Source organism: Mesorhizobium sp. M7A.F.Ca.US.011.01.1.1 (assembly GCF_003998295.1).
Lineage (GTDB): Bacteria > Pseudomonadota > Alphaproteobacteria > Rhizobiales > Rhizobiaceae > Mesorhizobium.
In genome coordinates this window covers 1-111,735 of sequence record NZ_RZRT01000003.1, presented here as the reverse complement: position 1 = coordinate 111,735, position 111,735 = coordinate 1, and the positions used below count along the sequence as shown (strand labels likewise).

Annotated in this window: 109 protein-coding genes, 1 tRNA gene and 2 pseudogenes (1 of these 112 only partly in view); 45 read left to right on the top strand and 67 right to left on the bottom strand. The window is 62.5% G+C overall.

Annotated features, from left to right (window positions below):
- Window positions 1-2,071 carry the 3' portion of a hypothetical protein gene (locus EOA13_RS05300; protein WP_127290278.1) on the top strand. The gene continues 26 nt to the left of window position 1, outside the view, so 2,071 of the gene's 2,097 nt are visible here — the last part of the coding sequence; the start codon falls outside the window, past its left edge; it ends in the stop codon at window positions 2,069-2,071.
- A gap of 333 nt (window positions 2,072-2,404) precedes the next feature.
- Here the strand turns inward: EOA13_RS05300 and EOA13_RS05295 are convergent, their stop codons facing one another.
- Window positions 2,405-3,046 (bottom strand): response regulator transcription factor, encoded by a 642-nt coding sequence (locus EOA13_RS05295; RefSeq protein ID WP_023809918.1) that lies wholly within the window; start codon window positions 3,044-3,046, stop codon window positions 2,405-2,407.
- A 191-nt stretch (window positions 3,047-3,237) separates the two neighbouring features.
- Between EOA13_RS05295 and EOA13_RS37840 the strand changes: the two genes are divergently transcribed.
- Window positions 3,238-3,378, top strand: coding sequence for a hypothetical protein (locus tag EOA13_RS37840; RefSeq protein ID WP_164779986.1), 141 nt, complete (start codon window positions 3,238-3,240; stop codon window positions 3,376-3,378).
- Window positions 3,379-3,609: 231 nt separating this feature from the next.
- Here EOA13_RS37840 and EOA13_RS05290 read toward each other — a convergent pair whose 3' ends face one another.
- The 3 genes from EOA13_RS05290 to EOA13_RS05280 all read right to left on the bottom strand — a co-directional run bounded on the left by EOA13_RS05290 (window position 3,610) and on the right by EOA13_RS05280 (window position 4,528).
- Window positions 3,610-3,873, bottom strand: a complete 264-nt coding sequence (locus EOA13_RS05290) for a hypothetical protein (RefSeq protein ID WP_023809916.1) — start codon at window positions 3,871-3,873, stop codon at window positions 3,610-3,612.
- Window positions 3,870-4,244, bottom strand: coding sequence for a hypothetical protein (locus tag EOA13_RS05285; RefSeq protein ID WP_127290276.1), 375 nt, complete (start codon window positions 4,242-4,244; stop codon window positions 3,870-3,872). Before EOA13_RS05285 ends, EOA13_RS05290 begins: the two co-directional genes overlap by 4 nt.
- A gap of 207 nt (window positions 4,245-4,451) precedes the next feature.
- Window positions 4,452-4,528: transfer RNA gene (locus EOA13_RS05280), tRNA-Met, on the bottom strand.
- 240 nt (window positions 4,529-4,768) lie between these two features.
- On the opposite strand from EOA13_RS05280, the gene EOA13_RS05275 reads away from it, so the two are divergent.
- The gene (locus EOA13_RS05275) at window positions 4,769-5,734 is read left to right on the top strand and encodes a Gfo/Idh/MocA family oxidoreductase (RefSeq protein ID WP_127290274.1); all 966 of its coding nucleotides are present in this window, start codon (window positions 4,769-4,771) and stop codon (window positions 5,732-5,734) included.
- Between the two features lie 56 nt (window positions 5,735-5,790).
- Here the strand turns inward: EOA13_RS05275 and mnmA are convergent, their stop codons facing one another.
- Entirely contained in the window at window positions 5,791-6,981 is a 1,191-nt protein-coding gene (gene mnmA / locus EOA13_RS05270) for a tRNA 2-thiouridine(34) synthase MnmA (RefSeq protein WP_127290272.1), read from the bottom strand.
- Window positions 6,982-7,267: 286 nt separating this feature from the next.
- Here mnmA and EOA13_RS05265 point away from each other — a divergent pair, with 286 nt between their 5' ends.
- Complete coding sequence (locus EOA13_RS05265; protein ID WP_013529904.1) at window positions 7,268-7,543, top strand: DUF1153 domain-containing protein; 276 nt, start codon at window positions 7,268-7,270, stop codon at window positions 7,541-7,543.
- 64 nt (window positions 7,544-7,607) lie between these two features.
- Here EOA13_RS05265 and EOA13_RS05260 read toward each other — a convergent pair whose 3' ends face one another.
- The gene (locus EOA13_RS05260; protein WP_127290270.1) at window positions 7,608-8,534 is read right to left on the bottom strand and encodes an NADP-dependent oxidoreductase; all 927 of its coding nucleotides are present in this window, start codon (window positions 8,532-8,534) and stop codon (window positions 7,608-7,610) included.
- Between the two features lie 85 nt (window positions 8,535-8,619).
- Here EOA13_RS05260 and EOA13_RS05255 point away from each other — a divergent pair, with 85 nt between their 5' ends.
- Window positions 8,620-9,018 carry a helix-turn-helix domain-containing protein gene (locus EOA13_RS05255; protein WP_023809911.1) on the top strand — a complete coding sequence of 133 codons (399 nt, stop codon included), beginning with the start codon at window positions 8,620-8,622 and terminating at the stop codon, window positions 9,016-9,018.
- Window positions 9,019-9,103: 85 nt separating this feature from the next.
- Here the strand turns inward: EOA13_RS05255 and EOA13_RS05250 are convergent, their stop codons facing one another.
- Window positions 9,104-9,481, bottom strand: a complete 378-nt coding sequence (locus EOA13_RS05250; RefSeq protein WP_013529907.1) for a flagellar export protein FliJ — start codon at window positions 9,479-9,481, stop codon at window positions 9,104-9,106.
- A 452-nt stretch (window positions 9,482-9,933) separates the two neighbouring features.
- Here EOA13_RS05250 and ctrA point away from each other — a divergent pair, with 452 nt between their 5' ends.
- On the top strand, window positions 9,934-10,629 hold the full coding sequence (gene ctrA / locus EOA13_RS05245) for a cell cycle two-component system response regulator CtrA (RefSeq protein WP_006203583.1): 696 nt from the start codon (window positions 9,934-9,936) through the stop codon (window positions 10,627-10,629).
- Window positions 10,630-10,733: 104 nt separating this feature from the next.
- On the opposite strand, the gene EOA13_RS05240 is transcribed toward ctrA, so the two are convergent.
- Both EOA13_RS05240 and EOA13_RS05235 read right to left on the bottom strand, forming a co-directional pair.
- Window positions 10,734-11,138, bottom strand: coding sequence for a response regulator (locus EOA13_RS05240; RefSeq protein ID WP_024504503.1), 405 nt, complete (start codon window positions 11,136-11,138; stop codon window positions 10,734-10,736).
- A gap of 238 nt (window positions 11,139-11,376) precedes the next feature.
- Window positions 11,377-12,006: a histidine phosphotransferase family protein gene (locus EOA13_RS05235; protein ID WP_024504504.1), complete on the bottom strand. Its 630-nt coding sequence runs from the start codon at window positions 12,004-12,006 to the stop codon at window positions 11,377-11,379.
- Between the two features lie 391 nt (window positions 12,007-12,397).
- On the opposite strand from EOA13_RS05235, the gene EOA13_RS05230 reads away from it, so the two are divergent.
- Both EOA13_RS05230 and EOA13_RS05225 read left to right on the top strand, forming a co-directional pair.
- A complete protein-coding gene (locus EOA13_RS05230; protein WP_224621527.1) occupies window positions 12,398-12,934 on the top strand; it encodes an EipA family protein in 537 nt (178 codons plus the stop codon).
- A 190-nt stretch (window positions 12,935-13,124) separates the two neighbouring features.
- Entirely contained in the window at window positions 13,125-14,261 is a 1,137-nt protein-coding gene (locus tag EOA13_RS05225; protein ID WP_127290268.1) for a hypothetical protein, read from the top strand.
- A 1-nt stretch (window position 14,262) separates the two neighbouring features.
- Here EOA13_RS05225 and EOA13_RS05220 read toward each other — a convergent pair whose 3' ends face one another.
- From EOA13_RS05220 to EOA13_RS05195, 6 genes are all read right to left on the bottom strand, one after another.
- Window positions 14,263-15,066, bottom strand: a complete 804-nt coding sequence (locus EOA13_RS05220) for an RNA methyltransferase (RefSeq protein ID WP_127290266.1) — start codon at window positions 15,064-15,066, stop codon at window positions 14,263-14,265.
- A gap of 164 nt (window positions 15,067-15,230) precedes the next feature.
- Entirely contained in the window at window positions 15,231-15,575 is a 345-nt protein-coding gene (locus EOA13_RS05215) for a metalloregulator ArsR/SmtB family transcription factor (RefSeq protein ID WP_023809905.1), read from the bottom strand.
- A gap of 152 nt (window positions 15,576-15,727) precedes the next feature.
- A complete protein-coding gene (locus EOA13_RS05210; RefSeq protein ID WP_127290264.1) occupies window positions 15,728-16,507 on the bottom strand; it encodes a HugZ family protein in 780 nt (259 codons plus the stop codon).
- 31 nt (window positions 16,508-16,538) lie between these two features.
- Window positions 16,539-17,714: a CaiB/BaiF CoA-transferase family protein gene (locus EOA13_RS05205; RefSeq protein WP_127290262.1), complete on the bottom strand. Its 1,176-nt coding sequence runs from the start codon at window positions 17,712-17,714 to the stop codon at window positions 16,539-16,541.
- Between the two features lie 6 nt (window positions 17,715-17,720).
- Window positions 17,721-18,482: a 3-hydroxyacyl-CoA dehydrogenase gene (locus EOA13_RS05200; RefSeq protein ID WP_127290260.1), complete on the bottom strand. Its 762-nt coding sequence runs from the start codon at window positions 18,480-18,482 to the stop codon at window positions 17,721-17,723.
- Window positions 18,483-18,555: 73 nt separating this feature from the next.
- The gene (locus EOA13_RS05195) at window positions 18,556-19,080 is read right to left on the bottom strand and encodes an N-acetyltransferase (RefSeq protein ID WP_127290258.1); all 525 of its coding nucleotides are present in this window, start codon (window positions 19,078-19,080) and stop codon (window positions 18,556-18,558) included.
- A 275-nt stretch (window positions 19,081-19,355) separates the two neighbouring features.
- Between EOA13_RS05195 and EOA13_RS05190 the strand changes: the two genes are divergently transcribed.
- Window positions 19,356-20,348, top strand: a complete 993-nt coding sequence (locus tag EOA13_RS05190) for a glutathione S-transferase family protein (RefSeq protein WP_127290256.1) — start codon at window positions 19,356-19,358, stop codon at window positions 20,346-20,348.
- 1 nt (window position 20,349) lies between these two features.
- On the opposite strand, the gene EOA13_RS05185 is transcribed toward EOA13_RS05190, so the two are convergent.
- Window positions 20,350-20,844, bottom strand: coding sequence for an NUDIX domain-containing protein (locus EOA13_RS05185; RefSeq protein ID WP_127290254.1), 495 nt, complete (start codon window positions 20,842-20,844; stop codon window positions 20,350-20,352).
- A gap of 53 nt (window positions 20,845-20,897) precedes the next feature.
- Between EOA13_RS05185 and EOA13_RS05180 the strand changes: the two genes are divergently transcribed.
- Window positions 20,898-21,827: a metallophosphoesterase gene (locus EOA13_RS05180; RefSeq protein WP_127290252.1), complete on the top strand. Its 930-nt coding sequence runs from the start codon at window positions 20,898-20,900 to the stop codon at window positions 21,825-21,827.
- Here EOA13_RS05180 and EOA13_RS05175 read toward each other — a convergent pair.
- From EOA13_RS05175 to leuA, 4 genes are all read right to left on the bottom strand, one after another.
- A complete protein-coding gene (locus EOA13_RS05175) occupies window positions 21,811-22,428 on the bottom strand; it encodes a hypothetical protein (protein WP_127290250.1) in 618 nt (205 codons plus the stop codon). The genes EOA13_RS05180 and EOA13_RS05175 overlap by 17 nt on opposite strands.
- A 112-nt stretch (window positions 22,429-22,540) precedes the next feature.
- Window positions 22,541-23,344: an alpha/beta fold hydrolase gene (locus EOA13_RS05170; RefSeq protein ID WP_127290248.1), complete on the bottom strand. Its 804-nt coding sequence runs from the start codon at window positions 23,342-23,344 to the stop codon at window positions 22,541-22,543.
- Between the two features lie 196 nt (window positions 23,345-23,540).
- Complete coding sequence (locus EOA13_RS05165) at window positions 23,541-25,316, bottom strand: hypothetical protein (protein ID WP_127290246.1); 1,776 nt, start codon at window positions 25,314-25,316, stop codon at window positions 23,541-23,543.
- A gap of 184 nt (window positions 25,317-25,500) precedes the next feature.
- Window positions 25,501-27,240: a 2-isopropylmalate synthase gene (gene leuA, locus EOA13_RS05160; protein ID WP_127290244.1), complete on the bottom strand. Its 1,740-nt coding sequence runs from the start codon at window positions 27,238-27,240 to the stop codon at window positions 25,501-25,503.
- A gap of 633 nt (window positions 27,241-27,873) precedes the next feature.
- On the opposite strand from leuA, the gene EOA13_RS05150 reads away from it, so the two are divergent.
- Window positions 27,874-29,040, top strand: a complete 1,167-nt coding sequence (locus EOA13_RS05150; protein WP_127290242.1) for an ATP-grasp domain-containing protein — start codon at window positions 27,874-27,876, stop codon at window positions 29,038-29,040.
- Between the two features lie 4 nt (window positions 29,041-29,044).
- Window positions 29,045-29,816, top strand: a pseudogene (locus EOA13_RS39550) (hypothetical protein).
- A 22-nt stretch (window positions 29,817-29,838) separates the two neighbouring features.
- Here EOA13_RS39550 and EOA13_RS05140 read toward each other — a convergent pair.
- Window positions 29,839-31,374 carry an MFS transporter gene (locus tag EOA13_RS05140; RefSeq protein ID WP_127290240.1) on the bottom strand — a complete coding sequence of 512 codons (1,536 nt, stop codon included), beginning with the start codon at window positions 31,372-31,374 and terminating at the stop codon, window positions 29,839-29,841.
- 146 nt (window positions 31,375-31,520) lie between these two features.
- On the opposite strand from EOA13_RS05140, the gene EOA13_RS05135 reads away from it, so the two are divergent.
- Together EOA13_RS05135 and EOA13_RS05130 are read left to right on the top strand one after the other, a co-directional pair.
- Entirely contained in the window at window positions 31,521-32,405 is an 885-nt protein-coding gene (locus EOA13_RS05135; RefSeq protein ID WP_127290238.1) for a LysR family transcriptional regulator, read from the top strand.
- A gap of 130 nt (window positions 32,406-32,535) precedes the next feature.
- On the top strand, window positions 32,536-33,615 hold the full coding sequence (locus EOA13_RS05130; RefSeq protein WP_127290236.1) for a siderophore-interacting protein: 1,080 nt from the start codon (window positions 32,536-32,538) through the stop codon (window positions 33,613-33,615).
- A 36-nt stretch (window positions 33,616-33,651) separates the two neighbouring features.
- Here EOA13_RS05130 and EOA13_RS05125 read toward each other — a convergent pair whose 3' ends face one another.
- The 6 genes and pseudogenes from EOA13_RS05125 to EOA13_RS05100 all read right to left on the bottom strand — a co-directional run bounded on the left by EOA13_RS05125 (window position 33,652) and on the right by EOA13_RS05100 (window position 37,351).
- Window positions 33,652-34,755, bottom strand: coding sequence for an AbrB family transcriptional regulator (locus tag EOA13_RS05125; RefSeq protein ID WP_127290234.1), 1,104 nt, complete (start codon window positions 34,753-34,755; stop codon window positions 33,652-33,654).
- 90 nt (window positions 34,756-34,845) lie between these two features.
- Window positions 34,846-35,232, bottom strand: a complete 387-nt coding sequence (locus EOA13_RS05120) for a type II toxin-antitoxin system VapC family toxin (RefSeq protein ID WP_127290232.1) — start codon at window positions 35,230-35,232, stop codon at window positions 34,846-34,848.
- Window positions 35,229-35,474 (bottom strand): type II toxin-antitoxin system prevent-host-death family antitoxin, encoded by a 246-nt coding sequence (locus EOA13_RS05115; RefSeq protein ID WP_127290230.1) that lies wholly within the window; start codon window positions 35,472-35,474, stop codon window positions 35,229-35,231. The genes EOA13_RS05120 and EOA13_RS05115 overlap by 4 nt, the downstream gene beginning before the upstream one ends.
- Window positions 35,475-35,610: 136 nt before the next feature.
- The gene (locus EOA13_RS05110; RefSeq protein WP_127290228.1) at window positions 35,611-35,919 is read right to left on the bottom strand and encodes a putative quinol monooxygenase; all 309 of its coding nucleotides are present in this window, start codon (window positions 35,917-35,919) and stop codon (window positions 35,611-35,613) included.
- Window positions 35,920-35,982: 63 nt separating this feature from the next.
- Window positions 35,983-36,763: pseudogene (locus tag EOA13_RS05105) on the bottom strand (SDR family oxidoreductase).
- A gap of 150 nt (window positions 36,764-36,913) precedes the next feature.
- Window positions 36,914-37,351, bottom strand: a complete 438-nt coding sequence (locus EOA13_RS05100; RefSeq protein ID WP_127290226.1) for a DsrE family protein — start codon at window positions 37,349-37,351, stop codon at window positions 36,914-36,916.
- Between the two features lie 102 nt (window positions 37,352-37,453).
- On the opposite strand from EOA13_RS05100, the gene EOA13_RS05095 reads away from it, so the two are divergent.
- Window positions 37,454-38,557, top strand: coding sequence for a hypothetical protein (locus tag EOA13_RS05095; RefSeq protein ID WP_127290224.1), 1,104 nt, complete (start codon window positions 37,454-37,456; stop codon window positions 38,555-38,557).
- Between the two features lie 242 nt (window positions 38,558-38,799).
- Here the strand turns inward: EOA13_RS05095 and EOA13_RS05090 are convergent, their stop codons facing one another.
- Together EOA13_RS05090 and EOA13_RS05085 are read right to left on the bottom strand one after the other, a co-directional pair.
- Window positions 38,800-39,747 (bottom strand): cation diffusion facilitator family transporter, encoded by a 948-nt coding sequence (locus EOA13_RS05090; RefSeq protein WP_023809882.1) that lies wholly within the window; start codon window positions 39,745-39,747, stop codon window positions 38,800-38,802.
- A 5-nt stretch (window positions 39,748-39,752) separates the two neighbouring features.
- Window positions 39,753-41,942, bottom strand: a complete 2,190-nt coding sequence (locus tag EOA13_RS05085) for an anthranilate synthase (RefSeq protein WP_127290222.1) — start codon at window positions 41,940-41,942, stop codon at window positions 39,753-39,755.
- Window positions 41,943-42,258: 316 nt separating this feature from the next.
- Here EOA13_RS05085 and EOA13_RS05080 point away from each other — a divergent pair, with 316 nt between their 5' ends.
- On the top strand, window positions 42,259-43,029 hold the full coding sequence (locus EOA13_RS05080; RefSeq protein ID WP_127290220.1) for an isocitrate lyase/phosphoenolpyruvate mutase family protein: 771 nt from the start codon (window positions 42,259-42,261) through the stop codon (window positions 43,027-43,029).
- 273 nt (window positions 43,030-43,302) lie between these two features.
- On the opposite strand, the gene EOA13_RS05075 is transcribed toward EOA13_RS05080, so the two are convergent.
- The 3 genes from EOA13_RS05075 to EOA13_RS05065 all read right to left on the bottom strand — a co-directional run bounded on the left by EOA13_RS05075 (window position 43,303) and on the right by EOA13_RS05065 (window position 48,160).
- A complete protein-coding gene (locus EOA13_RS05075) occupies window positions 43,303-44,358 on the bottom strand; it encodes a succinylglutamate desuccinylase/aspartoacylase family protein (RefSeq protein ID WP_127290218.1) in 1,056 nt (351 codons plus the stop codon).
- Between the two features lie 71 nt (window positions 44,359-44,429).
- Window positions 44,430-45,617 carry an MFS transporter gene (locus EOA13_RS05070; RefSeq protein WP_127290216.1) on the bottom strand — a complete coding sequence of 396 codons (1,188 nt, stop codon included), beginning with the start codon at window positions 45,615-45,617 and terminating at the stop codon, window positions 44,430-44,432.
- 170 nt (window positions 45,618-45,787) lie between these two features.
- Window positions 45,788-48,160, bottom strand: coding sequence for a membrane-bound PQQ-dependent dehydrogenase, glucose/quinate/shikimate family (locus EOA13_RS05065; protein WP_127290214.1), 2,373 nt, complete (start codon window positions 48,158-48,160; stop codon window positions 45,788-45,790).
- A gap of 163 nt (window positions 48,161-48,323) precedes the next feature.
- On the opposite strand from EOA13_RS05065, the gene EOA13_RS05060 reads away from it, so the two are divergent.
- Window positions 48,324-48,767 (top strand): MarR family transcriptional regulator, encoded by a 444-nt coding sequence (locus EOA13_RS05060; RefSeq protein ID WP_127290212.1) that lies wholly within the window; start codon window positions 48,324-48,326, stop codon window positions 48,765-48,767.
- 20 nt (window positions 48,768-48,787) lie between these two features.
- Here the strand turns inward: EOA13_RS05060 and EOA13_RS05055 are convergent, their stop codons facing one another.
- Together EOA13_RS05055 and EOA13_RS05050 are read right to left on the bottom strand one after the other, a co-directional pair.
- Window positions 48,788-50,164 carry an FAD-containing oxidoreductase gene (locus tag EOA13_RS05055; RefSeq protein WP_127290210.1) on the bottom strand — a complete coding sequence of 459 codons (1,377 nt, stop codon included), beginning with the start codon at window positions 50,162-50,164 and terminating at the stop codon, window positions 48,788-48,790.
- Window positions 50,161-50,622 (bottom strand): DUF4126 domain-containing protein, encoded by a 462-nt coding sequence (locus EOA13_RS05050; RefSeq protein WP_127290208.1) that lies wholly within the window; start codon window positions 50,620-50,622, stop codon window positions 50,161-50,163. Before EOA13_RS05050 ends, EOA13_RS05055 begins: the two co-directional genes overlap by 4 nt.
- 143 nt (window positions 50,623-50,765) lie before the next feature.
- Here EOA13_RS05050 and EOA13_RS05045 point away from each other — a divergent pair, with 143 nt between their 5' ends.
- Window positions 50,766-51,323, top strand: coding sequence for a sugar O-acetyltransferase (locus EOA13_RS05045; RefSeq protein ID WP_127290206.1), 558 nt, complete (start codon window positions 50,766-50,768; stop codon window positions 51,321-51,323).
- A 5-nt stretch (window positions 51,324-51,328) separates the two neighbouring features.
- On the opposite strand, the gene EOA13_RS05040 is transcribed toward EOA13_RS05045, so the two are convergent.
- Window positions 51,329-52,318 (bottom strand): helix-turn-helix domain-containing protein, encoded by a 990-nt coding sequence (locus tag EOA13_RS05040; protein WP_127290204.1) that lies wholly within the window; start codon window positions 52,316-52,318, stop codon window positions 51,329-51,331.
- Window positions 52,319-52,444: 126 nt separating this feature from the next.
- On the opposite strand from EOA13_RS05040, the gene EOA13_RS05035 reads away from it, so the two are divergent.
- The gene (locus EOA13_RS05035; protein ID WP_127290202.1) at window positions 52,445-53,089 is read left to right on the top strand and encodes a cysteine hydrolase family protein; all 645 of its coding nucleotides are present in this window, start codon (window positions 52,445-52,447) and stop codon (window positions 53,087-53,089) included.
- A 63-nt stretch (window positions 53,090-53,152) separates the two neighbouring features.
- Here EOA13_RS05035 and EOA13_RS05030 read toward each other — a convergent pair whose 3' ends face one another.
- The 9 genes from EOA13_RS05030 to EOA13_RS04990 all read right to left on the bottom strand — a co-directional run bounded on the left by EOA13_RS05030 (window position 53,153) and on the right by EOA13_RS04990 (window position 64,073).
- A complete protein-coding gene (locus EOA13_RS05030; protein WP_127290200.1) occupies window positions 53,153-54,832 on the bottom strand; it encodes a formate--tetrahydrofolate ligase in 1,680 nt (559 codons plus the stop codon).
- A 312-nt stretch (window positions 54,833-55,144) separates the two neighbouring features.
- Window positions 55,145-56,269 carry a DUF2333 family protein gene (locus EOA13_RS05025; protein ID WP_127290198.1) on the bottom strand — a complete coding sequence of 375 codons (1,125 nt, stop codon included), beginning with the start codon at window positions 56,267-56,269 and terminating at the stop codon, window positions 55,145-55,147.
- A gap of 187 nt (window positions 56,270-56,456) precedes the next feature.
- Window positions 56,457-57,779: a DUF6638 family protein gene (locus EOA13_RS05020; protein WP_127290196.1), complete on the bottom strand. Its 1,323-nt coding sequence runs from the start codon at window positions 57,777-57,779 to the stop codon at window positions 56,457-56,459.
- Between the two features lie 109 nt (window positions 57,780-57,888).
- On the bottom strand, window positions 57,889-58,305 hold the full coding sequence (locus EOA13_RS05015) for a DUF559 domain-containing protein (RefSeq protein WP_127290194.1): 417 nt from the start codon (window positions 58,303-58,305) through the stop codon (window positions 57,889-57,891).
- A gap of 128 nt (window positions 58,306-58,433) precedes the next feature.
- Window positions 58,434-60,344 (bottom strand): ATP-binding protein, encoded by a 1,911-nt coding sequence (locus EOA13_RS05010; RefSeq protein WP_127290192.1) that lies wholly within the window; start codon window positions 60,342-60,344, stop codon window positions 58,434-58,436.
- Window positions 60,345-60,368: 24 nt separating this feature from the next.
- Window positions 60,369-61,514, bottom strand: a complete 1,146-nt coding sequence (locus EOA13_RS05005) for a hypothetical protein (protein WP_127290190.1) — start codon at window positions 61,512-61,514, stop codon at window positions 60,369-60,371.
- A 31-nt stretch (window positions 61,515-61,545) separates the two neighbouring features.
- Entirely contained in the window at window positions 61,546-62,634 is a 1,089-nt protein-coding gene (locus EOA13_RS05000; RefSeq protein ID WP_023809868.1) for a hypothetical protein, read from the bottom strand.
- 311 nt (window positions 62,635-62,945) lie between these two features.
- Entirely contained in the window at window positions 62,946-63,335 is a 390-nt protein-coding gene (locus EOA13_RS04995) for a cytochrome c family protein (RefSeq protein ID WP_127290188.1), read from the bottom strand.
- 126 nt (window positions 63,336-63,461) lie between these two features.
- Window positions 63,462-64,073 (bottom strand): thymidine kinase, encoded by a 612-nt coding sequence (locus EOA13_RS04990; RefSeq protein WP_127290186.1) that lies wholly within the window; start codon window positions 64,071-64,073, stop codon window positions 63,462-63,464.
- Window positions 64,074-64,330: 257 nt separating this feature from the next.
- Between EOA13_RS04990 and EOA13_RS04985 the strand changes: the two genes are divergently transcribed.
- From EOA13_RS04985 to choV, 3 genes are all read left to right on the top strand, one after another.
- Window positions 64,331-65,266: a choline ABC transporter substrate-binding protein gene (locus EOA13_RS04985; protein ID WP_127290184.1), complete on the top strand. Its 936-nt coding sequence runs from the start codon at window positions 64,331-64,333 to the stop codon at window positions 65,264-65,266.
- A gap of 123 nt (window positions 65,267-65,389) precedes the next feature.
- A complete protein-coding gene (gene choW / locus EOA13_RS04980) occupies window positions 65,390-66,244 on the top strand; it encodes a choline ABC transporter permease subunit (RefSeq protein WP_023809862.1) in 855 nt (284 codons plus the stop codon).
- Complete coding sequence (choV, locus tag EOA13_RS04975; RefSeq protein ID WP_127290182.1) at window positions 66,241-67,422, top strand: choline ABC transporter ATP-binding protein; 1,182 nt, start codon at window positions 66,241-66,243, stop codon at window positions 67,420-67,422. The genes choW and choV overlap by 4 nt, the downstream gene beginning before the upstream one ends.
- A gap of 51 nt (window positions 67,423-67,473) precedes the next feature.
- Here the strand turns inward: choV and EOA13_RS04970 are convergent, their stop codons facing one another.
- Both EOA13_RS04970 and EOA13_RS04965 read right to left on the bottom strand, forming a co-directional pair.
- The gene (locus EOA13_RS04970) at window positions 67,474-68,880 is read right to left on the bottom strand and encodes an ATP-binding protein (RefSeq protein WP_127257508.1); all 1,407 of its coding nucleotides are present in this window, start codon (window positions 68,878-68,880) and stop codon (window positions 67,474-67,476) included.
- The gene (locus EOA13_RS04965) at window positions 68,877-69,593 is read right to left on the bottom strand and encodes a response regulator transcription factor (protein WP_127290180.1); all 717 of its coding nucleotides are present in this window, start codon (window positions 69,591-69,593) and stop codon (window positions 68,877-68,879) included. Before EOA13_RS04965 ends, EOA13_RS04970 begins: the two co-directional genes overlap by 4 nt.
- Before the next feature lie 252 nt (window positions 69,594-69,845).
- Between EOA13_RS04965 and EOA13_RS04960 the strand changes: the two genes are divergently transcribed.
- The 4 genes from EOA13_RS04960 (at window position 69,846) to clpS (ending at window position 71,549) form a co-directional block, all read left to right on the top strand.
- Window positions 69,846-70,148, top strand: a complete 303-nt coding sequence (locus tag EOA13_RS04960; RefSeq protein ID WP_023809859.1) for a hypothetical protein — start codon at window positions 69,846-69,848, stop codon at window positions 70,146-70,148.
- Window positions 70,149-70,187: 39 nt separating this feature from the next.
- Window positions 70,188-70,421 (top strand): hypothetical protein, encoded by a 234-nt coding sequence (locus EOA13_RS04955; protein WP_013529962.1) that lies wholly within the window; start codon window positions 70,188-70,190, stop codon window positions 70,419-70,421.
- A gap of 215 nt (window positions 70,422-70,636) precedes the next feature.
- Window positions 70,637-71,002, top strand: coding sequence for a hypothetical protein (locus EOA13_RS04950; protein WP_127290178.1), 366 nt, complete (start codon window positions 70,637-70,639; stop codon window positions 71,000-71,002).
- Between the two features lie 241 nt (window positions 71,003-71,243).
- On the top strand, window positions 71,244-71,549 hold the full coding sequence (gene clpS / locus EOA13_RS04945) for an ATP-dependent Clp protease adapter ClpS (protein ID WP_027039419.1): 306 nt from the start codon (window positions 71,244-71,246) through the stop codon (window positions 71,547-71,549).
- A 2-nt stretch (window positions 71,550-71,551) separates the two neighbouring features.
- Here clpS and EOA13_RS04940 read toward each other — a convergent pair whose 3' ends face one another.
- Genes EOA13_RS04940 through EOA13_RS04925 form a run of 4 tightly spaced genes read right to left on the bottom strand, consistent with a single transcriptional unit; the run spans window position 71,552 to window position 78,476 of the window.
- Window positions 71,552-73,630 carry a hypothetical protein gene (locus EOA13_RS04940; RefSeq protein ID WP_127290176.1) on the bottom strand — a complete coding sequence of 693 codons (2,079 nt, stop codon included), beginning with the start codon at window positions 73,628-73,630 and terminating at the stop codon, window positions 71,552-71,554.
- A gap of 57 nt (window positions 73,631-73,687) precedes the next feature.
- Window positions 73,688-76,510: a DUF4159 domain-containing protein gene (locus EOA13_RS04935; protein WP_127290174.1), complete on the bottom strand. Its 2,823-nt coding sequence runs from the start codon at window positions 76,508-76,510 to the stop codon at window positions 73,688-73,690.
- Window positions 76,507-77,472 (bottom strand): DUF58 domain-containing protein, encoded by a 966-nt coding sequence (locus EOA13_RS04930; RefSeq protein ID WP_127290172.1) that lies wholly within the window; start codon window positions 77,470-77,472, stop codon window positions 76,507-76,509. Before EOA13_RS04930 ends, EOA13_RS04935 begins: the two co-directional genes overlap by 4 nt.
- Window positions 77,472-78,476, bottom strand: a complete 1,005-nt coding sequence (locus EOA13_RS04925; RefSeq protein ID WP_127290170.1) for a MoxR family ATPase — start codon at window positions 78,474-78,476, stop codon at window positions 77,472-77,474. Before EOA13_RS04925 ends, EOA13_RS04930 begins: the two co-directional genes overlap by 1 nt.
- Before the next feature lie 154 nt (window positions 78,477-78,630).
- On the opposite strand from EOA13_RS04925, the gene EOA13_RS04920 reads away from it, so the two are divergent.
- Genes EOA13_RS04920 through EOA13_RS04910 form a run of 3 tightly spaced genes read left to right on the top strand, consistent with a single transcriptional unit; the run spans window position 78,631 to window position 81,154 of the window.
- Window positions 78,631-79,260 carry a DUF1285 domain-containing protein gene (locus tag EOA13_RS04920; protein WP_127290168.1) on the top strand — a complete coding sequence of 210 codons (630 nt, stop codon included), beginning with the start codon at window positions 78,631-78,633 and terminating at the stop codon, window positions 79,258-79,260.
- On the top strand, window positions 79,260-79,892 hold the full coding sequence (locus EOA13_RS04915) for a CoA pyrophosphatase (protein ID WP_127290166.1): 633 nt from the start codon (window positions 79,260-79,262) through the stop codon (window positions 79,890-79,892). The genes EOA13_RS04920 and EOA13_RS04915 overlap by 1 nt, the downstream gene beginning before the upstream one ends.
- Complete coding sequence (locus tag EOA13_RS04910) at window positions 79,889-81,154, top strand: CCA tRNA nucleotidyltransferase (protein ID WP_127290164.1); 1,266 nt, start codon at window positions 79,889-79,891, stop codon at window positions 81,152-81,154. Before EOA13_RS04915 ends, EOA13_RS04910 begins: the two co-directional genes overlap by 4 nt.
- Before the next feature lies 1 nt (window position 81,155).
- On the opposite strand, the gene EOA13_RS04905 is transcribed toward EOA13_RS04910, so the two are convergent.
- The 3 genes from EOA13_RS04905 to hemF all read right to left on the bottom strand — a co-directional run bounded on the left by EOA13_RS04905 (window position 81,156) and on the right by hemF (window position 83,056).
- A complete protein-coding gene (locus tag EOA13_RS04905) occupies window positions 81,156-81,341 on the bottom strand; it encodes a DUF1059 domain-containing protein (RefSeq protein ID WP_013529972.1) in 186 nt (61 codons plus the stop codon).
- 228 nt (window positions 81,342-81,569) lie between these two features.
- A complete protein-coding gene (locus tag EOA13_RS04900) occupies window positions 81,570-81,830 on the bottom strand; it encodes a DUF1344 domain-containing protein (RefSeq protein WP_023809849.1) in 261 nt (86 codons plus the stop codon).
- 311 nt (window positions 81,831-82,141) lie between these two features.
- Window positions 82,142-83,056, bottom strand: a complete 915-nt coding sequence (gene hemF / locus EOA13_RS04895) for an oxygen-dependent coproporphyrinogen oxidase (protein WP_127290162.1) — start codon at window positions 83,054-83,056, stop codon at window positions 82,142-82,144.
- A 166-nt stretch (window positions 83,057-83,222) separates the two neighbouring features.
- Here hemF and EOA13_RS04890 point away from each other — a divergent pair, with 166 nt between their 5' ends.
- Complete coding sequence (locus tag EOA13_RS04890; RefSeq protein ID WP_027039410.1) at window positions 83,223-83,480, top strand: hypothetical protein; 258 nt, start codon at window positions 83,223-83,225, stop codon at window positions 83,478-83,480.
- On the opposite strand, the gene soxR is transcribed toward EOA13_RS04890, so the two are convergent.
- Window positions 83,477-83,938 (bottom strand): redox-sensitive transcriptional activator SoxR, encoded by a 462-nt coding sequence (gene soxR, locus EOA13_RS04885; RefSeq protein ID WP_127290160.1) that lies wholly within the window; start codon window positions 83,936-83,938, stop codon window positions 83,477-83,479. The genes EOA13_RS04890 and soxR overlap by 4 nt on opposite strands.
- 171 nt (window positions 83,939-84,109) lie before the next feature.
- Entirely contained in the window at window positions 84,110-84,568 is a 459-nt protein-coding gene (locus EOA13_RS04880) for a tRNA (cytidine(34)-2'-O)-methyltransferase (RefSeq protein ID WP_127290158.1), read from the bottom strand.
- A gap of 443 nt (window positions 84,569-85,011) precedes the next feature.
- Between EOA13_RS04880 and EOA13_RS04875 the strand changes: the two genes are divergently transcribed.
- Genes EOA13_RS04875 through EOA13_RS04855 form a run of 5 tightly spaced genes read left to right on the top strand, consistent with a single transcriptional unit; the run spans window position 85,012 to window position 90,013 of the window.
- On the top strand, window positions 85,012-85,449 hold the full coding sequence (locus tag EOA13_RS04875; protein ID WP_245490300.1) for a hypothetical protein: 438 nt from the start codon (window positions 85,012-85,014) through the stop codon (window positions 85,447-85,449).
- Window positions 85,436-87,322, top strand: coding sequence for an ABC transporter ATP-binding protein (locus tag EOA13_RS04870; RefSeq protein ID WP_127290156.1), 1,887 nt, complete (start codon window positions 85,436-85,438; stop codon window positions 87,320-87,322). The genes EOA13_RS04875 and EOA13_RS04870 overlap by 14 nt, the downstream gene beginning before the upstream one ends.
- 10 nt (window positions 87,323-87,332) lie before the next feature.
- Window positions 87,333-89,216, top strand: a complete 1,884-nt coding sequence (locus EOA13_RS04865; protein WP_127290154.1) for an ABC transporter ATP-binding protein — start codon at window positions 87,333-87,335, stop codon at window positions 89,214-89,216.
- Between the two features lie 4 nt (window positions 89,217-89,220).
- Window positions 89,221-89,700 (top strand): GNAT family N-acetyltransferase, encoded by a 480-nt coding sequence (locus EOA13_RS04860; protein WP_127290152.1) that lies wholly within the window; start codon window positions 89,221-89,223, stop codon window positions 89,698-89,700.
- Between the two features lies 1 nt (window position 89,701).
- The gene (locus EOA13_RS04855) at window positions 89,702-90,013 is read left to right on the top strand and encodes a DUF6665 family protein (RefSeq protein WP_127290150.1); all 312 of its coding nucleotides are present in this window, start codon (window positions 89,702-89,704) and stop codon (window positions 90,011-90,013) included.
- Window positions 90,014-90,075: 62 nt separating this feature from the next.
- On the opposite strand, the gene EOA13_RS04850 is transcribed toward EOA13_RS04855, so the two are convergent.
- Window positions 90,076-90,420 carry a cupin domain-containing protein gene (locus tag EOA13_RS04850; RefSeq protein ID WP_127290148.1) on the bottom strand — a complete coding sequence of 115 codons (345 nt, stop codon included), beginning with the start codon at window positions 90,418-90,420 and terminating at the stop codon, window positions 90,076-90,078.
- Window positions 90,421-90,734: 314 nt separating this feature from the next.
- Here EOA13_RS04850 and petA point away from each other — a divergent pair, with 314 nt between their 5' ends.
- The 6 genes from petA (at window position 90,735) to EOA13_RS04820 (ending at window position 96,214) form a co-directional block, all read left to right on the top strand.
- On the top strand, window positions 90,735-91,295 hold the full coding sequence (gene petA / locus EOA13_RS04845; protein WP_023809838.1) for a ubiquinol-cytochrome c reductase iron-sulfur subunit: 561 nt from the start codon (window positions 90,735-90,737) through the stop codon (window positions 91,293-91,295).
- Window positions 91,296-91,311: 16 nt separating this feature from the next.
- On the top strand, window positions 91,312-92,613 hold the full coding sequence (locus EOA13_RS04840) for a cytochrome b N-terminal domain-containing protein (RefSeq protein ID WP_127290146.1): 1,302 nt from the start codon (window positions 91,312-91,314) through the stop codon (window positions 92,611-92,613).
- 28 nt (window positions 92,614-92,641) lie between these two features.
- On the top strand, window positions 92,642-93,514 hold the full coding sequence (locus EOA13_RS04835) for a cytochrome c1 (RefSeq protein ID WP_127290144.1): 873 nt from the start codon (window positions 92,642-92,644) through the stop codon (window positions 93,512-93,514).
- Window positions 93,515-93,641: 127 nt separating this feature from the next.
- Window positions 93,642-94,337, top strand: coding sequence for a phosphatase PAP2 family protein (locus EOA13_RS04830; protein ID WP_023809836.1), 696 nt, complete (start codon window positions 93,642-93,644; stop codon window positions 94,335-94,337).
- 176 nt (window positions 94,338-94,513) lie between these two features.
- On the top strand, window positions 94,514-95,659 hold the full coding sequence (locus EOA13_RS04825) for an alpha-hydroxy acid oxidase (protein ID WP_164779985.1): 1,146 nt from the start codon (window positions 94,514-94,516) through the stop codon (window positions 95,657-95,659).
- Window positions 95,660-95,668: 9 nt separating this feature from the next.
- Window positions 95,669-96,214: an adenine phosphoribosyltransferase gene (locus EOA13_RS04820; RefSeq protein ID WP_013529989.1), complete on the top strand. Its 546-nt coding sequence runs from the start codon at window positions 95,669-95,671 to the stop codon at window positions 96,212-96,214.
- A 45-nt stretch (window positions 96,215-96,259) separates the two neighbouring features.
- Here EOA13_RS04820 and EOA13_RS04815 read toward each other — a convergent pair whose 3' ends face one another.
- The 5 genes from EOA13_RS04815 to EOA13_RS39325 form a co-directional block, all read right to left on the bottom strand.
- On the bottom strand, window positions 96,260-96,730 hold the full coding sequence (locus tag EOA13_RS04815; protein WP_127290140.1) for a MaoC family dehydratase: 471 nt from the start codon (window positions 96,728-96,730) through the stop codon (window positions 96,260-96,262).
- Entirely contained in the window at window positions 96,727-97,203 is a 477-nt protein-coding gene (locus EOA13_RS04810) for a MaoC family dehydratase (protein ID WP_127290753.1), read from the bottom strand. The genes EOA13_RS04815 and EOA13_RS04810 overlap by 4 nt, the downstream gene beginning before the upstream one ends.
- A 123-nt stretch (window positions 97,204-97,326) precedes the next feature.
- Window positions 97,327-98,301, bottom strand: a complete 975-nt coding sequence (gene corA, locus EOA13_RS04805) for a magnesium/cobalt transporter CorA (RefSeq protein ID WP_127270555.1) — start codon at window positions 98,299-98,301, stop codon at window positions 97,327-97,329.
- A gap of 234 nt (window positions 98,302-98,535) precedes the next feature.
- Window positions 98,536-98,937: a solute carrier family 23 protein gene (locus EOA13_RS39330; RefSeq protein WP_281040857.1), complete on the bottom strand. Its 402-nt coding sequence runs from the start codon at window positions 98,935-98,937 to the stop codon at window positions 98,536-98,538.
- A 43-nt stretch (window positions 98,938-98,980) separates the two neighbouring features.
- Complete coding sequence (locus EOA13_RS39325; RefSeq protein ID WP_206535263.1) at window positions 98,981-99,859, bottom strand: solute carrier family 23 protein; 879 nt, start codon at window positions 99,857-99,859, stop codon at window positions 98,981-98,983.
- A 135-nt stretch (window positions 99,860-99,994) separates the two neighbouring features.
- Between EOA13_RS39325 and guaD the strand changes: the two genes are divergently transcribed.
- Entirely contained in the window at window positions 99,995-101,359 is a 1,365-nt protein-coding gene (gene guaD, locus EOA13_RS04795) for a guanine deaminase (RefSeq protein ID WP_127290138.1), read from the top strand.
- A gap of 66 nt (window positions 101,360-101,425) precedes the next feature.
- Here guaD and ychF read toward each other — a convergent pair whose 3' ends face one another.
- The 4 genes from ychF to EOA13_RS04775 all read right to left on the bottom strand — a co-directional run bounded on the left by ychF (window position 101,426) and on the right by EOA13_RS04775 (window position 105,295).
- On the bottom strand, window positions 101,426-102,529 hold the full coding sequence (gene ychF, locus EOA13_RS04790) for a redox-regulated ATPase YchF (RefSeq protein WP_127290136.1): 1,104 nt from the start codon (window positions 102,527-102,529) through the stop codon (window positions 101,426-101,428).
- 91 nt (window positions 102,530-102,620) lie between these two features.
- Window positions 102,621-103,346, bottom strand: a complete 726-nt coding sequence (gene pth, locus EOA13_RS04785; RefSeq protein ID WP_127290134.1) for an aminoacyl-tRNA hydrolase — start codon at window positions 103,344-103,346, stop codon at window positions 102,621-102,623.
- A 23-nt stretch (window positions 103,347-103,369) separates the two neighbouring features.
- Entirely contained in the window at window positions 103,370-104,011 is a 642-nt protein-coding gene (locus tag EOA13_RS04780; RefSeq protein WP_127290132.1) for a 50S ribosomal protein L25/general stress protein Ctc, read from the bottom strand.
- Window positions 104,012-104,260: 249 nt separating this feature from the next.
- Window positions 104,261-105,295: a class I SAM-dependent methyltransferase gene (locus tag EOA13_RS04775; protein ID WP_127290130.1), complete on the bottom strand. Its 1,035-nt coding sequence runs from the start codon at window positions 105,293-105,295 to the stop codon at window positions 104,261-104,263.
- Window positions 105,296-105,587: 292 nt separating this feature from the next.
- Between EOA13_RS04775 and EOA13_RS04770 the strand changes: the two genes are divergently transcribed.
- A complete protein-coding gene (locus tag EOA13_RS04770) occupies window positions 105,588-107,594 on the top strand; it encodes an EAL domain-containing protein (RefSeq protein WP_127290751.1) in 2,007 nt (668 codons plus the stop codon).
- An 84-nt stretch (window positions 107,595-107,678) separates the two neighbouring features.
- Here EOA13_RS04770 and EOA13_RS04765 read toward each other — a convergent pair whose 3' ends face one another.
- Window positions 107,679-108,107: a MarR family transcriptional regulator gene (locus EOA13_RS04765; protein WP_127290128.1), complete on the bottom strand. Its 429-nt coding sequence runs from the start codon at window positions 108,105-108,107 to the stop codon at window positions 107,679-107,681.
- Window positions 108,108-108,258: 151 nt separating this feature from the next.
- Between EOA13_RS04765 and EOA13_RS04760 the strand changes: the two genes are divergently transcribed.
- Window positions 108,259-109,116, top strand: coding sequence for an alpha/beta hydrolase (locus tag EOA13_RS04760; protein WP_127290126.1), 858 nt, complete (start codon window positions 108,259-108,261; stop codon window positions 109,114-109,116).
- Between the two features lie 75 nt (window positions 109,117-109,191).
- On the opposite strand, the gene EOA13_RS04755 is transcribed toward EOA13_RS04760, so the two are convergent.
- A complete protein-coding gene (locus EOA13_RS04755; RefSeq protein WP_164779984.1) occupies window positions 109,192-110,433 on the bottom strand; it encodes an MFS transporter in 1,242 nt (413 codons plus the stop codon).
- A gap of 173 nt (window positions 110,434-110,606) precedes the next feature.
- Here EOA13_RS04755 and EOA13_RS04750 point away from each other — a divergent pair, with 173 nt between their 5' ends.
- Complete coding sequence (locus EOA13_RS04750) at window positions 110,607-111,491, top strand: helix-turn-helix transcriptional regulator (protein WP_127290124.1); 885 nt, start codon at window positions 110,607-110,609, stop codon at window positions 111,489-111,491.
- The last annotated feature ends 244 nt before the right edge of the window (window positions 111,492-111,735 follow it).

Below are 111,735 nucleotides of genomic sequence, written 5' to 3'. Positions count from 1 at the left end.
CGTTCTCGACGAGCAAATCGGCGTACAAACCGTCACCGATGATAACGATGTCCTCCTCGACCAGACGCTGAGCGACGCGCTCACCGCTCTCGGCGTGCTTGGAATCAGTCCTACCGACCCCACGACAGGGTTCCCGCAGGTGGCTGTCAACACCGCCCTCCTTGACACAACCGGCGCGACCGATCTGGCGCTGTCGATTCCCGATGACGGCCCGGGCGGCACCACGAGCGGCCTCTTTACCGTCGACGGTGTGGAAATCTTCCTCTACAATGAGGGCGGCATCATTTATGGACGCGAGGCCGACGCTAATGGGGACGCGGACCCTGCGGGCGACCTAGCGTTCGCGGTTGCGCTTGACCTGACCGGCGGCGTGTCGTCAGCGCAGATTTACCTCATTCAATACGAACCGCTGCATCACAACGATCCGCTCGCCGTTGACGATGGAGACATCCTGTCTTTTGCCGAAGGCAAGATCACACTGGATGTAACGACCACTGAGCTCGTAACGACGTTTCAGGTGCTGGACTTCGCGTCGATCCCGTCAGGTAGCCCACAGGAGACACTCACGGTTGCGACAGCCGATCTCACTGACAATCACAGCGCCAAGTTTGATGGCATCATCTTCCCGGCAGGTGCAGTCACTGATCCGACGACCATCAACAAGAACCCCGGAACCAATGATGATCTGAATCCCGACGCCGTCGGCTTCGGTGTGAAGGGGGGCCAAGCCTCTCAGATGAATCAAAATGAGGGCTTCTTCGTCCAAGACGCGGCCTGGACTTCTGCCACTCCGGATGCGAACGAGATCGGCGGCATCAGGTTCGACGTCCAGGGCATAGGCGGTGTGAAGAGCGTTAACATCGAGTGGTGGACTATCGATAATGGGGTGATAGTTGAGCATGGCACTGACAAAGTAACTTTACCTTCCGGCAGCGCCGTCTTTGAGAATTATACCATCGAGTCGGCGGATAGCGTCGATCAAATCTACGTTCGATTTACCTACGACACGAAGCAGAGCACCTCCGGTGTGCGCGTTGAGAACCTTGAAGTCGCGTTCCCATCATCGAGCGAGGTGACGGTCGTCAACCACGAGGATCTCGGGATGCACCTCGTGTTCGAGGATGCCGGGCCGACGTTCGACGGCATCACTGGTGATGCAACGCCGTTCCAGGTCGGATTGGCCGCCAATCAACAGGACACAGGGACGTTCGACCTTACTCCCGGAGCCGACGGCTCACACGTCACCATCACCCAATATACCGATCTCGGTGGCGCTGACATCGAGGAGATTCTCACCAACGACGGAACCACGCTGACGTACCGCGACGTGGCCACCGATACGGATCTTTACCAACTGAACGTGACCGACTCGGGATACACCTTCGACGTGCTCTTCACACCCCAGGGTGAGCAGTCCGACCTCAACTTCAATGCGGTCAAGTCGGGCGGTCCCCAGGAGACCTTGACAGTACCCACGGTGGATAACACCGGCAGCATCGTCTTTGACGGCCTGATCTTCAACGCTACGCCCGCAGCGGACGCGACCGAGGCAGCCTTTGTGCCGTTCAACACCACTCCACTGGGAGGCCCGACTGTAGCGGCTGACGACCTTAACCCCGATGCAGTTGGTTTCGGCGTGAAAGGCGGTCAGGCTTCGCAGATCAATAACAACGAGGGCTTCACCTTCTCCACTGCGGACGGGTCTGACATCAACAATCTAACCTTCGCGGTCGCAGGAATTGGAAACATCAACGCCATCACCGTAGAATCGTGGCTTTACGACGATGGCGGCAATCTGATCGATCACACCATCGAAAACGTTACTGGCTTGCGCTCGGGCAATCAGACCGTGACCATCGATGACGATGGTGGGCAAGCCTTCGACACGGCCTACGTTCAGTTCCACGTCGGCGGTGCCAACTCGGGTGTTCGCATCCTCGACTTCTCGACGAGCATCGAGGGCCCAGTTGACGATCAGCCGTTCGAATTCACTCTGGCAAACACCGACCTCGACGGGGATGCTGCTACGCAAACACTGAGCATCCTCGCAAGCCAGGACTTCATCGTTTGATGACGTTCTCGCAGCCTTCATTAGCTTCAACGCAGACGATCCGGCCCCCTTCGAGGGGCCGGACGTTCAAGACACCAAGGCTCTGGACTCAAACTAGGCGACATGCAAAGCGGCGGCTTGCGGTGTATGCTGTGGCGGCTTTCCGACAACCAGCCTCTTTGGCTGAAGGAACCGGAGGAGGGGAGAGCCAGCAACCGCCAAGCCAATCTCCAATGCCCCGGTATCAGGCGGGTCGGACCGAGAGCAGGCTGTCGCAATCGCGGCCGATGCCATCGCGCGGCTTTCCGGCCCGCTGCCGGCCTCACGTCGATGCCCGTTAAAAAAGTGCTGCTTTCAGAGGAGGCCCGTTCCTGGGGGGGGGGCGAGGCTTTTGCCGTGCGTCATCCAGGCCAGTTCCGCCCGGCCGCCGAGGTGCAGCTTCTCGTAGACGTGATGCAGGTGCATCTTCACCGTGCCTTCGGATAAATGCAGCCGCTGCGCGATGGTCTTGTTGCGCAGCCCGCGCGAGACGAGATCGGCGATCTCGGTCTCCCGCCCGGTCAGCCGGGACATTGGCTGCGGCTGCGACCCGGGCATCAGCAGTTGCTGGACGATCTTGTTGTCGATCCACTTCTTGCCCGCCGCCACCGCATTCACGCATTCGATGAGAAAGCGGTGGCTGATGCCGTCCAGAAACAGGCCGTCGACGTCGAGCGTCTGTATCTCCTTGACATCGAGCCTGCCGGTTGGCTGCACGATGAAGATGATGCCGAGAGCGCTGTTGCCGGCCTTCAGCCGTGAGGAGAGACCTGATGTCTGCTGGTCCGCGAGATCCACGCCCACGATGACGATATCAGGTTGATGGCGCTCCACATGAGCGAGAACGTCCACAGGGCGGCGGCACTGGGCGACAACATCGTGCCCAGCCTTCTGCAACACCCACTCCAGACCGGCGAGATATACCCCTCGCGGGTCCGCCACGACCAACGTCGACATGCGAACACCGTCCGTAAAAAACGCAACGAACTTGGTTAAACACCCGTTAAATCAGGAAACCAGAGCGTAGGCATATTGTCAAGTAACAGCTAATATACATGTTGCTATATCCGCGACGGGCCGGGGAGCAACCAAAGCCCTGGTTCCGGAAGGAACTGTCGGAGATTAAGCTTGTTCGTCGGATCGGCAAGGTGCGCGATGTCGGCCGCAAGATGCTGGACAAGTCGACCGACCGGCATGCCCAATGCTATCGCGACCGGGTGACGACCGGCCTGCTCAGCGACGGCCAGGGGGCAGCGCTGCATGACTGCCTTACAGTTGCGACTCGTTGAGCCTGCGGTCGGGAGGTTCCGATCTCACTGGCCCGCGGTATCGCGTTGGCGGTGCAGCGCCTATCAGGTCGCGTGTGAGTGGCTGCTGCTCAGGTCTACAACGTCGACGCCGACCGACTTCCGCACGAGCCAGGCCGGCATGAGTTCCCGGACAACCCGATTTGAGATAATCAACCATGGGCAACGCATGTTGCCTTCTGCGGGTTCCGTATCACCGCCATCCCTCGCAGTTCAGAGCCCGAGGGTTTGGCCCGCTTCAATCTGAAGGAAATCTGCCGACGAATTCCGGAACACAGCGTCCTGGAACGCGGCGACGGCAGAGCCATGGGTGACATCGACCAGCACGGTCGCCGCAGCTTCAACTTTGTCGGCCGCTTCGTCGACCTTGTCGAATCGCATCATCATTCGATCATGGAGCATCGAAAGCCGGGCCGCGTGGTAAAGCACGCTGCGTTTGTGATAATCCGAGTCCAAGGGTTCGAACAGCATTGTCATTTGGGGCTATCGATCTCGTTTGGCGGCCTCGACCAGACGCCGAATCCTGCCGGACCGTTCGATGCTTTGGGCCACCATCTTTTCCGCGCGTTCAATCGCGAGTTCGGCCCGTTCGATGCGCGGCTTGGCGGCTTGGCATTGGCGACATCGGACGCAATCCCGATTCCGTGGGGTTTGATGGTGTTCATCATGAGTTTGTAACCCACCGAGGGCGGAATCGTTCCTTGACCGGCCAAGTAGCCCTGCCGGCCGACGTGGGGGATTCTCTTGACGATGTCAGCACCCTCGACCATCGGCAAGCCATGCACGTGGGCAAGCAGCATGCCTAGCGCGCCGTCCAACGAAGCGCAGGCCAACACGAGGTCGAACATTATCTCCGGTGCCTGGCCTTCAACACACGGTCTATATTTCGCTCATCGAAAAGGGGTTCAGGTCGCATCCATGTCGCGTGGACCTGCCGATAGTTGCAGGAAACCCTTGGAAATCAACGGTAGTCATTTGCAACATGGTGCGACTTGAGAATGGCAAAGAAGGCGCGCTAGATGATGCCTAAATGTCTAAATTTATTTGAAGAAATTTGGTAGCGGGAGAGGGACTTGAACCCCCGACCCCAGGATTATGATTCCCGTGCTCTAACCAACTGAGCTACCCCGCCAGGGCGGCGAAAGGCCCGAAATCCGCCTCAAATCGAAAGGCATGTCGGGGGCGTTCGCCAAGGTCGCGCGGATATAAGGTTGGGAGGGTGAGCCTGTCAAGCTTCGAAGCAACCGGCTTGCCGGCTTATCGTCATTATCGAAAAGCTTTGCCGTGCGGACATTTGGTTGCCGCCGCCGGGGTTGAGTTCGAAGGGGCACGTCGCTATGTCTCGGCCAAGAGTTTTTAGAGTTTGAAACAGATGAAGCCGCGCATAGCAGTCCTCGGTTGCGGATACTGGGGCAGCAACCACATCCGCACTCTCAAGGCGCTCGGCGCGCTGCACGCGGTCTCCGATACCAACCGGGCTCGGGCAGAAGGCTTCGCCAGCGAGCAGGACTGCCTGGCGATCGAGCCGGACCAGTTATTCGTGCGTGACGATATCGACGCCATCGTCATGGCGCTGCCGCCGCAATTCCATGCCGACCTTGCGGTACGCGCCGTCGAGAACGGCAAGGACGTGCTGGTGGAAAAGCCGATCGCGCTGACGGTTGCCGATGCCGAGCGCGCGGTGCGGGCGGCCAAGGACAATGGCCGCGTCTTCATGGTCGGCCATGTCCTGCGCTTCCATCCCGCCTTCGAGACGCTGAAAGCGTTGATCGACAAGGGCGAACTCGGCGAAGTGCGCTACATCCACTCGCACCGCCTCGGCCTCGGCAAGTTCCACACCGAGAACGATGCGCTGTGGGACCTGGCGCCGCACGATCTGTCGATGATCCTGGCGATCACCGGCACCGAGCCGATCGAGGTGCGCGGCGAGGGCGCCGCTCTGCTCGACAGTCTCAGCGACTTCGCCCATCTGCACATGCGCTTTCCCAACGGCCTGCGCAGCCATCTCTTCACCTCGCGTCTCAATCCCTATCGCGAGCGGCGGCTGACCGTGGTCGGCACCAAGGCGATGGCGGTGTTCGACGACGTCGAGCCATGGGAACGCAAGCTAGCCGTCTACCGCCACGCGGTGTGGCAGGACAGCGGCCAATGGGCCTTCACCACCAATGAGCCGTCCTATGTCGCGGTTGCCCAGGGCATGCCGCTGACACGCGAGCTGGAGCATTTCATCCAGTGCATCGAGACGCGTGCCGAACCGCGTACCAGCGGCGAGGAAGCGATCAGGGTGCTGCGCATCCTGACCGCCGGCACGGTCACCCACACCAAGTCGAATTCCTGAAGCGCGGATTAGTCGGCGGGAATCTTATTCGGCGGGAATCTTATTCGGCAGGTATCTTATTCGGCAGGTATCTGGGCCGGCCTGGCGGCAAGCCGGGTCAGCATCGCCTCGGCCTCGGCGCCACGCTCCGAACGCTCGATGAAGCCGCCGCCGAACACGCGAGCTTCGTTGCCGTCATCGGAGTAGAGCACGCAGGCCTGGCCCGGCGCGATGCCGGACTCGCCGTCGACCAGTTCCACCCATGTGGCACCGGCACGATGATGCAGCACGGCCGGGCGCGGCGGCCGCGTCGAGCGGACCTTGGCGAACAGCTCCAGGCCGCCGGCGGGAACCTCTGTGAGCGGTCCGTCGCCCAGCCAGTTCATGTTGCGCAGATAGATCTTGTGCGTCTCCAGCGCCTCGCGCGGGCCAACCACGACCCGTGCGCGGTCGGCGTCGAGATGGACGACGTAAAGCGGCTCGCCGGAAGCGATGCCGATGCCGCGGCGCTGGCCGATCGTGTAGCGCAGGATGCCCTCATGGCGGCCGAGCACGCGGCCGTCGATGTGGACGATGTCGCCCGGATTGGCCGCAGTCGGCTTCAGCTTGGCGATGATGTCGGAATACTTGCCCTGCGGCACGAAGCAGATGTCCTGACTGTCCTGCTTGGCGGCAACCGCCAGCCCCATCTCCTCGGCAATGGCGCGAACCTGAGGCTTCGACAGGCCGCCAAGGGGAAAGCGCAGATAATCGATCTGTGCCTGCGTGGTGGCGAACAGGAAATAACTCTGGTCACGGTCGGCGTCGACCGGCCTGTAGAGCGCGCGGTGGGCGCCGTTGGCGCCGGAACGGATGTAGTGGCCGGTGGCCAGCGCGTCGGCGCCGAGCTCCTTGGCGGTGGCCAGCAGGTCGGCGAACTTCACCGTCTGATTGCAGGAAACGCACGGGATCGGCGTCTCGCCGGCGACGTAGCTCTCGGCGAAGGGATCGATGACCGCCTTGCGGAAGCGTTCCTCGTAGTCGAGCACATAATGGGGGATGCCGAGCGTCTCGGAGACACGGCGGGCATCGTCGATGTCCTGCCCGGCGCAGCATGAGCCGGCCCGGTGCGTCGCCGCGCCGTGGTCGTAGAGCTGCAAGGTGACGCCGACGACGTCGTAGCCCTCGCGTTTCAGCAGGCCGGCGACGACAGAGGAATCGACACCGCCCGACATGGCGACGACGATGCGGGTGTTTTCGGGACGTCCGGGAAGATCGAGACTGTTCATGATGCTTTCGTTCTGCACGGCGCCTCAATGCCAATGTCGAGAATATAGGTCAAGCTTTACCGGCGCGCCAGCGTGCAGGGCGATTCACCGGTTGCGGCCGATCTCCGCCGGGATGCATTTTCCCCGGCAAATCAGGGTTTGCGGGCAGATGGTTCAAATGCCGGCGAAAAGACTAACGCGGCGTTCATGATCCTTACCTAGTCATTAGGGTCTGCTTAGGCAATTTTTAAAGCTGTGGCGGTAACGTGGCGGGGATTGGGTCTTTGAGTTTTTTGTAGAGAGTACGATGACCGATCTGGTTAGACCGAGAGTCAAATATGTTATCGGGCCTGACGGCAGCCCTCTTACGATTGCCGATCTGCCGCCGACCAATACACGTCGCTGGGTTATCCGGCGTAAGGCGGAAGTGGTTGCGGCCGTGCGCGGCGGGCTTTTGAGCCTGGACGAGGCATGCCAACGCTACAAGCTCACCACCGAGGAATTCCTGTCCTGGCAGGCGTCGATCGACGAATATGGCCTTGCCGGGCTGCGCACGACACGCATCCAGCAATACCGGCACTGACCATTGCGAATTTAGACGAAGGGCGCGGCTAACCCCGCGCCCTTCTGTTTTTCACCGCTCCCGCTCAGAGCGACAGCACAACCTTGCCGATCGGCTTGGTGGCGAGGAAGGCGTGAGCGGCCCCCGCCTTGTCCAGCGGGAAGCTCTTCGCCACATGGACGGCAAGCTTGTTGGCATCGATCAACCGAGCCAGTTCCAGCAGGCCCTCACTGTCGGGCACGACGGACATACGCTCGACCCGAATGTCTCGCGCGCCGGCCTGGGCCCTTGTGTTGTCGCTGACATCGAGCAATGACACCAGCACGCCGCCACGCTTGAGCACCTTCAGCGAGCGTTGGGCGTGGTCGCCGCCCATTGGATCCAGCACCAGATCGATGTCGCGGACCTGATCGGTGAAATCGCCCTTGGTGTAGTCGATGACTTCGTCGGCGCCCAGTTTGCGGACGAAATCGAGCTTGCCCGGGCTGGCCGTGGCGACGACGTAGGCGCCGCGCGCCTTGGCGATCTGCACCGCCAGATGACCGACGCCGCCGGCTCCCGCATGCACCAATACGCGCCGATCCGATTTCAGTCGGCCGTGACGAACAAGCCCTTGCCAGGCGGTGAGGCCGGCCAGCGGCAAGGCGCCCGTCTGGAGGTGGTCCGCGCCCTTCGGCTTCAGTGCGATTTGATCGGCAGGCACGGCAGCCAGTTCGGCATAGGCCGCCGCCTGCCTGGGGAAGCGCGGCATGCCGAACACCTCGTCGTCGATCTTGAAGCCGGTGACGCCGGGGCCGAGTGCTTCGACAGTTCCCGAGATGTCCCAACCCAGGATGAAGGGCGGCTCGCCGAGCAAGGGGTAGTAGCCGGCACGGACGGCGCCGTCGACCGGATTGATGCCTGCGGCCTTGACACGGACCAGCACTTCGCCGGCCTCTGGCGTGGGATCCGGCTGATCGGCGATGACAAGGACGTCGGGTCCGCCGACGGAATTCTGGATAACGGCACGCATTGAGATGTCTCCTATTGATGCCGCTATCATTTGGATAGTAATAGTCTCTTGTCCAGTATGTACCTTTCTGATACATACGCACCTCATGGATAGTGAAGATGATTGCGGTTTCGGCTATGATGCGTTCCGGCGGACGTGTCCTTCGCACACCGTGCTGGAGATGCTGGCCAGCAAATGGGTCTATCTGGTGGTTTGCGCGCTGCGCAAAGGCCGGCTGCGCAATGGCGAGCTTGCGCGCAAGCTCGAAGGCATTACGCCGAAGATGCTGACGCAGACGCTGCGTGTGCTCGAGCGTGACGGCCTGGTACGTCGCGAGATCTTCCCGGTCATTCCGCCGCGCGTCGAATATGAATTGACCGAGCTCGGCCAGAACCTGGCGGGACTGCTTACCCAGATCAGGTCATGGGCGGAGCAGCATGCGCCGGATATCAAGGATGCCCGTGCAAGGGCAATTGCCGAGAGTGAAGGGGATTGGGCCGCGTAGGGCGGATTCATTTTTCTCGCCGGAGCCGCAAGCCGCGACAATGCGCCAGCCTGATGGCGGCGTTGGCGCGGCAAACCGCCAGGTCTTAGCCGATCATGGCGCTGCGGCCACCGACTTCGGCTTCGCGGATCTTCGTGTCGCGCGATTCCAGCATTTCCGCCTTGGAAAGCTCCGCTTCAGCTTCGCCGAGTAATGATTCGGCGGCGCTTCGCTGCTGGGCGAGGTCGCTTTGGGAATTCCTGAGGTTGTCGCGGCGCAGGCGAGCCGCTTTGGCGAAGGTCGGATAGGCGAAATGGTTGATGTCGGTGATGCCGGCCTTCTTTTCCTCGGCGGTGATCTGAAGCTCCAGCTCGACGGCCATGCGTTCGAACTCGGCGATCATCATGTCGAGCTGCAGCAGCTGCCGCCGCTTCTCATTCACCTGAAACTGTTTCAGCCGAACGAGGTTTTCACGTGACTTCATGATTCGGTACTCCCGGAAACGCACACCCGCATCTATCGTCCAAACCACCTGGAAACGCCCAGGCCGCACCCGTGTCCACCGCCTTTCCCCTAACTATGGGAAACAAAACCCTAAAGTTTTTTGCCGGCGGTAACCATTCGTTTACGGGCATTGTTAATCATACGGGTCAGGACTTAAGGCCGGGTAAAAATTCCGGCCACCGATGCGGAAGCGACGTCGATGAGTCCCTGGAGTCGCTTAGTCCAGGTTGTTAATGTGTTGCATTAGGAATTTGGTTCTGAGATTCGTTATTAGATTCAAGAGGGTGTAGAAAGAGGTTAAAAAATCTGGTACCGTCATGGACGGGAAATTAGGATTTGTTAACCATTCAATGGCAGCCTCTGCACAAGGCAACCACTGCTCCGGGTCCGGACGGGTCTTGAAATGGTCCGGCAGCAGAAAAGGGGAATGAAATGCGTGTTCTGCTGATAGAAGATGACAGTGCAACCGCACAAAGCATCGAACTGATGCTGAAATCGGAAAGTTTCAACGTCTACACGACCGATCTCGGTGAAGAGGGCGTCGATCTAGGCAAGCTCTACGACTACGATATCATTCTTCTCGATCTCAACCTGCCTGACATGTCGGGCTACGAGGTCTTGAGAACGCTTCGCCTTTCCAAGGTCAAGACACCTATTCTCATCCTCTCCGGGATGGCCGGCATCGAGGACAAGGTGCGCGGCCTCGGCTTCGGCGCGGACGACTACATGACCAAGCCATTCCACAAGGATGAGCTGGTTGCCCGCATTCATGCCATCGTGCGGCGCTCCAAGGGCCACGCCCAGTCGGTCATCACTACCGGGGACCTCGTGGTCAACCTCGATGCCAAGACAGTCGAGGTCGGCGGCCAGCGGGTGCACCTGACCGGCAAGGAATACCAGATGCTGGAGTTGCTTTCGCTGCGCAAAGGCACCACGCTGACCAAGGAAATGTTCCTCAACCACCTCTATGGCGGCATGGACGAGCCTGAGTTGAAGATCATCGACGTCTTCATCTGCAAGCTGCGCAAAAAGCTCGACGCGGCATCGGGCGGTCAGAACTACATCGAAACGGTCTGGGGACGCGGCTATGTGCTGCGCGAACCGGAAGACATTCGCGTCAGCGCCTGAGCGACGAATCGTTCGAATCTTTTCAATAAAAAACCCGGCTTCGGCCGGGTTTTTGCATGATGGTCTGGTAACAGTCTGTTTTTGGGCTTCCGAGCAGAAAACCGTCACGCACTTTTTCTGGAATTGCTCAAGGATGCCGAATCAGGCGCGCTCTTCAAGGTGCGAAAGCGCTCGAGCAGCTGCGGGCGGTTGAACGGCTTCAAGAGATAGCCCTGGGCGCCGGCGCGCTTGGCCCGCATGATCGAAGCAATATCGAGCTCGACCAGGGAAATCAGGATCTGCGGCCTTATCGGGCTCTCCATGGCGCGGACGCGACGGATGAGATCGACCGCCGGTACGTCGGGCAAGGCGCCATCGACGACGATGATGTCGGGCATGTCGGCGGCGCACATCTCCAGCGCGTCAAGTCCGCTGGCGGCCTCGATGACAATCATTTCGGAGCCGCCCAGGATGCGTTTTGCAACCTTCCTGATGACGCTTGAATCGTCGACGAACATGCAGCGTTTCATTTCCGGGTCCTCTTTGCCTTCTGGCAGTCCGGTAGCGTCGGGGGCATCCAGGGCGGACCATAGGCCAATCTGGTAAAGAAGCCGAAAAGGCGTTAGGTAAAATTTTTACAAAGATGGGCAGGTGCCTGCTTTTATTCGCGAATGCTTTGGCACTGCCTGGACGACCAGATGCATCTCAAGTCGATGAGCTGGAATTACAGATTTCAGTGTAGAAATACTTCGCTTATCGGCTGCGCAATCAGGCCGCAGAAAGCACGATTTCTTCCGGCGTCGCGTGGATCGATATCGTCATGCCGGCTTCGCGCGCCAGAAGCAGCGTGTAGTAGGGCTGCACGGAATGCGCGTCGATCGGTTCCTCCGGCTTGTGGCCGGAATGCAGTTCGAGGAACTTCGGCGGCACACGCAGCATCGGGCCAGCCGACGCAAGCGCGAAACGCGGTTCGGTCTCAAGATTTTCCAGCGTCACGGAAAGCTTGCCGCCGCGCGGAATGGCGGCATTGGCGACGAGGATCAGGTTGAGCAGCAGCTTGACCTTGTTCTTGGGCAGCAACGCGCGGGGCCCGTTCCAGGTCAGTTCCGGCTTTTCGTTCTTGAGGAAGGCGATGGCGACCGCTTCGGCATCGCCGGTATCGATCAACATGCCGGCCGAGCCGGCGGCGCCGAAGGCGATGCGGGCGAACTGCAGGCGGGCCGAAGCGTTGCGGGCGCTCTGACGGATCAGCTTCATGGCGTCCTCATCGGCGCCGCCTTCATCAAGCAATTCGAGCCCGTTGTTGATCGCGCCGACCGGCGAGATGATATCGTGGCAGACCCGACTGCACAAAAGCGCTGCCAGATCGGGTGCGGAAAGGGTGAACAGATCGGCCATCGGCGAAAAATCCCTGCAAAATCTCACAACTCATGGCCGGGCGATCGATCGTCGCCTGCCACACGAATCACGCACTCTCTCCTCGGGCTTTCTGAATACACAGCGCCCGTGCGTGCAGCAACAAATCCAAATTGTGGTTGTGGCAAATGGCGTGTTCACGCAGGCTGCCGGCCCCACTTGAGCGACCCCAAACAGCCTTCGAACCGCCATGTTCATGTGTGAGCTTAATGGTTGAAAAAGGATTACGGCATAGTTTGCCCCTAACAGTTACCCTTAACGGCCGGCTAAAAGAGCCGTACGGGGTGCGAGGCGTCGGCGAAGGTGCTCCCTGACGGAGATTGGAAGCATGTTTTCCCGATACTACGACCGGAGCTTTCTCCGTGTCTTCTCAATGGCGGTCACGCTCCTGGGCGTTCTCGTCTTCTCGACTTCAGCCCTGCGGGCCCAGGAATACACCGCTCAGGAGATTGTCGATTCCGGTCACAAATTTTTTGGCGCGACATCGGGCGGGCTCGCCACGGTGATCGAGAAGATTTTTGCCTCCTACGGCCTGCCCAACGGCTATCTGCTGGGCGAAGAGGGCTCGGGTGCGCTGATCGGTGGCCTGACCTATGGCGAAGGCACGCTCTACACCAAGAATGCCGGCGACCACAAAGTGTTCTGGCAAGGCCCGTCGCTCGGCTGGGATTTCGGCGGCGAGGGTTCGCGGGTGATGATGCTGGTCTACAATCTCGACGATGTGGGCAGCCTCTACAACCGCTATGGCGGCGTTGCCGGTTCGGCCTATGTGGTGGCGGGCGTCGGCTTCAACGTGCTGAAGAACAACAATGTGCTCCTGGTGCCGATCCGCACGGGCGTCGGTGCCCGGCTTGGCGTCAATCTCGGCTATCTGAAGCTTACCGAGCGGGCCACGTGGAATCCGTTCTAAGCTGAGGTCCTTGGCTGTCGTTGCGCAAAACCGGGACCGCTTTTGGGTCGACATGCATTAAACTCGTGGCGTTGCGGCAAACCCTTGCCGCAACACTGGATTTCCGCCATGTCAACGTGGCACAGTCAAAGCGCTCTATGCGCTTTTGGTTTATCTTGTTTGATGCTTATCGGCCACAACGGGTAGTCACTTGGTCCAGTCGGTCCTGTTCTTCGTCCTCGGCTTTCTCTGCGCTGGCTTTCTGGCGCTCATGGTGGCTCCGGCCATATGGCGTCGTGCGGTCGCGCTTACACGTAGACGCGTCGAATCCTCGATCCCTCTGACGCAAACCGAAATCCAGGCGGACAAGGATCGCACCCGCGCCGAATACGCCATGACGACGCGCCGCCTGGAAATCAACGTCAAGGCGTTGCGTGAAAAGGCGGCCGAACAACTGGTCGAGATCAATCGCGGTCGCGAGGCCATGAAGGGCCTGGCGGTCGAGCGGACGGACAAGAACCAGGCGCTGACCGAGCTGGGCGCGAAGAACGAAGCGCTGCGTCAACGAGAGGGCGAGTTGCAGCAGCTTTCGGAGCGTCTGAAGGAAACCGAACGCAAGCTTGAAAAGCGCGCACTTGAGCTGGAAAAGCTAGAGCGCATGTATGACGATGCCAGTTTTTCCTCGAGCAGCCGGCAGATCGAGCTCGTGGCGCGAGAGTCCGAAATGCAGAAACTCGCCAGTGACATTGCGATGCTGCGCGGCCAGCGCAAGGAAGCCGACAGGCGCGGCCAGGAAATCGCGGCCGAAAGCAAGGCCGCGCGGGACGCCCTGAAAGCCGAGAAGAAAAGGACCGCCGAGCTCGACAAGAAGGTCGAGCGGCTGCTGGCTACACTTGCCGATCGCGAAGACAAACTCGACCGCCGCGAAAAGGAACTGGCACGCATGCGCGAAAGATCGAAATCCGAAGACAGCGCGCCAGCCTTGCGGCTGGTCGGCAAGGGCGGCGATGTCGCCAGGAGTGATGATTTGGACAAGGCAATCGCCAAGCTCGACAGTGACCGTGAGCAGCTCGAGGCGAGGCTGACGGCGCTGGCGCGCGAGAACAAGCGGCTGAAGGCCGACCTCACCGCACTGGCCGCGTCCAAGGCCACGGACAGCAGCTCTGCCTTGCGCGAGCAGATGAACGCGCTGGCGGCGGAGGTCGTCCATCTGACGGCGAAGCTCGAGGGGCCTGGTTCGCCGATCGCCAAGGCATTGGCGGTACCGTCGGACGCCCGCTCCGGCAACGGTGACCGCAGTCTTGCCGACCGCGTGCGCGCGCTGCAGAAGGCTGACGCGACAAGCTGAATCAGGCCTCTTTTGCCGAAAAATGATGCAGCGCGATGGCTGAAGCCGCGGCGACATTCAGGCTGTCGAAGCCTTCCGCCATGGTAATCCGCACGTTGCGCAGGCTTGCGAGCAGGTTGTCCGGCAAGCCTTCGCCCTCGGTGCCGAGATAGAGCGCCAGGCGCTTACTGCGCTGCGCATCGCGGATGTCGGTCTTCCCGCGTGGCGATAGCGCGAATTGTTCGAAGCCACGTCGGGCGAGCATCGTTGTGAAGCCGGCGGTGTCGGAGAACGATGCGAAGGGGATCTTGAGCGCGGCGCCGACCGAAACGCGGATCGCCTTGCGATAGAGCGGGTCGCAGCATGTCGCATCCAGCAGAACCGCGTCAGCGCCAAAGGCGGCGGCGTTGCGGAAGATCGAGCCCATATTGTCATGGTTGGCGATGCCGACGAGCACTACGACGAGCGCCCGAGGCGGCAAGCCATCGAGCAGGTCTTCGGCCGGCTGCGGCTCTCCCTTGCGGCCAATGGCCAGGATGCCGCGATGCATATGAAATCCGGCGATAGCGTCCATCACCGCGCTGGTGGCGACATAGACCGGGAGGTCGGCGGGCGCCTTGCTCAGGATGTTGTCGAGACCTGCAAGCCGGTTTTCCAGGACCAGGATCGATTCGGCGGCAAAGCGCCCGGTCGAGAGCAGCAGGTCGAGCACCACCTTGCCTTCGGCGACGAAGCGGCCTTGCCGGCCGGCGAGGTCACGCTCGCGAATGTCGAGATAGGCAGCGACGCGCGGATCTTGCGGGTCGTCGATGCGAATGGGATCCATGCATTCCTCGCGACCGTCGCATCGGCCCGAAAATCCGGACCGCTTCCCGGCGCTCACCTTGTTTGGAAAGCACGATGCGACAATTCGGGACAATCAGCCAGCTTTGTGCGCTCCGGATGGGCGCATGTCGCTCTGAAATCACCGGCGAGATCGGCGTTATGTGGTCAGGTTCCAGCACGGCGCAAACGGTGCGCCATCTGGGATAGGTCATCCTTGCCGCTGCCGAAAATGCCGTCCAGCATGACAAGCAGTTCTCGCACGGCGTCGGATTTGCAGGAGTAGTAGATCATCTGCCGGTCGCGGCGGGTCTCGACCAGGTCGAGCGCTCGCAACTTGGCGAGGTGCTGGGACAGGGCGGATTGGCTGAGCATCACCTTCTCGGCAATGGCTCCAACCGACATTTCACCTTCGGCGAGATAGCTCATGATTAACAGTCGCTTCTCATTGCCCATCAGCATGAGAAACTCTGCCGCCGATTCGGCGTTCACGATTAGCTTTGTCGAGACCATCGATCCCCCATGCTTCCTGTTCATCCCGACGCCATGGGGGCAATGGCGTCTGATTCCATAAATTCACTTGTCGATCGGCGCTGGCGATTCAGCGTCACCAAAAGGTAGAGCATTTCAGTTAAATCTCAAGTGTTGCTTTTGATTCAGCATAATTAAGTCTCAGTCCCGGCGTCGACAATGGCTCGACCGGCCTTGGCCATATCGACCAGAACGTGCCGCAATTCGCCTGCCGCCGCCAAAGGGTGTGGGTAAAAGGCACGGCAAGCATCGTCGCCAGACACCAGATCCATGCCATCGGCATCGAATCCGGCAACACGCCAGCCGTTTCCGGATACTTTCGCGAAATGCTGTGCGTAGACGGCGATCGCGTCGAGATGGTCGGCGTTCATGTGGTCGATGGCCGATTGTTCGCGCGCCGCGAGTTCCTCGACGACCGGTCCGCTGGCGAGCAAATCCGATCGATCGAGCTGATAGGCCTTGCCGAAGCCGCCATTGAGGCTGGCGCGTTGCGGATCAAGGCGAAAGATCGAAAAGTCGCCGAGACCGGCGTAAAGATTCGCCCTGGGATTGTGATTGAGATAACGGCGCTCGGTGCGGGCGTGTTCGGCTGATCCGCGCTCAAGCCGTGCCGCCTGGCAGATCAATGTCAGGCGCGGGTGCGCCAGCGGGTCGCCCTTGCCTGGTTGGCCGAGCAACAGGGAACAGCGCGGATCGGCAAGCAGCGCGCCGGTGTGCGCCGAAAGCATCGAAACCAGGATCAGCGGCGCGCCGTCGATGTCGGTGGCCACGCCGACCCTGCTGGCCAGCGGCGAGCCGGTTTGCGGTTCGATCACCGCCAGGGCGCCAAAGCGGGCGCTGCGCAGAAGCGTCTTCGCCAGCCGGATCGCTTCGGCGTCCGTCTCGCGGATCACGTCCTTTTTCGGCTCGTCCAAGGCAGCACCACAGTAAGTTGATCTTTCTTCTCTAGTTATCGGTCAGCAAGCCGGATTTGACAAGATCGTCGATCTCGGCTTTCGCAAAGCCGAAACGTGCCAGAATTGCCGATGGCGACAAATCCTCATTGCCTGGCATAGTGGCCAATGTCGGTTGCGAGCTCGAGAAACGCGGCGCGGGGGCCGAGCGCTCAAATGCACCTGTCGTCACAGAGGCGTTGCGTGCCCGATTGTGCGGGTGGTGCTTCGCCTCTTGCAGCGACAGGACGGGTGCAACGCAGGCATCGGTCTGCGCGAACAGAAGGTCCCAGTCGTCGCGTGGTTTCTGCCGGATCCGATCGGCAATGGCGGCGCGCATCGGCGGCCACAGGGCCTTGTCGTACTGGCCGGACGCAAAGCGCTCGTCGAGCGGCAGCAGCCTGGCGAATTCGGCGAAGAATTGCGGCTCGAGACAGCCGATGGCGATATGGCGTCCGTCCGACGTCTCATAGGTATCGTAGAACGGGGCGCCGGAATCGAGCAGGTTCGCGCCGCGCTTGTCGCTCCACAAGCCGGCCGCCATCAAGGCGTGCAGGGGCACCGCCAGCATCGAGGCACCCTCGACCATCGCGGCGTCGATGACTTCACCCTTGCCCGTGCGCGAACGTTGGAACAGGGCGGCCAGCACGCCGGCAATCAGCATCATGGCGCCACCGCCATAGTCGGCGACAAGGTTGAGCGGCGGGACCGGACGGCTGCCGACATGGCCGATGGCGTGCAGCACGCCGCTATAGGCGAGGTAGGTGATGTCGTGGCCGGCGCGGCCGGCGAGCGGGCCGTCCTGACCGAAGCCGGTCATACGGCCGTAGATCAGCGCCGGGTTACGCGCCAGCACCGCTTCCGGGCCGAGGCCGAGCCGCTCCATCACGCCCGGGCGAAAGCCTTCGAGCAACATGTCCGCCTTTTCGGCAAGGCGCAGCAACAGATCGGTGCCTTCACGGCGCTTCAGGTCGAGGCGCAGGACGGCGCGGCCATGGCGGTTGATGTTGTACTCATCCGGCAGCGACAGGAACTGGCTCGTCCCCGCCCGCTCGATGCGCAGCACTTCGGCGCCCATCTCCGACAGCATCAGGCCGGCCAGCGGCACGGGGCCGAGCCCGGCCATCTCGATCATCTTCAGCCCGGCAAGCGGGCCGGTCTTGCCGGCAGCGGACGGGCCGGTGCTCATGTCCGTCTATTTCGGCGCCATGCGGATGGCGCCGTCGAGGCGGATGGTCTCGCCGTTCAGCATCTGGTTCTCGATGATGTGCAGGGCGAGAGCGGCATATTCGGATGGTTCACCGAGACGCGACGGGAAGGGCACGGCGGCGCCCAGCGAATCCTGCACCTCTTGGGGCATGCCGGTCATCATGGGCGTCTTGAAGATGCCGGGTGCGATGGTGCAGACGCGGATGCCGGAACGGGCAAGGTCGCGCGCCACCGGCAGCGTCATGCCGACGACGCCGCCCTTGGACGCCGCATAGGCGGCCTGGCCGATCTGGCCGTCATAGGCGGCAACCGAAGCGGTGTTGACGATGACGCCGCGCTCGCCGCCTTGCAGCGGCTCGAGCCTTGAAGCGCGCTCGGCGACGAGGCGGATCATGTTGAACGTGCCGATCAGATTGACCTCGATCACCTTGCGGTACTGATCGAGGGGATGAGGACCATCCTTGCCGATCGTCTTCACCCCAATGGCGATGCCGGCGCAATTGACCAGCATCCGCGGCTCGCCAAGCTTGTCGGCGACGTCGGCGAGTGCAGCGGTCCCACTGTCGGCGCTGCTGACGTCGCACCGGACGGCAATGCCGCCGATCTCGGCCGCGACCTTGGCCGCGCGATCGATGCCGACGTCGAAGATAGCGACGCGGGCGCCCTTGGCGGCCAGCGCGCGTGCCGTTGCCTCGCCGAGACCGGAGCCGCCGCCGGTAACGATCGCGATCTGGCCGTTCGGGTTCATGGCGTCATCCTTTGATCTCAGGAACAGTGGGACGGATCAGGCGCCAGATCGAAGGGGAAGGTCAAGCCTTCACCTAGACGTGCTCGCCGACCCTGGCCTGGCTGGCATGGCAAACCTCGCCCGAGAGCCTGGCTACTGCGCCCGGCGCGATCTCGTGCGACAGCAGCCGGTCGAGATCGACGGGGCGCGGCATCGAAATCTGGCCACGCGGAATCCGCTTGAAACCGAGCGGCCCGTAATAGGGCTCGTCACCGACCAGCATGACGGCAGGTGCGCCGGTCTTGGCGGCGGCCTCCAGCGCGATCGCCACCAGCCGGCGGCCGATGCCGAGATTCTTGAAGGCCGGCCGCACGGCGAGCGGCCCGAGCATCAATGCGCGGCCGGCACCGGCGGCGATGCGGGTCATGCGCACGGAGGCGACCACTATGTCCCCATCGACGGCGACAAAGGACAGCGAGCGCTCGTGCCCTCCGGCCTCACGAATCTTGTAAGCGGCCAGCACAAAGCGGCCGGGCCCGAAGGCTTCGTCGTTGATGGCTTCGATCTCGGGGTCGTGCGCCGGGGCTTCCGGCAGGTATTTCACGTCGGCAAGGCTCATGGTCTTTGCGGTCCGGTACAAGGAGGAAAGGTTTGCTGCAAACGGCAGCATTCGCCAGTCAGCGCTTCATCAAGCGCGGGCGCCCTTTCGTCGTCGGTCAGACCGGATCAAAGCAAAGTCGAACATGCGGATTGTCCGCTAGCATCAATTTCCCGCCGCTGCAATCGGCCGTTTTTGTCCGTCATTTCTGCCAAGTGACAGTCTGTTCAGCACCTGACGTCTTCGACAGGGCAACCTTGCGCCTACATCAACCAACAGGACGCAAGGAGATTTGCATGGGATTGCTGGTCGACGGCAGGTGGCAGGATCGCTGGTACGATACGGCGGATAACGGTGGCAGGTTCGTACGGGCGCAGTCGCAATGGCGCGATTGGATCACCGTTGACGGGGCGCCTGCCGAAGGCCGGACGCGCGGTTTCAAGGCCGAGCCCGGCCGCTATCACCTCTATGTCTCGCTTGCCTGTCCGTGGGCCCACCGGACGTTGATCTTTCGCGCGCTGAAGAAGCTGGAGGGCGTCATATCGGTGTCGGTGGTGCATCATTTCATGGGCGCCAACGGCTGGACGTTCGTGGCTGAGGACGGCGCCACGGGCGACACGCTTTACGGCCTCGACTTCCTGCACCAGATCTATGCCAAGGCCGATCCCGCCTATTCGGGCCGGGTGACGGTGCCGGTGCTGTGGGACAAAAAGGAGCAGACCATCGTCTCCAACGAGTCTTCCGAAATCATCCGCATGCTGAATTCAGCCTTCGACGAATGGGGCGACGCCAGCCTCGATTTCTATCCGAAGGCGTTGCGCGGCGAGATCGATCGGATCAATGCGCTGGTCTATCCCGCGGTCAACAACGGCGTCTATCGCGCCGGCTTCGCCACCACGCAACGTGCCTATGAAGAGGCGTTCGGTGAATTGTTCACAGCGCTGGATACGCTGGAGGAGCGGCTGTCGAAGCAGCGCTATCTCGTCGGCGATCGTATCACCGAAGCCGACTGGCGGCTGTTCACCACGCTGGTGCGCTTCGATCCGGTTTATGTCGGCCATTTCAAATGCAATCTGCGCCGTATCGCCGACTACCCGAACCTGTCCAACTATCTGCGTGATCTCTACCAGGTGCCTGATGTGGCCGGGACGGTGAATCTGCATCATATCAAGGCGCATTATTACGGCAGCCACCAGACAATCAATCCGACGCGGATCGTGCCTGTCGGACCGGATCTGGATTATGCCGCACGGCATGACCGGGCGCGCTTCGAGAAAGCGGCAGCCTGATCTACCAGTAGGGCGAGGGCTGCTCGCCGTCAAAAACCTCGGCGATCCGGCGCAGCGTCGCCGGCGTCGTGCCCTCGGGCAAGCCGTCGAGCGGGAAGAAGCCGGCTTCGGCGATTTCGTGGTCCGGCAGCTTCGGCGCCGTCTGGCTGAAATGCTCGAGCAAATAAAAGCCGACATGGTCGCGGCGGCTGGAGCGGCGGTTGAAATGCATCGATTTGAGCACCGGCGGGGCGGTGAGAGCGATGTTGCCTTCCTCGGCCAGTTCACGGGCCAGTGCCTCGTTCATCGTCTCGCCGACTTCGACGCCGCCGCCGGGAAGCTGCCAGCCCGGTACATAGGTATGGCGAATAAGGAAGACGGACCTGGACGCCCTGTCGTGGATCAAGCCGCGCACGCCAAGCGTCATCGGCCTCCGCAGCACGAAATAGAGATGGAACAGCCTGGCCCTCAAACCTGGCCAGCCGGTCTGGCGGAAGGCATCTTCAGGGCTCGTCATTGATAGCGAAACCGTGGGTGGAAAGCCGCGCGCGGGTCGCCTATGAAGGTTGTATGTTCAGGCTCGCGCATATTTCCGATGTCCATCTGGGGCCGCTCCCCGATGTATCCTATCGCGATCTCGCCTCCAAGCGCGTGCTCGGCTATGTCAACTGGCAGCGCAACCGCCGCCGCCATATGCATGACGCGGTGATTGACACGATCGTCGCCGACATCAAGGCGAACACGCCTGACCACCTCGCCGTCACCGGCGACCTGGTCAATCTGGCGCTCGACGGCGAGATCGAGATGGCCAGGCACTGGTTGGAGACGCTGGGGCCGGCGCATGATGTTTCGGTCGTTCCGGGCAACCACGACGCCTATGTGCCAGGCGCCTTCGACAAGGTCTGCCGATCCTGGGCGGCGTGGATGAGCGGCGACGGCGTCAACACGCCGGTCGATCGTAACGCATTTCCCTATCTGCGCGTGCGCGGCAACGTCGCGCTGATCGGTGTCTCGACTGCGCGCGCCACGGCACCCTTCATGGCCAATGGTTTCTTCATGGAAGGCCAAGCGAAGCGGCTCAGCAAAATCCTCGGGGATACCGCCGGACAGGGGCTGTTCCGCGCCATCATGATCCATCATCCGCCGGTGCGCGGCGCGGTCCCGCAGCACAAGCGGCTGTTCGGCATTGCCCGCTTCAACAAGATCATTCGCCGCCACGGCGCCGACCTTGTGCTGCACGGCCATTCACATCTGCCGTCGCTGTTCTTCATCGGCGGTCGCGGCGTCAGGATCCCAGCGGTCGGCGTCGCCGCCGCCGGCCAGGCGCCGGGCGGCAAGAACCCGGCGGCGCAGTACAATCTGTTCGACATTGACGGCGAGACGGGCAATTGGCGGATCCGGCTGACGCGGCGCGGCCTGACCGGGCCGTCCATGCCGCCATCCGATCTGCAGACACTGGAACTCGGTGCCGTGACTGGCGCCGCTATGGCCGCAAGCTGACTACCATGGCGACGATGCGGTCCCAGAACAGGACGATGGACACGAGAAGACCGACCAGGGCACCGGCAGCCACAAGGCCAAGCCCGGACAGAAAGGCCGACCAGCGTTTGCCGCGCGCCGTCGCGCGCAGCGGCGGTTCGGCTTCCGGCACATAGGCACGTTTCATGCCGGCGACGGCCGGTTCGACGCCGCCTTCCAGCATCCTCTGACGCTCGACAATGCGCTCCGCGACATAGCGTGTCACGGAATCGGCAACCGGCTTCATCTCGGTGGATTCGGCAAGCACCACCCGGCCGATACGGGTGTCCTTGAGGAAGCGATAGGTGCGGCGGTCGCGCCCCATGGCGACATGGCTGATGGCGTCGATCCACAGGCGCGGCTGCAAGCCGGACGAGACGACAAAGTCGAAATTGTCCATGTCGGCCGGAACATCGGCAAAAACCGGCGCCAGCTCGGCGGCAAGCAGATCGAGACGCATGCGATGCGCTTCGCGCATGTCGACGACGACATCGTCGCGGTCGGCGAAGGCATTTTTGACATCACGGATGGCATCGGACAGTTTCTTCGACTGGTCGATGGTCTTCTCGCCTGCTTCCTTCATCGGCGTCTGCCTCGTGGGTTTGGTTAACATCGGGTTAACACAGCCGCCGGCAAAATGCACTGGCGAGATCGACGGCCCTGGGGTGCCCAGGAAGGTTGTCGTGCGCGAAAAGTCAGCTGGCTGCTGCGGCGAATTTCTGGCGATGCGGTCTGGCGCGGCGGTTGGTGTTGCGGCGGATGATCTCGGCAACGAGGTCGGGGGCTTCCTCCGCCAGCATATGGCCGGCCTCCAGCACGTGGTGCACGTGAAAATGCGCCGGCAGGTCATCGGCCTGGGTAAAGGGCAGCACCGCATCGTTGGTGCCCCATGCCACCATCACCGGCATGTTCAGTCCATCGAGGCGATCGTGCGGGATGACGCCTTGCCGATCGTCCACGGTCATGGCGGCCGCGATCTCGACGAGCTTTTCGAGTTGGCCGGGTCGTCTGCGCATTTCCCAAAGGATGTCCACCGTATGTTCGAGCGGCGGGGCTGAAGGTCCCGACATGACGGCGAGGCAGGAGCGGATCTCGGACCGATCCGCGGCTTCGGCATAGCGGCGCAACAGCGCTCCATTGATTTCGGGGCCAAGGCCGCCCGGCGCCAGAAGCGTCAGCGAGGCTATCTTTTCGGGCTCGGCCAGCCCCATCAGCGCCGCCACGGCACCGCCCATCGAGTGGCCCACGAGATGAACGCGCTTCAGGCGACGCTCCGAGAGATCGGCCAGAACCGCCTTGGCCGCCACCCTGGCCGGACCGGCGGCGGGAAAATCGAGCGACATCCCGTGCCCAGGCAGATCATAGGCCAGCGTATGCGTGGAAGGCGTCAGGGCGGAAATCACCTCGCGCCATACATCGTGGCAGCCGCCGAAACCGTGCAGCAGGACGATGGCCTTCGAGCCAACACCCTCTTCGGCGGCAAAAAGTGATGCGGTCATGAAAGCTGTTTTTTGTTATTGCAGAATGCGCGACACCAATGGTGGCTGAATTGCTCCTAGTCCAACGTGATGACCAGTAAAATTTTCGCGATTTGTACGGTTGTGTACAGAACTTGGCTACCAATCGGCAATCGGCGATCGGAGCGCAGGAAATCCATCGGGACGCGGCGCAGCCGGTGCGCGGACGTCGATGGTGTCAGCTTGGGCTGCCGAGCCCGGCAGCGCGGAGTGCCTGGACCAGCCGGTCGGTCAGGTCGGCCGGATATTTCCGCTCGACGAAAGTCGCCCGCGGATCGGCGGCAAATTTGGGGAACTCGGTGGTCAGCTGTTTCAGCAGCGTGCCCACCAGATGGTCCTGTCCGGCAGCCTTGGCGCCGACCAGCCGCGCCGCCAGATAGTGTGATTTCGTTGCCGTCGTTCTCAGTGCCACGCTGGCCGCGACCGCCTTGTTCATGTCGCCGAGCATGAGTTCACCGACGAACAGCCCGTAGTCCCACCATGTCGGGTGCCCGCTGAAGGTCTCCGCCGCATGATCGAGGATCGGCGTTCCCTCGGCATATCGTCCGGCGAAGATCAGCCCGTAGCCGTAAGCGGCGGCCATGCCGAGGTCGTAGGGGTTGAGTTCATAGGCCTTGCGCATCCAGCGGATCGCTTCGTCCGTATTGCCGAGGCGCGAACTGACATAGCCGTAGGAGCGATGCGCATAAGGGCTGGTCGGACCCATCTGCACGCCGCGATGGGCAAACTCGACGGCTGTTTCAATCGTCGCATTGGGCGGATAGGCGTAATGATCGGACACCGCCTCGAGATGCAGGGAAGCAAGTTCCGAATAGACGAGCGAGGACTTGGTTCCACCATTGGCCAGCTTCTCGAGGCAACGATAGGCTGCCTCATGCGTCCTGGCGTTCTGGTCGAGATAATATTTGCCGTTGAGCAGTAGGCATTGCGTCAGACCGTTTGGCGTGCCGGTCTGCTCGATATAGTTGTAGATGGTGCCGGAGGCGGGGAGTGCCGAGCTCAGCATGTCGGCGATACGGTCTTCGACCGCGGCAGGTGCGCTGTCGGCGGGGGTGAGATTGCGCGATAGAAGCACTCGTCCGGACGCCATGCTTTGCAGTTCGATCGTGATGTCGCCCGCGTCCGGTCCGGGCAGGACGTCGAATATGAAGCTCGCAGCGTCGTCAGCCGGATCGCCGACGGTGTCGCGGCCGATGAAGTCGATGGTATCGAAGCCACTCAGGCCGGCGCGCAGCGATGCGGCGACACGGCTGGCGTCGGGGCCGTCGGCCTTGAGTCCGATATAGACTTGCGGAAGGGCGTCAGCCCTTGCCGATGCCGTGACGCTTGCGGTTGCGCCAGCGATCTCCGGCGTTGCCGAGATGTCGCCGCCTGCCAGCAAGGCAGTGCTGCCCTGGCGAAGGATCAGTACGCCCAGCATGGCGATGACCAGGGCGATCGCCATCCAGAAAAAGCGGAGATGGCGCGCCACCGAGGGGGCAGGCGAAGACGGTACGGAAGCCAGAGACATCGCGTCCAGCATGCCCGTGCCGGCTTCGTTGGACCGATCGGCGGATACGGCGCCGTCCAGCCTGAGTTCGGGAACAGCCTCGGCAAGACCCGGCAGGCGGATCGCGTTCAATTCATAGGCAGGAACATAGCCGCCGCGCGGAATGGCGATGCGGACCGGCTCGGCAATTCCCTCATTGGCAAAATAGTGCTGCAGAAGCTCGCGCAGCCTGCCTGCCTGCACACGCACCACGGCATCGGTGGACGGATCGAAATCGCCGTCCTTGCCGAAAACATCCATGGCAATGGAAAAGCCCTTGAGCCTGTCGGCTTCGCCAGCCTGTTCACGTTCGACAAGATAACGCAGCAGCTTGCGCGCGCGTTCGGATCGGCCGAACGTTTGGCTGGCAAGCAGTCGCTCCAGTGTCTCGCGCACTGCGGGGGCGGCAGGCGTGGCATGCTGCAAGTGTCGATCCTCTCGAAGTCGGCACAGGTTGAGGCGCGATCATATAGGTCCCGCACCACCACACAAGTATACACCCCATTATGCGATCACGTACCCACCGGATAATTCCGCGGTGGTTAATGGCCCGAAAGACCGGAACCGATCACCAGGTTGGGAGGGTTCCGATCTTTGTTCCCGTCGGGCGTCAGCCGGCTTTTTTACCGACGATACGGTTCGCGGCAGACATCACCGCCTCCAGTGAGGCGGCGACGATGTTGGTGTTGATCCCGGCGCCGAACAGCTTGCCGCCGGGATATTCCATCTCGACATAGGAAATGGCCGAGGCGTTCGAGCCGCGCTGCAACGAGTGCTCGGAATAGTCGAGCACCGACATCTCGACGCCGAGATGACGCGACAGTGCATCGACGAAGCCGTCGATCGGACCGGTGCCCGTGCCTGTAATCGTTACTTCCTTGCCGTGGTCGAGGATGACCGCCTCGACCACGCGCCGGCCCTTGATTTCGGTGCTGGGGTAGGTGTGGTGATCGAGGAATTTTAGCCGCGCGGCAGGCTGATCGACATAGGTTTCGAGAAAGCGCTCGTAGATGCGCCTAGCCGGCACTTCCTTGCCCTCGGCGTCGGTGATCGCCTGGATTTCCTGGCTGAACTCGATCTGCAGATTGCGCGGCAAATTGAGGCCGTAATCGGCCTGCAGCACATAGGCGATGCCACCCTTGCCGGACTGCGAATTGATGCGGATGATGGCTTCGTAGCTGCGGCCGACATCGGCCGGATCGATCGGCAGATAGGGCACTTCCCACAGGCTCGTATTGGCCTTCTTCAGCGCCTTCATGCCCTTGTTGATGGCATCCTGGTGCGAACCGGAAAAGGCGGTGTAGACGAGTTCGCCGACATAGGGGTGGCGCTCGGGGATCTTCAACTGGTTCGAATATTCGTAGACGTCCTTCATCCGGTTGATGTCGGAGCAGTCGATCAACGGATCGACACCTTGCGTGTACATGTTCAGCGCCAGCGTGACGATGTCGACATTGCCGGTGCGCTCGCCATTGCCAAACAGCGTGCCTTCGACACGGTCGGCGCCGGCCATCAGGCCGAGTTCGGTGGTGGCGATGCCGGTGCCGCGGTCATTGTGCGGATGCAGCGAGACCAGCAGGTTCTCCCGGTTGTCGAGGTTGCGGCACATCCACTCGATACGGTCGGCATAGATGTTGGGGGTCGACATCTCGACCGTCGACGGCAGGTTGACGATCAGCTTGTTGTCCGCCGTCGGCCTGACGATCTCGGTGACGGCGTTGCAGATCTCCAGCGCCACTTCGAGTTCGGTGCCGGTAAAGCTCTCCGGCGAATACTCGAAACGAAAGCCGCCGCCGGCCTTGGCCGCCATGTCGGTGATCATCTTGGCGGCGTCGGTGGCGATCCGCTTGATGCCGTCGACGTCCTTTTCGAAGACGACGCGACGCTGCAGCTCACTGGTCGAATTGTAGAAATGGACGATCGGGTTGGTGGCGCCCTTCAGCGCCTCGAAGGTGCGGGTGATCAGCTCCGGCCGGCACTGCACCAGCACCTGCAGCGAGACATCGGCGGGCACGTTGCCTTCCTCGATGCACCAGCGGGCAAAGTCGAAATCGGTCTGCGAGGCCGACGGGAAGCCGATCTCGATCTCCTTGAAGCCCATGTCGAGCAGCAGGCCGAACATGCGTGCCTTGCGCTCATGGCCCATCGGATCGATCAGCGCCTGGTTGCCGTCGCGCAAGTCGACCGAGCACCAGATCGGAGCCTTGTCGATCACTTTCGAAGGCCAGGTCCGGTCGGTGAGGCCGACGGTCGGATAGGGCTGATATTTGCGAGCCGCGTCGGGCATCCCTTTAGCCGAATCCGTGTCGGCTACCGCGGCATCGGAGCGGATTTCTTCTCGTGCGTTCATCGTCGTTTCTCCCGGCGGCTCATGGATCCACCTTCGGCGGATTGATGGCGAGCGGCGCCTTTACCAGAATTTCGTTCGCTTGATGTGATTGCCAAGGAGCATGCGCTTGCGCGGCGGTTCGACCGCCGGGCGCTCCTTCAGCGAACCCGGCGATCGCCGATAAGGCCGAGAAGAAGCAGGGTCGAAGCCAGCGCGCGCACGGTCTCGCCGGAAAAACCGGTCGGACGGGAAGCGTTGGTGGCGCGCGTGTTCATGGCTGATCTCATATAGGAGCGGCTTGTGGGAGGCAAGTGGGGCCGCATTGCGGGTAATGCTGATGACAGCGAGTTCGGCAGTGTTGGCAGCTTTTATGCCGGCAGCTTTCCACGATAGGAATTTTTTCCGACTCGGTGACCTCAGCTATGGTACATATTCGTCCATGGTGCTGATCTGCGCCAGTGACCCGCCGCACAGGCGGGTTTTTCGTTTGATGCTCCGTCAGCCAACGCGCCGAAGGCTGCGAGGGAACCCGAGTTCGGTGCCTTGGCATTGCTGGCCGGATCTTGCTGGTTATTGTCCCCACCGCACGTGCCCTTCCCCAGGCGCTGCAAATGCGCCAGACTTGGGCATCGACGGGTTGCGATGGGGTTGTCCATGAATTTCGTGTTCTTCTCGCCGCATTTTCCCGCCAACGGCGCGGATTTCTGCGACCGTTTGAAGAAGGCCGGAGCCAGGGTGCTCGGCATCGGCGACGCACCCTATGACGCACTCGACGCCAAGCTGAAGGCGGCGCTTTCAGAATATTACCGCGTCGCCGACATGGAAGACTACGATCCGGTGTTCCGGGCGGCAGGGCATTTCATCCACAAATGGGGCCGTATCGACCGTTTTGAATCGCTCAACGAACACTGGCTTGAGCTGGAAGCCAACATCCGCACCGATTTCAACATCTACGGCACCAAGCTCGATTTCGTGAAGAACCTGAAGCGCAAGAGCCGCATGCGCGCCTTCTTCCGCAAGAGTGGCGTCGACACCATCGCGCAGCGCAAATGCTCCGACCGTGCCGGGGCCATGACTTTCATCCGGCGCGTCGGCTATCCGGTGGTGGTCAAGCCCGACAGCGGTTCCGGCGCATCGAACACCTTCAAGATCTCCAACGCCAAAGAGCTCGACCAGTTCTTCCGGGACAAGCCCGAGGACGTGACCTTCGTCATGGAGCAGTTCATCGAGGGACTGGTGGTGACTTATGACGGGCTGGTCAACCGCGACGGCGAGGTGGTGCTGGCGGCCAGCCACCGCTATGACCAGAGCATCATGGAGGTGGTCAACCAGGACCGCCACATGAGCTACACCTGCTTTCCCAAGGTTAGACCGGCGATCGAGGAGGCCGGCCGCAAGATACTGAAGGCGTTCGACGTGCGCGAACGCTTCTTCCACATTGAGCTGTTCGAGACCAAGGACGACCGGGTCATCGCGCTGGAGGTCAACATGCGCCCGCCCGGCGCCTGGATGACCGATGCGATCAACTATACGTTCGACGTCGACGTCTATGCGGCATGGGCCGATATGGTGGTCAGAGATGCCGCCGGCGGCCCTTACGAGGGCAAATACTTCACCGCCTATGCCAGCCGCAAGCGACGCCTCCACTATTTGCACAGCCATGAGGACGTGCTAGCCGCGCACCGCGACAAGATCGTCCACCATCAGGCCATCGAAGAGGTTTTCAGCCGCGCCATGGGAAATTACGCCTATCAGATGCGCTCGAAAGACGAAGCAGCGCTGCGTCAGGCAGTCGCCTACATCCACGCGGAAGAGGCGTGAGGCGATGGACATTTCCTATCACAAGAATTTCTCGAGCCAGCTCGGCCGCGACATGGAATACAAGCGCTACGGCCATGCCGGCCGGCCGGTGGTGGTGTTTCCGACCTCGCAGGGCCGGTTCTACCAGTTCGAGGATTCCGGCGGGGTGGGCGCGCTGGCCGAATTCATCGACACCGGCCGCATCCAGCTGTTCACGGTCGACGGCATCGATTCGGAATCCTTCTTCGACAAGCATGCCGACGCGGCCCATCGCATCGCCCGCCACGAGGCCTATTTCCGCTATGTGCGCGAGGAGGCGCTGCCGGAGTTCCTGTCCGCAGCCGAGCAGGCCAATGGCGGCCGCAAGCTGAAGCCGCTGTTCTCGGGCGATGGGCGGCTATCACTCGTCGAACTTCGTCTTCCGCTTTCCCGAACTTGCCAGCGGCGTCATCGCGCTGTCGGGCGTCTATTCGGCGCGCGACTTCTTCGGCAAAGCGCTCGAGGGCGACATTTTCTACAACTCGCCGCTGGACTATCTGCCCGGCATCGTCGATCCCAAACTGCTGACCCGGCTGAAGGCGCTCAGGCTGATCTTCTGCTGCGGGCAGGGCGCATGGGAAGAGCGGATGCTGGTCGAGACGCGCAGGTTGGAACAGATCCTGCGCGACAAGTCCATTCCCGCCTGGGTCGATTACTGGGGTGGCGATGTCAGCCACGACTGGCCGTGGTGGCACAAGCAACTGGTCTATTTCTTCGGCCGCTGGCTGGATGAGGACCTGATGCACAGGCTCGATTGATAGCGGGGCCGTCCGCTGACTGCTACCCTTCCTGCGGCACTGCCTGGACGTCGACACTTTCACCTGAAGCCGATCCGCGACGCAGGCCAAGGAAGACGACGATGGCGGTCATGACGGTGATTGCCGCCAGCACGATCAGCAGCCTGTCGAACGCCGTCTCGTAGGCCTGGACCAGAACAGCGGCTCCGGCCTGGGGCAGATGTTGTGCTGCTTCGCCGAGGTTGCCGGTCACGAGCAGCTGGGCTGCCGCCGCCGCCTCCGTCGAAGATACCATTCCTTGTGCGGCGAGCTGCGCGGCGGTAAAGCCGGAAAGGGTCGCCATGACGATCGCCAGCGCCACGCCCTCGCAGGCGACGCGGGTGGTGTTGAAGATGCCGACCGCCATGCCGGCGCGCTCTCTCGGCACGACACTGACGGCAAGCCCGTCCATCAATCCCCAGGGCAGGGCGATGCCGACGCCGATCAGCATCAGCGGCGCCACCAGCGCACTATCGACCGGTGGTGTCAGGCTCAGCCAGACAAGCCCGGCGGCAGCGACAAGCAGGCCGACGCCGCAGATCGTGGCCGGCGCGATCCAGCGCGCCAGCTGTCCGGCGAGCATCGGCAGGATCAGCAGCGGGCCTGATAGGCAGATCATCAATTGCCCGGCCTTGATCTCGCTCATGCCCTCGATGCCGATGAAGCGGATCGGCAAAAGGACGAGCAGGACGACGAAGGCGTAAGCGGGTGCCGCAGCCAGAAACTGGACGCCGACGAAGCGGGGATAGGCAAACAGCGTGAGGTCAAGCATCGGCCGTTGTGCGCGCCGCTCGACAAAGACGAAGGCGACAAAACAGATGACAGAAGCGGCCAGAAGGGTGACGACAAGGGGATCGGCCCAGCCGCTCTGCGGGGCCTGGAGCACGCCATAGGTCAGCGACGCCAGCGCGATCGTGAAGGTGCCGGCTCCCGCCCAGTCGAGGCCAGTCGCATCCGGATCTCGCGATTCCCTGATGGTGCGCAGGCCGAGCATGGCGGCGGCAATCGCGAGTGCTGCAACCAGAAGAAAGATCGACCGCCAGCCGAATGCAGAGATAAGCAGGCCCGACGCGATCGGGCCGAAGGCGAGGCCGATGCCGAAACTGGTGCCGAGAAAGCTGAAGGCGCGCAGCCGCAATGGCCCTTCGAATTCCTGGGCGAGTGCCGAGGCGCCGCCAGCGAAGGCGGCCGCACTGCCGACACCCTGCACGGCCCGGAAAATGTCGAACCAGATGATGTCCGGCGCCAGCATCGCGCCCAGCGACGCCAGGACATAGAGGGAGAGGCCGAGGAGGAAGAGGCGCTTGCGGCCGTGATTGTCGGCCAGAGCGCCCGACGCCATCAGGGTGGCGCCGAAGGTCAGCATGAAGGCGTTTGTCACCCAGTTGAGCTCGATCGGACTGCCGCCGAGATCGGCCGCGATGCGCGACAGAGCGACGGCCGGACCGGTGAAGGTCAAGGGCATCGTCATCGCGGCAAGGCACACGGACAAGAGCACGAGCCATCTCTCGGCAGAGCCGGTTGTGGTCCTAGAAGTCATGGATTTCCCTATCTGAAACGGCACTCGCCGGTCGGCCGCGCGTTGCGGATCCGGTCGTGACGACAAGATAGGTCGTCGGCATTTCAGGAAAAATGGTGTTATATCTCCTGGTATATCGGACTGAAACGCTCGGATGGAATGACACGATGGATCGTCTCAACGGGCTCCTGGCCTTCGCCCGCACCGCCGAATTCGGCAGTTTCGTCGCTGCAGGGCGGGCCCTCGGCATCTCGGCTTCCGCCGTCGGCAAGAGCGTCGCGCGGCTCGAACAGGAGCTCGGCGTGCGGCTCCTGCAGCGCAGCACGCGGCGCATTGGCCTGACGGAAGAGGGCAAGCTGTTCAACGAGCGGGTGCGCCGCATCCTCGACGACATCGGCGATGCCGAGGCGATGCTGTCGCGGACACGGGAAACACCGCGTGGGCGGCTGCGCATATCGGCCCCGATCGTCACCTATCATCTGCTGCTGCCGGTGCTGTCGGAGTTCATGGCCCGCTATCCCGAGATCGAGCTCGACATCGATTTCAACGACCGGATCGTCGACGTCATCGACGAGGGCATCGATGTCGCGATCCGTAGCGGCGAACTGCCGGATTCGCGCCTTGTGTCGAGACCCGTTGCGCCCTTTCGCATGCTGCTGTGCGCGGCGCCCTCCTACCTGGACCGCCATGGCGCCCCCAGCGTGCCGGCTGATCTCACCAGGCATTTCGGCATAAACTTCCGCTTCCTGAACAGCGGCAGGCTGCTGGAGTGGCCATTCATAACCGGAAGCGCCGAACCGCAGATCCGCTCGATGCTGACCTGCAACAACATGGAAGCCTTGAAAGGCGCCACGCTCGCCGGCCTCGGCATAGCCTGCATGCCGGATTTCCTGGTGCGCGAGGCGCTGCACGAAGACAGGCTGCGTACCGTCCTCGACGGTCATGTCGACGGCCGTGGCCAGTTCCGGATGCTGTGGCCCTCCAATCGCCATTTGTCGCCGAAGGTGCGCGTGTTCGTCGATTTCCTTCCCGAACGCCTTGCCGCGCGGTAGGCGTTCATCGCTAAATATGAATTTTATAATCAAGTTTATGTGGAAACGCCGCAGCGGCTGTGGCATGTCGCTGACGGCGGTGGCGCTGCGGCGCTGCGGCGCTTGCCGAATTGTTGCGAAGGACTGAGCGATGGACCAACTTAGCGCGCAAACCCGGATCAGCGACGCGGCGATCAGGTTGGTGATGGATCGGCTGCGCGCAGAGCACAGCGAATTCGAGATCGACACCGGCGTCGCCGACCAATGGGAGCTTCGCCTCTACTATGGTTCGTTGAGCGCTACGCTCGATGATGAAACCGTTCTGATCCGCGTCGCGGCGACAGACGAAACCTGCCTCTCCTACATGAAGATGACGGTCGCCGGCCATGTCGCCGAACATCTCGGCACGACCAGGGGCATTCATTGGCAAGGCGACGGCGTCGACGCCGGCACGCCGGTCTTCTTCCGCGAGATCACGGTGATGTCGTCGACGCGGATTTCGGCCCATATGCAGCGCCTGCGCTTCGCCGGCAAAGATCTCGGCCGGTTTAGCCATGGCGGCCTGCACATGCGGCTGCTGCTGCCGCCGGCTGGCCGCCAGCCGGTCTGGCCGACGATGGGCGCCGACGGCCTGATTGTCTGGCCTTCGGGCGACGATGCTCTTGCCGTGCGGGTCTACACGATCCGGGCGCTGGATGCCGCAAGCGGCTGGCTCGATGTCGATTTCGTACTGCACCCCGGCCAGAACACGCCCGCCGCCACATTCGCGCAAAACGCACGGGCGGGAGATGTCATCGGTATGATCGGACCCGGCGGCGGCGACGCCCCGGTGGCGCAGACCTTGCTTCTGCTCGGCGACGACACAGCACTTCCCGCCATCGGCAGGATTTTGGAGCATCTGCCGCCATCAACACGTGCCGAGGCGCTGATCGAGGTCGATAGCCCGGATGACCGAATGGCGCTGGCGCAAGGGGACAATATCGACATCACCTGGCTTTACCGGCGCGGCCTCGAGGCCGGCACCGTGGGCCTCTTGTCGACCGCCTTGCGTGAGCGCAATCACATGGCGCTTGCCGACGGCCTGTACGTCTGGGCAAGTTGTGAATTCGGCGATTTCCGGGAGATCCGCAAGATCGTGCGCAAGCAGTGGGGTCTGCCGCGCGACCGGCACCTGGTCACCGCCTACTGGCGCCGCGACGCGCAAAGCGAGGATGAGGGCGGCGAGGAATAATCTGCGGCTTATGACCGTCTCCGGCAGCGATTTTGCCTATTGCCTGACGCTTCTCGCCACCAGCCGCGCGACGCTTGGGCCGACCAACAGCACGATCAGGAAGCGTGCCGATTGCAGCGCCATGACGAAGGAGATGTCGACGTTCTGCGCCGCGGCGGCAATGATGGCGATGCTGTCCATGCCGCCGGGGCTGGTTGCCAGATAGGCGGTCAGCGGATCGATGCCCAGGAGATGGCTGATCATGAAGGCAAGGCCGCCGCAAAAGGCGATCAACGCCACGATCGAGGCGATGATCTGCGGCAGCGCGCGCGTCGCATGGCGCAGGATCGCCCTGGTGAAATTCAGGCCGATCGACCAGCCGACCATGGCGTAACTGATTGCCAGCAGCCAGGGCGGCAATTGCATCTCAACGCCCAGGCCGAGATGGATGACGCCACCGAAGATGAAGGTGCCGAGGAAGTAGGGAGAAGGCAGCCGGCAAATCTTTCCCGACAGGCCGCCAACCAGCGCGATGCCGATGGTGGCGGCGAAGGCTTGGGCATCGATCGGCGGAAACCAGATGATGGGCGGGATTTCGATGCCCGACGTGTCGACCCACATCTTGGCAACGAGTGCTGCCGTCATCGAGACGAAGATGACGCGCAGATATTGCATGAAGGCGACGAGACGCTGGTCGGCGCCGAAGGCACCGGCCATCAGCACCATGGCGGTGGCCGCACCCGGCGACGAGCCCCAGACGGCTGTGGTGCCTGGCAGGATGCGCCAGCGGCTGATCAGCCAGCCGAGCAGGCTGGAGGCCGTGACGGTCGCCACCACGACGCCGAGAAACAGCGGCCATTCCCGGTAGAAGACCGGAAAGATGTCGGCCGAGATCGACGCCGCGACGAGGCAGCCGACGATCGCCTGGGCGGCGCCGAACAGAAGGCGCGGCACGCGCACCGTGGCGCCATTGGTGCCGGCGACGATGGCCGCCAGCATCGGCCCGATCAGCAGCGCCGCCGGCAGGGCCGCGAGTTCCAGCGCGCCGGCAAACAGGAGAGAAACAACCAGCAGGGCAAGCCACTGCCAGAGCTTGCGCATCCGCGCCATGCGTTCGAGTGTGGGCAGGTCCGGGGATGGCTGCTCGGCCAAGGAATCCATGTTCCGGTCTTAGACTCGAAGCGGGACGATGCGAACCCCCGCTTTGCCGAAAAAGGGAGTGATGCGCGATTCGCGCAGTTTACCAAGGTGTCAGAGCTTTCGGATGGGACCAGGATAACGGGCGACAAGATCGTCTATCGTTAGCAAGGTAATCCCCTCCACGGTTGCCTGGGCGACCAGGATTCGATCGAAGGGATCCTTGTGGATCGCCGGAAGTCCGTCGATGGCGAGGGCATGTTCGCTGGTGATCGGCAAGTCGTGATAGCCGTTGTCGAATAGGCCTCGCCGGAGCAAACGGGGGTCGACCTGGAAATCATCCCGTCCAAGTCCTCGTTTGATTGCGATCTCCCAAAGGCTGGCAGGACTGAACAGCAATTCGTTCTCTGGGTTCTCAATCTCGGCGAGAGCCGCAGGTGGTAGCCGATTCGGTTCGCCAGCCGCCCACAGCAGCAAATGGGTGTCGAGTAACAGTTTCAAGTTTTGACACCGAACAGTTGTTCAATCTCCTCGCCGCCCATGCGGTCGAAATCGTCGGGAACGGAGAACTGGCCGGCCATAAAACCGACCCTTCGCGCCTGCGACGAGGCCGGCTGATCGATAGGCACGACTTTGACCAATGGTTTGCCCGCCTTGGCGATGATGAACGACTCACCTTTGGCAGCTCGGTCAACGAGACGTGAAAGATTGGTCTTCGCATTGTGGATGTTCACGGTCTGCATCGCAAGTTGCTCCCATGTGGGCTTAGTCCACAGAACTTAGTCTATTTTCGGGAATATTGCAAATACGTCAGCCATTTGGGAGCGCAATCAACTAGCGAACCCTGAGGTCGAGATTGCTCACATGTGGATGCCTGCCTCACCCCGTCTTGCCGTCGGCCAGGCCGAAGCCGCCGACAGGGTGGGTCTCGACCTGAAATTCAAAGCCCGCGATGAACGGCCGCGCCTTGGCGATCGCCGCCTGGACTTCGGGAAGCTGCAGCGAGGCCTTGTGGCTTTCGGCGTCGGTCCACACTTCGGTGACCCAGATCGCGTCGGCGTCCGCGGGGTCGCGGGCGATGATGTAGTTCAGGCAACCCGGCAGGGCGCCGGTGCTGGCGCGCAGGAGGTCGATGACCGCGTCACGCTGGCCGCGCGCCGCCCGCATCTTGCCGATCAGTCCGTACATTCCGTTGTCTCCCTTTGAGGTTTTCGACAAGAGCGTGCAGATCGCCAGTATGCCGATAGCCGCTCAAGGCATCAACTGGCCGCCATTCACCTCGATCACCTGGCCGGTGATGTAGCCGCTCAGAAGATCGGAAGACAGGAACAGATAGGCGCCGACGCAATCCTGCGCCGTGCCGGCACGCCCCTGCGGAATGGTAGCGATCATGCCCTTCATCTGCTCGTCGGTCGAATAGCGCTCGTGGAACGGCGTCAGGATAGTGCCGGGCGCCACCGCGTTGACGCGGATGCCGAAGCCGATCAGTTCCTTGGCCATGCCGCGCGTCACATTGGAGACGAAGGCCTTGGCCGAGCCATAAAGCCCGGCGCCGCCGCCGGCGCCATTGCGGGCGGCAATCGAGGAGGTGTTGACGATGAAGCCGCCCTGTTTCTTCAGCCACGGGATCGCCTTGCGCGAAGCGGTCAGCACCGAACGGGCGTTGAGGTCCATCACAGCGTCGTAATGCGCCTCGGGTCTGCTCGGCATAGGGAATGCGGCCAAGCATGCCGCCGGCATTGTTGACCAGCCCGTCGAGGCGGCCGAAATATTGCGCGCTATCCTCGACGACGCGTTCGACATCGGCGGCAACGGAGAAATCGCCCTGAACGAGAAACACCTCGCCGCCCTTGTCGGCAATCGCCAGGCCGAGCTTCTCGGCGGCGTCTTGACTCGAATTGTAGTGCAGCGCCACCTTGCATTTCTGCGCTGCATAGGCCAGCGCGAGCGCCGCGCCGATGCCGGTCGACGCACCGGTGACCAGCACCGCCTTGCCGGCAAGATCGGGTATGCTGAGTGTGGTGGCTGGCACGGTTCTTCCTCCGGGACGTCTGCCTGTCCTTCGTAGGCCCTTGCCACCCCGGTGTTCAAGCCTTTGAGCAATTCAAGGAAACGTGTGAAACGGTTTCCCGGGAAAAGGAGTAGCGCTTTCCCTTGGGGAATTTGCGCCAAACAAACCGCTCTACGGGTGCAGATAGGCGTAACCTTGGCCTTGCAGTTCGGCGAGTTTGACGACACCGCCCTTGTCGGCGGCATGAAACCCGGCGAGCAGGTCGGGGAGCGAAATATCCATGCCTTGCATGGTGTTGGTGCAAGCATGAGATTCTAGCCCCTGCCGCACCAGGCCGGCGAAGCGCCCGGAAATCGCGGCCGATATTCCCTTCGACTTGAAGCTGGCCAAGGCCGGACCATGCACGACCAGCACGATGTCGACATTGCCGCCGGTGCCCTCATAGTGGTTCTTGATGTTGCCGAGCACGAAATTGACCTTGTCGGTGTCGCTCAAGTGGTAGGCGACTTTTTGCCTTGTGGGCTCGGTGGCGGATGCCTGTGCTGCCCGCAAACCGAGAAGCGTTCCGGTTCCGGCAAGAACCGCGCGAAACATGTCGCGCCGACGCATGGCATCCTCCTTCGCTTGGCGGCCCGCCGCGAATTGCGTGGCTGCGGCCGCAATACTAGCATAAATTGACGTCGCGTCCTGTCGATGCGGAGGAGAGATCACATGGCGTTCAGGGCAGGGGAATGGAAGACAGTCGCCGGCGCCGGGTTTGGCGCGGCGCTGCTTGGCTTGCTTGCCGGACCGGCCTCCGCCGACTATGCGCTGAAGCTCACCGAACTCAGTCCGAACGGCGCTGACGCCTGTTTCGGCCGCGTCTATGATGCGGGGCATCTCAAGGCGCACCCGAAGCAGAAGGTGGCCCGGATCTTCTTCTACTACGGCCATGATCCGGTCAGCCGGCCGAACGAGGAACCGACCGCGAATTCCGACACGTCCTACAATGCTTTCATCGCCACCACCGTGCGCGGCGCCAAGGCGCCTGAATGGGCCGGCGGCTGGTGCAATCACGCATCCGAGGACGGCAAGACAGGCCCGATCCATTGCGGCATGGAATGCGACCGGACGCTTGCGTCGCTGAAGGTCGATGACAAGGGTCGGCTGTTCGTCTCGGATCTGCAGCCCGACATCTATCTCGATGCCGGATCGGAAGAGGAGCTTGGCGCAGCGGAGTATGACAGGCAGGCGCTCGGCTCGGAGGACGACAATTTCCGCCTCGACCCGATGCCGGCGGCGACCTGCAAGGCCGAGTTCGCGCGCATCGATCCGATCGCCCCTGCGCTCGGGGCTCCACTGCGCGAGCGTCTGAAGCCGGACCAGGCATTCTGCTATGGGCGCGACTATGATGCAGCGCATCTCGGCTCGCACCCCGATCAGCTCACCAAGTCGATCCGGGTTTTCCGCGGCCCGGTCGAACTGGCGTCGTTTGCTTCAGGGGGCGACGCAGCCAACTGGCCTGATGGCGCCGACATTGCCGTTACCGTCACCACACGGCAGAAATCGGCCAAAGTCACGCAGACCTATTCCTGCCAGGCCGAAGCCGACCAGTGGCGCTGCGCGGCCAGTTCGAAGATGAGCGATTTCTCCTGCGACATCGCGCAGAAGGAGATTTTCCTCAAGCGTGGTGCCGATGGCACAATGATGCTGGCAAATCCCAACAGTGCACTCGCGATCGTCGACCTGTGTTCGAAGGCCGTCGACGGCAAGACGAAATCCGACGACAAGGTCTATCGGCTGCAGCCAATGCCGCAATCGGCCTGCGCGCCGTGAGCATCCAGCGTTTTCGTCATCCTATGGCGGAGCAAGGAGCGAAGCGACGCGGCGCAGACCATAGGATCCATGCCGTGACATCCGAGCGCTGCTGCGGTGCAGAATTCTGTTCCGCTGCACTCTGAGGCCAAGGTCGCGGCATGGATCCTCGGGTCTCCGCGACGGAGCTTCGCTCCTGCTCCGCCCGTGGATGACGAAGTCGAGGGGCTCTGGCTAATTTTTCAAAGACTACGGAAACCGCCTCACGCAAACGGCACGGCCGTCGTGCCCTTGGGGAGCTTGGCCTCGTCGTCGGGCTCGACATGGATGGTGACGCGCACCGAGGGGATTTCGGCCTTCAGCGCGTCCTCTATCCGGTCGCAGATGACATGGCTGGCGCCGACCGACATGTCGGCATCGACGACCAGATGAAACTCGATGAAGGTGGCGCGGCCGGCGATGCGCGTCTTGAGGTCGTGCACCTCCAGCGCGCCCTTGCAATTGGCCGAGATGACGTCGCGGATGCGCATGTGCTCCTGCGTATCGACTGCGCGGTCCATCAGGCCGTTCATCGACGAACCGATGACGTGCCAGCCCTGCCACAGGATGTTCAGCGCCACGAGAACGGCAAGCGCGGGGTCAAGGATCTGCCAGCCGGTCAGGATCGCCCCGACCAGGCCGCCGAAGACGCCGATCGAGGTCACCACGTCGGTCATGATGTGGTTGCCGTCGGCGACCAGTGCCGGTGATTTCTCAGCCCTGCCGGCGCGGATCAACGTCCAGGCCCAGAAGGCGTTGATGACTGTAGCGACGCCGTTGACGGCAAGACCTTCCCAGGGCTGTTCGAGCGGTGCCGGGGTCTGCCAGTGGCGCCAGACCTCGTTGAGGATCAAAAGGGCGGCGAGCACGATCAGCACGCCTTCCAGCACCGCCGAGAAGTACTCGGCCTTGTGATGGCCGAAAGGGTGGTCCTGGTCGGCCGGCTTGTGGCTGACCTGGATCGCCCAGAAGGCTGCAACCGAGGCAATGACGTTGACGATCGATTCCAAGGCGTCCGAGTAGAGCGCCACGGAGCCGGTGACGTACCAGGCGGCAGCCTTCAGCGCGAGCACGACAAAAGCGACGATAATCGACCAGAAGGCGAGATTGGCGATTTTGCGCTTCGCGGCCGCCTTGGCCGCGATCGCCATCGTGTTCTCGGCTTCGGCCATGATCGTCAGGCGGCCTTTTCCTTGGCCTTGCGGGGCAGGTGGGCGACGATGTTCTCGATGATGCGCATGCCGGCATTGTGGCCGAGCGTCATGATCGATTCCGGGTGGAACTGTACCGCGGCGATCGGCTCCTTGCGGTGTTCGAAGGCCATGATGATGCCGTCCTCGGTCTCGGCCGTGACGATGAAATCGTCGGGCAGGCGCACCGGATCGGCAAAGATCGAGTGGTAGCGGCCGACGGTCACTTCCTTGGGCAGGCCCGAGAAGATGATGCCGGGCTTGGAGACGCGGATGCGCGACGGCTTGCCGTGCATCGGTATGTGCAACTGCCGCAGTTCGCCGCCATAGGCCTCGGCCAGTGCCTGCAGGCCAAGGCAAACGCCGAAGATCGGCAGTTCACGCGCGCGCGCCTTCTTGATGGTTGCGGCGCAATCGAAGTCCTTCGGCGTGCCGGGGCCGGGCGACAGCACGACGAGATCGGGTTTCAGCCGGTCGAAGACTTCCTCAGGCACCGGCGAGCGAACGGTCGAGACGTTGGCGCCGGTCTGGCGGAAATAATTGGCCAGCGTGTGGACGAAACTATCCTCGTGGTCGACCAGCAGGATGTTGACGCCGTCGCCGACGCGCGCGGTGGTTCGCTCGGTGCTGGCGGAATTGCCTGTCTTGGCGTCGCGAATGGCGGAGAGCATGGCGGATGCCTTCAGTTCGGTTTCGGCTTCTTCTTCCTCGGGAATGCTGTCGAACAGCAATGTGGCGCCGGCGCGCACTTCGGCAATGCCGTCCTTGATACGGATGGTGCGCAGGGTGAGGCCGGTGTTCATGTCGCCGTTGAAATTGACCATGCCGATCGCGCCGCCATACCAGGCGCGCGGGCTTTTCTCGTTCTGCTCGATGAAGCGCATGGCCCACAATTTCGGCGCGCCGGTCACGGTGACCGCCCAGGCGTGCGACAGGAAGGCGTCGAAAGCATCCATGCCTTCGCGCAGCCGGCCTTCGATGTGGTCGACCGTGTGGATCAGACGCGAATACATTTCGATCTGCCGGCGGCCGATGACGCGCACCGAACCCGGCTCGCAGACCCGCGATTTGTCGTTGCGGTCGACGTCCGAGCACATGGTCAGCTCGGATTCGTCCTTCTTCGAGTTGAGCAGTTTCAGGATCTGCTCGGAGTCCGAAATGGCATCGTCGCCGCGCTTGATGGTGCCCGAGATCGGGCAGGTCTCGACGCGGCGGCCGTTGACGCGAACGAACATTTCGGGCGAGGCGCCGATCAGGTATTCGCCTTCGCCCAGATTGATGAAGAAGGAATAGGGCGAGGGGTTGATTGCCTTCAGCTTGCGCGAAATCTCGGATGGCTGCGTTTCGCAGCGCTCGTAGAACATCTGGCCGGGCACGACCTCGAACAGGTCGCCGCGCTTGAACGAATCCATCGCCTTGCGCACCAGATCGGCGTATTCGCCGGGTTCATGATCGCCGCGCGGCGGGATGCGGTCGGGGCTCTTGAACGGCTCGGCGATTTCGTCGCGCGGCAGCCCTTCAGTCGAAAAACCCTCGCCGGCATAGTCGTAGCGGTCAGTCCAGGCCTTGGCCGAATAATGGTCGACGACCAGGATCTCGTCGGGCAGGAAAAGCACCAGGTCGCGCTGACTCTCTTTGCGCTCGAGAGTGTGTTCGACCGGATCGAACTGGAAGGCGAGGTCGTAGCCGAAGGCGCCGTAGAGACCAAGATTGGCGTCTTCCTCGGTCTTGAACAGAGCGGTGATGGCGCGCAGTACGGTGAAGACTGAAGGGACGCGGCTGCGCTCCTCCTCGGTGAAGACACGGCCGGGCTTGGCGACATCGAGGCGGATGAGTGTCTTCGACGTCTCGGCGATGGTGACATCCGCCTGGCTGGCGAGCGCCTTGCCGATGACCGGCAGCAGCGCCTCGCCACGGCGGTTCAGCGCCTCGATGCGCATGGCACGGCCGCGCGCCGAGACGACCAGCGGCGGATCGATGATGGCGGTGTCCCAGCGCGTGTAGCGGCCGGGATATTCATAATTGGAGGAAAACACCGCACCGCGGCGCGAATTCAGGCCGTCGACATAGGCGTCAATCGCACCTGCATAGGGCCGGTCGTGGCGCGCGCGCGTGATGGTTATGCCACCCGCGGTCACGAAACTTTCCGCGCCGTTTTCCAGAACCTTCATCATCATTGCCGTCTCCATCAGCTTCTTGGGCAACGGACCCGGGAATGGCTTGGAAAAAACAAATGGCCGCCCGGACTTTCCGTTGCGGCCACCCTCTCTTTTCACGCGCACGTGTTCGAACAGGCCGCTGTCAGCAGGCCCACCACCAAATGGTCTTGATCGAACGCATGTTCATGGCGAAATCCATAGCCGCGAAAAACCGGATGCGCAACTGATTTGAAAAGCCTGCGGTGGCTGTCGCTTCTGCGCCTCATGGTACATCGCCAGAACCGGCTATGGCGCTTAGAATGTTCATCAACAGCAGGAAGACGAGAAAACAATCATGACCGAGCAGATCGAGCGTGCGCGGACGTTCCATTCCCTCCACGCCAAGGGAAACCCGATCGTTCTCTACAACGTCTGGGATCCGGGTTCGGCCAAGATCGTCGAGAAAGCGGGCGCCAAGGCGATCGCCACCGGAAGCTGGCCGGTGGCGGCCGCCTTCGGCTATGCCGACGGCGAGAAAATCCCGCTGGAGCTGGCGCTCGACAACATCAAGCGCATCGTCACTGCCGTCGACCTGCCGGTGACCATGGACCTCGAGGGTGGCTATGGTATCGCTCCGGAAGCCGTCGCCCACACTGTGACGCTTGCCTTGCAAGCAGGCGCCATAGGTTTCAATTTCGAAGATCAGATTGTCGGCGGCACTGGCCTGCACGACATTGCCGTGCAGGTGAAACGCATCGAAGCCGCGGCGGCCGCCGTCAGGGAATCGGGTATACCGGCTTTTCTCAACGCCCGGACCGACATCTTTCTCAAGGCGAAGCCGGATGCGCATGACAAGGCGCTGCTCGATCAGGCGATCGAACGGGCGCAGGCCTATGAAAAGGCCGGAGCGAGCGGCTTTTTCGCGCCGGGTCTTGGCGATGAGGGCCTCATCGAGGCGCTCTGCAAGGCAATCGCGTTGCCGGTCAACATCATCGCGCTGGCGCATGTGCCGCCGCGCCAGCGGCTGGCCGAACTCGGCGTCGCCCGCATCAGTCACGGACCGGTGCCTTACCGGCAGATGGCCGAATGGCTGGAGGCGAAGGCTAGGCAGGCCATTTCTGGCTAGGCGGTGATGCTGCATGCAACGGGTTTGGGATTGGCCGAAGCCTCGCAACTTCGTCATCCACGGGCGGAGCAGGAGCGAAGCGACGTCGCGGAGACCCGAGGATCCATGCCGCGACCTCAGTTGAAGGGCGCAGCGGAACAGAATTCTGAACGTAGCGACGCTTTGAAGTCGCGGCATGGATTCTAGGGTCTGCGCCGCGTCGCTTCGCTCCTTGCTTCGCCCTAGAATGACGAAGCTATGGAGTGCTTCGGCAAACTACGAGGCAAAGCTTTCTCAATCCTCCAGCGTACCCGACCGGGCGTCGGTGCTCTTCCTGTCGCCGACCAGCTTCAGAAGATCCTCGCCGGCGCGGATGATGCGGCGAGAGCGGCGAGTCAGGATGATGCCGTCCTGCGGTGCGAAGATTTCGGTGCGGCCATCGGCTTCGCCCGGCGCATGGACGATGGTGGCGAGGCGCGCGCCCTTGGCGACGCGGTCGCCGGGTTTCACGTCGTAGAGCACGGCACCCGCCCGAGACGCCGGCATCATGTCGATGTTCTCCAATGGCGCCACGACGCCGGTGAAGGGGCCAGCTGCAGGCAGGGCGCTATCGGCGATCACGCCGCGTGCCGCCAGCAGCCGGTAGAGCCCGTCGGCGTCAGAGGCGGCAAGGGCGCCGTCGACATCGAGGATGCCGCGATATTCGACCGTGGTGGCGACGCGGCGGTCGAGCTTGGCTACATCAGCTGGGACATTCTGGTAGGGCATGATCGAGGCGCCCTCGAAGGTGCCGTCGGTGTCCTCGCTCCACAGCACGACCGCGTCGACGCCCATGGCGGCGGCGCAATCGGCCATATCAGGCCACAGGCTGGTGTGGACGTAGAGATAGGCGAGGCCCTCGTCATCGCAGTGCAGGTCGAGCACGATGTCATGGCCGAACGACAGCTGCACCAGCCGCGTCTTCAGCCGCTGGTCGACGCTGCCAAGGGTGGTGTCGGGCAAGAGGGCTGTGTCGGGCGCGGCGAGCAGCGGAAAGCCGCGGTTGAAATTGGTGCGCGTGCCCAGATGGAAGCGGCCCTGATGCTCGCCGAAATGATATTGCGCCCGGCCGACAGGGTTGGCCCAGGGCACGACGGTGAGGTTGCCCTTGATGCGGCCTTCGGCCTCCGCCCTGGCAAGCATCGGCATCAGCGCGTCGATGGCGACGACGCCCGGCAACTCACCGGCATGGAGCGCCGCCTGCAGATAGGCCGAAGGAGCAGCCTTGTCGGAACCAGTGAAGCGGAACAGCGGGAATTCGTAGGAAACCCCTTCGCTTTCGCCGGCGATGCGCTCGATCGATTTCTGCATGACTTCCTCCATCAAGGACCAGAAGACATGCGATTTGAAGGCGCCTATGTCGATTGGTCCAGCCCGCCGCGCTATGGGCGCAAGAGACTATCAGCCGGGAGCGGGATGACCGGCGCGCGCCGGTCCAGCGCCTGCGACAGCACGGCGACGGTGACCGCCAACAAAGCGAGTGCTGCGCCGACCAGCGGCAAATTGGCATAGGAAACACCGGCGGAAAGGGCCACGCCGCCGATCCAGGCGCCGCTGGCATTGCCGACATTGAAGGCGCCCTGGTTCAGCGTGGCGGCGAGGTTCGGTCCCTCGGAGGCCGCCTCGACGACCCGGATCTGCAGCGGCGGCACGACGACGAAGATGAGCAGGCCCCACAGGAAGACGATGCCGACGGCAACGCTGGCGATTGCGCCGAACTGCCTGAAGCCAACGAAAAGCAGGGCCATCAGCAGCAGCGTGCCGATCACTGTCGGCATCAGTTTCCAGTCGGCCAGTCTGCCGCCGATAATGTTGCCGATGGTCATGCCCGCGCCGAACAGCAGCAGAACCCACGTGACTGCGGAGGTCGACAAGCCCGATACCTCGGTGAGGTAGGGCTTGATGTAGGTGAAGACGGTGAACAGGCTTGCGGAAGTCAGCGCCGCGATCAGCATGGCCAGCCAGACCTGCAGCTTGACCAGCACGCGCAGCTCGCCGCGCAGGCCGCCACCGCTTGGCTGGGCGACATCGGACGGCACCAGCCAGGCGATCGCTGCCACCGAGATCAGGCCGATACCGACCACGGCAACGAAGGTGGAGCGCCAGCCGAATGCTTCGCCAAGTGCGGTTCCGGCGGGAACACCCAGGATGTTGGACAGCGTCAGCCCGGCGAACATCAGCGCGATGGCGCTGGCCCGTTTGTTGCGCGGCACCAGACTGGCGGCAACGACCGAGCCGATGCCGAAGAAGGCGCCATGGCCGAAAGCGGTGAAAACGCGCGCGGCCATCAGCGTCCAGTAGTTGGGCGAGATGGCGCAAAACAGATTGCCGACGACGAACAGCACGGCCAGCCCGACCAGCACCGGCTTGCGCGGCAAATGCGCGGTGGCCATGGCGATGATCGGGGCGCCGAAGACGACGCCCAGCGCATATCCTGTGACCAGCAGGCCCGCAGATGGGATCGACACGCCGAGGTCGGCGGCGACCTCGGGCAGCAAGCCCATGATGACGAATTCGGTGGTGCCGATGCAGAAGGACGCAATGGCAAGCGCAAGGATCGGCAAGGGCATGGTGCGTCCAGACTGAATCGGTTCAATTTCGACACTGCGCGAGGACCCATTCCGCGCGCAACACACATTGCTGCAACGCAGCAATGCAGAAAGCGTAGAGCAATCGAAAACGGAGCACTCGAGCGCCCGTTCTGCGGATCATCCGTGGAGGTAGAACAGCAATTCCGGGATCATGGCGCCCTCGGCAAGGCATAAGCGACGATGTAGTCGCCGCGATCGGGTGACTGGCGCGCCCCTCCGGCCGAGACGACGACGAACTGACGGCCGCTTTCGGGCGAAGTGTAGGTGATCGGCGTCGCCTGCGCGCCGACCGGCAGGCGGCCCTTCCACAGCTCCTCGCCGGTGGCGACGTCGATGGCGCGCAGATAATAGTCCTGCGTGCCGGCATAGAAGACGAGACCGCCCGCCGTCGTCACCGGACCGCCGAGCGACGGCATGCCGACCGGGATCTGCAGGCCGGTCTTCATGCCAAGTGGGCCTGTATCCTGCAGCGTGCCGGCCGGAACCTGCCAGACGAGCTGGCGCGACTTCAGGTCGATGGCGCTGATCGTGCCATAGGGCGGCTGATGGCAGGGCACGCCCAAAGGCGACATGAAGCCGTTCTTGAGCGCACCATAGGGCGTGCCGAGCTGGGTGCCGAGACCATCATGCGCCGCCGAGGGTCCGTAATTGTCGGCCTCGGCGCGCGGCAGCAGGACTACGAATTGCGGCATGCGGATGTCGTTGACGACCAGGTAGCCATTGGCCTCGTCGATCGAGGCGCTGCCCCAGTTCATGCCGCCATAATAGCCGGGAAATTGCAGCGAGCGCGTCAAGCCGGGAGGCGTGAATTCGCCCTCGTAGCGCAGCTTCTTGAAGCCGATACGGCAAAAGAGCTGGTCGAGCGGGGTGGCACCCCACATGCTTGCCTCGGTGAACGGCTTGTCGCCGATCGAAGGCATGCCGACCGAATAGGGCTGGGTCGGCGACAGGAAGTCCTCCTTGGCACCGCCGTCCTGTGGCACCGGCTTTTCCTGCACCTCGGCGATCGGCTTGCCGTCGCGGCGGTCGAGCATGAAGATCTGGCCGCGCTTGGTCACCTGGATCAGCGCCGGCACCTTGCCGCCCTTGCCGTCCGGCACATCATACAGCGCCGGCTGCGAGGGAAGGTCGTAGTCCCAGAGGTCGTGATGCACGGTCTGGAATTTCCAGCGCTCGCGGCCGGTGGCGATGTCGAGCGCCACGACCGAAGCGGTGTAGTCTTCCGCCGCCTTGCTGCGTTCGGCGCCGAAGAAGTCCGGCGTGGCGTTGCCGGTCGGCAGATAGACGAGACCGAGCGAGTCGTCATAGCTCGGCGTCGACCAGACGTTGGGCGTGCCGCGCGTATAGCTCTGGCCTTCGGGCGGCAGCTTGGTGATATCAGGATTGCCGAGATCCCATGCCCACATCAACTCGCCTGTCTTGGCGCTGAACGCACGAACGGCGCCGGAAGGCTCGCCAGTCTCGACATTGTCCCAGACCCAGCCGCCGATCATGATGAGATCGCGCATGACGGTCGGAGCCGAGGTCTGGAAATAGAAGCCGGGCTTGACCTCGCCCATGCCTTGCTTGAGGTCGACGGTGCCGCCCTGACCGAAATCCGGGCAGGGCTGGCCGGTCTTGGCGTCGATCTCGATCAGCCGCGCGTCGATGGTGGTCATGACGATGCGTCCGGCGCAGGCAGCCGCGTTGACACCAGCCGCTGGCGCGGTGGCGTCGGCCGTGGGCTCGTAGTAGCTGACGCCACGGCAGCGCTGCCACAGCGGCGCCGAGGCTTTCGGGTCGAACTTCCAGCGCGGCTCGCCGGTCTCGGCGTTGAGCGCGTTGATGACATTTTTCGAAGAGCAGGTGTAGACCGTGTCGCCGACCTGCAGCGGCGTGTTCTGGTCCTCGGCGCCCTTGACCGGGACATCACCGGTGCGGAAGGTCCAGGCGACCTTCAAATCCTTGACATTGTCCCTGGTGATCTGGTCGATCGGCGCATAGCGCGTGCCGGCCGGCGTGCGGCCATAGTGGCGCCAGTCGGTGCTGGAGGCTGCCGCGGCCGGCGTCGGCGCTTCGGTTGCGGCGACCGTGTTGCGGATCACGCCATGCGGCTGGAAGGCATAGGCGGCGGTGGCGATCAGGCCGATCACGAGAACACCGGCAAGGGCGAAGGGGGCCCGCTTGCCACTGCGCGATGACGGGAACAGCGGCGCCAGCAGAAGAGCGATCGCGGTGAGCACAGCCGGGGCCACCAGTCTCGGCACCAGCGGCCAGAAATTGAGGCCGGCCTCCCAGAGCGCCCATGGAACCGTGGCGACGAAAATGAGAATGTACAGCCAGAAACCCGCGCGCCGACGCAAGGCAAAGAGGAAGCCGGAAACGATGATGCCGGCACCGGCGAGCGCGTAATACCAGGAGCCGCCGAGGCCGATAAGCTGAACACCGCCATAGAGCAGCGGCAGGCCGATGATCATCAGCACCATGCCGAAAAGCACGAGCAGCCAGACGCCGCCGGATGTGTTGGTATCTTGGTCTGACATGTCGATCCTCACGCTTGCCCGGATGGCGGGGTCTCGTGGTCGCGGCGGCCAAGAAAAGGCCGAGGGCGATCAATGGAGGCCGGCTTCCGGTTTCGGCGACGGGGGCTTCGCCAGGGAAAATAATTTATCGCAACCTAATAGATAGCATGTTATCTTTTCCGCTATGCCCAAGCAAGACCCGGATCGAGCCAGGTTTGGCCAACTCGTTATATCAGTCGCCAGGCTGTGGCGGCGCGCGGCCGACAAGGCGTTGGACGACTGCGGCCTGTCGCACGCCACCGCCATGCCGCTGGTGATGCTGTCGCGGCTCGGCGACAATCTCCGCCAGGGCGTGCTTGCCGATCATCTCGGTTTCGAGGGGCCTTCGCTGGTCCGCATCGTCGACCTGCTGGTCGAAGAGGGTCTGGTGACGCGTGCCGAGGACGCCGCCGACAGGCGGGCGAAAATCCTGTCGCTGACCGATGCCGGGCGAAAGCGGGTGACCGAGATCGAGCGCCTGCTGTCGGTGCTGCGGGCCGATCTGCTCAAGGACGTTGGCGAGAGCGAATTGAAAGGGGCCGTGCTTTTGCTGAGCCGGCTGGAGACGAAATTGACCGGGCTCGGTTGATCGGGGCCGGAAGCCGGGTCTCAAGCCAGCGGCTTCAGTTCCTGGGCGATCGTGGGCAGCAGTTCCGAGACATTCGGGTGGATATGCACGGCACGCGCGAGCGTGTCGACGGGCGCCTTGGCGTACATCAGGTCGAGCACGCAATGGATAGCCTCGTCGCCGCCGGGGCCGAGCACCGAGCAGCCGAGGATCTCCCTGGTGTCGGCATCGACCAGGATCTTCATGAAACCCTGCGTCTCGCCCTTTTCGATAGCGCGGCCGACGCGGGTCATCGGCCGCTGGCCGACCAGCGCGCGACGGCCGGATTTCTTCACCGCGGCCTCGGTCATGCCGCAGCGGCCGAGCGGCGGGTCGATATAGAGCGCATAGGCTTCGATGCGGTCGCTCACCTTGCGCGGGTCGTTGTCGAGCAGGTTGGCGGCGACGATCTCGTAGTCATTGTAGGAGGTGTGGGTGAAGGCACCCTTGCCGTTGCAGTCGCCCATCGCCCAGATGCCGGGCACGCTGGTCCGCAACTGGTCGTCGACAATGACGAAGCCGCGCTTGTCGACCTCGACGCCGGCCTTTTCCAGCCCGAGGTCGTCGGTGTTGGGCGTCCGTCCCAGCGCCAGCAGCAGATGCGAGCCGACCGCAGGCGGCGTGCCGGCGGAAAAGGTCACGGCGACGTCCTCGCCCTGTTTCGCGAAGCTGATGTCGTCTGCGCCGACATGGACTGTAATGTCTTCGTTTTCGAGGATCGACAGGATGGCGGCCGAAACGTCCTCGTCCTCGCGGCCGGTCAGGCGCGGGCTCTTCTCGATGACGGTGACTTCGCTGCCGAAGCGGCGGAACATCTGCGCGAATTCGAGCGAGATGTAGCTGCCGCCGACGACGATGAGATGGCGCGGCAGCACGTCGAGATCCATCATCGAGGAATTGGTCAGGTAGTCGATGTCGTGTATGCCGGGCAGGTCGGGCACCGAGGCGCGGCCGCCGGTGTTGAGGAAGATATTTTCGGCGGTCAGCAGATCGTCGCCGACGCGCACCGTGTTGGCGGATTCGAAACGCGCATGGCCGCGATAGAGGGTGCACTTGTCCATGCCGGCAATCCAGGTCTCGAGATTGGTGCGAGCGTCGATCGTCACCTTGTCCTTGCGCGCCTTGATCCTGGCATAGTCGACGCCGATGGGGCCACTGAGCGTCACGCCGTAGTCGGCGGCGCGGCGCGCCAGATGCGCGGCATAGGCGCTGGCGACCATGGTCTTGGTCGGCATGCAGCCGGTATTGACGCAGGTGCCGCCGACCAGCTTGCGCTCGATCAGCGCGACGCTCCTGCCGGCGGCCGTCAGCCGGCCGGCCAGCGGAGGGCCAGCCTGTCCGGCACCGATGATGATGGCGTCGAAGGTTTTCGTCGTCATGCCACCGCAGCCACGATCAGCAGACCGCCGATGATCGCCACCGCGTCCTCGATGAAGGCGGCGGGCGGATCCTTGCCGAAGGCGGCTGCGAGCCGGCCGCGAGCTTCAGCGCCGCCCAGCGTGCCGATGACAGCGCCGATGGCGCCGGCAATCAAGCCGCCGATGGTGGCGCCGCCTGTCGCGCCGATCACCGCGCCGGTGAAGGCGCCCATGACGATGCGGGCGCCGAATTGCTGCGGCACTTTACGGCTCGGCGTCGACGGCAACTGGTCGGTGACCAGTTCGACGATGGCCAGGATGGTGAAGATGCCGACAGCCGCCCAGTGACTGATGAAGCTCGCCCAGGTGCCGGCAACTGGCAGCCAGCCGAGATACGCGCCCCAGGCAACGGCAGCCGGCGCTGTCATGGCGCGAAGACCGGCAATGACGCCGATCAGAAGTGCGAGAACATACAGCATGGTCGATCCCCCTCGATCACCGGGCCAGGACGGCCTTTGAGACGGCAGGCTACCATAGGTCCAATATTTGACCAGTACTTGCATCGGCGCTTTTCTGTTGGCCGCACTTGTGCTTTGCAAGGACGTGAACTGGAGACCGCGTCATGGCCGAAAGCGAGCGCGTGAAGATGGCGGCCGGCGAATGGTACACCTGCCTCGATGATGAGCTGGAGTCCTTGCGTGTTGTCGCGCGTGACGCGGTGTTCGAGCACAATTGCCTGCCGCCGCGGCAGCGCGGCAATCTCGGGCCGGGCTTGAAAACTTTGCTCGGCAACGCCGGTGAGGGCGCCCGCATCGAGGCGCCGTTCCACTGCGCCTATGGCTTCAACATCTTTCTCGGCGACGGCGTCTTTCTCAATGCCGGCTGCACCATCCTCGACACAGCGAGTGTGCGCATCGGCAAGGGAACGCTGCTCGGTCCCAATGTGCAGATCTATTGCGCCGAGCATCACAAGGAGGTCGCTGGGCGGCAAGCTGGACTGGAGATCGCCAAGCCGGTCGAGATCGGCGCCAATGCCTGGATCGGCGGCTCAGCCGTCATCCTTGGCGGCGTCAGCATTGGTGAAGGTGCTATCGTCGGTGCGGGGGCGGTGGTGACGCGCGACGTGGCTGCGAACACCACGGTGCTCGGCAATCCGGCACATCGGGTCAAGCGGGATTGAATGGATCAGTGCGACAGCGCCATGCGCTCGTCCTGACCGGCCCGCCTGGAGAATTCGCGCCGATATTGCGCCGGCGATGTTCTGAGCCTTGCGGCGAAATGCTGGCGCAGCGAGGTGGCGCTGCCGAAGCCGGCTTCGAACGCCACCAGGTCCATCGATTTCTCTGTCGCCTCCAGCAACCGTTGAGCCAGTTCTATCCGTTGGCTGGTCAGCCAATCGCCGAAACTGGTGCCGATCGATTTCAGAAAGCGGCGGGTAAAGGTGCGCCTTGTCAGGCCGGCGGCTTCGGCAACGGTGTCCAGGCTATGTGTTTCGCCGAGCGTCGTGCGAACCGCGTCGAGGGCCTGGGTGAACCGGTCGGCGTCCGCGCTTCTTTCCACCGGATGCTCGATGAATTGCGCCTGCCCGCCCTGCCGATGCGGAGAAAGAACGATCTGGCGGGCGAGCCGCAGTGCCGCTTCCGCGCCGTAGCGGGCGCGCACGATGTGGAGACAGCAGTCGAGGCCGGCGGCGACGCCGGCCGAGGTCACGATGTCGCCATTGTCGACATCGAGCACCGACGCGTCGACGGCGACGTCGGGATGGAGTTTCTGCAACTGTTCGGAATAGGCCCAGTGCGTCGCGGCACGACGGCCCGAAAGCAGCCCGGCCGCGGCAATGGCGAAGGTTCCGAGGCACAGGCCGACGATCAAGGCGCCGCGTTGGTGCGCCCGGCGCAATGCCTCCATCAGCGGCGGCGATGCCGGCTCGCCGAGATGATGCCAGCTTGGAATGATGACGATATCGGCGCCGTCGAGGCCTTCGAGCCCATGCGGCGCGGCAATTGTCAGTCCGGCCTCGGTGTGGATCGGGCCGGGCTTGACCGCGCAGATGCGGAAGTCGAAGCGCGGCAGGCCAAGCGCCGTCCTGTCCTCGCCGAAGACCAGGCACGGTACGGAAAGATGGAACGGGCTGATGCCGTCGAAGGCGAGGACGGCAATGATCGGGTCGGGCACGGGTGCTTCCGGCGGTTGAATACGGATTGTCCCAATTCTTTCGAATGATGTCAATCGGGCCACTTTCGGCTGTCGAGGAGTCCGCCTATTTTCCACCCATCGCATCCAAGCCGGAAGGAAAACCCCATGTCTGACTCAGCCAACACCACGCCGCGCCGGGCGCTGATCGTCGTCGATGTGCAGAACGATTATGATGGCGGCAATCTGGCCATCCAGCATCCGCCATTCCGCGACAGCGTCGTCCATGTGGCACGCGCCATGGACGCGGCGGCAGCGGCCGGCATCAAGGTGGTGGTCGTCAAGCAGATGGCACCGGAGACATCGCCGATCTTTGCCAGGGGAAGCCATGGCGGCGAACTGCATCCCGAAATCGCCAGGCGTGAGCGCGACCATTATGTCGAAAAGAGCCTGCCATCCGCCTTCACCGGCACTGATCTGGAAGACTGGCTGCGCGCCAATGCCATCGATACGATCACGGTGGTCGGCTACATGACGCATAACTGCGACCTGTCGACCATCATCCACGCCGTGCATATGGGCCTTGCCGTCGAGTTCCTGTCCGATGCGACCGGCTCGGTGCCTTACGCCAACAGCGCCGGCTACGCCTCGGCCGAGGAGATCCACCGCGTGGTGACAATCATCCTGCAGTCGCGCTTCGCCGCCGTGCTCAAGACCGCCGAATGGGTCGACTGCCTGAAGACAGGCGCGCCGCCGGAACGCGACACGATTTTCGGCTCCAACCAGCGGGCGCTATCGCGCAGCGCTGCGTAGGACTATCCGAAAACAGAAGGGCGCCGCAGCGATGCGGCGCCCTTTTTGTCGAGACTGTGAGGCTTAGAACAGGCCTTCGATCTGGCCGGCCTCGTTGAGGAAGATCTTTTCCGAGGACGGCGCCCTGGGCAGGCCGGGCATGGTCATGACCTCGCCGCAGATGATGACGACGAAGCCGGCACCGGCCGAAAGCCTGACCTCGCGCACCGGCACGGTATGGCCGGTCGGCGCGCCACGCAGGTTCGGGTCGGTCGAGAAGGAATACTGGGTCTTGGCCATGCACACTGGCAGGTGGCCGTAGCCGGCGTCTTCCCAAGCCTTCAACTGGTCGCGCACCGACTTGTCGGCGATCGCTTCCGAGCCGCGATAGATGCGCTGGACGATGGTGTTGATCTTCTCGAACAGCGGCATGGCATCGGGATAGAGCGGCGCGAACTGCGAAGCACCGGATTCGGCCAGTGCCACCACCTTGTTGGCGAGATCCTCGATCCCGGCCGAGCCGTGCGCCCAGTGCTTGCACAGGATCGCTTCTTCGCCCATCGAGGCGACATAGTCCTTCATCGCCTGGATTTCGGCGTCGGTGTCGGAATAGAAATGGTTGATGGCAACCACCGCCGGGACGCCGAACTGCCGGATGTTCTCGATGTGGCGGCCAAGGTTGGCGCAGCCCTTCTTCACCGCTTCGACGTTTTCATTGCCGAGGTCTTCCTTCTTGACGCCGCCATTCATCTTCATGGCGCGCACGGTGGCGACGATGACGGCGGCCGCCGGCTTCAGGCCCGCCTTGCGGCACTTGATGTCGAAGAACTTTTCCGCGCCAAGGTCGGCGCCAAAGCCGGCTTCGGTGACGACATAGTCGGCGAGCTTGAGCGCCGTCGTGGTGGCGACGACCGAGTTGCAGCCATGCGCGATGTTGGCGAACGGGCCGCCATGCACGAAGGCCGGGTTGTTCTCCAGCGTCTGCACCAGGTTCGGCTGCATGGCGTCCTTCAGCAGAACGGCCATGGCGCCATCGGCCTTGAGGTCGCGGGCATAGACCGCCGACTTGTCGCGGCGGTAGGCGACGATGATGTCGCCGAGGCGCTTTTCAAGGTCCTTCAGGTCGGTGGACAGGCACAGGATGGCCATCACTTCCGAGGCGACGGTGATGTCGAAGCCGCCCTCGCGCGGAAAACCGTTGGCGACGCCGCCGAGCGAGCAGATGATCTCGCGCAGCGCACGGTCGTTCATGTCCATGACGCGGCGCCAGACGACGCGGCGGGTGTCGATGCCGAGCTCATTGCCCCAGTAGATGTGGTTGTCGATCAGCGCCGAAAGCAGATTGTGCGCCGTGGTGATGGCATGGAAGTCGCCGGTGAAATGGAGGTTCATGTCCTCCATCGGCACGACCTGCGCGTAGCCGCCGCCGGCGGCACCGCCCTTGACGCCGAAGTTCGGGCCCAGCGAGGCCTCGCGGATGCAGACGATCGCCTTCTTGCCGATGCGGTTCAGGCCGTCGCCGAGACCGACCGTGGTCGTGGTCTTGCCTTCGCCGGCCGGCGTCGGGTTGATGGCGGTGACGAGGATCAGCTTGCCGTCCTTGTTGCCCTTCACCGATTTGATGAATTCAGCTGAGATCTTGGCCTTGTCGTGGCCATAGGGCAGCAGATGTTCGGTCGGGATGCCGATCTTCTGGCCGATCTCCTGGATCTGCTTTTTCCTGGCGCCGCGCGCGATCTCGATGTCGGACTTCACTTCGGCCATGACGGCTTTCCTCTGGATTGGACGATGGAGGGGACGGGTTGATCTTACTCGCAGGCAGGTTGGATCCGGGCGCGGGCATGTTCTAACCCTGTCGCTGCCGCGGCGTCAACTTTCATGCAACTATGTTTCCTATAGAGAAAATTCCTCTGCGGACCGGCCGACCTGTCATCGGTTCTTCCTGGCTCCGTTGCCGCGCCGTATAGAAGCCAGAGGACACGCCGCGCCGCCGTCTCAAAACAGCCGCACAATGCACGGAATGCGACAGAGGCGACGGCGCAAATTCGCCATCGCCTGGTCCCTAATGGAACAGCGCTACTGCGTCAGAACGTTGCTGATTTCGACCATGTTGGAGCGCACCCTGAGCACATAGAAGCCCATCGTCGTCAGATGCGTCGGCAACAGCCAGCCATCCTCGCGGCCATTAGCGATGATGAAAGGCTGGATCTTCAGCGCCGAAACGAACTGCGAGTCCATCGTGTCCCACAGGTTCTGCAGATGCTTTTCCTTGATGACGTCCTCGAAGTCGGCCTGGGCACCCTTCATAAGGCCGTAATAGCCGTAGAGCTGGCCATAGGCGAACCAGTAGCGGTCGTCGGCGCGGAAGTCGAACCAGCCATTGTTGTGGTTCTCGGCGCGTTCCTTGAGGATCGCCGAAGTCGAGCCGATGTCGGACGAGATGCGGTCGATATATTGCTTCAGATTGTCGGCGCGGGCGTCGAATGTCGCCTGGCAGGTGGCAAGGCGAGCGTTGAAGGAACGCAACATGCGCACGGCATCGCGATAATAGCTCGGTGTCGGCGTCTTGGGGCCGAACGGGTTCAGGCCGAAATACCAGGTCTCCTCGTCGAACTGCAGGTTGCCGCGGGCATTCTGCAGATCGCTGTCGATCTGCGAGGTGGTGCGGACTCGACCGAGATTGTCAGCGAGTTCGGTCGCGGTGCGCCGCACCGCCTGGTTGATGCCGCGCTGGAAGGAGGCCTTGTTGTCCATCCACGGCGTGTTGTCCCAGTCGATGCCGAACAGGCCAAGCTTGTAGAGGATCATCGACGAGATCCAGGCATTCTGGTTGACGTTGAAGTCGGTCAGGTCGGCGGCGATCTGGGCAATGCCGGAGTTGCCGCAGGTCTTGGCGGTGTCGGTGCCGGCGCCGGCGGAGACCTGTTCGCCGGCGGAGACATTGCGCTTCTCGAACGTGTAGGTGTCGGGATAGTTCGGGTTGAAATTGTTCCACCACTGGGTGGCGTAGAAGAAATTGGCGTAGAGGCCGATCAGCACCAGCAGGGCAAGGCCGACCGCCGCCTTGAGGATCCAGCCGCGCTGCGTGTACCAGCGTCCGGCCCACAGGAAGGGCCACAGGATGACGCCGATCAAAAGGCCGATGCCGCGGCCAATCCGCTGGAAAATGCGGGTGAAGAAATTCACGATCGGATCGAGCATGGCTGTGTCACCCCCTCAAAGCATGACGCCAAAAAGTTGCAGGCCTTTTGGATAACATCATGCGCCAAAACAAGAAGTTAGAACGACATAACGATTCATTTCGTTCTAAAGCGCGTCGCGTCGAAACGGATTCATGCGACGCGCTTTAGGTCTTTAGTTTATGCATGTCGTTCTCCCAAAACCGAGGTCACTTTTGGGCGACATGCATTAAGTCAGTCAGGCCGTAGAGGCGTGTGCGAAACGCCACCTTGTCCTTCAAATATGTGGTTTTGAGAACGTCCACAACATGCGATCGCCACGCGTCGCTGAAGCCGCCATAGTCCTCATAAAAGCCGTCCTTGTTGAAGATGTAGCGCGAGACGAAGTCCGACGGTACGAAATCCGAGATCAGCCGGTTGGTCAGCCAGGCGTCGGGGTGGTCAGGCTTGGCGCGGATGACAAGGAAACGTTGCTGCGGGAAGACATCCTCGATCTTGAGGTGGCCGAGTTGGGCGATCTCGCGCTTGGCGGCGTTGAGGAACGGAAAATTGCCGTCTCTGGTGATCAGGTCGGCATGGCTCTGGATCCAGGTCTGTAGCCAGACCTTGTCGACATCGGTCAAATTGCGGTTCGGCTCGGCATCGCGGATCAGCGCGCGCACCACCATCTCGGCCCGGTGCTCGAGATAGCCCGAAGCCTCGACCCAGGAGGCACGCGGCAGCTCGATGCGGCCGGTGGTGGCGAGGAACTTGAACACCTTGTCGGCGTCGTTGATCGAGAGATAGCTGACCTGCCACGGCCGCGAGCGGCGGAAACCGGGGGCGGCCGGATCGCTGATCACCGTCGTTATATCAGGGTCGACGAACACGTAGAGGCCGCCGAAGTGACTGGTCCAGTAGGCATTGTGGCGGAAGATCACCTGGTCGGGCACCAGCGCGTTCTCGCGGATGTCGCCGCAGATCTTGGCAAGCTCCACCATCCGGTTCAGCATGGCGCTGTCGCGCCAGGCATCGGGCTCCTGCTTCAGCCGGTCCACGAGCTTGCCGAGTTCGGCGGCCTTGCCCAGCACATCCTCGGCCGACAGCACCTTGAATTCGACCTGGCTGATCGACAGCAAATCCTCGATGTCGTTGACCTTGGGAATGGAATCCTCGATCTCGCCGTAGATGACGTCCTTGATCGTCAGCGCATCGATGGCGCGCCGGTTCCTGGACATGAACTCGAACATCAGTTGCGAGGTGTTGGAGAAGGCGGTGTGCACCACCGGCAGGTCGATCTGCGACGGCGTCAGGATGATGAAACGGCGGTTGACCTCGTTGGGATCGAGATAGTCATAATCATCGCATTCCTCGGCCACTTCAGGCGAGAAGCCGGTGCGGTCGATCTGGAAGCTCTTCAGCTTGGTCGGCTTCAAGCCGAACGCGGCGAGCGCTTTGTTGTAGCGCTGGATCAGATGCGGCTCGTCGACCGTCAGCAACCGGCCGTAGATCAGCTCATTGTCGCGCAGAAGATCGGGCTTCTTGGTGGTCATGTGGAAGGCTCCGAGGAGCTTTGCTTAGAGGGACGAAGCGCCAACGCTGACGCCCCCCTCTCCCCGTTCTTCACGGGGAGAGGGTAAGGGTGAGGGGCGGCGCTAACGGTCAAGAACATGCCTCCCCATAGCCTTTGGCGGCAACAAATCGAAGCTCATGCGTTTCGATATGGCGTTCAAGACGTCCCCCGATCGCGGCCAGTATGGTGTCAAGCACAGCTTCCCGATCCTTCAAGACGTCGACATTCCAGAAGCGGAGGACTGACCAATCATTTGAAACCATGAAGCGATCCCTGGCCTGATCATACTTGTTGCCGGCATGCTGACTGCCATCGACTTCGATAACTAGCTGGCACTCCCTGCAGGCAAAATCGGCAAAGTAGCTGCCTATCGGAAACTGCCGCACGAATTTATGGCCGTTCAGTCTGCGGTCACGCAATTCGAGCCAAAGGGCGTTTTCAGCATCATTGTCCGACTGACGCAGACGTCTCGCTCGACCCGTTGTCTCGATTTCTGGTCCACGCATGCGCTGCCCCTCACCCTTACCCTCTCCCCGTGAAGAACGGGGAGAGGGGGGCGTCAGCGTTGGAGCCTTGTTCTTCGGCGCCGCGATTGCAACCTGTCCACTGATGGCGAGGATTCTCAAACGGAACGTCACGCATTCCACAGCCCCTTCTTCTTCATCTCCTCCATCTCGCGCGCGGCCCGTTCGCGCAGGCGGGCGTCGCGCAGCAGCTTTTGGACGGCGGAGTCGTCGGACTTGTCGGAGTAGCGGAACTCCGAGTCGGCGTAGCGGTTGATCTCCTGCATGACCATGTCCATCGAGAACGGCCCGCGCAGTTCCTCGATCATCGCTTTCTTCTCGTCGTAGCCCTTGTGCATGAAGACTTCCGGCTTCTCGAACCAGTCGTCGGGAAGCTCGATGTCCATGGCGCGCATCTTGATGGCGTCGGTGACGTTCTTGATGGCACGGCCGGTGAAGCGCGGCTCGGCATCCTTGATCAGGTGCAGATAGGTGCCGATATCGGCCATCGATTTCGGCGCGCCGTTCTCCCTCATGTAGCGCTCGTAGACCTTGATCAGACCGTCTTCCCGCGGCTTCTCGTGTTCCTCATAGGCCTCGGTCACGGCGCGCTGGATTTCCTGCGCGGCGTAGAGATTGTGGTCGCCGAGCGGGATCTTGTGGTTCTTGCCGGCAAGCAGCACGAAGATGTCGATGTAGTCGTCGCGCGACTGCGGTCCATCGACCAGCCAGCGGGCGCCGGCGCGCTGGCGCAGCGCGTCGTCGACATTTTCGGGATAGTTGGAGAACATGCCGAACGAGCAGTTGCCGCGCACCACGGTGGCGGCGCCGGCGAAGGCATCCATCAAAACGCCGGTGATTTCCTGCTGGCCGGCCGATGCCCGGTCATCCGAGCGCCTGGCGGCCACCTGGTCGATGTCGTCGACGGTGCCGAAGCCGATGACGCGCGGGTTCAGCACATTGTTGATGAACTGGCGGCAGTTCTGGCCCGACTTGCCCTGATAGGACGAGATCTGGTCGACGCCGAAATTCTCATAGGCGAAGGGATAGCCGGCGACCTGGCAGTAGCCGTTGACCAGGCCGGCGATCATCTGGATCAGCGTCGTCTTGCCGGTGCCGGGCGCGCCGTCGCCGATGAAGGTGAACAGGAAGCCGCCGAGTTCGACGAACGGATTGAGTTCGCGCTCGAAGTCGTAGGCCATCAGCATCTTGGCGAGCTTGACCGACTGGTATTTGGCGATGTGGTTGCCGACGACCTCTTCCGGCTTCTTGAATGTCATCACCAGCGGTTTTGAACGCTTGCCCGGCGCGACGTCGAAACCATCGAGGGTGAAATCGTCGGCATCGATACGGATATGCGCGTTCTCGAACGGGCCGATGCCGTCGAAGCGGCCCTTGCGCGCCAGAAGCCCGTCGATGGCGACGCGGGCAAAGGCACGCGCTCTGGTCATCAAATCGGCGTCGTCGGACGAGCCTGAGATCGCCTTGTCGAGGCCGGCGAGGATCGACTTCACTGCATCCTGCGGCGTGTCGAACAGGAAGTCCGGCTCGGGACTGTCGTTGGGCGCCTCGCCGTCGCTGTCGATCAGCTGGAACAGGTAGGAGGCGAGGCTGAAGGCCGAAATGTAAGCCGAGGCCGACAGAAGCTTCTTGAAGGTAGACGCCTCGTCGCCTTCGAGCGGCGCGCGGGTGTTCTTGGCCTGCAGACTTTCAAGGTCCGAGCCCTCGGCAAAGACGTCCGATATTGCCAGCGCGATCGCCGTGCCGCGCCGGGCGCGAAACAGGAGCGTGTGCTGCGGGATGGTCAGCAGCTGATCATCGGGATGAACGGCGCCGACGGTCTTCGACAGCTCGACCTCGCGCGTGCGCCGCACCGAACCGACCGAGACGGTCGAGACGAAGCGGCGGTTGGTTCCGGCAAGTGCTGTGCCGGAGGAGCTAGACGGGTCCTCCAGCACGACGACACGGGTGATGAAGCTCTGCGCGGTAGCGCGGTGCTTCTCGATGGCGGCTTCCGGGATGGTGGTCAGGCCGGTATCCATGAAGGGTGCTCCGTGGTGTGACGGTCAGACGTCTGAGATGACCTGTCCGTTGGACAGGATGTGAACCTTGTAGCCGGCAAAGACCTTTTGCGCCTCGCCGGCGGCGTAGAGCGCCTGATAGGCCTCGTGCGGGATCAGCGCGTGGTTTTCATAGCTCGACACGCCCTGGCGCGCGGCTTCCAGATCGTCGGTGTTGATGAAGAATTCCTGCGTCGTCTTCTCGCTGGAAAACAGGCCCTTGCGGCCGGGCTTTTCGGCCTTGGAATAGACCTCCTGGATAGTCCAGGTCAAAAGCCAGGCATTTTCGGGCTTGCGCACCTTGGCGAGTACCTCGGTCACCGTCGAATTGTTGTCGGTAATGCCAGCCGAATAGAACGGGCCGAGCACGACGCGGCGCAGCTGCTTGGGGTGCAGCGGCTCGAAATCCTTGTCGAGATTGACTGCGATGGTCGCCGGCGACAGCGTATAGGCGGAATTCTTCTCGGTGAAATCGTCGAAACGATGGGCAAGCTCGGGATTGAGCAGGCCATCGACCGGCAGCGGAATGTCGATCGTCTCGTTCAGCTTGCCGTTTCTGTCGACGAGCTGGCGGATCATCGCTTCGGAGGAATCCTCCACCGTCACCATGTAGACTAGCGGCAGGTTGGCGCTGCCGTCGAACGTCGCCCAGTGGACGAGATAATAGGGGCGTCCCGTCTTCGGATTGACCGAGACCTTGGCCGTTTGTGCCAGGGTGAACGGGCCGAAGGTGTTTTCGCTTTTCACGTCCTCGAGATAGAGCCGCTCGGCCATCGACTTCTGCAGCGCTTCCGGGAATTCCTTGTGGCGCAGGATGAAGTCGGCCATTTCCTCGCGCAACTCGCCGGCCAGCGGAATGTTGGCAAGCCGCGCATCGGCCTGGCGGCGGTCGTTTTCCAGCTCGAGCAGGTTCTGGAACACCGGAAATCCGCTTTCGGCGCGCGAAATGCGGAACGTGTCCATAAAGCCCAGCCGGTTGCGCCAGCAGGAAAACGACTTGTCGAGCCGCGCGATGTATTCGGCGACGATCTTGGCGACGATGCCATGCCGGTAAAGCGGCGAGCGATCGTCGCGCATGAACACTTCAAGGCCGCTCAGCGCGGCCATGATGGCGGAGAAATATCGTGCAGCCGCTTCGTTTTCGGGGGTCATGCCTGTGCGCTCGCGGGCAGTCCTGTCACCCCTAAGACTGCACGTAGTTTGCCGAATTGTGCTTCTTCAGCACCTCGTCGAAGCGGCGGGCAAAGGCATCGTCGGCCAGCTTCTTGCGGCGCTGGATGTCTGCGGTGGCGACCATGTTCTTCTCGTGCATCTCGAGCAGGTCGCCGATGTGCTTTTGCGAAGCGGCACCGATGCCGGCCATGGTTTCCTCGGCGGTGTTGTCGACCCGGCTGCCCAGCGTGTTGATCTTGTGGGCGACGTCCTGTTGGGCAGCGGTCTTCAGCGAATCTTCCAGCGCCTTGTAGAGCACGATGCGCTGCTCGGTATCGATGGTCAGTTTGTTGATCAGCGTCGATTGCGCGGCTATCTGGTTGTTGAGCGAATCGACGAAGGTCTGGAACATCGAGGTGTAGCGCTCGAGCGTCTGGCTCTCGGCCAGCAGCTCCTGCTCCTTGGCCTGCTTTTCGTTGTATTCCGTCGCCAGCTTGGAGCGTTCGCCTTCGAGCTGCGTGCGATCCTTCTGGCTGGTCGAAGCGGCGATCTTGTTTTCGATGTCGAGCAGCATCGGGTTGAGCTCCTCGATGCGCTTCTGCACGGCTTCGAGGTTGGTCATGGTGGTCTTGCGGCGCTCGATCACCTGCGACAGGCTGGTTTCCGAGGTCTTGTAGCGTTGGTCGAGGACCTCTTTCTGCGCCTTCAATATGCCGACGATGGTGTCGGATTTGACCAGCAGTTCCTGCAGATTGCCGGCCAGCGACATGTTGCGGACGCGGTCGGTGCGCATGCGCTGCTTGCTCTGGCTGGAGAAGATGCCGATGAATTTTTCCCAGCCGGTGTAGTTCTTCATGCTCTCGAACTCGGCGCCGAAGACGTTGGTGGCGTCCTCCAGCCCGATGATCAGGTCGGCAATGTTGCCTTCCATCACCTTCTGCTGCTTCAGCACATCCTCGATGCGGGCGTTCTCGAGGTCGAAATTTGCGTCGCCGATCTTCTTGTCTGATGTGGCAAGCGTATCAAGCATGGTGCCGGATTGCTCGATCTTGGAGCGCATGTCCTGCACGACCTGCTTGGTCTTGGCAATTTCGGCGTCGAAATTCTGCAATGTCGCCATTGGGGCCTCCCGCTTCGGCATGACGTCGCTGGTCGCGAACAGCGGCGAATATATGTGGGGCATCAGGGGATTGAAAGACGTGAAGATAAGGGCGGCGTGAAAACAAAAAAATTCGTCAGGGTCTTGAAAGCCAGTGAAGGCGTGGGCTTAGCGTGATTAGCTTGCCGACCAGCTATAGTTCAGCTGTCATTGAACTTTCATGCGGCAAGGCGAAGGCGCACGGATGCCTTTGTATTGGGCAAACCGCCGAAGCAATCGCGGCCGCGATATGCGAGGAGAATGCCGGCTTTACAGAGCTGACGAACAGCGGATCAGGGCTTGGGATCGGCCTTCAGATAGGCAATGACATTGGCGATGTCGTCGTCTTTGGCCAGGCCGGCAAACGCCATCTTGTTGCCGGGCACTTTCAGCTTGGGTGCTCTGAGATACTCGGCGAGATTGGCTTCATCCCAGACCAGGCCGGCGGCGCCGGCACTCTTCATCGCCTCGGAATAGCGGCCAAGAAAACTCTCCGCACTTCCGGCGGTGCGGCCAACGACGCCCAACAGATGCGGACCGACCTTGTCGCGGTCGGTGGCTGCTTCATGGCAGGCCATGCACCGGTTGAAGGCCTTCTTGCCCAGGGTTGGATCACCGCCAGCATGGGCGGCAAGCGAGGTGGCAAGGAGAAGAATGCTGGCGAACGAAGCGGCTCGAAACATGGCTGACCCCGGAGAGCTCTGGCTGGCGGCCTTATAGGGCCGAGGCCTTAAGAAACGCTGCACCGCGGCGGGATTGCGGAAAGATGCGCGATCCCGCTGCACCGGCCGGGCCGACGCCGCTCCCCGTCAACCCTTGATAAAGCCGATGAAGTCGTCGGGCGCGGCGCGGCCCATCTCTTCCTCCCAGTGGCGGCGGCAGAGCGAGACATAGACGTCCTTGCCGATCGCCACCTGCTCGCCCTGGCGCGCCACCTTGCCGTCGGGGCCAAGGCGCACGACCATCGTCGCCTTGCGGCCGCAGCGGCAGATGGTGCGCACTTCGCGCAGATCGTCGGCGATGGCCAGCAGCGCGCGCGAGCCGGAAAACAGATTGCCCTGGAAATCGGTGCGCAGGCCGTAGCACATGACCGGAATGTTCAGCCGGTCGGCGATGCGGGCGAGCTGCCAGACCTGCTCTTCCTCGAGGAACTGCGCCTCGTCGACGAACACGCAATGCACATTCGTGTGCGCGTGGTGATCGGCGACGCGAGCGAACAGATCATCGCCGTCGCGGAACATCTCGGCTTCCGTCTCCAGGCCGATGCGCGACGAGATCAGGCCGGTGTCGCCCTTGCGGTAGTGGCCGGCGACGAACAGCATCGTGCCCATGCCGCGCTCGCGATAATTGTAAGAGGCCTGCAAGAGCATTGTCGTCTTGCCGGCGTTCATAGTCGCGTAGTGGAAGTAAAGCTTGGCCATGCCGCTCTTTTAAGCCGACTTGCCCTGATACGGGGAGGGGCGGTCGCCCGCATTCCCCTGAAAAAGCCGGCCCGTCTTCGAAAAAACCGTCAGGCATGGCAAAAGCGCCTGATGTGTCGCTGATTGGCCAGCCCGCGCCGTTGATCGTGATTGTCTTAATGCTTGAAACCACACCAGAATGGTGTTTGGCTGACGAAACAAGGCGGGCAGAGAAACCGTAGCTACGCTTCGCCAAGAATCACAATGGGAGACTGTCTATGTCGCGTATGAACTCTTTCGTCGCCGGCCTCGGCCTGGCGGCTTTTTTGTCCACCAGCGCTGCCTTTGCCGGCGATCCGGCGAGCTGCAAGGCGGTGCGCCTTTCTGATGTCGGCTGGACCGACATCCAGGCGACGACCGGCGTCGCCTCCGTGCTGCTGACCGCGCTCGGCTATGAGCCGCAGACGATCCAGCTGTCGGTGCCGGTGACCATGGCGTCGCTGAAGAACAAGGATCTCGACGTGTTCCTCGGCAACTGGATGCCGTCGATGACCAACGACATCAAGGACTATACCGCCGATGGCTCGGTAGAGACGATCAGCACCAACCTGACCGGCGCCGGCTACGGCATCGTCGTGCCGACCTATGTTGCTGACGCCGGCGTGAAATCGCTGACCGATATCGGCAAGTTCAAGGACAAGTTCAACGGCAAGATCTATGGCATCGAGGCCGGCAATGATGGTAACCGCATCATCCTCGACATGATCAAGAACCCGAAGGACAATCTCGAAGGTTTCGAGCTGGTCGAATCCTCGGAGGCTGGCATGCTGACGCAGGCCGAGCAGTCGATCAAGAGCAATGAGTGGATCGCGTTCCTCGGCTGGACGCCGCATCCGGTGATGGGTGCCATGAAGATCACCTATCTCGATGGCATGGGCGACAGCGGCTTTGGCGCAGCCACCGTGCATACCAATGTGCGCAAGGGTTACACCACCGAGTGCCCGAATGCCGGCAAATTCATCGCCAACCTAAAGTTCAATCTCGACATGGAAGGCGAGATAATGGACGCGATCCTCAAGGGCGCCGATGCCAATACGGCTGCGACCGACTGGCTCAAGAAGCATCCGGACGCGGTTGCTCCGTGGATTGCCGGCGTGACCACTTTCGATGGCGGCGACGCGGCTGCAGCCGTGAAGACTGCGCTCGGAAGCTGAGCAGGTCTTGCGTTCGGCGTGACCGATCAAGAAGGGCAGTCACTGTAGAAAGGGCTGCCCTTTTTCATATCCTGTGACAAGATGACCGTCCGGCAAGGACGGCGACTGTCAAAGAGGGGCAAGATGGATCCGATTTCAAAATTCTTTGTCAGTTACAAGATCCCTATAGGCGAATGGGGCAAAGCGTTCTTCACCTTCCTTACCGACAATTTCAACACCTTCTTCCGCGGTCTCTCCGGCGGTTTGAATTTCCTGCTCGACGGAGTGGTCGACACGCTGCTGCTGGTACCGCCGGTCCTTCTCATCGCGCTGATTGCACTGCTTGCCTATTATCTGCAGCGATCGAGAGGCTTGGCCGTGGCTGTCTTTCTCGGGTTGCTGTTCATCCTCAACCAGAACCTCTGGAAGCAGACGGTAGAAACGCTGGTGCTGGTGGTTGCCGCCGCCGCCGTCTCGATGGCCATCGGTGTGCCACTCGGTATCTGGGCGGCGCACAAGCCGAAGGTCTATCGCGTCATGCTGCCGGTGCTCGATTTGATGCAGACGTTGCCGACCTTCGTCTACCTGATCCCGGTGCTGACGCTGTTCGGCCTCGGCAATGCGCCCGGCCTCATCGTCACCATCATCTTCGTCATCCCGACCGCGGTTCGTCTCACGCATCTCGGCGTTGTCTCGGTGCCGAAGTCGATCGTCGAAGCCGGCGAGGCGTTCGGCGCCACCAAGAGCCAGTTGCTGTGGAAGGTGGAGCTGCCCTCGGCGCTGCCCACCATCATGGCCGGTCTGACGCAGTCCATCATGCTGTCGCTGTCGATGGTGGTGTTTGCCGCACTGATAGGCGCCGGGGGCCTCGGCACCGAAATCAACCGGGCGCTGGGTTCGCGCAAGATCGACCTCGGGCTTGAGGCGGGCCTCGCCATCGTCGTCTTGGCCATCGTGCTCGACCGGATGACCCGCATCGCCGTTGGAGGCAAGAAATGACCGTCGCCGTCGATTTCCGGAACGTCGATATCGTCTTCGGCGCCGACCAGGCCGGATCGCTGAAGATGATCGACGCCGGAGCCAGCCGCGCCGAGATCCTCGACAAGACCGGCAATGTACTGGGTTGCGCCGGCGCCAGCCTGACCGTGAACGAGGGCGAAATCTCCGTGCTGATGGGTCTCTCCGGTTCGGGCAAGTCGACATTGCTGCGGGCGGTCAACCGGCTCAACGTGGTGTCGCGCGGCCAGGTGCTGGTCAAGGATGGCGACAAAACCGTCGACGTCGTCACCTGCGACGAGGCGACCCTGCGGCGCCTGCGCCAGAAACAGGTGGCGATGGTGTTCCAGCAGTTCGGCCTTTTGCCCTGGCGTACGGTGGAGGAGAATGTCGGTCTCGGCCTCGAACTCGCCGGCGTACCGGAAGCCGAGCGCAAGGAGCGCGTGCAACGCCAGCTCAAGCTGGTCAATCTCGACCAGTGGTCGAAGAAATACGCGCATGAGCTGTCGGGCGGCATGCAGCAGCGCGTCGGCCTGGCGCGGGCCTTCGCCACTGAGGCGCCGATCCTGCTGATGGACGAGCCGTTCTCGGCGCTCGACCCGCTGATCCGCACCAAGCTGCAGGACGAATTGCTGCAACTGCAGGCCGAGTTGAAGAAGACCATCATCTTCGTCAGCCACGACCTCGAGGAGGCGCTGAAGATTGGCTCCCACATCACCATCATGGAGGGTGGGCGCATCGTGCAAACCGGCGCGCCGGAGGACATCGTGCTGCGGCCTGCCAACGACTATGTCCGCGACTTCATCGCCAATGTGAACCCGCTGTCGGTGCTGACCGCCTGGAACGTGATGCGCGACCGTCGCGATCTGGAGCACGGCAAGGACGGCTGGGTGTGGCTCGACCGCCGCAAGACGACGCGCTTCAAGATCGACGATCACGGGCTGGTGGCGGCGGCCGAACGCGACGGCAAGCCGGCGGTGTGGGTGTCGTGCGCCGACGTCGAAGGCCAGCCCGAGGAAGTAGCGCAGGTGTTCTGGGCCAATCCGGGCACCTCGCTGAAAACCGTCATGCTGGCCATGCACCGCTCGCAGACAGCACCCGTGGCGCTGTTCGACGACCAGTCGCGCTTCGTCGGCGCCATCGGCATCCGCGATGTGCTGAGCGCGGTGCTGCGGCGGTAACGCCAAATTCGTGGACGCCGCCGCGGGCAGCGGAGGCTGCTTGAATGCTTTTTAAGCCGCCAGCGGCAGGCGCAGTTGGGTCAGCAGGCCACCGCCCGGGTTGTTGGACAGTCGGATCTCGCCACCTGCGGCGCGCGCGATGTTGCGGGCAATGGTCAGGCCGAGGCCCAGACCGCCGGTCTGGCGGTTGCGCGATTGTTCGAGGCGCACGAACGAGCCGAACACGGCGTCGATCTGTGCCTGCGGTATCCCGGGCCCTTCATCGCGGATGGTGAGCAGGATCATGTCTTCCGACCGGCGCAGCGAAAGATGCGCCTTCTTGCCGTAGGTGACCGCGTTCTGCACCAGATTGGTGACGCAGCGCTTGAGCGCGACCGGCCGCGCCATGCAGATCAGGCCGCGCGAACGGGTCTCGTCGTCGAACGACACGTCGTCATAGCCGTCGGCGATCGATTCCACGAGCGACCAGAAATCGATGCGTTCGTTCTTTTCCTCGGTCACTTCGAAGGTGGCGAAGTCGATCACCGAGCTGGCGATGCTCTCGACGTCGGCGAGGTCGTGCGCCAGGGCCTCACGGACCGCCGATTTGCGCAACAGCTCCAGGCGCAGGCGCATCCTGGTCATCGGCGTGCGCAGATCATGCGCCAGTGCCGCCGCCAGATGTTCGCGGTCCTCGACATATTCGCGCAACCTCGCCTGCATGGCGTTGATCGCCTTGGCGGCGGCTCGCACTTCGCGGCTGCCGCTCTCGGCGATCGGTGGGCTCTTCAGATCCTTGCCGATCCGGTTCACGGCGGTTTCCATCATCCGGTAGGGCGCCGTCAGCCGGCGCAGCGACCAGATCGACATGATCACCACCAGCCCTGCGATCAGCGAATAAAGCGGCAGGCTGTCGAAGCTCAGGATCGGGCCGACGGGCGTGATCGGTTCGGTGAAGTTCAGCCATTGGCCGTCGGCGAAGCGCAGCGACGCCGTCAGCTTGTCGCTCTGAGCGAAGTCGGCGGCCAGCACCAGAAGGTCACGCTCGACCTGTCCGATGTCGGGTCCCGGCGCCGTGCCGTCCGCGTCATCGGCCTCGCGCGTCGCCGGATCGCGGCGCACGCGTGCATCGGTGATGCCGAATTTCGACAGCCGGCCAACGAGGATGTCTTCGAGTTCGGCCAGTTCGTCGTCGCCGGCGATCGACGAAGTGACCGCCGGCGTGTCCGAAACGGTGAGCGCGTAGGTGGAGTTGAACAGGCCGGTCGCCGTCGCCTTGCGCTCGTCCGGACTGGCGTCATGCATGAGCTGCACCAGCGAGAAGGCACGGTCGTTGAGCCGGTAGAGGTCGACGACGTCGTTGGCGGCGGCGCGGTCGCGCGACACGATGTAAAGGGTCGCGACCTGGCTGATCAGCAGGCCGGCAATGACGATCAGCAGCACCCAGACAGGCAAGGTCTGCGGCAGGAAACGTCTCATTCGGAGGTCGTCTCGGGCAGGAACTGGTAGCCGCCGCTGCGCACGGTCAGGATCAGCTTGGGCGTCTTCGGGTCGTCCTCCATCTTGCGCCGCAACCGGCTGACCAGGATGTCGATGCTGCGGTCGAAGGAATAATCGCTGTCGCCGCCGGACAGCTCGATGAGCTGGTCGCGGGTCAGCACGCGCTGCGCGCTCTTGACGAAGGTCTGCAGCAGGTTGAATTCGGCCATGGTCAGTTCGACCCTGACATCGTCGGGTGCGATCAGCCGGCGCCGAGCACAATCCATCGTCCAGCCGGCGAAGCGGTAAATCTGCTTGGTGGTGGCGCGCTTAGGCTCGGCGGTGCCATTGCGCCTGAGCACGGCGCGGATACGCGCCAAAAGCTCGCGCGGATCGAATGGTTTGGGCACATAGTCGTCGGCGCCCATTTCCAGGCCGACGACGCGGTCGGTCGTCTCGGTGACGGCGGTCAGCATGATGATCGGCGTCGAATACTGGGCGCGCAGGTCGCGGCACAGTTCCAGCCCGCTTTTGCCGGGCAGCATCACGTCGAGGACGATGAGGTCCACCTGGACGCGCCGCAGGATGGTCTCCATCTCGATGCCGTCGGCGGCAACCGAGGTGTGCAGGCCCCGCTTCTGGAAGAATTCCTGCAGCAGGTCGCGGATACCCTTGTCGTCGTCGACGATCAGTATGTGTGCGTCGGATTTCACAGCAGCCCTGTCATTGTTGCCAAGCCCTTCTGTCTTTGATTGCCAAGCCCTTCTGTCGCAACCCACACGATAGAATTCAGGCCATATGTTGGCCAGTGGCTATGATGGGTTCACAGCGGCTTTCTCAGACACACTCCAGAAACAAAATTCTACAGTTCAGAAAAACTCCTGAAAAATTTCAAGGGCATAACTGGTCTCGTGGCGGTCAGGTCATCGGCTGCGACGCTAGTCTCCGGGTTTACGGATAAACCGATGCCAAGATTGTCGATCAGTTTGTTGGGTGCGTTGCTGGGCTTCTGCCTGGTCACTGCCGCTGTCGGACAATCGGACGCAAAGGTGACGCTCACAACCCGGAGCGAACGGTGCGCCAATCTTAGCCACCAATTTGATGAAGCCCTCGAAACCCATGCCACGGCAACGCAGGTCACCGCGGCAAAGGCACTTCAGAGAAAGGGCAACCGGTACTGCGCCGCCAAGAAACAGGCGCAGGGCATCCGGATGCTCGCCAGTGCTTTGAAGCTGCTTGGAGTGACGCCGAACGACCCGGTTCAGTAACACTCCGAAACTTGACCCGCATAAAAAGGAAACGAAGCCATGAAAAAGTCCATCCTCTCCGCAACCGGTCTCGCCGTCGCTCTCGCCTTCGCGATGCCGGCTCTCGGCAACGCCGCCGCCACCACGACCGCTGCTCCGGCTGCTTCGACGACCACCGCTCCGGCGACTGCCGCTCCGGCCAAGGCTGCTCCGAAGAAGGTCGTCAAGAAGACCGTCAAGAAGCACAAGAAGGCTGCCGAGAAGGCCGTCAAGAAGGACGCCCCCAAGACGTAATAAGGTCCGGCACAAAATGCCGGCCTGTTGACCAAGGCCGCTCCAGCTGGTTTCGGCTGGAGCGGCCTTCTTCCTGTCCGAACCGCTGAAGCCCTGACATTGGCGATGAAGCGGGTCGATGGTTCAACCGATCTTTGGCGAAGTCTGGCACCGGCAGCTTCCGCCTCGACTGACACTTAACCCGTTTGCAACGCCGGCCGTGTAGGACAATCCGCATGAAGAAGCGGCTTTCGTCCATTTTGCGCTCGATGGTGATCGGCGGCCTGGTTGCCACCGGCGTCGCCAGGGTGCTGATCTTGTTCACCGCCAGCCCGGTGCCCGATCCGGCCAGCGGACGCACCGAGCCTTCGCTATTCGCGCCGGCGATTTCCACCAACTGGGACTACATCACGCCGGCACAGACCTGGCTGCTGGTCGTGCTGACAGGCGCGACGCTGATCTGCGTCGCCGCATGGCCGATCGCGGCCTGGCTGGAACGCCGGGCGGATGCCGGTGGAAACCGCTTTCGCCCCGATATGCCGTCGGCCACGGCCGCGCGGCAGATTCCGAGCCGCCGCATGTTCGGCCGTCAGGACCGTTGAACGGCAACCGACACTTTCCCACATGATTGTGAATGGCAGCGCCGGCGGACACTGGTTTTCGCGCGTTGATCAAAATGGACGACCGTTCTCACCAGTGCCAAAATGGTGGTCACCTCGCTTACGCCAGAGCAATTCACCGTTTCGTGGAAACGGCGGACCGCTCTGATCCTTTGTTTGACGCAATTCCGGACGGAAAACCGTTTTGACACTTTTCCCGGAATTGCCCTAATGGTCGGTTCCAATGCCTGAAATCACCACAAAACCGCGCGTCCAGGTCAAACCGCAGGTCGAACGGCCAAAGCTCTACAAGGTCATCCTCATCAACGACGATTTCACGCCGCGCGAATTCGTGGTGACGGTGCTGAAGGGCGAGTTCAAGCTCAGCGAGGACCAGGCGCACCGGGTGATGATCACTGCGCATCGACGCGGCGTCTGCGTCGTTGCCGTCTTCACCAAGGATGTCGCCGAGACCAAGGCGACGCGGGCCACCGATGCCGGCAAGGCCAAGGGCTATCCGCTGATGTTCACGACGGAGCCGGAGGAGTAGTCCTACCGTCCCTCGCGGTACCACATCGAGCCCATCGCCAGAAGCAACAGGCCGAGGCCGAGGAAGCCGCCGAACAGCGGCACGCGCGAAACGGCCTTGAGCACGCTGTCGTCTGTCGTGCGCAGTCCGATCCAGTCGTTGCCGGACGCGGCACCAGCCGAGCGCACCGGCACGATGGAGGGTAGCGTCACGTCGCTGCCAAGGGCCGTGGATGACGCCAGCCGGCGCACGCTGCCGCCGGTTGCTTCCGCCGGTGCCTTCAGCCGGTTTTCGGTGGAAATGACGTCGGCGAATTCCGGTGCGTTGACCGGGCCGACATGGGCGAGCGCCGTCAGGTCGCCATTGGCGACCTGGTAGAGGCCGATCTCGCTGGTTTCGACGCTGCCGAGGAAGACCCCGGGCTCGGATTTATCGAGCTTGACGGTCAGTGTCTTGCCGGACGGGGTGATGATCTGGGCTGGGCCGGGATCGTCGGCCATCGACTGGCGGCGGATTTCCAGCACCATGCCGCGGCCGTCGGCGGTCAGCCGCTCCTCCTCGAGCTCGGGCTCCTTCATCAGCCAGTGCGCAATGCGCCGGTAGAGCTGGACATGCGGTCCGCCGCCCTCGAAGCCGCGCGCCCACAGCCAGCCCTGATCGGACAGCAGCATGCCGACGCGGCCTTCGCCCTTGCGGTCGAGCAACAGCAGCGGCCGGTTGTCGGCGCCCTTCATCACCACTGCGCCTTCGGGATTCTGCACGCCGATGGTGCGGAACCAGCGGCTCCAGTGCGGCGGCTCGGTGGCGGAGCCATCCAGCCCACGCGTCACCGGGTGGCGCTGGCCGAGTTCGGTGAGGCGCGGATAGAAGGCCTTGTCGACCACCTCGCCGGTGGGCATCGCCGGCAGGGCGGACATCAGCGGCGTGCGCGCGATCGAGCTTTCGCCGGCATATTCGGGGCCGGCCGCGATCAGCAGCGCGCCGCCCTTTTCGACATATTCGGAGATGTAGTCGTAATAGAGGATCGGCAGCACGTCGCGGTGCTGGTAGCGGTCGAAAATGATGAGGTCGAAATCCTTGATCTTCTCGACGAACAGTTCGCGGGTCGGGAAGGCGATCAGCGACAATTCGTTGATCGGCGTGCCGTCCTGCTTTTCCGGCGGCCGCAGGATGGTGAAATGGACGAGATCGACCGAGGCGTCGGATTTCAGCAGGTTGCGCCAGGTGCGTTCGCCGGCATGCGGCTCGCCGGAGACGAGCAGCACGCGCAGATTCTCGCGAATGCCGTCTATGAGCGCGATGGCGCGGTTGTTGGTGTCGGTCAGTTCGCCCGGTTCGCGGTCGATGGCGAGTTCGACGATGTTGCGCCCGGCACCCGGAATGGTCACCTGCAGCGGCATCGCCTGGCCAACGGTGGCGTGCTCGACCGCGACCTGTTCGCCATTGACCGAGACGCGCACATCGACCGGGCCGGTCTCGTTTTCGGTCGAGATGACGCGGTAGGTCATGTCGAGCGGCTTGCCGACAAGGCCGAAGCGCGGCGCGTTCTCGAAGCGGATGCGGCGGTCCTTTTCGTGGTCGTTGCCGGTGATCAGGGCATGCAGCGGGGCGTTGAAATCGGGCGCGGCCGGGGGGGCGTCATGGACCTCGCCATCGGTGATCATGATGGCGCCGCCGATGCGTGACGGCGGCACGTCGCGGAAGGCGCCTTCAAGCGCACCGAACAGCCGTGTCTCGGTGCGCTCCTCGGCGGCCTCGGATTTGCCGGCCTCGACGACGCGCACGTCGAACTGCTTGAAGCGGCCAAGCCGCTGCTGCAGCCCGGCCAGCGCCTCGTCGGTCTGTTTGGTGCGGTCGCCGATATCCTGGCTCTGGCTGCGGTCGACAATGAGAGCAACGACGCTTTTCAGCGGCTCACGCTCCTCGTTGAGGAACACCGGGTTGAACAAAGCGGCGGCGAGCGCGAGCAGGGCAACAAAGCGGAAGACCGAGCCGCGCTGGCGAAACCACAGGCCGACCAGCGCAAGCAGCGCCAGTGGCACCAGCGCCAAGGCCAGCAGGGGCCAGGAAATCAGCGGTTCGAAGGAGATCGACCAGTTCATTCCTTACCCTCCCATCTGGGAGGGTCGATCCCCGGAGGTGCAATAAAGGACATCATCTTACTGCCCCAGCCGTTCGAGCAGTATGGGCACGTGCACCTGGTCGGATTTGTAGTTGCCGGTCAGCATGTACATCATGATGTTGACGCCGGCGCGCAGCGCGTAGATGCGCTGCATCGGGTCGGCCGGCACGGTCGGAAGCAGCGCATCGCCGTTCTCGTCGACCGCCCAGGCGCCAGCGAAATCATTGGCGGTTATCATGATCGGCGAGACGCCATCGCCGGTACGCACCGGCCGGTTCTCGGCGTTGCTGGCGTCGAGCGAGGCCTCGACCCAGAGCGGGCTGCCGGCGAAGCGGCCGGGGAATTCGGGCAGGATGAAGAAGGATTTGGTCAGCACGTGGTCGGACGGTACCGGTTCCAGCGGCGGCACGTTGAGGTTGCCGAGGATGTCGCGCAGCCGCTCCGTCGCCGGGCTGGTTGAATCGGCGCCGATGCCGTTGGCGAACTGGTCGCGGGTGTCGAACAGCACCGTGCCGCCTTGCTGCATATAGGCGTCGACGCGGGCGATCGCGGCCTGGCTGGGCATCGGTGCGGCCGGATCGACCGGCCAGTAGATCAGCGGATAGAACGACAGCTCGTCCCTCGAGATGTCGACGCCGGCCGGCTCGCCCGGTTCCAGTGCCGTCTTCTCGACCAGGAAGCGGGTCAGGCCCTCAAGCCCGGCGCGGCTGATCGAATCGTCACCCGGCACGCCGGTCAGCACATAGGCGATGCGGGTCTTCGAAATCGCCTCGATGGCCACCTCGTCTCCCGGCTTGGCGTCGTCGGCGCGGGCACGGTCGGCATGACCGAACAGGCTACCCAGCGCAATAAGGACCGCGGCGGTGGTTGCCACGGCACCGGCGCGACGCGGCCGGCGTGAAAACAGGCCGCCCATCCAGAACACCGCCAGCGTATCAAGCAGCATCAGCACCAGGGCGGCCGCGACCAGCGCGCCTTTCAAATTGCGCGATTCGTCAAAGGCATACTGGATCGAGGTGATGGGAACAGTGATTTGCGGGCGCGCCAGCGGAGCCAGCGTGCTGTCAGCTTCAAGCAAATTATGGGCAAATACACCTGTCTCGGAACCATAGAGACCGGGCGGGTTTTCAAAAGTCACCGGCAGCGCGCCGGCGCCCGGTACAAGCGGCCGCGCGTCCGGCGTCGGCGGCACCAGCGAGCCGTCGGCTGCAATCATGCGATAGGGCGCCAGCGACGCCGCGGCGGCTTCGGCATTGGCGATGGCCGCGCCCTGGTTGCGCGACAGCTGCACGATGCGGCGCAGCATCTCGACGAAGCTGCCAGAGATCGGCAGGTTCGACCAGGTTGCTTCAGGGGTGACGTGGAACAGCACCAGCGTGCCCTTGCCTTTCTTCAGTCCGGTGACCAACGGCGTGCCGTCGGCAAGGGCCGCCCAGGTGCGCTCGACGATATCGGGTGTCGGCTCGGCCAGCACCTGCCTGCTGACGGTGACCTCGGTCGGGGGCGCCAGATCGGCGAACGGGCCGGCCTTGGGGAATTCGGTGACAGGCTGCGGCGACGTCCATGACAGCGCGCCGCCGAGCGAACGCTCGCCGGTGCGAAGGCGGACCGGCAGCAGATCGTCGTCATCGCCCGCGGTGGCGAGCCGCGAACCGGCGAAACGCACCAGCGTGCCGCCATTGTCGACCCAATCGACAAGCCTCTGCCGGACCTGTCCGGGAATGGTGCCGATATCGGCCATGACGATCATCGCGGGCTTCTGGTCGAGGATCTGCGGGATAGCGTCGGCAAGATCGGCGCTGGAGGGTTCGACCAGATCGGCGAATGGCTGCAGCGCCCGCCTGATGTAGTAGAGCGGCGACAAAAGCGGCTGCGCCTGGTCGGCCTCGGCCTGCGACAATAGACCGACGCGCCGCCGCTTGGAGCTTTCGTCGAGCACGCGGACCGCACCGGCCTGCCGCTCGCCGTCGAGCGCGATGGATGCGAAGTCGTTGCGCAGCTCGAACGGCACCGCCATGGTGCCGGTGGCGGTGGTTTCGCCAGGCGAAAAAGTCAGCGTCGCATCGGCGATGCGGCGGCCCTTGTCATCGAAGGCGCCGGCGGTGACCTGAGCCGGGGCAGGGTCGCCCGGCGCGCGGATGGCGGTCAGTGCAAAGCCGTCGACCTGGTTGTCGGCGGCGGTCAGACCGGTCAGCGACAGCCTGTCTGCGGTTGCCCAGACGACACGGGCGGCATTTTTCGACAAAAGCGTGTTGAAGGCGGCTTCATCGCCTTTTGCCGCCAGGCCGTCGGCAAGCACGGCGACACTGGCCCCGGGCAAGGTCTCCAGCACGCCGGCGACGCGGGCATAGACGGCGGGCCGGTCGGTCGGGATCGGCCGCGGCTTGGCGGCGCGCAGCCGGTCAAGGGCGGTGGCGGCATCGAACGGGCCGATCTCGGCATTGGCCTTTTCGGCGGTGAAGGCGATGACGACCGGCACGCCGTTGGAGCCGGCGTCGTTGATCAGCCGCTCGGCGGTGGCGACGCGTTTGCCCCAGTCGGCGGCACTTGCCCAGTCATTGTCGATGACGAGCGCAAGTGCTGCACCCTCGGCCGGCAGCTTTTCGCGCGGGTTGAAGACCGGGTCGGCCAATGCGGCCACAATGAGGGCCGCCATCATGAGCCTGAGCAGCGTCAGCCACCACGGACTCTGCTGCGGCGTCTCCTCGCGCTTCAGCACGCGGGCCAGGATCTTCAGCGGCGGGAAGATCTCGGTCTGCGGCTTGGGCGGCGTCAGCCTGAGCAGCCACCAGATCACCGGCAGCGCCAGCAGGCCCCACAGCACCATGGGGGCGCCAAAGGAAAGCGGCAGCCAACTCATGCGACAGCCCTTCCTGGCTGATCGCCACCGGCGATCGTGCCGGCACGACCGTCAGCGGTCGGCCTGACCGAGGGCCCATCAGTGGTCATTGCCATGTGCAGCCGCACCAGCGCGTCGGAGGCAAGCCGATCGGTGTGGTTGACGGTAAAGCTCCAGCCAAGCCGCTTGCACCAGGCCGCCAGTTCGTGGCGGCGGGCGGTGTAGAGCAGGCGATACTCATCTCCGAGCATTTCGGCGCGGCCGGCGGTCAGCTTGTCGCCGGTCTCAGGATCGGTGAACTCGGTTCGGCCGGCATAGGGGAAGGTCTCCTCGGCCGGGTCCGCGACCTCGATCAGGTGGGCACGTACGCCGTGGCGGGCCAGCACGTCGAGCCAGGCCATCGTCTCTTCGACAGGATCGAGGAAATCGCTGACGATGACGATGTCGCAGAAGCGCCTGATGTCGGACAAATCGGGTTTTGCCGGCAAATCGCCGGCATGCATCAACTGGGCGGCGATGCGTTCGGCGCCGTTGCGGGCGGTGAACGGGTCGGTGAGGCCCGGCCAGGCGATGCGCTCGCCGCTGCGCGACAACAGCTCGGCCATGGCCAGCGCCAGCACCAGCGCGCGCGATTGCTTGGAAACGCTGGCGCCGGTCGATTTGTAGAGCATCGACGGCGAGGGGTCGGCCCACAGCCACACCGTATGGGCGGCTTCCCATTCGCGGTCGCGTACATAGGTGTGGTCGTCGCGGGCCGAGCGGCGCCAGTCGATGCGCGAGGAATCACCCTCGACATAGGGCCGGAACTGCCAGAAATTCTCACCGATGCCGCGCTTACGGCGGCCATGCCAGCCGGCGATCACGGTGTTGACGATGCGGCGCGCCTCGACCAGCAGGTCTGGCACAAGCGAGGCCCGCAACCGGCCACGGGCGAGCGCGTCGCGCGTCGCTGCCGGAGCCTGGACCTCGCCAATGCGCGCCATTAGATACCTTTGACCAGTTTCGCCACCACGTCACGGACGCTGGTGCCTTCGGCGCGGGCGGCGAAGGTCAGCGCCATGCGATGCTGCAGCACCGGCTCGGCCAGCGCACGCACGTCGTCGACCGAGGGCGCCAGCCGTCCGTCGTAAAGCGCGCGCGCCCTTGTGCACAGCATCAGCGCCTGGCTGGCGCGCGGGCCGGGCCCCCACGCGACGTTCTTATCGGTTTCGGCGTTGCCTTGGCCGGGACGCGCCGAGCGCACCAGCGTCAGGATCGCTTCGACGACGCTTTCAGGCACCGGCATGCGGCGGATCAGCGTCTGGATCTCCTTCAGCCGCGCCGGTTGCAGCACGTTCTGCGCTTTCGCGTCCTCGATGCCGGTGGTTTCCAGAAGGATGCGGCGCTCGGCCTCGATTTCGGGATAGAGGATGTCGACCTGCATCAGGAAGCGGTCAAGCTGGGCCTCGGGCAACGGATAGGTGCCTTCCTGCTCCAGCGGGTTCTGCGTTGCCAGCACGTGGAAGGGCGCCGGCAGGTCATGGCGGGCGCCGGCAATGGTGACGTGGTATTCCTGCATCGCCTGCAGCAGCGCCGACTGGGTACGCGGCGACGCGCGGTTGATCTCGTCGGCCATCAGCAACTGGGCGAAGATCGGCCCGGAGATGAAGCGGAAGGAGCGTTTGCCGGTCTCGTCCTGCTCCATCACTTCGGAGCCGAGAATATCGGACGGCATCAGGTCCGGCGTGAACTGGATGCGACGCGAATCGAGGCCGAGCACGATGCCAAGTGTTTCGACCAGCTTGGTCTTGGCGAGGCCCGGCACGCCGACCAAAAGCGCATGGCCACCGGCCAGCAGCGCCACCAGCGTACGCTCGACGACGCTTTCCTGTCCGAAGATGACCCGGCCGACCCCGTCGCGGATACGGGAGATGTCGGCAAGCGCCTTTTCGGCCTCGGCGATCATGTCCTTTTCGCTGATCGGGCTTTCCTTGACCATCACGCTCATGCCGCATCGATCCTTGTGGTTGGAATACCATGGCTGGAACAACGGCTGCACCATACCATAAGTTGCCGCGATTCGGCCTCGCGTGGCGCCTATGTCGAAACTTAAATCACAGACTTAGGCTGACAAGCGGAACAACAGTGACTATTTCGTGACCATGACGGGACCCTTGGGACATCGTGAAGAAAGCCTGACTGGTGCCACCGAGGCGCGTGGTCTCGAGGCGCTCATCTCGCGCGCCGCCCGTGCCGGCAAGGGCGCGGCACCCGTCGAACGCTGGAATCCCGACTTCTGCGGCGATCTGGACATGGAGATCAAGTCCGACGGCACCTGGTTCTATCTGGGCACGCCGATCGGGCGCATGCCGCTGGTGCAGCTGTTTTCCTCGGTGCTGCGCAAGGACGCCGATGGCAGGACCTATCTGGTGACACCCGTGGAAAAGGTCGGCATCCGCGTCGCCGATGCGCCGTTCATCGCCGTCGAGATGGACGTTTCGGGTAGCGGCGAAGCGCAGACTATCACCTTCCGCACCAATGTCGGCGATGTCGTCGAGGCCGGGCCGGAGCGCCCGCTGCGCTTTGTCGACGAGAACGAGACCGGCGGGCTGAAGCCCTATGTGCTGGTGCGCGGCCGTCTGGAGGCGCTGGTGGCGCGGCCGGTGATGTATGAACTGGTCGGGCATGGCGAGGAGATCGAGATCGGCGGCAAGACGATGTTCGCGGTGCGCTCCAAGGGAGCCGTGTTCCCGATCATGCCGGCGGACCAGTTGAAGCGGCTGAGTGTGTGATGGACCAGGTGACGCCGGCGCCGTTTTCATCCGCGGATTTTCGCGCGCGCTTTGCCGTGCAGCCCGATGCGCATGCCGGCGACGATTATGGCGATCATCGCTTTAACCCCGGCCATCCGCGCCTCAATCAGGGCATGGCGCTGCGCAATGCCGCGGTGCTCATCCCAGTGGTCGATCATGAGGGCGATGCGACGGTTCTCCTGACCAAACGGGCCGAAAAGCTGCGCAGCCATTCGGGGCAGGTGGCATTTCCGGGCGGCACAATCGATCCGACCGATCCGAGCGCTGAGGCTGCGGCGCTGCGCGAGACCTTCGAGGAGATCGGGCTTGGCCGAGACCGCATCGAGATCATCGGCCGCATGCCCGACTATGTGGCCGGCAGCGGCTACCGCATCGCGCCGGTGCTGGGCATCGTGCTGCCCGGTTTCCAACTGACGCTCAACGCCGACGAGGTCGACGCCGCTTTCGAAGTGCCGCTGCGCTTCCTGATGGATCCGGCCAACCACAAGCGCGACAGCCGTATGTGGAACGATCTCGAATGGTTCTTCTACGACATGCCTTACGGCGAACGGCGCATCTGGGGCGTCACCGCCGGCATCATCCGTACCCTCTATGAAAGGCTTTATGCGTGAGTGTCTCGATCGCGGACAGGGCCGACTGGCTCGGCGACAAGCATCTGCAGCGCCTGCTGTTCGCACTGGCCGAAGGCGGTGAAGAGGCGCGAGTCGCAGGCGGCGCGGTGCGCAACACGCTGATGGGCCAGCCGGTCGCCGACATCGACATCGCCACCACCTGCCTGCCGGAGGAAACCCTCCGCCGCGCCGAAGCGGAAGGGTTCAAGGCGGTGCCAACCGGCATCGAGCATGGGACAATCACCGTGGTTGCCGGCGGAAAACCTTATGAAATCACCACCTTGCGCGCTGATATCGAGACCGACGGGCGGCGCGCGAAAGTGTCGTTCGGGCGCGACTGGAAGCTCGATGCCGACCGGCGCGACTTCACCATCAACGCGCTCTATGCCGGGGCCGATGGCAAGGTGGTCGACCTGGTTGACGGCATTGCCGACATCGAGGCGCGCCGGCTGCGATTCATCGGCGACCCGGAAGCGCGCATTCGCGAAGACTACCTGCGCATCCTGCGCTTCTTCCGCTTCTTCGCCTGGTACGGCGACGGGCGGCCGGACGCCGAAGGGCTGAAAGCCTGTGCCCGGCTTAAGGAAGGGCTGGCCCAGCTTTCGTCCGAGCGAATCTGGTCGGAACTGAAGAAACTTTTGTCGGCGCCCGATCCGTCACGGGCGCTGCTCTGGATGCGGCAGGCAGGTGTCTTGACCGCAGCGCTGCCGGAAAGCGAGAAATGGGGCATCGATGCCATCCATGGGTTGGCCAAGGCCGGGAAGGATCTGGGCTGGGCACCCGACCCGCTGCTCAGACTGGAAGCGATCGTGCCGCCGGATGCCGCGCGCATGAAGACGCTTGCCGAGCGGCTCAAATTTTCAACCGCTGAAGCGGATCGCCTGCGTCACTGGGCGCTTGCCACCGCCGTCGAGCCGAAGACGACTGAGAGCGAACTGGCGAAAAGGCTCTATCGCGGTGACCGGCAGGGGTTTGTCGACCGTCTGCGGCTGTCGCTTGCGGCAGCAAGGGTGCGCGCCGTCGAGGACAATGAGGCGCTGCTCGAAGCCGGTGGCTTTTCGCGCCTGCTTGCCTTCGCCACCAAATGGGAAAAGCCGTTGTTTCCGCTGAAAGGTGCCGATCTGACGGCGCTCGGCGCAACTCCGGGGCCGAAACTGGGCGAAATCCTCAGGAATCTTGAAGCGGAATGGGTCGAAGCCGGGTTTACCCCTGATCGCGACGCGCTCCTCAAGCGCGCCGCCGAAGCCTTGAAGGCCGGGTAGATCAGGCCGCGTCGCGGGTCTTTTCGATGCGCGAGCGGATCGCCTCGATCATCGTCTCGCGGATCACCGTCTCGCCATGCGTCTCGCGCATGTGCTCGACGGCACGGCGCATGACCTCGGCCTCCTCGTCGGCACGCGTGTGCCAGTCACAGCCGGGCACGAGCGACCCGCAGTGAAATTCCTTCATGAGATTTCTCCTTTTCCTCCGTGGAGCCCGAGGCTCCGGCACTTTTTTGGCTGACGGTCCAAATCCGAGATCGGATCCTGGGGGCCGCGAGCGGGAGAAGCATAACACAGATGGGGTGGCATTGGTTGCAGTCAACGGCGAAAAGGCGGAGCAGGCGCTGCTCCGCCCTCTTACGCTATCCCCAAACAGGACCGGATATCGTCTCATCCTGCTCTGGCGGGCAAGCCATCATTTTGCAACCTTGACGGCCTCAGCGACCTTGTTCTTGCCCTTCATATCCCATGAGACGCGGACCTTTTCACCGACCGTCAGGCCAGGATCCTTGAAGGTCTTGGGAAGCGTAAAAGACGATCCATCATCGAGGACCAGGCTCATGGCCGTCGTGTCAAAGGTCTTGATCGTCCCGGTGGTGTGCTTGACGGCGGCGAATGCCACTGAACCGGAAGCGAGAAGGGCAGCGGCGGCAGCCGAAACAATGATCTTGCGCATTGCGAAGTACTCCTGGAAAGGCGGGTATCTTTTTGACGAAGATGTCCCGCATCGTCTTGGGCCGTCCGGTCGCGTCGGGTCGCGGCTCGTTTTGTCTTGACGCAATTCCGGTCGGAAAGCCGTTTCGCACCTTCCTGGAATTGCGCGCAGGCGAACCGCCGGCGCTTCCCGACCCGGGGCCACAAATAGACCAGTCTTTTCAACAGCCTATTAGACGAAAAAGAAATTTTTCGCCGCACCGCGTGCCACATTCCATGCCCATTTCGAGCGAATGGGACATCAATGCGGCTCACGCCGCGCTCACCATTTTGTTACGGCCAGCGGACCTCGGGCGGCAGGCTGGAGAGAATGGACGCGACATTGCCGCCGGTCTTCAGTCCGAAGATGGTGCCGCGATCGTGAAGCAGATTGAATTCGACATAGCGGCCGCGGCGGATGAGCTGTTCGTCACGGTCGCCATCGGTCCAGTTCTCGTTGAAGTTGGCGCGCACGAGGTGACCGTAGACGACGAGAAAGGAGCGGCCGACATCCTGGACGAAGTTGAAATCGGCATTCCAGCCGCCTTTATCCTCACCCGAATGGAGCCAGTCGAAGAAGATGCCGCCGGTGCCGCGCGGCTCGTTGCGGTGCGACAGATAGAAGTACTCGTCGCACCAGGCCTTGAATTTCGGGTAATCGGCGACCGCGGCATTCTTCTCGCAAGCGAATTGCATGGCGCGGTGGAAGGCGACGGTATCAGGGTCGTCCTGGGTGCGGCGGCGATCGAGCACCGGTGTCAGATCGGCGCCGCCGCCGAACCATTGGCGCGATGTTACCACCATGCGCGTGTTCATGTGCACGGCCGGAACGTTGGGATTCCACGGGTGCGCGATCAGCGAAATGCCGGATGCCCAGAAGCGCGGGTCTTCCTCGGCGCCGGGCATCTGCTTCCTGAATTCGGGCGAGAATTCGCCATGGACGGTCGAAGTGTGGACGCCGACCTTTTCGAAGACGCGGCCGTGCATCATCGACATGGTGCCGCCGCCACCGCGCCCCTCGTCACGTTCCCATGGCGTCTTTTCGAAGCGGCCGGGCGACCACGAGGCCAGCGGCCCGCCAAGATCCTGCTCGATCTGCTCGAAGGTGGCGCAGATGCGTTCGCGCAGCGCCTCGAACCACAGCCTTGCCTTCATCTTCTTCTGTTCGATGTCGGCGGGCAGGCCTGCCGGTATTTCTGGTCGTTCCAAGTGCCGTCTCCGGTTGGGGCGGCGAGTCCCACAAATGACTCGTCTTTTGCCGGCGCGATCCCTAATCTCTTAAGGGCAAGGGTCAAGTCACTTTGGTTTTGCGCATGATCCTTTCCGAACTCGATTCCGATTTCGGGGTCATGCGCCAGGTGCAAGGAGTTGTTTCGTGCGCACCCCGGCAAGACCGCCGCTGGATGGCCTGAAGAAAAGGCTCGACCAAAGCCGTGCCGAACACGCGCGCATGCCGCGCGATGGTTTCCTGCGCGAGACCTTCGTGCTGCCGCGCTCCGATGCGCGGCTCAAGGCCAAGGAATGGTTCGAGCGCTTTCCCAAGCAGGCCTACTGGACCGAGATCGAAAGCTGGTTCGAGCGGCCGGGCGACTTGATTGAGTTCACCATCAGGCGCTTGCCTGCGGCTGACTAGGATGTCCTCGAGAGAGGCGGAGCAACCAGCCTTCTTGCCCCTGTCCCCTCGCGCGCCAGCCGGTCGCCCTTGTTGCGCAGCGGGCATTTGTCGATAGACATGCAGCCACAGCCGATGCAGTCGGTCAGCCCGTCGCGCAGTTTCTTCAACTGGGCGATCTTGTGATCGAGCCCGTCGCGCCAAGCGGTCGACAAAACGTTCCAGTCATCGCGCGTCGGCGTGCGGCCTTCTGGCAGCGATGCCAGGGCTTCACCGATCTCGGCCAGCGAAATGCCGACCTCCTGCGCCACCTTGATGATCGCCACGCGCCGCAGCACGTCGCGGCCGTAGCGGCGCTGGTTTCCCGCCGTGCGGTGGCTGCGGATCAGGCCGCGGGCCTCATAGAAATGCAATGCCGACACCGCCACACCGCTGCGCATGGCCACCTGGCCGACCGTTAGTTCCGTTATCGGTGCCATTCCTGACTTCCGCTCCGTTTTTCTCTTGACCTCAAGTTAAGTTGAGCTTGTAGCGAAGAGAGATCGTTTGGTCAAATGCAGGAGAAGGCGATGTGCGCCTGGGTAAGAATAAGTGGGAAAGCCCCTGTCGTCGTCGACGATAGGGGTGATGTTGTCGACGGGTTGCGGATCCTATCCCAGTTGCCGGATGGCTTCGCCCGCCACCATGGCGACGGAAAGCGCGACATTGATGCTGCGCGCCGCGCCCTGCATGGGGATGGTCAGCCGCGCATCCGCCGCCTGATGAACAGGATCCGGAACGCCTGCGGATTCGCGGCCGAACAGGAGGATGTCGCCATCGGCGAAGGTGAAGCTGGTGTAAGCGGTCGTGGCTTTGGTCGACAGCAGCACCAGCCGGTGCGCGCCGGCTTTGCGCCAGTCCTCGAAGGCGTGCCAGTCGACATGCCGGATCAGAGCAGCCATTTCGAGGTAGTCCATGCCGGCTCGCTTGAGCGCTTTGTCGGAGAGCGGAAAGCCTGCCGGTTCAATGATATCTACGCCGAGCCCGAGGCAAGCGGCGAAGCGCAGGATTGTCCCGGTGTTGCCGGCGATATCCGGCTGGTAGAGCGCGATGCGGAGACGACAGTTCATTTCCGCGTCTTTCTAATAAGTGGCAAATCGGCCACAGCGGGCTCGCGGTTTTGGAAATTGCTGGACCTGCGGGTGGCCATTTTCTGCGAAGTCGGGTATGTCAGCTCCATTGTCAACCCGAACCGATGGAGGGGTAATTCATGATGACCATGCACATCCAGCGCCCCTCTCGTGGGCTTACCTGCCTGCAGGCGGTTTCGGTACGACGATTCTCCTGACTCTCTAAGACTTGATCGCCCCGATTCCCGCCGAAACGATTTTTCGGCTCTCGAAGGAATCCTGCGATGTTTTTCAAAAAGTCAAAAGGGCTAAACGCCCCAACTGAAGCTGTCCGGACCGATGCTTGTCGTGTCCAGACCGACGCAAAGCGCGCCTCCGGCCGAATGCCGGCGGACGATATTGCTTCGCCTTTTTATCTCGATTTTCACACGGAGGACGGACCGATGTTCGATCCCTATAGAATACCGGGCTCGAGGAGCCTGCATATCCACCGACTGCCGACCTGGGCGCTGCTGATCGGCGACACCTATTCGTCGGCGGTTCACGCCGAGGTTCGCCGCCGGCCGCATCGGGGCATGCTGCCGGATGTCGATTTTTCGCGCGCGGTTCCCGATCTGAGCCGGCCTTCGCTGGTGCGCCGGATCATCCGACTGATCCGGCCGGGCGCGAAAAACCGGGCTGGCGGCACCGTGTCGTCAGGATCGTCTGGCGCAGCTGTCGGCGAAAAGCCCGCGAGCCCCTATATTGCGCGAAGCAGGGCCGACGGTCCGGGTGATTCCAGACCGTCGGCCCTTGACGCCATGGGTTCCGGGATTTCGTACGCTCACGTGCCGCGTAAGCGGCAAACACATTTCACAGGCATAACCTATGTTGTTGTTTAGCTGGTTTGAAAAAAGGCTCGATCCGTTCCCCGCGGCGGAACCGGTCGAGCCGCCCAAGACGCTGGTTGCCTTCTGCCTGCATTATACCCGCGGCGCATGGCCCTATATCGTTTTCGACGCGGTGCTGGTGACGGCCATCGCGATCGCGGAAGTATGGATGTTCGGCTTCCTCGGCCGCATCGTCGACTGGCTGTCGGGGCAGAATCGCGAAACCTTCCTGCAGACGGAAGCCTGGAAGCTCGCCGGCATGGCCTTCATCGTGCTGTTCGCGCTGCCGGGCACGGTATGGCTGCATTCGTTTCTCAACCAGCAGACGCTGATGGGCAATTATCCCATGCGCATCCGCTGGCAGGTGCACCGCTATCTGCTCAAGCAGTCGATGAGTTTCTACCAGGACGAGTTCGCCGGCCGCATCGCGACAAAGCTGATGCAGACGGCTCTCGCCGTGCGCGAATGCGTCATCAAGGTGATCGACGTCCTGAACTACGTTATCGTCTATTTCCTCGGCATGCTGCTCATCGTCGGCTCGGCCGACTGGCGGCTGGCCGCGCCGCTCGGCGTCTGGCTGGTCGGCTATATCCTTTTGCTGCGGTTTTTCATTCCCCGGCTGGGCAAGGTTGGCGAGGAACAGGCCAATGCGCGCTCGATCATGACGGGCCGTGTCGTCGACAGCTACTCCAACATCCAGACGGTCAAGCTGTTCAGCCATGCACGCCGCGAAGCGTCATTCGCCAAAGACGGCATGTCCGGCTTTCTCGAAACGGTCTACCGGTCGATGCGGCTGGTGACAGTGCTTTTTGGCTCGCTTTACATCCTGAATGCATTGCTCCTGTTCTCTGTCACCGCGATGGCGTTGTGGCTGTGGCTGGGGCAAGCAGTGACGATCGGCGCGGTCGCCGTGGTCATCGGCCTTGTGCTCAGGATGTGGGGCATGTCGCAATGGATCATGTGGGAAATGTCGGGCCTCTTCGAGAACATCGGCACGGTGCAGGATGGCATCGCCTCGATCTCGCTGCCGCGCCTTGTCGAGGACAGGCCGGACGCGAAGGAGATCAGCGTTTCCAGGGGTGAGATCCGCTTCGAGGACATCCGCTTCCACTACGGCAAGCAGAAGGGGGTGATCGAAGGCCTGTCGCTGGCGGTGAAGCCGGGCGAAAAGGTCGGCATCGTCGGCCGTTCCGGCGCCGGCAAGTCGACGCTGGTCAACCTATTGCTGCGCTTCTACGACCTTGAAGCCGGGCAGATATTGATCGACGGCCAGGAGATCGCCGGTGTGAAGCAGGATTCGCTGCGTGCGCAGATCGGCATGGTCACGCAGGACACCTCGCTGCTGCATCGTTCGGTGCGCGAGAACATCCTTTATGGCCGGCCCGATGCCACCGACGAGATGCTTGTCGAGGCGGCGCGCCGCGCCGAGGCGCTGGATTTCATCGGCGGGCTTTCGGATGCCAGCGGCCGCAAGGGCTTCGATGCCCATGTCGGTGACCGCGGCGTCAAATTGTCCGGCGGCCAGCGGCAACGCGTCGCCATTGCTCGCGTTATGTTGAAGGACGCACCTATACTTATCCTTGACGAAGCGACCTCGGCGCTTGATTCCGAAGCCGAGGCGGCGATCCAGGAGAATCTCTACAAGCTCATGCAAGGCAAAACCGTCATCGCCATAGCGCACCGGCTGTCGACCATCGCGGCGATGGACAGGCTGGTGGTGATGGACAAGGGCCGTGTCATCGAGGAAGGTTCGCACGAGGAACTCGTCGCCAAGGGCGGGCTCTACGCGCAGCTCTGGCAGCGCCAGTCGGGCGGGTTCCTGCTTGAGGACGGTCCCGCCGACGCCGCCAACGACGCACTTGCAAAGGGGCAAGCCGCAGAATGATGGCCGCCGCATGATGACTGCCGTCTATCGCTGGTTCGAGAACTGGGTCTATCCCTTCAGGGAGCCAGCGAATCTTCGGCCACCGACCAGCGTCGGCGGCTTTCTCTGGCATTATGTCGGCCAGGCGAAGTTCGCCTTCTTCGCCATGCTGGTCATCGGCGGCATCGCGCCGCTGGTCGAGGCCGGCGTGTTCTACTTCGTAGGGCGGCTGGTCGATATTCTCGACCAGCTTCCCGCCGAGCGCAGCTGGCACGCCTTGTGGAACGCCGCCGGCCCTGAACTGGTGTTCATGATTGCGGTGGTGCTGGTCATCCGCACCATCGTCGTCGGCCTGTCGGCGCTGGTCGACGAACAGACGATCACGCCGGGCTTCTACAATCTGGTGCGCTGGCAAGCGCACCGGCATGTGTCCCGCCAGTCTTACGCCTTCTTCCAGAACGATTTTGCCGGCCGCATCGCCACGAAGGTCTGGCAGGCGGGGCAAGCGACCGGCGACCTGATGGAAAGCTTCATCGAGGTCGTCTGGTTCATGATCGTCTACACGGTGACGACGCTGGCGCTGGTCGCAGGCCTCGATCTCAGGCTGGCGGTGCTGGTGGTGATCTGGATTTCCGCCTTCGGTTGGTTGGCCAAACTCTATCTGCCGGCAATCCGCAAGCACGCGGAGGAAACCGCCGAGGCCGGCTCGATGATCACCGGCCGCATCGTCGATTCCTATTCCAACGTGCAGACGCTGAAACTGTTCTCGGCCGACGGCGACGACCGCTACATCAGGAACGGTTTCGACATCTACCTCGACGCATTGCGCCCGTTCACCCGCCGGCTGACCGGCGTGCGCATGGCGCTGACGACGCTGTCGGGCATCATGATCACGGCGATCGGCTGTTTTGCCGTCTATCTCTGGGTCGAGGGCTCGATCACAGTCGGCGCTGTCGCCTTCACCCTGTCGCTGGTGCTGCGGCTCAACATGCTGCTTGGCCGGCTGATGATGCAGCTCAACAGCATCTTGCGAAACCTCGGCGTACTGGAGAACTCCAAGGCGCTGATTTCGCAGCCGCTCGGCCTCACCGATGCGCCCGACGCCAAGGAACTCGTGGTGGCAGGCGGGCGTATCGAGGTGAAGAACGTCGAGTTCCATTACGGCAAAGGTTTCGGCGTGCTGAACGGCATCGACCTTGTCGTCAAGCCGGGCGAGAAGGTCGGGCTGGTCGGACCGTCTGGCGCGGGCAAGACGACCCTCGCCAATCTGATCCTGCGGCTCTACGATCTGGAGAGCGGGTCGATCACCATCGATGGCCAGGATGTCGCCAAAGTCACGCAAAATTCGCTGCGCGCCAATATCGGCGTCGTCAGCCAGGACACGGCGCTGTTCCACCGTTCGCTGCGCGACAACATCAAGCTCGGCATGCCTGACGCGACCGATGCGGAGGTGATCGCGGCGGCGAAAAAGGCCGAAGCGCACGAGTTCATCCTGACCTTGCGCGACAACAGGGACCGCGCCGGCTACGAGGCCTTTGTCGGCGAGCGCGGCGTCAAACTGTCGGGCGGCCAGCGCCAGCGCGTGGCGATCGCCCGCGTGTTCCTCAAGGATGCGCCGATCCTGATTCTCGACGAAGCGACCTCGGCTCTCGATTCCGACATCGAGGCGGCGATCCAGGAGAATCTGACGCGGCTAATGGAAAACAAGACGGTCATCGCCATCGCCCACCGGCTGTCGACGATCGCAGCACTCGACCGGCTGGTGGTGCTCGACGGCGGCCGCATCGTCGAGCAAGGCACGCATGACCAATTGGTGGCGCTCGACGGGCTCTATGCGCGGCTGTGGAAGCGGCAGTCCGGCGGTTTTCTCTACCACGAGGACAGCGTGCTCGAAGAGACACGCCCGGCGGAGTAGCTCCATGGGTGGATCAACAGGCGCCATCCCAGAGGTCGGCTACGTGCTCAAGCGGCTCCGGCCGACCGTGCCGGCCTTCGACACGCTGAAGGAAGAGAGCCGGCTGGAAGGCTACTGGATGTTGGTGCGCCTGGCGGATGGCTGGGCAAGTGGCCGCAACAAGTTCCTGAAACGGGGCGAGGCGCTGTACGGAGCCTGGGATGGAAGGGAACTCGCCGGCCTGTGCGGGCTGAACATCGATCCCTATTTCGAGGCCAGGGACCACGGCCGAGTCCGGCACCTGTTCGTCAGTGCCCGCCACCGTCGCGCCGGCCTTGGCCGGATGCTGGTTGAAACCGTTATCGACAGGGCACGTCACCATTTCGCCGCGCTGAACACCCGCGCGCCGCAAGAGGCTTTTGGTTTTTACGAACGGCTTGGATTTACCCGCGTGGAAGGCGAAGAATTCGTCACTCACCGCATGGTTTTCGGGAAAGGAGGCTGAAATGTCCTTGCGTCCGCCATCTCATCTTGCCGGCGCTACCGCTGCCGAAGCCGCCTTCGACGCGCTCGGCCATGAAATATTGGCGGAAAAGGCGGCAGCACTTGGCCGCGCCGGTCAGCGGGTAGACGAAACGCTGGCCAGGCTGCGCGACAATGCCGACGAGCAACTGCGCCCCCGGCTGCTCAAGGATGCCGCCGAGGCGGTGCATGGCTATTTCATCCAGCGCGAGCTGTGCGGCTTGCGCAAGCACGATGCCGTCATTCGTGAATACAACATCCCGAAAGCGGTGCTGGCCAGGCTCGGCGCGAAATAACTCTCTTTTGTTGGACCATGATCTTATTCCGAAAACCGGTTCCCACTTTTCGGGATCATGGTCTACTCAAGCCATTCGGTGATGAAGCTGCCATTCTCGTGGATGTCGGTCGTCTCCAGCGGGCCTGGGCCGAGATTGGTGAATTTGTGCGGCGTATTGGGCGGCACGATCAGGATCTGGCCGGCGGATGCCTCGATCTCCTGGTCGCCGACAGTGAACAGGCCGGTGCCCTGGCGGATGATGAAGATCTCCGCGTAGGGATGCGTATGCAGGCGCGGGCCGCCGCCGACGCCAGGCAGATAGTTGAAGATCAGGCAGGAGTTGGAATTGTAGGCGCCACATTGCAACTCGCCCTTCCAATGGTCGGAGCGAACGGCCCAAGTGTCGCGGTCTATGACGTGTGCCATGATGGCAAGGATAGACCCGGCTGGCGCCTTGTGTCGAGGCGAACAAGGGCGTCGGATTTGCGGTTGTTTCCCGGTTGTTTAGCGATGTTTGGCGGCTATCCGGCGTCGCGTTGACCGGTGGCGGATTTTGTCCCCGCGACAATCTGCCCTTGTGCCTTCACCCGTCTGGACAAAAACGGGCTTCACGCATAAACCGAAGTCCAAATGCCGGAGGAATTCGCAAGCCTGTTCGCCATGCGCTGTCGGGTTGGCGTAATTGAGCGGGGAACAAGGCTCAGCCACCGGCACGGAAGAGGCGAAAGGATCAGGCACCCGTGAGCGCAACCGACACCCAGGATCCCAACCGTCGTGATTTTCTCTACGTCGCCACCGGCATGGCCGCAGTGGTCGGCGCGGGTGCCTTCGCGTGGCCGTTCATCGACCAGATGCGCCCCGATGCCTCGACGCTGGCGCTCGCTTCCGTCGAAGTCGACGTCGCCTCGCTGACGCCGGGCATGTCGCTGATCGTCAAGTGGCGCGGCAAGCCGGTCGTGGTCCGCAACCGCACCGAACAGGAAATGAAGGACGGCGAGGCTGTCAATCTCGCCGATCTCAAGGATCCGATCGCCCGCAACGCCAATCTGCCGTCCGATGCGCCGGCGACCGATGCCAACCGCACCACGCCCGGCAAGGAGGCCTGGATGGTGATGGTTCAGGTCTGCACGCATCTCGGCTGCATTCCGCTTGGCCAGGAAGGCGATTTCGGCGGCTGGTTCTGCCCGTGCCACGGTTCGCAATACGATACGGCCGGCCGCATCCGCAAAGGCCCGGCGCCTGAGAACATGGCGGTTCCGGTATTCAAGTTCATTTCCGATACCAAGATCCTTATCGGTTGAGGCAGGGGATATTTCGATGAGCGAGGGACACTCGACCTATACGCCCAAAACCGGTCTCGGACGCTGGTTCGACGCCCGCATGCCGCTGCCGCGGCTGGTCTATGACAGCTTCGTTGCCTATCCGGTGCCGCGCAACCTCAACTATGCGTGGACCTTTGGCGGCATCCTTTCGATCATGCTGGTGGCGCAGATCCTGACCGGCATCGTGCTGGCCATGCATTACACGGCTGACACCAATCTGGCCTTCGGCTCGGTCGAGAAGATCGTGCGCGACGTGAATTCCGGCTGGCTGCTGCGCTACATGCATTCGAACGGCGCCTCGTTCTTCTTCGTCGCCGTCTACATCCACATCTTCCGTGGCCTCTATTACGGCTCCTACAAGGCGCCGCGCGAGCTGCTGTGGATCCTCGGCTGCATTATCTATCTCCTGATGATGGCGACCGGCTTCATGGGCTACGTGCTGCCATGGGGCCAGATGAGCTTCTGGGGCGCCACCGTCATCACCGGCTTCTTCAGCGCCATTCCGCTGGTCGGCGACTGGATCCAGCAGCTGCTGCTCGGCGGCTTTGCCGTCGACAACCCGACGCTGAACCGCTTCTTTGCGCTGCACTATCTGTTGCCGTTCATGATTGCCGGCGTCGTCGTTTTGCACATCTGGGCGCTGCATGTCGTGGGCCAGTCGAACCCGACGGGTATCGAGGTCAAGTCGAAGACCGACACTGTCGCCTTCACCCCCTACGCGACCATCAAGGACGCGTTCGGCATGATCGTGTTCCTGTTCTTCTTCGCCTATTTCGTCTTCTACCTGCCGAACTATCTCGGCCATCCCGACAACTACATCGTCGCCAACCCGCTGAAGACGCCGGCCCACATCGTGCCCGAATGGTACTTCCTGCCGTTCTACGCGATCCTGCGCGCCATCACCTTCAATGTCGGGCCGATCAACTCCAAGCTCGGCGGCGTGCTGTGCATGTTCGGCGCCATCGTCATGTTGTTCCTGGTGCCGTGGCTCGACACTTCGAAGGTGCGCTCGGCGGTTTACCGGCCCTGGTACAAGCTGTTCTTCTGGCTGTTCGTGGCCGATGCCATCCTGCTTGGCTGGCTGGGCTCGCAGCCGGCCGAAGGCAGCTATGTGTTCATGGCGCAGATGGCGACATTGTTCTACTTCGCCTTCTTCCTGATCGCGCTGCCGGTGCTCGGACTGATCGAGACGCCGCGACGGCTGCCGAACTCGATCACCGAGGCGGTCCTCGAGAAGAACAAGGGCGGCAGCGGACATCCGGCGGGCGCTACGGCGGCGCCGGAAACCAAAGGCTGAGCGGGTAGAGAATCTAAGGGGATTTGGCATGAAAAAGATTCTCACCTCGCTGGCGCTGATCGGCCTCGTGGCCGTCGCCGCTGGGGCCGCGGGCACTCGGGCGATCGCCGCCGAAGAGGCACACAATGTGGCCAATCCGACGCATTTCCCGATCGACGAGCCAAAGGAAATGGACTGGAGTTTCACCGGCCCGTTCGGCACTTACGACAAGGCGCAGCTGCAGCGCGGCCTCAAGGTCTACAAGGAAGTCTGCTCGGCCTGCCATTCGATGAACCTGGTGGCGTTCCGAACGTTGTCGGACCTCGGCTATTCCGATGCGCAGATCAAGACGCTGTCGGCCGAGTACACGATCCATGACGGTCCCAACGATGCCGGCGACATGTTCGACCGTCCAGGCAAGCCGTCCGACCACTTCCCGCCGCCGTTCGCCAACGACGAAGCGGCCGCCGCTTCCAATGGCGGCGCTGCCCCGCCCGACATGTCGCTGCTGGCCAAGGCTCGCGGCGTCGAGCGCGGCTTTCCGCAATTCGTCTTCGACATCTTCACACAATACGATGCCGGCGGTCCCGACTATATCCACTCGCTGCTGACCGGCTACGACCAGACGCCGCCGGCCGGCATGGTGATCCCGGAAGGCACCCACTACAATCCGTACTTCATGTCCGGCGTGTCGCTGAAAATGCCCAAGCCGCTCTCCGACGGCCAGGTGACCTATGATGACGGTGCGCCGCAGACCGTCGACCAGTATTCCCGCGATGTCTCCGCCTTCCTGGCGTGGGCGGCCGAGCCGCATATGGAAGACCGCAAGAAGACCGGTTTTCGCGTTCTGGTGTTCCTGCTTTTGTTCGGCGCGCTGGTCTATCTCACCAAGCGCAAGGTGTGGGAAGACGTGGCCCACTAGACCACACAATCAAGTGATCGCGAAGGGCGCCGAGAGGCGCCCTTTTGCATTTCCGGAGGCTGGTCATGTCACATGGCCGTCATCGCATCCGGCGATCCTGTGCTGCTCTCATCAAAGGATCGCATTCATGAAAAGATACGCATCGCTCGCGGCAGGCCTGTTGCTGCTCATCCTCGGCTCGGCCGCGCAAGCGGAAGACGCCCAGCCCTTCGTCACCAACAAGGACGTCGACCTGACGATGATCCTGCCGCCGCCGCCGGCAAACGATTCGGCGCAGACCAAGGCCGAACTCGGCGAGGTGCTGACGCTGCAGGTGACGCGCACCCCGGAGATGGTCGCCAGCGCGGTGGCCGATGCCGAGGAGAATGTCTGGCGCTTTGCCGACGTCATGGGGCCGAAATTCAACAAGGAAACGCTGCCGAAATTCAGCGCTTTCTTCGATCGCGTGGTGGCTACCGAAGGGGCTGTCGTCGACCCGGCCAAGGATGTCTGGAAGCGCCCGCGCCCGCATCAGCTCAGCGATCTCGTCAAGCCGGCGGTCAAGCTGTCGAGCTCCGGTTCCTGGCCGTCTGGCCATGCCACCGTAGGCACGATGATGGGCATCATCCTGTCCGACATGGTCCCGGAAAAGCGCGCCGAGATCATGGCGCGTGCGGCCGAATACGCCCACAACCGCGAGGTCGGCGGCATCCACTATGCGTCCGACGTCGAGATGGGCAAGATTTCCGGCAGCGTTATTGCCGCGGTCCTGCTCAACCGGGACGACTTCAAGGCTGAATATGAAGTGGCCAGGGCCGAGCTTCGTTCCGATCTCGGCATGTAATCCTCGTCAGCCGGATTTAGACGGGAAGGGGCGCTTAAGGCGCTCCTTTTTTGTTAACGCTCGTGCTCAAGCGAAAGTTCGGCAATTAGTCCGTTGGCATGGCGGCATCAGGTTGATATTCGACGCATCGAACGGTGGCGAGAAGCTCGTCCCGCCATGGCCTTTGGAATTCGATGATGCGGCTCAGCGACTGTCACAACTTTTCCGATTTCCGGCGGATGGCACAGCAGCGGCTGCCCGGGCCGATCTTCAACTACATCGACGGCGCGGCCGACGATGAGGTCACTTATCGCCGCAACACCGAAAGCTTCGAGACCTGCGACCTTGTTCCCAACGTGCTGCGCGGAGTGAGCGAGGTCGACATGTCGGTGATGGTCATGGGCCAGAAGCTGGCGATGCCGTTCTATTGCTCGCCGACCGCCTTGCAGCGCCTGTTCCACCATCAGGGTGAGCGCGCGGTCGCCAGGGCCGCCGCCAAATACGGCACCATGTTCGGCGTCTCCTCGCTTGGCACCGTCAGCCTCGAGGAGGCGCGCGGCATCAGCAGCAGCCCACAGGTCTACCAGTTCTATTTCCACCGGGATCGCGGCCTCAACCGGGCGATGATGCAGCGCGCAAAGGCGGTTGGCGTCGAGGTGATGATGCTGACCGTCGACAGCATCACCGGGGGAAACCGCGAGCGCGACAAACGCACCGGCTTTGCCATTCCCTTCAAGCTCAATCTCGCCGGAATGGCACAGTTCGCGCTCAAGCCGGCCTGGGCGATCAACTATTTCACCCATGAGGGGTTCAAGCTGCCGCAGCTCGACGAGCATGTCGACATGGGCGGCGGCACGATGTCGATCAGCCGCTACTTCACCGAGATGCTAGACCCGTCGATGACGTGGGACGACGTGGCCGAGATGGTCAAGCTTTGGTCGGGTCCGTTCTGCCTCAAGGGCGTCATGTCGGTGGAGGATGCAAGACGCGCCGTCGACATCGGCTGCAGCGGCATCGTGCTGTCGAACCATGGCGGGCGGCAGCTGGATGGCTCGCGGGCGGCGTTCGATCAGCTTGCCGAGATCGTCGACGCCGTTGGCGACAGGATCGACGTCATCATGGATGGCGGCGTGCAGCGCGGCACCCATGTGCTGAAGGCGCTGTCGCTCGGTGCCAAGGCCGTCGGCGTCGGACGCTATTATCTGTTTCCGCTCGCGGCGGCCGGCCAGCCCGGCGTCGAACGGGCGCTTGAACAGATGCGGGTCGAGATCGAACGCGGCATGAAGCTGATGGGCTGCAGTTCGATCGAACAATTGTCGCGCAAGAACCTCCGTTTCAGGTAATCTCGACCCATGAAATCCTCCCTCGAAGACACATTGCTCGCCGCGATCCGCACCATTCCGGATTATCCCAAGCCCGGCATCCTGTTTCGCGACATCACCACGCTGCTCGGCAATGCGCGCGCCTTCCGCCGCGCCATCGACGAACTGGTGCATCCCTATGCCGGCCAGAAGATCGACAAGATCGCCGGCATCGAGGCACGTGGATTCATCCTTGGCGGCGCCGTCGCCCATCAGCTCTCGGCCGGTTTCGTGCCGATCCGCAAGAAGGGCAAGCTGCCCTACGAAACGGTGCGCGTCGCCTACAGCCTGGAATACGGACTGGACGAGATGGAGATGCACAAGGACGGCGTTGCTCCGGGCGAGAAGGTGATCCTGGTCGACGATCTGATCGCCACCGGCGGAACGGCTGAAGCCGCGGTCAAGCTGCTGCGCCAGATCGGCGCCGACATCCTCGCCGCCTGTTTTGTCATCGACCTGCCGGACCTCGGCGGCCGCGCCAAGCTCGAAGCCCTCGGTGTGCCGGTCAGAACGCTGATAGGGTTCGAAGGACATTGAGGAGTGCTCTCCCTTCTCCTACAACAAGGGAGAGGGAAAGTGGCGTTACTCGGCCTTCACCAGAACGGCGCTTTCGAACTCGAGCACCTTGTCGCCGGTGGAATCGAAAGCTTCCGAACGCAGTGCCAGCAGCCGCCAACCGGGGCGTGAGGCGATTGGGCGGTGCGACAGCGCGGTGCGCGTGAAGGTGATGGTTTGCCCGGCATAGACCGGCTTCAGCCATTTCAGGTTCTTGAAGCCGGGCGAGGGGCCGAATTCCGGCACTGGACCGGGACCGCTCCACGCAGCGATCTCGGCGTCCATACGGTTTTCCAGATTGAGTTTCATCCAGGTCGCGGCCGTGTGCCAGCCGGACGCGCAGAGGCCGCCGAGCACACTTTTCTTCGCGGCCTCCTCGTCGATATGGAAGATTTGCGGGTCGTACTTACGGGCGAAGGCCTTGATCGCCTCGGGCTCGAATGTGTGCGAGCCGAGCGTGACGGTGGTGCCGATACGGAAGAACTCGTCCAGTGTCATGCTTGGCTCCCCGCGGCATCGTGCGTGAGGAACATGACGGAGTTCTCGAGCTCGAAGACGCTTTCGCCACGCTGGTTGAACAGTTCGCTGCGCATGGTAACGAAGCCGAGTTGCGGCTTCGATTTCGACAGGCGCTTGGCAATAACCATCAGGGTGCCGGTCAGTTGGTCGCCGGCCAAGACCGGCTTTTTCCATTTGACCTGATCGACTCCGGGCGCGCCCTGGCAGGTCGAGTCCAGCAGGAACGCATCGCACAGCATGCGCATGAACATTGCGCAGGTGTGCCAGCCCGACGCTGCCAGCCCGCCGAGGATGCTGGCCTTGCCGGCTTCCTCGTCGAGATGCATCGGCTGCGGGTCGAATTCTCCGGCGAATTCGACGATCTCGGCGGCACTCACGAGCTTCGAGCCGAGGTCGATCGACGCGCCCTCGATGAAGTCCTCATAGGCCCATGTTTTTATCTCTGCAGTCATGGTCTGGAATCCGGCTTGTCGACCCACGATCCCCAGGATCGGGGTTTCCGGATGCAGGCCGGCGTTCATTTGGTCAAGCGATTTCTACTGCGCCAGCCTGTGGCAGCCGATCGACAGGGCCACTCAGAGCCAGCCGCGGCGGCGGAAGTACCAGAAGGGCAGGATCGCCGACAGCACCATCATGGCGATGGCGAAGGGATAGCCAAGTTGCCATTTCAACTCGGGGATGATGTCGAAATTCATGCCGTAGATCGAGGCGACCAAAGTCGGCGGCAGGAAGATGACGGCGGCGACCGAGAAGATCTTGATGATGGCGTTCTGCTCGATCGAGATCATGCCGAGCGTGGCGTCGAGCAGGAAGGAGATCTTCTGCGACAGGAAGGTGGCGTGGTCGGCGAGCGACAGCACATCGCGCGACAGCGTCTTGATGCGCGCCTTGGTGTCCTTGCTCATCTTGGTGCGGGTCGAGGCATGGGCGAAAAAGCCTGCCAGGCGCTGCAGCGAGATCAGGCTGTCGCGGATCGAAGACGCGATGTCCTCCTTGCGGCCGATGGCTTTCAGGAGTTCCTGGAAGTCGCGATTGCGCTTGGAAACCTTGGTCGATCGCGCCTCGAATATATCGCGCGAGATAGCTTCGATGTCGCGGCCGGCGCGCTCAAGAATATCGGCGAGACGATCGACGATCGCCTCCAGCAAGCCGATCAGGATGGTGTCGCCGCTGGTGCAGCCGGTCGCCACCTTCTCGGCGCGCTGCGGAAAGGTCTTGAAGGCCTTCGGCTCGTGGTAACGCACAGTGATCAACCTTGTGCCGGCGAGCACGAAGGTGACCGGCGACATCAAGGGATCGTCGATTTCGGTCTGGGCGGGCAGGGTGGCGGTCATGAAGTAGGCGCCGTCCTCGACATAGAGGCGGCTCGAAATCTCGATCTCCTCCATCTCCTCGCGCGTCGGAATGGCAACGCCGAGCCAGCTCTCGATCGTCGCTTCCTCTTCCTTTGTCGGGTTGAACAGGTCCGCCCAGACGATGGTCTCGCTGTTTGCCAGGAGATCGTCGACGACGCGCAGGCGGTCATTGTCCACGACGAAGGCCTTGATCATCGCCTGATATCCCTTGCTGGGGCCAAAGGGTGCGTTCGGATTGACGCGTCGTGTTGGATTGCACGAGACGGACACTTTCGCCGAAAGCCGACCGCGTGCCCCAGCCGATTAGACCCGTGATGTGACAAGGTCAAGGCAGGCCATGCCGCCCGCAAAACAGGTCAACGGCAAGTGCTGTCAACGATGCAGAGAGATAGCGGACGGCACATTGCCGCCCGCCATCTTAGGATACGTCTACCGGGAGTTTGGCAGGATCTGGTGCAGCACGATGGCCCAGATCGCGCCGAAGGCGATCGATGAGCCGAGGATGTACTGCACGAGGTCGGGGAGCGTCTTGACGAAATCCGGCGGCGCCAGCGTGGCAAACAGCGCCATCAGGATCGGCAGACCGATGACCAGCATGTTGCGCTCGGTCAGGGGTGTACCGCGCACGACGCGGAAACCGTTCATGGCGATGACGACGCAGAGGACGCCGAAAACGCCGCCGATGACAGGCCCCGGTATCGAGGCGATGACCGCCGAAAGCTTGCCGATCAGCCCGAACAGCACCAGGAAGATGCCGGCGGCGGCAAAGGCGGCGCGGCTGGCAATGCCGGTGATGGCAATGATGCCGGCATTGGACGAATAGCCGGTCACCGGGGTGCTGCACAGCAGCGCGCTGACCAGGCAGCCGAGGCCTTCACCTGTCGAGCTGCTCGTCTGACAGCGGCTTGTCGATGACGGCGCCGACGGCGAACCAGGTGCCGGTGGTTTCGGCGAGAACGACGATGTAGACGATCAGCATCGTCAGTGTCGCCGACAGCGAGAACGTCACGTCGAGATTGAGGAAGGCGATTCGCGGCATGGAAAACCATGTCGCGTCCGCAACGCCCGCCATGTTCAACTGGCCCATGAAGGCGGCGGCCACGCTGCCTGCCACCAGGGCGATGATCACGGACAGCAGGCGCAGCCAGGCGCCCTTCGCGCCAAGTGCCATGCCGGTCAGCATGCAGCCGACGAGGAAGGCAGCGGCGATAAAAGCGAGGACGATGTTGCCGCCGACCGTGGCGGTGCGGTGAACCGCGAACACGCTCTCCTTGAGCGCCACCGGCATCAAGGCGACGCCGACGATGATGATGATCGCGCCGCCGACGATGGGCGGTACGAAGCGGTTGACGAGGCGATGGAAGATTCTTGTCGGCGAACCGAGCAGGATCACCAGTATGGCGCCCGGAATGAGCGCTCCGACCACGGCGGAGAGACCGCCAACGCCGCCGCCTGCTCCGAAGGCGATGGCCAGCACCGCGCCGATCGGGACGAAGGACGGCCCCTGGACGACCGGCAGCCGCATCAAAAGCTGCGACTGGATCAGTGTGGCGATGCCTGCGGCCACGAATGCGGACTGGATAAAGGCGCCGGCATCGCCGACGCTGAAGGCGAGCACCGATGCGATGATAAACGGCACGATATAGACGTCCATCGCCAGTACATGCTGGAGGCCGAGCAGCGCTGCCTTGCCCCATGGCAGCGGATCGTCCGGTTGGGCAATCAATGTGATCTCTGACGCAACGCGTTCCATGTACCGTTCCCCTTCTGGCCCTCTGGAAATCTTCGCTCGATCATGGGATCAGTCGGGGCCGAAGGACAGCGGCCACAACATTTGCCAACTGTTTTTTTGTAGGCCAAGCAGACCGTTAGCCTAACCGGAGCCGCAATGACGAGAGAACCCTTCACGCTGCTCGGCACCGCCTTCCACACGCCCCAACGCGGCAGGCTGGAGGTGCTGAAGGACCATCTGTTCAGCGTCGATGCACAGGGGCGCATCGCGGAAATGCTGGCGCCGGATCATCGCGAGTACGAGGTCAGGCAGAACGCTGCCCGCCAGGCGGGCACGCTGGTTGAGCTTGCCAATGGTCAGTTCCTGCTGCCCGGTCTCATCGACCTGCATATCCATGCGCCGCAATGGCCGCAGATGGGCAAGGCGCTGGATGTGCCGCTCGAAGTCTGGCTGCAGAAATACACCTTTCCGCTCGAAGCGCGCTACGCCGACGTCGACTATGCCCGCGAGGTCTATGCCGATCTGGTCGACAATTTGCTGGCGAACGGCACCACCACGGCGCTCTATTTCGCCACGATCCATGTCGACGCAAGCCTGGTGCTCGCCGAGACCTGTCTTGAGAAGGGGCAGCGCGCGCTTGTCGGCAAGGTGGTGATGGACGATCCAGAGCAGTGCCCACCCTTCTACCGCGATGCCGATGCGGCAAGCGCGGTGTCGGACACCAGACGGTTCATCGAGGCGGTCCAGGTGCTAGATCCGCGCGACAGGCCGCTCGTCCAGCCGGCGATCACACCGCGCTTCATCCCAAGCTGCACGGATGCGGCGCTGCAAGGACTCGGCGAGCTGGCAACCGAATTCGGCTGCCACGTGCAGACGCATTGCTCGGAGAGCGACTGGGCAAAGCAGTTCGTCGAGACGCGCTTCGGCCGCACCGATGCGGCAAGCCTTGATGGTTTCGGCCTGCTCACCCGGCATACGATCCTGGCGCATTCGAATTTCATCGATGAGCAGGATATGGACCTCATAGAGGAGAGGGGCGCGGCTGTTGCCCATTGCCCGCTGTCCAATTTCTATTTCGCCAATGCCGCATTTCCGCTGCGCGCAGCACTTGACCGGCACATGCACGTCGGGCTCGGAACCGACATTTCCGGAGGCTACAGCCCGTCACTGTTCGATGGCTGCCGACATGCATTGTCAGCGTCGAGGACGCTGCAAAGCGGTGTGCATGCCGGCCTGCCGCCGGAGCAACGCGGTGCGCCCGGCGAACCCATCACGCACCAGGAGGCGTTCTGGCTGGCGACCGCCGGCGGTGCGGAAGCACTTGATCTGCCGACAGGCAATTTTCGCATCGGCTATGAGTTTGACGCGCTGCTGATCGACACCAGCGCCAGGGCATCGAACATCCACATCGGCATGGCCGACGATACGCTTGAGGAGATATTCCAGAAGATCGTGCTCAACGCAGCGCGGGCCAACATCGCCACGGTCTGGGTGAGTGGCCGGAGGGTAGTTGGGCAATAGCTGGTTTCCCGGGCTAGCCGGAGAGGGCGCTGATCACGCCGCCACGGCGGCGTGACATCCGTCACATCAGGTGTTGAACTTGAACAACAGCACGTCCCCGTCCTGGACGACGTATTCCTTGCCTTCGTCGCGCGCCTTGCCGGCTTCCTTGGCCGCCACTTCGCCGCCCAGTGTGACGAAGTCGTTGTAGGAGATGGTCTGGGCGCGGATGAAGCCGCGCTCGAAATCGGTGTGGATGACACCGGCGGCCTGTGGCGCCTTGTCGCCCTTATGGATGGTCCAGGCGCGCGTCTCCTTCGGCCCGGCGGTGAAATAGGTGATGAGATGCAACAGGTCGTAGCCGGCGCGGATGACCTTGTTCAGGCCGGGTTCGTCGAGGCCCAGCGAGGACAGGAATTCCATTTCTTCCTCGTCGGAGAGCTGGGCGACTTCCGCCTCGATCGCCGCCGAGATCACCACGGTGCCTGCGCCCTGCGCGGCGGCCATCTTTTCCACGGCGCTGGTGTGCTCGTTGCCGGTGGCGGCGTCGGCCTCGGCGACATTGCAGACATAGAGCACGGGATGCGAGGTCAGCAGGTTCAAGCCCTGCAGGATGCGCAAATCTTCGGGCGAAATACCCTTGAGCAGAATGCGGGTCGGCTTGCCGGCCTGCAGCAGTTCGAGCGCTGCCTCCATCAGCGGCAGCACGGTCGTCGCTTCCTTGTCCTTGCTGCCGGCGCGCTTGCGGAATTGCACGATGCGGCGTTCGAGGCTGTCGAGGTCGGCGAGCATCAGCTCGGTTTCGACTGTCTCGGCGTCGGCGACGGGATCGATGCGGCCCTCGACATGGGTGATGTCGTCATCCTCGAAACAGCGCAGCACGTGCACGATGGCATCGACCTCGCGGATATTGGCGAGGAACTGGTTGCCCAGCCCTTCGCCTTTCGAGGCGCCGCGCACCAGGCCGGCAATGTCCACGAAGGATATGCGGGTCGGAATGATCTCCTTCGACTTGGCGATCGCCGCGATCTTCTGCAGGCGCGGATCTGGCACCGCCACCTCGCCGGTGTTCGGTTCGATGGTGCAGAATGGATAGTTGGCGGCTTGCGCCGCAGCCGTTCTGGTCAACGCGTTGAAAAGCGTCGACTTGCCGACGTTGGGCAAGCCAACGATGCCGCATTTGAAACCCATTTTTGTTCGGTCCTATCGGGAAAATAGAAATTTGATCAGGGCTATGGGCGATAGGGGTGATCAACGTCAAGCCCTTCGGTCCCCTTGATGCTCAGTCCTTGCCGCCGAACAGCTTCTTCAGCATGGCGGCCATTGGACCGCTTTCCGGCAGCTTGACCACCGGCTGTTGAGGCCGTGCTTGGCGGACATGACTTTGCTGCTTGTGCGCCGGCTGCTTCGGCGCCGGCTTTTCCGGTTCCGAGCCGGCCTTACCCTGGACGGCGAGGCTGGCCTTGTTCATGAAGCCGGACTCGTCGCCCTTGACGATCATGGCGGCATTGTCGGCGATCGCGTCGAGCAGCGGTTTGAGCCATTCGCGGTCGGCCTTGTCGAAATCGCCGAGCACATGGTGCTGGACCATTTCCTTGACGCCGGGATGGCCGACGCCGATGCGTACGCGGCGATAGGCGTTGCCGACATGGCCGTCGATCGAGCGGATGCCGTTGTGGCCGCCGGCGCCGCCACCGGTCTTGATGCGCAGCTTGCCTTCGGCAAGGTCGATCTCGTCATAGAAGACGGTGAGCGCGGAAAGCTCGAGCTTGTAGAAGCGCAGTGCTTCGCCGACCGACTGGCCGGACAGGTTCATGAAGGTCTGCGGCTTGATCAGGACGATTTTTTCGCCGCCGAGCGTGCCCTCGGAAATCAGGCCCTGGAATTTCTTCGACCAGGGCGAAAAGGAATGGCGGCGGGCGATTGCGTCCGCCGCCATGAAACCGACATTGTGGCGGTTGTCAGCGTATTTCGCGCCCGGATTGCCGAGACCTGCAAACAGCAGCATCGCCTGCTCCGGGCGTGAAAGAGTTACTTCTCTTCGGCGGCAGGAGCCGCTTCAGGTGCAGCCGCTTCAGCCGTCTCTTCCGTCTCCGGCTTCATCGCCGACGAACCGGCAATGGTCGCGATGGTGAAGTCGCGGTCGGAGATCACAGGCTTGACGCCAGCCGGCAGCTTGACCGCCGAGATGTGGATCGAGTCGCCGATGTTGGCGCCGGTGAGATCGACGGTGATGAACTCCGGGATCGCATTGGCCGGGCAGTGGAACTCGACTTCGTGACGCACGATGTTGAGCACGCCGCCGCGCTTGATGCCGGGCGACTTGTCTTCATTGACGAAGTGGACAGGCACGTCGACATTGACCTGGGTGTCCTTGCCGATGCGCAGGAAGTCGACATGGACAGGGAAATCCTTGACCGGGTCGAGCTGGAAGTCCTTCGGCAGGACCTGGATCTTCTTGCCGTCGACATCGATCGTGGCGACCGTGGTCAGAAACCCGCCGCCATGGATCTTGTAGTAGATGTCCTTGTAGGTGAGCGCGATAGCCAGGGGAGGCTGCTTGTCACCATAGATTACTGCAGGCACTTTACCGTTGCGGCGAACTGCACGGGCGGACCCCTTACCGACCTGTTCGCGTGCTTCGGCCTTGAGCTCGTAAGTGTCGTGGCTCATGGCATTTCCTTTCGGTTTGTTCTGGAGCGCTCACGGTGGGCAGAGTGCCTGGACCGTAAACGTCGAAAGCCGACATACCCATGCATGATCTGGTCCGAAAACCGGAATCCACTTTTCGGGATCATGCGGGAAGGCGGCCTTCCGCCGCGTTGCCTCCAAGGGTGTCTACGCGGGTGGCGGCTCTATAGCGGAAGGCGGCCGGAGGTGCAAGCCAAAGGCACGCCCGGCCCGGTGCAGTCCAGGCGGTCGCTATCCGCGCTTTTCGATGACGGCATAAAGCACGTTGCGGTTCTCGCCGAAGAACACCTGCGCCTCGACGGTGTTGCGGTCGACGCTGGCATTGACGATGTTCCACATATCGACCTCCGACCGCAGCAGCAACACCCAGTCCATGAATGTCTCCCGGTAGCCGGCGTCAGGCGTGCCCTCGGCGTAGTTTGCAAACAGGAAGGTGCCGTTCGGCTTCAACATCTGCAGGCAGGTCTTCGTGAGTTTCACGGCGACGTTGTGGGCGAGGTAGTCGTAAAGGCCGGAGGCGTAGATGAAGTCGAATTTGCCGAGCTTGTGGCCTCGCGTGAGCACGGTTCGCACCGAGCCGTCGATGGCTTCGACCGCGGTGCCCTGGAAATCGCGCGCAATCAGCCCAACGCTTTGGGGATCCTGGTCGAGCGCAACCCAGCGCTTGAGACGGCCCTCCGTCAGTGCGACCGAACGATTGGCTTCCCGCAAATGGCCGGCCGCGATCGCCAGGACCTCGGTTTCCGGTCCATTCTTGACCGCAATCTGATCGACATATCGGGTCAAGAGATCGCGCCGCTCCCGTGCGGCGACGCATGACGGTACGTTCTGGGTATGGCTGTACAGGGCCTTGCCGATCTCCGAGGCGTTGGCCACGCTCTCTGCCACATGCGGATCGCAATAGATGTAATCAAGCAACTGCGCGTCGCCGGAATAGCCCCTGGGCTTGGTGAAGGACCAGTGCGTCAGCGGATCCTCGAGAAAATACTTCAGGATCGGATGGTTCTGCGCGACCGGTATCAACGCATGCCAGACGTCGGGATGAACCTTGGAATGCAGGCCATTCAGAAAGGACAGCAAGCGACCGACGATCTCGGCCGGGTTCTTGTCCTGTTCGACCTGCTGCTGTGTCGCGTGGAGAATGAGGGCCAGTTCAGCACGCGCGGTTTCGAACGCTTCGCCATGATGCTCGAGCTTTCCCCGAGGCAGCGTGCCGGCGAGCATCTCGGCAGTAATCAAGCTTTTGCCATCAAGAACGGTCTGCACGCCATCACTCCATAGTTAACAGTCGGTTAACTTATTGCGTAGAATGCTCCCTTTGCCAATGTCGAGCCGACGGCATTTTATCGTTATGATTAATTTCCCGCCAACCATGTTCCTCTTTAGACGGCTTTCGGCCCGAATTCCGGGTTCGAGTTAACGGAAACTTGTCTTGCGCGATTGCATTTGTTTGCCCGGCGTCGCAATCGCCGTCGCGTCCAAGGAGCCGGCCCGCGTGGGGGCAGAAGCTGGAAATGAGTTCGGAAAACAAAATCCCTTTCAAACGGGGTCTATTGTGATGAACGAACACCTGTCATCCGTATTGGTCGATGCGGTTGATGCGGAGCCGTACGAACCGCGCTACGAACTGGGGGCCGACGAGCTTCGCACCCTTTACCGCACGGAAGCGCAGGCGACGCGAAGAGGAGAAGCCAGGCCAGGGCTTTGGATTGCGGTTGCGATCTATCTCTTGTTTTCGGCAACCGATCTGCTGCTGATCCCGGATGTGGCCGCCTATACGATCACGGCGCGCTTCACGGTCGGATTGAGCGCGCTTTTGATCCTGGAAGCGCAGCTTCGCCATGGCGTCGGGACGGAATGGCTCGACGTGACCTGCGCCGGGGCCATTATCTTCGGCTATGTTGGTTGGCTGTGTCCGGCGATTATGGGCGCGGACAAGGAAAGTGTCTCTTACTATATGGTCTTTGGGACCATATTCATGATGAGCGCCAATCTTTTCTTTACGTTCAATTTCAAGCTTTCTATCGTAACTTCTGCAATAATCTTATGTATACTTTACATTGTAAACTACTTTGTTCCTTCAACCCTCACATACAAAATGGTGTTTGGGGCTTTCTATGTTTCTTGTTTCACGTTCACCTCGTATGTGAACTGGAAGCTAAATGAGGAACGCTACAACGTCTTTCTGAATGCCCTGGAAGCCAAGATCCAGCACAATGAGGCGACCGAACGCGGCAAGGCCCTGCTGAGATTGTCGCGGACCGATCCGCTTACAGGTCTGGAGAACCGGCGCGCGATCGACGAGAAGCTGCGGGACTACTGGAGCGATTGGCAAAAGGTCGGCACCAGCTTCGGGGCGATCCTCATCGACGTGGACTTCTTCAAGAAATTCAACGACTGCTACGGCCATCAGGAAGGCGACCGCTGCCTGATCCATGTCGCCAATGCCCTTAGCGAGATGATCAAACAGTATAATGGTTCCATAGGCCGCTACGGTGGCGAAGAGTTCATCGTCCTGGCGCGCATGGAGACAAAAGAGCAGATTCTGAACATCGCGGAAACCATTTGCAGCACGGTGGAGAACCTGGCGCTTACCCACGAGCTCCGGCGCGACGGCGTCTCGATCGTAACGGTGAGCGTTGGCGCCGCATTCACCAGGACGCAGACCGGGGCCAAGCTGGAGAAGATCATCCACGAGGCCGATCGCGCTCTCTATCTGGCAAAAGCCGGCGGCCGAAATTGTGCCCGGCTGTTCGATCCAACCGATCCGCAAAGCAGCGACGAGAGTGAGAACATTGCGGCCTTGCTGAAGATCGCGATCGGCCAGAATCTCGTTTCACTCGTTTACCAGCCCATCCAGGATGTCAAATCGGACCGGGTTGAAGCGGTGGAGGCTCTGATGCGCCTCAAGATGCTGGACGGCACATCGGTTCCGCCCAGCCTGTTCATTCCCGTCGCCGAACGAACCGGCGCGATCCTGGAACTCGGGCGCTGGGCGATAAGGACAGTGTGCGCCGAACTCCTGGCAGACGATCACGTCCATGTCGTCAGTGTCAACGTCTCCCCGATCCAGCTCAAGACCCCGGGCTTCGCAACGTCTGTCGCGACCATTCTGGGCGAGACCCGCGTCGCCGGCAGCAGACTGGCCTTCGAGATCACCGAAGGGCTGGAGATGGAGATGCATTCGGACATCCTGCGCTGCATCAGCGACCTGAAGCTGCTCGGGATCAAGATATGGCTCGATGATTTCGGGACGGGCTTCGCGGGCCTTTCGTGGCTTCGCCTGATCGATTTCGATACGGTGAAGATCGACCGCTCTTTTCTTCACGACTGCAGCTCCCCGAGCGGCAAGGCAATGCTGCAGGACATTATCACCCTGGTCCGAAATCGCGGCCACAAGATCCTGGTCGAAGGGGTGGAAACCGACGAGCAGATGGTCTTGATGCGCGAATTCGGCATAGACAAGATCCAGGGCTTCCATGTCGGCCGCCCCGCTCCCGCCGTCAGTTTCCAGGCAAAGCGGGCCATGCGCAAACGGTCATTTGCCGTGCTTAAGTCCGCATGATGGTGGCCTCTTTCCGACGTTTGGCTTAGCCGCCGTCAAAAGCCGTGCTGATTGCAATCAATCCATGACAGCCCAAGCAAGGGGCTACCGGTCGCCGATCAACGCGGCGCGTAGCGCCTGGATCTGCCGGTTCAAGGCATCGAGCTGCGCCAGCGTCATGCCCGAGCGCTCGATCAAGGCTTCATTCAGGCAGTTGCATTGCACCAGCAGCCCGCGCCCGGCTGATGTCAGGTCGACCTGCACCTGGCGTTCGTCGGTCTGGCTGCGCTGGCGGGTCACCAGCCCGGCCTGCTCCATTCGCTTTACCAGCGGCGTGACGGTGCTCGATTCCAGAGCGAGCCTGTGGGCGATCGTGCCGACCGACATGCCGTCAGCCTCTCCAAGTGCGTTCAGTACCAGGTACTGCGGATAGGTGATGCCCATCTCATCCAGCATCGGCTTGTAAGTGCGATTGATCGCCATGCTGGTGGCATAGAGCGTGAAACAGAGCTGGTTATCCAAAGGGAGAGGCACGGCGAATTCCTTCTTGCCTATACGGCCATCAATTCGATACCACGAAAAATGATATCGCGATATATATTTTCGTGGACAAGCGTTTTGGACTGAGCTAGCTCTATCATTATCGCGATATTGTTTATCGCGAAAACAATTGAAGGAGATTGAGATGACCTCGCAAACCAAGCCCAGTTCCGGCAGCGGTACGATCACCACCAAGGACGGAACGCAGATTTACTACAAGGACTGGGGGACCGGGCAGCCTGTCGTCTTTCATCACGGCTGGCCGTTGAGCAGCGACGATTGGGACGCTCAGATGCTGTTCTTCCTGTCACAGGGCTACCGTGTCATTGCACATGATCGTCGTGGCCACGGCCGCTCGACCCAGACCGATATCGGCAACGAGATGGATACCTATGCCGCCGACGTCGCGGAACTCGCAGCCCATCTGGACCTCAAGAACGCCATCCATGTCGGCCATTCGACCGGCGGCGGCGAAGTGGCGCGTTATGTCGCCAAGTATGGCGCCGGCGGCCGTGTCGCCAAGGCGGTGCTGATCGGCGCGGTGCCGCCAATCATGCTCAAGACTGCCGCCAATCCCGGCGGCCTGCCGATCGAAGTGTTCGACGGCTTCCGCTCTGCCCAGGCAGCCAATCGCGCCCAGTTCTTCCGCGATGTTCCCGCCGGTCCATTCTATGGGTTCAACCGCCCGGGCGCGGACATCTCGCAGGGCGTCATCGACAATTGGTGGCGCCAGGGCATGGTGGGCGGCACCAAGGCGCATTATGATTGTATCAAGGCGTTCTCGGAAACCGACTTCACGGAGGATCTGAAGGCAATCGACGTGCCGGTCCTGGTCATGCACGGAGACGACGACCAGATCGTTCCGATCGCCGAGTCGGCGCTGCTGACGATCAAGCTGCTCAAGAAGGGCGAGCTTAAGGTCTACGAGGGTTTTCCGCACGGCATGGCCACAACCCATGCCGATGTCATCAACGCCGACCTGCTGGCCTTCTTCAAGGCATAGGGCCTTTCCGAATAACCTACAAAAATGCACCCGCCATCAGGCGGGTGCATTTTTGTAGGTTCAGATTAGCGTGATCTAGGCAACTAACTGCGCTTTGCGTGCTTCCTTCATGTTCGGCAGGAACACGGTGAGCAATCCAAGAAACGGCAAATACGAGCAGATCTGGAAGACGAAATCGATGCCCTTCACATCGGCGACGATACCGAGCACGGCCGCCGCGATGCCGCCCATGCCGAAGGCGAAGCCGAAGAAGATGCCGGCGATCATGCCGACGCGGCCCGGCACGAGCTCCTGCGCAAAGACGACGATGTTCGAGAAGGCCGAGGACAGGATCAGGCCGATCAGCACCGTCAGCACCATCGTCCATTCCAGATTGGCGTAGGGCAAGGCGAGCGTGAAAGGCAGCACGCCGACGATGGAGAACCAGATCATCGCCTTCTGCCCATAGCGGTCGCCGAACGGGCCGCCGAGCAGGATGCCCAGCGCCGAGGCACCGAGGAACAGGAACAGCATGACCTGCGACATCTGCACCGAAACGCCGAACTTATGCATGGAATAGAAGGTGTAGTAGCTGGCGAGGCTGGCGATGTAGGCATTCTTGCTCAGCACCAGCAATGTCAGCACGATCAATGCATTCGTCACCTTGCGGCGCGGGAAAGGCGAAACGAAGCTCGCCGCCTTGCGGGTGCCCTGCGCGGCACGCAGCCGGCTGTACCAGCCGCCGACCTGCCACAAAACGATGATGCCGATCAGCGAGCCGACGGCGAACCAGGAAATGCTGGTCTGGCCGAACGGCACGACGATGAAGGCCGCCAGCAGCGGCCCCATGGACTGGCCGAAATTGCCGCCAACCTGGAACAGTGACTGCGCCAGGCCGAAGCGGCCGCCGGAGGCGAAGCGGGCGATGCGCGAGGATTCCGGATGGAATATCGCCGAGCCGATGCCGATCAGCGAGGCGCCGATCAGCAGCAGCGAATAATGCCCGGCATAGGCGAGCACGATCAGGCCGATCAGCGATGACGCCATGCCGTAGGGCAGCGAATAGGGCATCGGCCGCTTGTCGGTGATCATGCCGATCACAGGCTGCAGCAGCGATGCCGTCACCTGGAAGGTGAAGGTCAACAAGCCGATCTGCCAGAAATCGAGGCCATAATTCTCTTTCAGGAGCGGGTAAATGGCCGACAGCAGCGACTGCATGATGTCGTTGATGCAGTGGCAGAAGCTCACCGCCAGGATGACGGTGAAAGCCGTCGCCTGGGCTGAGGCGTGACTGGCGCTCGCCGGTGGGGCGACGCTGGCGGCTGTCGTATCGGTCAAGGTAGGCTCCGTGGTCTTTTTGGCGGGCAGGCCCGCAGGCAGTTGACGGACGCACCTGCGGCCGCCTTGTCGGACGCTCCTGTGGAGCGCTTGGGGACGGTGCCTTATAAGCTGCTTGCGGGATGACTTCTTTCGTGGTTTGGTCCAATAGTTTCGCAAGTGGGCCATATCGGATGCCGCACGGCAAAGAAGTCTTTCACGCTGGCAACGCCAATCTCGGCCAGTTGCACGAGAGCCGCTGGCAGTGGCTTGAGCAAGTGGCCGGGCCGGCGGTGGCATTGCCGACCGAATATCCCGATGGCTACCGTGTGCCGCAGCACCGCCACAGCCGCAGCCAGCTCTTGCATGCGCTTGTCGGCGTGGTGTTGGTGACGACGCGCTACGGGCGCTGGATGGTGCCGCCCGACCACGCGATGTGGATTCCAGCCGGCACCGAGCATTCCGTCGAAATGCTGGGCGATGTCTCGATGCGTTCGGTCTATGTCATGCCACAGGCGATCCCCGGGCTGCCCGAAGGCTTGCGCGTCGTCGGCGTCACCGACCTGATGCACAGCCTGATCGTGGAATCGGAAAAGCTGCCGCAAGGCGGCGTTCTGGAAGGACGTGGTGGGCTGATCATGAACCTTTTGCTGCACGAAATCCCGACCTTGCCGGAACGGCCTCTCGGGCTGCCCTTCCCGTCCGACCCAAGGCTGTCGGCGCTGTGCCGGCGCTTCGTCGCGGCACCGTCGCCGCACGCGACGATCGATGAGTGGGCCGATGCAGCCGGCATGAGCCGGCGTTCGTTCACGCGCGCTTTCCAGCGCCAGACCGGCCTGTCGCTGTCGACATGGCGCCAGCAGGCCTGCCTGTTCGCGGCGCTGCCCAGGCTGGCGGACGGCGAGCCGATCACCAGGGTGGCGCTCGATCTCGGCTATGACAGCGTGCCGGCCTTCATCACCATGTTCAAGCGCATGCTGGGGACCTCGCCGCGCGGCTATATGCGCGGCGCACGAGAGAGCGTCGAGGTCGCTCGTCGCCTGGTCGGCCCGGTTCGGTTGGAAAGCTCTGTGCCGTAACGGCAGGTGCTGTTCTAGAGCGTTTCACCGTTTCACTGAAACGGCGATCTGCTCTCACTCCTTGTTTTGACGCAGCTCTAGACGGAAAACCGCTTCACACTTTTCCTGGAATTGCTCTAGAGCGGGATGAAATGAGACTGAATCGGCTTGGGATTCCCTTAGGCGTGCAAATCTGATTCAACCTTCATGCTGGGCAAGGAGGTCAGCATGGATGGGCAAGCCTTATTCGATGGATCTTCGCGAA

Bases quoted from the DNA above. Each gene is read 5' to 3' on its own strand.
- EOA13_RS04900 (WP_023809849.1), bottom strand. From the start codon at position 81,830: ATGCGCAAGATCATTGTTTCGGCTGCCGCCGCTGCCCTTCTCGCTTCC.
- EOA13_RS39325 (WP_206535263.1), bottom strand. From the start codon at position 99,859: ATGGAACGCGTTGCGTCAGAGATCACATTGATTGCCCAACCGGACGAT.
- EOA13_RS05150 (WP_127290242.1), top strand. From the start codon at position 27,874: ATGAATTTCGTGTTCTTCTCGCCGCATTTTCCCGCCAACGGCGCGGAT.
- guaD (WP_127290138.1), top strand. From the start codon at position 99,995: ATGACGAGAGAACCCTTCACGCTGCTCGGCACCGCCTTCCACACGCCC.
- EOA13_RS04860 (WP_127290152.1), top strand. From the start codon at position 89,221: ATGGGTGGATCAACAGGCGCCATCCCAGAGGTCGGCTACGTGCTCAAG.
- EOA13_RS05140 (WP_127290240.1), bottom strand. From the start codon at position 31,374: ATGACTTCTAGGACCACAACCGGCTCTGCCGAGAGATGGCTCGTGCTC.
- EOA13_RS05215 (WP_023809905.1), bottom strand. From the start codon at position 15,575: ATGGTCTCGACAAAGCTAATCGTGAACGCCGAATCGGCGGCAGAGTTT.
- ctrA (WP_006203583.1), top strand. From the start codon at position 9,934: ATGCGTGTTCTGCTGATAGAAGATGACAGTGCAACCGCACAAAGCATC.
- EOA13_RS04850 (WP_127290148.1), bottom strand. From the start codon at position 90,420: ATGGCACACGTCATAGACCGCGACACTTGGGCCGTTCGCTCCGACCAT.
- choW (WP_023809862.1), top strand. From the start codon at position 65,390: ATGGATCCGATTTCAAAATTCTTTGTCAGTTACAAGATCCCTATAGGC.
- EOA13_RS04995 (WP_127290188.1), bottom strand. From the start codon at position 63,335: ATGTTTCGAGCCGCTTCGTTCGCCAGCATTCTTCTCCTTGCCACCTCG.
- EOA13_RS04815 (WP_127290140.1), bottom strand. From the start codon at position 96,730: ATGACACTGGACGAGTTCTTCCGTATCGGCACCACCGTCACGCTCGGC.
- EOA13_RS05275 (WP_127290274.1), top strand. From the start codon at position 4,769: ATGAAGCCGCGCATAGCAGTCCTCGGTTGCGGATACTGGGGCAGCAAC.
- EOA13_RS05055 (WP_127290210.1), bottom strand. From the start codon at position 50,164: ATGACGACGAAAACCTTCGACGCCATCATCATCGGTGCCGGACAGGCT.
- EOA13_RS05015 (WP_127290194.1), bottom strand. From the start codon at position 58,305: ATGCGTGGACCAGAAATCGAGACAACGGGTCGAGCGAGACGTCTGCGT.
- EOA13_RS04930 (WP_127290172.1), bottom strand. From the start codon at position 77,472: ATGGCGCGCATTGGCGAGGTCCAGGCTCCGGCAGCGACGCGCGACGCG.
- EOA13_RS05250 (WP_013529907.1), bottom strand. From the start codon at position 9,481: ATGAAGTCACGTGAAAACCTCGTTCGGCTGAAACAGTTTCAGGTGAAT.
- EOA13_RS05180 (WP_127290252.1), top strand. From the start codon at position 20,898: ATGTTCAGGCTCGCGCATATTTCCGATGTCCATCTGGGGCCGCTCCCC.
- corA (WP_127270555.1), bottom strand. From the start codon at position 98,301: ATGATCAAGGCCTTCGTCGTGGACAATGACCGCCTGCGCGTCGTCGAC.
- EOA13_RS05095 (WP_127290224.1), top strand. From the start codon at position 37,454: ATGGCGTTCAGGGCAGGGGAATGGAAGACAGTCGCCGGCGCCGGGTTT.
- EOA13_RS05220 (WP_127290266.1), bottom strand. From the start codon at position 15,066: ATGGATCCCATTCGCATCGACGACCCGCAAGATCCGCGCGTCGCTGCC.
- EOA13_RS04750 (WP_127290124.1), top strand. From the start codon at position 110,607: ATGCCGCACGGCAAAGAAGTCTTTCACGCTGGCAACGCCAATCTCGGC.
- EOA13_RS05285 (WP_127290276.1), bottom strand. From the start codon at position 4,244: ATGTTCGACCTCGTGTTGGCCTGCGCTTCGTTGGACGGCGCGCTAGGC.
- EOA13_RS05100 (WP_127290226.1), bottom strand. From the start codon at position 37,351: ATGCGTCGGCGCGACATGTTTCGCGCGGTTCTTGCCGGAACCGGAACG.
- EOA13_RS04875 (WP_245490300.1), top strand. From the start codon at position 85,012: ATGTTCGATCCCTATAGAATACCGGGCTCGAGGAGCCTGCATATCCAC.
- EOA13_RS05005 (WP_127290190.1), bottom strand. From the start codon at position 61,514: ATGACCCCCGAAAACGAAGCGGCTGCACGATATTTCTCCGCCATCATG.
- EOA13_RS04780 (WP_127290132.1), bottom strand. From the start codon at position 104,011: ATGAGCCACGACACTTACGAGCTCAAGGCCGAAGCACGCGAACAGGTC.
- EOA13_RS04835 (WP_127290144.1), top strand. From the start codon at position 92,642: ATGAAAAAGATTCTCACCTCGCTGGCGCTGATCGGCCTCGTGGCCGTC.
- EOA13_RS05195 (WP_127290258.1), bottom strand. From the start codon at position 19,080: ATGAGCCTTGCCGACGTGAAATACCTGCCGGAAGCCCCGGCGCACGAC.
- EOA13_RS05060 (WP_127290212.1), top strand. From the start codon at position 48,324: ATGCCCAAGCAAGACCCGGATCGAGCCAGGTTTGGCCAACTCGTTATA.
- EOA13_RS05135 (WP_127290238.1), top strand. From the start codon at position 31,521: ATGGATCGTCTCAACGGGCTCCTGGCCTTCGCCCGCACCGCCGAATTC.
- mnmA (WP_127290272.1), bottom strand. From the start codon at position 6,981: ATGAACAGTCTCGATCTTCCCGGACGTCCCGAAAACACCCGCATCGTC.
- EOA13_RS05175 (WP_127290250.1), bottom strand. From the start codon at position 22,428: ATGAAGGAAGCAGGCGAGAAGACCATCGACCAGTCGAAGAAACTGTCC.
- choV (WP_127290182.1), top strand. From the start codon at position 66,241: ATGACCGTCGCCGTCGATTTCCGGAACGTCGATATCGTCTTCGGCGCC.
- EOA13_RS05000 (WP_023809868.1), bottom strand. From the start codon at position 62,634: ATGGCGACATTGCAGAATTTCGACGCCGAAATTGCCAAGACCAAGCAG.
- EOA13_RS04960 (WP_023809859.1), top strand. From the start codon at position 69,846: ATGCCAAGATTGTCGATCAGTTTGTTGGGTGCGTTGCTGGGCTTCTGC.
- EOA13_RS04920 (WP_127290168.1), top strand. From the start codon at position 78,631: ATGACGGGACCCTTGGGACATCGTGAAGAAAGCCTGACTGGTGCCACC.
- EOA13_RS05240 (WP_024504503.1), bottom strand. From the start codon at position 11,138: ATGAAACGCTGCATGTTCGTCGACGATTCAAGCGTCATCAGGAAGGTT.
- EOA13_RS04825 (WP_164779985.1), top strand. From the start codon at position 94,514: ATGCGGCTCAGCGACTGTCACAACTTTTCCGATTTCCGGCGGATGGCA.
- EOA13_RS05200 (WP_127290260.1), bottom strand. From the start codon at position 18,482: ATGAACCCGAACGGCCAGATCGCGATCGTTACCGGCGGCGGCTCCGGT.
- EOA13_RS04810 (WP_127290753.1), bottom strand. From the start codon at position 97,203: ATGACTGCAGAGATAAAAACATGGGCCTATGAGGACTTCATCGAGGGC.
- EOA13_RS04855 (WP_127290150.1), top strand. From the start codon at position 89,702: ATGTCCTTGCGTCCGCCATCTCATCTTGCCGGCGCTACCGCTGCCGAA.
- EOA13_RS05255 (WP_023809911.1), top strand. From the start codon at position 8,620: ATGGATAGTGAAGATGATTGCGGTTTCGGCTATGATGCGTTCCGGCGG.
- EOA13_RS04760 (WP_127290126.1), top strand. From the start codon at position 108,259: ATGACCTCGCAAACCAAGCCCAGTTCCGGCAGCGGTACGATCACCACC.
- EOA13_RS04955 (WP_013529962.1), top strand. From the start codon at position 70,188: ATGAAAAAGTCCATCCTCTCCGCAACCGGTCTCGCCGTCGCTCTCGCC.
- EOA13_RS05070 (WP_127290216.1), bottom strand. From the start codon at position 45,617: ATGCCCTTGCCGATCCTTGCGCTTGCCATTGCGTCCTTCTGCATCGGC.
- soxR (WP_127290160.1), bottom strand. From the start codon at position 83,938: ATGGCACCGATAACGGAACTAACGGTCGGCCAGGTGGCCATGCGCAGC.
- EOA13_RS04830 (WP_023809836.1), top strand. From the start codon at position 93,642: ATGAAAAGATACGCATCGCTCGCGGCAGGCCTGTTGCTGCTCATCCTC.
- EOA13_RS04925 (WP_127290170.1), bottom strand. From the start codon at position 78,476: ATGAGCGTGATGGTCAAGGAAAGCCCGATCAGCGAAAAGGACATGATC.
- pth (WP_127290134.1), bottom strand. From the start codon at position 103,346: ATGCTGCTGTTTGCAGGTCTCGGCAATCCGGGCGCGAAATACGCTGAC.
- EOA13_RS05130 (WP_127290236.1), top strand. From the start codon at position 32,536: ATGGACCAACTTAGCGCGCAAACCCGGATCAGCGACGCGGCGATCAGG.
- EOA13_RS05110 (WP_127290228.1), bottom strand. From the start codon at position 35,919: ATGTACGGACTGATCGGCAAGATGCGGGCGGCGCGCGGCCAGCGTGAC.
- EOA13_RS05030 (WP_127290200.1), bottom strand. From the start codon at position 54,832: ATGGCCGAAGTGAAGTCCGACATCGAGATCGCGCGCGGCGCCAGGAAA.
- EOA13_RS05065 (WP_127290214.1), bottom strand. From the start codon at position 48,160: ATGTCAGACCAAGATACCAACACATCCGGCGGCGTCTGGCTGCTCGTG.
- EOA13_RS04905 (WP_013529972.1), bottom strand. From the start codon at position 81,341: ATGAAGGAATTTCACTGCGGGTCGCTCGTGCCCGGCTGTGACTGGCAC.
- EOA13_RS05025 (WP_127290198.1), bottom strand. From the start codon at position 56,269: ATGCTCGATCCGATCGTGAATTTCTTCACCCGCATTTTCCAGCGGATT.
- EOA13_RS04985 (WP_127290184.1), top strand. From the start codon at position 64,331: ATGTCGCGTATGAACTCTTTCGTCGCCGGCCTCGGCCTGGCGGCTTTT.
- EOA13_RS04865 (WP_127290154.1), top strand. From the start codon at position 87,333: ATGATGACTGCCGTCTATCGCTGGTTCGAGAACTGGGTCTATCCCTTC.
- EOA13_RS04915 (WP_127290166.1), top strand. From the start codon at position 79,260: ATGGACCAGGTGACGCCGGCGCCGTTTTCATCCGCGGATTTTCGCGCG.
- EOA13_RS04990 (WP_127290186.1), bottom strand. From the start codon at position 64,073: ATGGCCAAGCTTTACTTCCACTACGCGACTATGAACGCCGGCAAGACG.
- EOA13_RS05170 (WP_127290248.1), bottom strand. From the start codon at position 23,344: ATGACCGCATCACTTTTTGCCGCCGAAGAGGGTGTTGGCTCGAAGGCC.
- EOA13_RS05295 (WP_023809918.1), bottom strand. From the start codon at position 3,046: ATGTCGACGTTGGTCGTGGCGGACCCGCGAGGGGTATATCTCGCCGGT.
- EOA13_RS04935 (WP_127290174.1), bottom strand. From the start codon at position 76,510: ATGAGTTGGCTGCCGCTTTCCTTTGGCGCCCCCATGGTGCTGTGGGGC.
- EOA13_RS05260 (WP_127290270.1), bottom strand. From the start codon at position 8,534: ATGCGTGCCGTTATCCAGAATTCCGTCGGCGGACCCGACGTCCTTGTC.
- ychF (WP_127290136.1), bottom strand. From the start codon at position 102,529: ATGGGTTTCAAATGCGGCATCGTTGGCTTGCCCAACGTCGGCAAGTCG.
- EOA13_RS04870 (WP_127290156.1), top strand. From the start codon at position 85,436: ATGTTGTTGTTTAGCTGGTTTGAAAAAAGGCTCGATCCGTTCCCCGCG.
- EOA13_RS05115 (WP_127290230.1), bottom strand. From the start codon at position 35,474: ATGCAGACCGTGAACATCCACAATGCGAAGACCAATCTTTCACGTCTC.
- EOA13_RS05090 (WP_023809882.1), bottom strand. From the start codon at position 39,747: ATGGCCGAAGCCGAGAACACGATGGCGATCGCGGCCAAGGCGGCCGCG.
- EOA13_RS04950 (WP_127290178.1), top strand. From the start codon at position 70,637: ATGAAGAAGCGGCTTTCGTCCATTTTGCGCTCGATGGTGATCGGCGGC.
- EOA13_RS05185 (WP_127290254.1), bottom strand. From the start codon at position 20,844: ATGACGAGCCCTGAAGATGCCTTCCGCCAGACCGGCTGGCCAGGTTTG.
- EOA13_RS04940 (WP_127290176.1), bottom strand. From the start codon at position 73,630: ATGAACTGGTCGATCTCCTTCGAACCGCTGATTTCCTGGCCCCTGCTG.
- EOA13_RS05080 (WP_127290220.1), top strand. From the start codon at position 42,259: ATGACCGAGCAGATCGAGCGTGCGCGGACGTTCCATTCCCTCCACGCC.
- EOA13_RS05035 (WP_127290202.1), top strand. From the start codon at position 52,445: ATGTCTGACTCAGCCAACACCACGCCGCGCCGGGCGCTGATCGTCGTC.
- EOA13_RS05265 (WP_013529904.1), top strand. From the start codon at position 7,268: ATGACCGATCTGGTTAGACCGAGAGTCAAATATGTTATCGGGCCTGAC.
- EOA13_RS05085 (WP_127290222.1), bottom strand. From the start codon at position 41,942: ATGATGATGAAGGTTCTGGAAAACGGCGCGGAAAGTTTCGTGACCGCG.
- EOA13_RS05190 (WP_127290256.1), top strand. From the start codon at position 19,356: ATGGGATTGCTGGTCGACGGCAGGTGGCAGGATCGCTGGTACGATACG.
- EOA13_RS04970 (WP_127257508.1), bottom strand. From the start codon at position 68,880: ATGAGACGTTTCCTGCCGCAGACCTTGCCTGTCTGGGTGCTGCTGATC.
- clpS (WP_027039419.1), top strand. From the start codon at position 71,244: ATGCCTGAAATCACCACAAAACCGCGCGTCCAGGTCAAACCGCAGGTC.
- EOA13_RS05010 (WP_127290192.1), bottom strand. From the start codon at position 60,344: ATGGATACCGGCCTGACCACCATCCCGGAAGCCGCCATCGAGAAGCAC.
- EOA13_RS04880 (WP_127290158.1), bottom strand. From the start codon at position 84,568: ATGAACTGTCGTCTCCGCATCGCGCTCTACCAGCCGGATATCGCCGGC.
- EOA13_RS05235 (WP_024504504.1), bottom strand. From the start codon at position 12,006: ATGGCCGATCTGTTCACCCTTTCCGCACCCGATCTGGCAGCGCTTTTG.
- EOA13_RS05205 (WP_127290262.1), bottom strand. From the start codon at position 17,714: ATGAGCACCGGCCCGTCCGCTGCCGGCAAGACCGGCCCGCTTGCCGGG.
- EOA13_RS05050 (WP_127290208.1), bottom strand. From the start codon at position 50,622: ATGCTGTATGTTCTCGCACTTCTGATCGGCGTCATTGCCGGTCTTCGC.
- EOA13_RS05125 (WP_127290234.1), bottom strand. From the start codon at position 34,755: ATGGATTCCTTGGCCGAGCAGCCATCCCCGGACCTGCCCACACTCGAA.
- EOA13_RS04820 (WP_013529989.1), top strand. From the start codon at position 95,669: ATGAAATCCTCCCTCGAAGACACATTGCTCGCCGCGATCCGCACCATT.
- leuA (WP_127290244.1), bottom strand. From the start codon at position 27,240: ATGAACGCACGAGAAGAAATCCGCTCCGATGCCGCGGTAGCCGACACG.
- EOA13_RS05290 (WP_023809916.1), bottom strand. From the start codon at position 3,873: ATGACAATGCTGTTCGAACCCTTGGACTCGGATTATCACAAACGCAGC.
- EOA13_RS05020 (WP_127290196.1), bottom strand. From the start codon at position 57,779: ATGACCACCAAGAAGCCCGATCTTCTGCGCGACAATGAGCTGATCTAC.
- EOA13_RS04770 (WP_127290751.1), top strand. From the start codon at position 105,588: ATGAACGAACACCTGTCATCCGTATTGGTCGATGCGGTTGATGCGGAG.
- EOA13_RS05230 (WP_224621527.1), top strand. From the start codon at position 12,398: ATGGCGGTCACGCTCCTGGGCGTTCTCGTCTTCTCGACTTCAGCCCTG.
- EOA13_RS04840 (WP_127290146.1), top strand. From the start codon at position 91,312: ATGAGCGAGGGACACTCGACCTATACGCCCAAAACCGGTCTCGGACGC.
- EOA13_RS05045 (WP_127290206.1), top strand. From the start codon at position 50,766: ATGGCCGAAAGCGAGCGCGTGAAGATGGCGGCCGGCGAATGGTACACC.
- EOA13_RS05075 (WP_127290218.1), bottom strand. From the start codon at position 44,358: ATGCAGAAATCGATCGAGCGCATCGCCGGCGAAAGCGAAGGGGTTTCC.